Annotated in this window: 98 protein-coding genes, 1 tRNA gene and 5 pseudogenes (1 of these 104 cut by a window edge); 50 read left to right on the top strand and 54 right to left on the bottom strand. The window is 58.7% G+C overall.

Annotated elements, in window-relative coordinates:
- On the top strand, nt 1-1,154 hold the 3' portion of the coding sequence (gene tal / locus DY250_RS11275; protein WP_115612373.1) for a transaldolase. The gene continues 2,683 nt to the left of window position 1, outside the view; 1,154 of the gene's 3,837 nt are visible here — the last part of the coding sequence; its start codon lies off the left edge, out of view; its stop codon occupies nt 1,152-1,154.
- A gap of 124 nt (nt 1,155-1,278) precedes the next feature.
- Here the strand turns inward: tal and DY250_RS11270 are convergent, their stop codons facing one another.
- Nucleotides 1,279-2,343, bottom strand: a complete 1,065-nt coding sequence (locus tag DY250_RS11270) for a 3-deoxy-7-phosphoheptulonate synthase (protein WP_115612372.1) — start codon at nt 2,341-2,343, stop codon at nt 1,279-1,281.
- Between the two features lie 115 nt (nt 2,344-2,458).
- Between DY250_RS11270 and DY250_RS11265 the strand changes: the two genes are divergently transcribed.
- Both DY250_RS11265 and DY250_RS11260 read left to right on the top strand, forming a co-directional pair.
- Nucleotides 2,459-3,322: a polyprenyl synthetase family protein gene (locus DY250_RS11265; RefSeq protein WP_115612371.1), complete on the top strand. Its 864-nt coding sequence runs from the start codon at nt 2,459-2,461 to the stop codon at nt 3,320-3,322.
- 183 nt (nt 3,323-3,505) lie between these two features.
- Nucleotides 3,506-3,579 (top strand) — tRNA-Gly (locus DY250_RS11260).
- Between the two features lie 210 nt (nt 3,580-3,789).
- Here DY250_RS11260 and DY250_RS11255 read toward each other — a convergent pair.
- The 5 genes from DY250_RS11255 to proC are packed head-to-tail and all read right to left on the bottom strand — an operon-like array spanning nt 3,790 to nt 7,578.
- Nucleotides 3,790-4,041, bottom strand: a complete 252-nt coding sequence (locus DY250_RS11255; protein ID WP_006985669.1) for a hypothetical protein — start codon at nt 4,039-4,041, stop codon at nt 3,790-3,792.
- Nucleotides 4,042-4,050: 9 nt separating this feature from the next.
- Entirely contained in the window at nt 4,051-5,904 is a 1,854-nt protein-coding gene (gene mnmG / locus DY250_RS11250; RefSeq protein ID WP_115612370.1) for a tRNA uridine-5-carboxymethylaminomethyl(34) synthesis enzyme MnmG, read from the bottom strand.
- Between the two features lie 3 nt (nt 5,905-5,907).
- Nucleotides 5,908-6,201, bottom strand: a complete 294-nt coding sequence (locus DY250_RS11245; protein WP_115612369.1) for a DUF167 domain-containing protein — start codon at nt 6,199-6,201, stop codon at nt 5,908-5,910.
- Nucleotides 6,201-6,731 carry a YggT family protein gene (locus DY250_RS11240; protein WP_115612368.1) on the bottom strand — a complete coding sequence of 177 codons (531 nt, stop codon included), beginning with the start codon at nt 6,729-6,731 and terminating at the stop codon, nt 6,201-6,203. The genes DY250_RS11245 and DY250_RS11240 overlap by 1 nt, the downstream gene beginning before the upstream one ends.
- A gap of 4 nt (nt 6,732-6,735) precedes the next feature.
- Nucleotides 6,736-7,578 (bottom strand): pyrroline-5-carboxylate reductase, encoded by an 843-nt coding sequence (proC, locus tag DY250_RS11235; protein WP_115612367.1) that lies wholly within the window; start codon nt 7,576-7,578, stop codon nt 6,736-6,738.
- Nucleotides 7,579-7,736: 158 nt separating this feature from the next.
- Between proC and DY250_RS11230 the strand changes: the two genes are divergently transcribed.
- The 15 genes from DY250_RS11230 (at nt 7,737) to DY250_RS11160 (ending at nt 26,273) form a co-directional block, all read left to right on the top strand.
- Nucleotides 7,737-8,807 (top strand): type IV pilus twitching motility protein PilT, encoded by a 1,071-nt coding sequence (locus DY250_RS11230; protein WP_040389175.1) that lies wholly within the window; start codon nt 7,737-7,739, stop codon nt 8,805-8,807.
- 17 nt (nt 8,808-8,824) lie between these two features.
- A complete protein-coding gene (locus DY250_RS11225) occupies nt 8,825-10,123 on the top strand; it encodes a PilT/PilU family type 4a pilus ATPase (protein ID WP_115612366.1) in 1,299 nt (432 codons plus the stop codon).
- A 121-nt stretch (nt 10,124-10,244) separates the two neighbouring features.
- Complete coding sequence (locus DY250_RS11220) at nt 10,245-11,027, top strand: nuclease-related domain-containing protein (protein ID WP_172542351.1); 783 nt, start codon at nt 10,245-10,247, stop codon at nt 11,025-11,027.
- Nucleotides 11,028-11,094: 67 nt separating this feature from the next.
- A complete protein-coding gene (gene parE, locus DY250_RS11215) occupies nt 11,095-13,017 on the top strand; it encodes a DNA topoisomerase IV subunit B (protein WP_115612364.1) in 1,923 nt (640 codons plus the stop codon).
- Nucleotides 13,018-14,281: 1,264 nt separating this feature from the next.
- On the top strand, nt 14,282-14,839 hold the full coding sequence (srlA, locus tag DY250_RS11210) for a PTS glucitol/sorbitol transporter subunit IIC (RefSeq protein WP_079539350.1): 558 nt from the start codon (nt 14,282-14,284) through the stop codon (nt 14,837-14,839).
- A gap of 11 nt (nt 14,840-14,850) precedes the next feature.
- A complete protein-coding gene (gene srlE / locus DY250_RS11205) occupies nt 14,851-15,840 on the top strand; it encodes a PTS glucitol/sorbitol transporter subunit IIB (RefSeq protein ID WP_115612363.1) in 990 nt (329 codons plus the stop codon).
- Between the two features lie 3 nt (nt 15,841-15,843).
- A complete protein-coding gene (locus tag DY250_RS11200) occupies nt 15,844-16,215 on the top strand; it encodes a PTS glucitol/sorbitol transporter subunit IIA (RefSeq protein WP_115612362.1) in 372 nt (123 codons plus the stop codon).
- Nucleotides 16,216-16,228: 13 nt separating this feature from the next.
- Nucleotides 16,229-17,014, top strand: a complete 786-nt coding sequence (gene srlD, locus DY250_RS11195; RefSeq protein ID WP_006985687.1) for a sorbitol-6-phosphate dehydrogenase — start codon at nt 16,229-16,231, stop codon at nt 17,012-17,014.
- A gap of 68 nt (nt 17,015-17,082) precedes the next feature.
- Complete coding sequence (gene adhE / locus DY250_RS11190; RefSeq protein WP_115612361.1) at nt 17,083-19,722, top strand: bifunctional acetaldehyde-CoA/alcohol dehydrogenase; 2,640 nt, start codon at nt 17,083-17,085, stop codon at nt 19,720-19,722.
- A gap of 235 nt (nt 19,723-19,957) precedes the next feature.
- Nucleotides 19,958-20,323, top strand: coding sequence for a transcriptional regulator GutM (locus DY250_RS11185; protein WP_115612360.1), 366 nt, complete (start codon nt 19,958-19,960; stop codon nt 20,321-20,323).
- Nucleotides 20,324-20,326: 3 nt separating this feature from the next.
- Nucleotides 20,327-21,094, top strand: a complete 768-nt coding sequence (locus DY250_RS11180) for a DeoR/GlpR family DNA-binding transcription regulator (protein WP_115612359.1) — start codon at nt 20,327-20,329, stop codon at nt 21,092-21,094.
- 547 nt (nt 21,095-21,641) lie between these two features.
- A complete protein-coding gene (locus DY250_RS11175; RefSeq protein WP_115612358.1) occupies nt 21,642-22,235 on the top strand; it encodes a nucleotide exchange factor GrpE in 594 nt (197 codons plus the stop codon).
- Nucleotides 22,236-22,300: 65 nt separating this feature from the next.
- Nucleotides 22,301-24,232 (top strand): molecular chaperone DnaK, encoded by a 1,932-nt coding sequence (dnaK, locus tag DY250_RS11170; RefSeq protein ID WP_115612357.1) that lies wholly within the window; start codon nt 22,301-22,303, stop codon nt 24,230-24,232.
- A gap of 94 nt (nt 24,233-24,326) precedes the next feature.
- Nucleotides 24,327-25,463, top strand: coding sequence for a molecular chaperone DnaJ (gene dnaJ / locus DY250_RS11165; protein WP_115612356.1), 1,137 nt, complete (start codon nt 24,327-24,329; stop codon nt 25,461-25,463).
- A gap of 15 nt (nt 25,464-25,478) precedes the next feature.
- A complete protein-coding gene (locus tag DY250_RS11160; RefSeq protein WP_115612355.1) occupies nt 25,479-26,273 on the top strand; it encodes an enoyl-ACP reductase FabI in 795 nt (264 codons plus the stop codon).
- A 98-nt stretch (nt 26,274-26,371) separates the two neighbouring features.
- Here DY250_RS11160 and DY250_RS11155 read toward each other — a convergent pair whose 3' ends face one another.
- From DY250_RS11155 to DY250_RS11120, 8 genes are all read right to left on the bottom strand, one after another.
- On the bottom strand, nt 26,372-26,923 hold the full coding sequence (locus DY250_RS11155; RefSeq protein ID WP_115612354.1) for an RNA 2'-phosphotransferase: 552 nt from the start codon (nt 26,921-26,923) through the stop codon (nt 26,372-26,374).
- Nucleotides 26,924-26,998: 75 nt separating this feature from the next.
- Complete coding sequence (locus tag DY250_RS11150) at nt 26,999-30,700, bottom strand: DUF2339 domain-containing protein (protein WP_172542349.1); 3,702 nt, start codon at nt 30,698-30,700, stop codon at nt 26,999-27,001.
- 1 nt (nt 30,701) lies between these two features.
- Entirely contained in the window at nt 30,702-31,097 is a 396-nt protein-coding gene (locus tag DY250_RS11145) for a hypothetical protein (protein ID WP_115612352.1), read from the bottom strand.
- 137 nt (nt 31,098-31,234) lie between these two features.
- Entirely contained in the window at nt 31,235-31,489 is a 255-nt protein-coding gene (locus DY250_RS11140) for an antitoxin (RefSeq protein ID WP_115612351.1), read from the bottom strand.
- A gap of 127 nt (nt 31,490-31,616) precedes the next feature.
- Complete coding sequence (locus DY250_RS11135) at nt 31,617-33,431, bottom strand: autotransporter assembly complex protein TamA (RefSeq protein ID WP_115612350.1); 1,815 nt, start codon at nt 33,429-33,431, stop codon at nt 31,617-31,619.
- Nucleotides 33,432-33,452: 21 nt separating this feature from the next.
- On the bottom strand, nt 33,453-34,991 hold the full coding sequence (gene murJ, locus DY250_RS11130; protein ID WP_115612349.1) for a murein biosynthesis integral membrane protein MurJ: 1,539 nt from the start codon (nt 34,989-34,991) through the stop codon (nt 33,453-33,455).
- Nucleotides 34,991-35,833, bottom strand: a complete 843-nt coding sequence (metF, locus tag DY250_RS11125; RefSeq protein WP_115612348.1) for a methylenetetrahydrofolate reductase [NAD(P)H] — start codon at nt 35,831-35,833, stop codon at nt 34,991-34,993. Before metF ends, murJ begins: the two co-directional genes overlap by 1 nt.
- Before the next feature lie 15 nt (nt 35,834-35,848).
- Nucleotides 35,849-36,082: a hypothetical protein gene (locus tag DY250_RS11120; RefSeq protein ID WP_040389177.1), complete on the bottom strand. Its 234-nt coding sequence runs from the start codon at nt 36,080-36,082 to the stop codon at nt 35,849-35,851.
- 164 nt (nt 36,083-36,246) lie between these two features.
- Here DY250_RS11120 and DY250_RS11115 point away from each other — a divergent pair, with 164 nt between their 5' ends.
- The 4 genes from DY250_RS11115 to DY250_RS11100 all read left to right on the top strand — a co-directional run bounded on the left by DY250_RS11115 (nt 36,247) and on the right by DY250_RS11100 (nt 40,501).
- On the top strand, nt 36,247-37,593 hold the full coding sequence (locus DY250_RS11115) for a DEAD/DEAH box helicase (RefSeq protein ID WP_115612347.1): 1,347 nt from the start codon (nt 36,247-36,249) through the stop codon (nt 37,591-37,593).
- A gap of 195 nt (nt 37,594-37,788) precedes the next feature.
- Nucleotides 37,789-38,109 (top strand): DNA-directed RNA polymerase subunit omega, encoded by a 321-nt coding sequence (rpoZ, locus tag DY250_RS11110; protein WP_115612346.1) that lies wholly within the window; start codon nt 37,789-37,791, stop codon nt 38,107-38,109.
- 2 nt (nt 38,110-38,111) lie between these two features.
- Nucleotides 38,112-40,127: a RelA/SpoT family protein gene (locus DY250_RS11105; protein WP_245951115.1), complete on the top strand. Its 2,016-nt coding sequence runs from the start codon at nt 38,112-38,114 to the stop codon at nt 40,125-40,127.
- The gene (locus tag DY250_RS11100) at nt 40,124-40,501 is read left to right on the top strand and encodes a RidA family protein (protein WP_115612344.1); all 378 of its coding nucleotides are present in this window, start codon (nt 40,124-40,126) and stop codon (nt 40,499-40,501) included. Before DY250_RS11105 ends, DY250_RS11100 begins: the two co-directional genes overlap by 4 nt.
- Nucleotides 40,502-40,581: 80 nt before the next feature.
- Here DY250_RS11100 and pncA read toward each other — a convergent pair whose 3' ends face one another.
- Nucleotides 40,582-41,175: a bifunctional nicotinamidase/pyrazinamidase gene (gene pncA, locus DY250_RS11095; protein ID WP_115612343.1), complete on the bottom strand. Its 594-nt coding sequence runs from the start codon at nt 41,173-41,175 to the stop codon at nt 40,582-40,584.
- Nucleotides 41,176-41,347: 172 nt separating this feature from the next.
- Here pncA and DY250_RS11090 point away from each other — a divergent pair, with 172 nt between their 5' ends.
- Nucleotides 41,348-42,169 (top strand): DUF4198 domain-containing protein, encoded by an 822-nt coding sequence (locus tag DY250_RS11090; protein WP_115612342.1) that lies wholly within the window; start codon nt 41,348-41,350, stop codon nt 42,167-42,169.
- Between the two features lie 68 nt (nt 42,170-42,237).
- Here DY250_RS11090 and lysS read toward each other — a convergent pair whose 3' ends face one another.
- The 6 genes from lysS to DY250_RS11060 form a co-directional block, all read right to left on the bottom strand.
- Nucleotides 42,238-43,740 (bottom strand): lysine--tRNA ligase, encoded by a 1,503-nt coding sequence (gene lysS, locus DY250_RS11085; protein WP_115612341.1) that lies wholly within the window; start codon nt 43,738-43,740, stop codon nt 42,238-42,240.
- Nucleotides 43,737-44,838, bottom strand: a protein-coding gene (prfB, locus tag DY250_RS11080) for a peptide chain release factor 2 (protein ID WP_115612340.1) whose coding sequence is annotated in 2 segments (ribosomal slippage) — nt 43,737-44,765 and nt 44,767-44,838 — 1,101 coding nt in all. Because the reading frame shifts where the segments join, the coding sequence is not laid out codon by codon here. The genes lysS and prfB overlap by 4 nt, the downstream gene beginning before the upstream one ends.
- A 56-nt stretch (nt 44,839-44,894) precedes the next feature.
- Nucleotides 44,895-45,497 (bottom strand): NAD(P)H-dependent oxidoreductase, encoded by a 603-nt coding sequence (locus DY250_RS11075; protein ID WP_115612339.1) that lies wholly within the window; start codon nt 45,495-45,497, stop codon nt 44,895-44,897.
- Between the two features lie 7 nt (nt 45,498-45,504).
- Nucleotides 45,505-45,978 (bottom strand): transcriptional repressor, encoded by a 474-nt coding sequence (locus DY250_RS11070; protein WP_115612338.1) that lies wholly within the window; start codon nt 45,976-45,978, stop codon nt 45,505-45,507.
- Between the two features lie 45 nt (nt 45,979-46,023).
- Nucleotides 46,024-46,620, bottom strand: coding sequence for a class I SAM-dependent methyltransferase (locus tag DY250_RS11065; protein WP_115612337.1), 597 nt, complete (start codon nt 46,618-46,620; stop codon nt 46,024-46,026).
- 171 nt (nt 46,621-46,791) lie between these two features.
- Nucleotides 46,792-47,265, bottom strand: coding sequence for an Lrp/AsnC family transcriptional regulator (locus DY250_RS11060; protein ID WP_006985715.1), 474 nt, complete (start codon nt 47,263-47,265; stop codon nt 46,792-46,794).
- 118 nt (nt 47,266-47,383) lie between these two features.
- Here DY250_RS11060 and leuA point away from each other — a divergent pair, with 118 nt between their 5' ends.
- The 5 genes from leuA (at nt 47,384) to rpsI (ending at nt 51,374) form a co-directional block, all read left to right on the top strand.
- Complete coding sequence (gene leuA, locus DY250_RS11055; RefSeq protein ID WP_115612336.1) at nt 47,384-49,036, top strand: 2-isopropylmalate synthase; 1,653 nt, start codon at nt 47,384-47,386, stop codon at nt 49,034-49,036.
- A gap of 348 nt (nt 49,037-49,384) precedes the next feature.
- Entirely contained in the window at nt 49,385-49,771 is a 387-nt protein-coding gene (locus DY250_RS11050) for a ComEA family DNA-binding protein (protein ID WP_115612835.1), read from the top strand.
- Nucleotides 49,772-49,915: 144 nt separating this feature from the next.
- Nucleotides 49,916-50,041, top strand: a complete 126-nt coding sequence (gene ykgO / locus DY250_RS11045) for a type B 50S ribosomal protein L36 (protein ID WP_083826208.1) — start codon at nt 49,916-49,918, stop codon at nt 50,039-50,041.
- 497 nt (nt 50,042-50,538) lie between these two features.
- Nucleotides 50,539-50,970 (top strand): 50S ribosomal protein L13, encoded by a 432-nt coding sequence (gene rplM / locus DY250_RS11040; protein ID WP_115612335.1) that lies wholly within the window; start codon nt 50,539-50,541, stop codon nt 50,968-50,970.
- 14 nt (nt 50,971-50,984) lie between these two features.
- Nucleotides 50,985-51,374 (top strand): 30S ribosomal protein S9, encoded by a 390-nt coding sequence (gene rpsI, locus DY250_RS11035; RefSeq protein ID WP_040389178.1) that lies wholly within the window; start codon nt 50,985-50,987, stop codon nt 51,372-51,374.
- A 78-nt stretch (nt 51,375-51,452) separates the two neighbouring features.
- On the opposite strand, the gene DY250_RS11030 is transcribed toward rpsI, so the two are convergent.
- Entirely contained in the window at nt 51,453-51,974 is a 522-nt protein-coding gene (locus DY250_RS11030) for an IS1 family transposase (protein ID WP_172542347.1), read from the bottom strand.
- Nucleotides 51,975-51,991: 17 nt separating this feature from the next.
- Nucleotides 51,992-52,123, bottom strand: coding sequence for an IS1/IS1595 family N-terminal zinc-binding domain-containing protein (locus DY250_RS15150; protein WP_425455471.1), 132 nt, complete (start codon nt 52,121-52,123; stop codon nt 51,992-51,994).
- 3 nt (nt 52,124-52,126) lie between these two features.
- Between DY250_RS15150 and DY250_RS11025 the strand changes: the two genes are divergently transcribed.
- Both DY250_RS11025 and DY250_RS11020 read left to right on the top strand, forming a co-directional pair.
- Nucleotides 52,127-52,881 (top strand): IS5 family transposase gene (locus DY250_RS11025; protein ID WP_115612834.1). Its coding sequence is split into 2 segments (ribosomal slippage): nt 52,127-52,463 and nt 52,463-52,881, totalling 756 coding nucleotides; the frame shifts between segments, so codons are not numbered across the junction.
- A gap of 66 nt (nt 52,882-52,947) precedes the next feature.
- A pseudogene (locus DY250_RS11020) lies at nt 52,948-53,602 on the top strand (IS1595 family transposase).
- A 183-nt stretch (nt 53,603-53,785) separates the two neighbouring features.
- On the opposite strand, the pseudogene DY250_RS11015 reads toward DY250_RS11020, so the two are convergent.
- From DY250_RS11015 to DY250_RS11005, 3 genes and pseudogenes are all read right to left on the bottom strand, one after another.
- A pseudogene (locus tag DY250_RS11015) lies at nt 53,786-54,099 on the bottom strand (transposase); the annotation flags it as partial.
- Nucleotides 54,100-54,157: 58 nt separating this feature from the next.
- Nucleotides 54,158-54,427, bottom strand: coding sequence for a chaperone modulator CbpM (locus DY250_RS11010; protein WP_115612332.1), 270 nt, complete (start codon nt 54,425-54,427; stop codon nt 54,158-54,160).
- 3 nt (nt 54,428-54,430) lie between these two features.
- Nucleotides 54,431-55,390 carry a DnaJ C-terminal domain-containing protein gene (locus DY250_RS11005; protein ID WP_115612331.1) on the bottom strand — a complete coding sequence of 320 codons (960 nt, stop codon included), beginning with the start codon at nt 55,388-55,390 and terminating at the stop codon, nt 54,431-54,433.
- A 182-nt stretch (nt 55,391-55,572) separates the two neighbouring features.
- On the opposite strand from DY250_RS11005, the gene DY250_RS11000 reads away from it, so the two are divergent.
- From DY250_RS11000 to DY250_RS10970, 7 genes are read left to right on the top strand one after another with little or no spacing between them, the layout of a single operon-like run.
- A complete protein-coding gene (locus DY250_RS11000) occupies nt 55,573-58,305 on the top strand; it encodes a DUF499 domain-containing protein (protein ID WP_115612330.1) in 2,733 nt (910 codons plus the stop codon).
- Nucleotides 58,305-59,294, top strand: a complete 990-nt coding sequence (locus tag DY250_RS10995) for a hypothetical protein (protein ID WP_115612329.1) — start codon at nt 58,305-58,307, stop codon at nt 59,292-59,294. The genes DY250_RS11000 and DY250_RS10995 overlap by 1 nt, the downstream gene beginning before the upstream one ends.
- A 6-nt stretch (nt 59,295-59,300) precedes the next feature.
- Complete coding sequence (locus DY250_RS10990; RefSeq protein ID WP_115612328.1) at nt 59,301-60,377, top strand: SIR2 family protein; 1,077 nt, start codon at nt 59,301-59,303, stop codon at nt 60,375-60,377.
- A gap of 7 nt (nt 60,378-60,384) precedes the next feature.
- Nucleotides 60,385-62,187: an ATP-binding protein gene (locus tag DY250_RS10985; protein WP_115612327.1), complete on the top strand. Its 1,803-nt coding sequence runs from the start codon at nt 60,385-60,387 to the stop codon at nt 62,185-62,187.
- Nucleotides 62,188-65,451 (top strand): DUF1156 domain-containing protein, encoded by a 3,264-nt coding sequence (locus tag DY250_RS10980; RefSeq protein WP_115612326.1) that lies wholly within the window; start codon nt 62,188-62,190, stop codon nt 65,449-65,451.
- Nucleotides 65,448-65,942 carry a hypothetical protein gene (locus DY250_RS10975; RefSeq protein ID WP_115612325.1) on the top strand — a complete coding sequence of 165 codons (495 nt, stop codon included), beginning with the start codon at nt 65,448-65,450 and terminating at the stop codon, nt 65,940-65,942. The genes DY250_RS10980 and DY250_RS10975 overlap by 4 nt, the downstream gene beginning before the upstream one ends.
- Nucleotides 65,943-65,953: 11 nt before the next feature.
- Nucleotides 65,954-68,761, top strand: coding sequence for a DEAD/DEAH box helicase (locus tag DY250_RS10970; protein ID WP_115612324.1), 2,808 nt, complete (start codon nt 65,954-65,956; stop codon nt 68,759-68,761).
- On the opposite strand, the gene pheA is transcribed toward DY250_RS10970, so the two are convergent.
- On the bottom strand, nt 68,737-69,819 hold the full coding sequence (gene pheA, locus DY250_RS10965; RefSeq protein ID WP_115612323.1) for a prephenate dehydratase: 1,083 nt from the start codon (nt 69,817-69,819) through the stop codon (nt 68,737-68,739). The two genes, DY250_RS10970 and pheA, sit on opposite strands and share 25 nt — an antisense overlap.
- A gap of 150 nt (nt 69,820-69,969) precedes the next feature.
- Between pheA and DY250_RS10960 the strand changes: the two genes are divergently transcribed.
- The 5 genes from DY250_RS10960 to dhaL all read left to right on the top strand — a co-directional run bounded on the left by DY250_RS10960 (nt 69,970) and on the right by dhaL (nt 74,842).
- On the top strand, nt 69,970-70,584 hold the full coding sequence (locus tag DY250_RS10960) for an L-threonylcarbamoyladenylate synthase (RefSeq protein WP_115612322.1): 615 nt from the start codon (nt 69,970-69,972) through the stop codon (nt 70,582-70,584).
- A 240-nt stretch (nt 70,585-70,824) separates the two neighbouring features.
- Complete coding sequence (locus tag DY250_RS10955) at nt 70,825-71,250, top strand: hypothetical protein (protein WP_115612321.1); 426 nt, start codon at nt 70,825-70,827, stop codon at nt 71,248-71,250.
- Nucleotides 71,251-71,409: 159 nt separating this feature from the next.
- Nucleotides 71,410-72,750: a dihydroxyacetone kinase phosphoryl donor subunit DhaM gene (gene dhaM, locus DY250_RS10950; RefSeq protein ID WP_115612320.1), complete on the top strand. Its 1,341-nt coding sequence runs from the start codon at nt 71,410-71,412 to the stop codon at nt 72,748-72,750.
- On the top strand, nt 72,747-73,811 hold the full coding sequence (gene dhaK / locus DY250_RS10945) for a dihydroxyacetone kinase subunit DhaK (protein ID WP_115612319.1): 1,065 nt from the start codon (nt 72,747-72,749) through the stop codon (nt 73,809-73,811). Before dhaM ends, dhaK begins: the two co-directional genes overlap by 4 nt.
- Nucleotides 73,812-74,218: 407 nt before the next feature.
- Nucleotides 74,219-74,842 (top strand): dihydroxyacetone kinase subunit DhaL, encoded by a 624-nt coding sequence (gene dhaL / locus DY250_RS10940; RefSeq protein ID WP_245951114.1) that lies wholly within the window; start codon nt 74,219-74,221, stop codon nt 74,840-74,842.
- Between the two features lie 105 nt (nt 74,843-74,947).
- On the opposite strand, the gene DY250_RS10935 is transcribed toward dhaL, so the two are convergent.
- From DY250_RS10935 to DY250_RS10910, 6 genes are all read right to left on the bottom strand, one after another.
- Nucleotides 74,948-75,730: a segregation and condensation protein A gene (locus DY250_RS10935; protein ID WP_115612317.1), complete on the bottom strand. Its 783-nt coding sequence runs from the start codon at nt 75,728-75,730 to the stop codon at nt 74,948-74,950.
- 23 nt (nt 75,731-75,753) lie between these two features.
- Nucleotides 75,754-76,662 (bottom strand): tetratricopeptide repeat protein, encoded by a 909-nt coding sequence (locus DY250_RS10930; RefSeq protein ID WP_115612316.1) that lies wholly within the window; start codon nt 76,660-76,662, stop codon nt 75,754-75,756.
- A gap of 239 nt (nt 76,663-76,901) precedes the next feature.
- Nucleotides 76,902-78,809, bottom strand: a complete 1,908-nt coding sequence (locus tag DY250_RS10925) for an ATP-binding cassette domain-containing protein (protein WP_115612315.1) — start codon at nt 78,807-78,809, stop codon at nt 76,902-76,904.
- Nucleotides 78,810-78,818: 9 nt separating this feature from the next.
- Nucleotides 78,819-79,961 carry a tetratricopeptide repeat protein gene (locus DY250_RS10920; protein WP_115612314.1) on the bottom strand — a complete coding sequence of 381 codons (1,143 nt, stop codon included), beginning with the start codon at nt 79,959-79,961 and terminating at the stop codon, nt 78,819-78,821.
- A 45-nt stretch (nt 79,962-80,006) separates the two neighbouring features.
- Nucleotides 80,007-80,738 (bottom strand): glutamine amidotransferase, encoded by a 732-nt coding sequence (locus DY250_RS10915; protein WP_115612313.1) that lies wholly within the window; start codon nt 80,736-80,738, stop codon nt 80,007-80,009.
- 123 nt (nt 80,739-80,861) lie between these two features.
- Complete coding sequence (locus tag DY250_RS10910; RefSeq protein ID WP_040389498.1) at nt 80,862-81,467, bottom strand: OmpA family protein; 606 nt, start codon at nt 81,465-81,467, stop codon at nt 80,862-80,864.
- Between the two features lie 289 nt (nt 81,468-81,756).
- Between DY250_RS10910 and gyrA the strand changes: the two genes are divergently transcribed.
- Nucleotides 81,757-84,333 (top strand): DNA gyrase subunit A, encoded by a 2,577-nt coding sequence (gyrA, locus tag DY250_RS10905; protein WP_115612312.1) that lies wholly within the window; start codon nt 81,757-81,759, stop codon nt 84,331-84,333.
- Between the two features lie 259 nt (nt 84,334-84,592).
- Nucleotides 84,593-85,336 (top strand): hypothetical protein, encoded by a 744-nt coding sequence (locus tag DY250_RS10900; RefSeq protein WP_115612311.1) that lies wholly within the window; start codon nt 84,593-84,595, stop codon nt 85,334-85,336.
- A gap of 105 nt (nt 85,337-85,441) precedes the next feature.
- Here DY250_RS10900 and DY250_RS14075 read toward each other — a convergent pair.
- The 11 genes and pseudogenes from DY250_RS14075 to citD all read right to left on the bottom strand — a co-directional run.
- Nucleotides 85,442-85,966: pseudogene (locus tag DY250_RS14075) on the bottom strand (IS630 family transposase); the annotation flags it as partial.
- Nucleotides 85,927-86,082, bottom strand: a pseudogene (locus DY250_RS14960) (IS630 transposase-related protein); the annotation flags it as partial. The pseudogenes DY250_RS14075 and DY250_RS14960, both read right to left, overlap by 40 nt.
- 12 nt (nt 86,083-86,094) lie before the next feature.
- Entirely contained in the window at nt 86,095-86,277 is a 183-nt protein-coding gene (locus DY250_RS10885) for a transposase (protein ID WP_115612309.1), read from the bottom strand.
- Nucleotides 86,278-86,464: 187 nt separating this feature from the next.
- Nucleotides 86,465-87,925, bottom strand: coding sequence for an anion permease (locus DY250_RS10880; protein ID WP_115612308.1), 1,461 nt, complete (start codon nt 87,923-87,925; stop codon nt 86,465-86,467).
- Entirely contained in the window at nt 87,922-89,403 is a 1,482-nt protein-coding gene (citX, locus tag DY250_RS10875; RefSeq protein WP_115612307.1) for a citrate lyase holo-[acyl-carrier protein] synthase, read from the bottom strand. The genes DY250_RS10880 and citX overlap by 4 nt, the downstream gene beginning before the upstream one ends.
- A gap of 64 nt (nt 89,404-89,467) precedes the next feature.
- The gene (locus tag DY250_RS10870; protein WP_115612306.1) at nt 89,468-89,875 is read right to left on the bottom strand and encodes a type II toxin-antitoxin system VapC family toxin; all 408 of its coding nucleotides are present in this window, start codon (nt 89,873-89,875) and stop codon (nt 89,468-89,470) included.
- On the bottom strand, nt 89,872-90,108 hold the full coding sequence (locus DY250_RS10865; RefSeq protein ID WP_115612305.1) for an antitoxin: 237 nt from the start codon (nt 90,106-90,108) through the stop codon (nt 89,872-89,874). Before DY250_RS10865 ends, DY250_RS10870 begins: the two co-directional genes overlap by 4 nt.
- A 78-nt stretch (nt 90,109-90,186) precedes the next feature.
- Nucleotides 90,187-90,588: a VOC family protein gene (locus tag DY250_RS10860; protein WP_115612304.1), complete on the bottom strand. Its 402-nt coding sequence runs from the start codon at nt 90,586-90,588 to the stop codon at nt 90,187-90,189.
- 89 nt (nt 90,589-90,677) lie between these two features.
- The gene (citF, locus tag DY250_RS10855) at nt 90,678-92,183 is read right to left on the bottom strand and encodes a citrate lyase subunit alpha (RefSeq protein ID WP_115612303.1); all 1,506 of its coding nucleotides are present in this window, start codon (nt 92,181-92,183) and stop codon (nt 90,678-90,680) included.
- 6 nt (nt 92,184-92,189) lie between these two features.
- Nucleotides 92,190-93,068 (bottom strand): citrate (pro-3S)-lyase subunit beta, encoded by an 879-nt coding sequence (citE, locus tag DY250_RS10850; protein WP_115612302.1) that lies wholly within the window; start codon nt 93,066-93,068, stop codon nt 92,190-92,192.
- Nucleotides 93,065-93,355, bottom strand: coding sequence for a citrate lyase acyl carrier protein (gene citD / locus DY250_RS10845; RefSeq protein ID WP_115612301.1), 291 nt, complete (start codon nt 93,353-93,355; stop codon nt 93,065-93,067). Before citD ends, citE begins: the two co-directional genes overlap by 4 nt.
- Before the next feature lie 257 nt (nt 93,356-93,612).
- Between citD and DY250_RS10840 the strand changes: the two genes are divergently transcribed.
- Nucleotides 93,613-94,527: a factor H binding protein domain-containing protein gene (locus tag DY250_RS10840; protein ID WP_172542345.1), complete on the top strand. Its 915-nt coding sequence runs from the start codon at nt 93,613-93,615 to the stop codon at nt 94,525-94,527.
- 67 nt (nt 94,528-94,594) lie between these two features.
- On the opposite strand, the pseudogene DY250_RS10835 reads toward DY250_RS10840, so the two are convergent.
- From DY250_RS10835 to DY250_RS10815, 5 genes and pseudogenes are all read right to left on the bottom strand, one after another.
- A pseudogene (locus DY250_RS10835) lies at nt 94,595-94,905 on the bottom strand (transposase); the annotation flags it as partial.
- A gap of 215 nt (nt 94,906-95,120) precedes the next feature.
- Nucleotides 95,121-95,696: a TerD family protein gene (locus tag DY250_RS10830; protein WP_115612298.1), complete on the bottom strand. Its 576-nt coding sequence runs from the start codon at nt 95,694-95,696 to the stop codon at nt 95,121-95,123.
- 91 nt (nt 95,697-95,787) lie between these two features.
- A complete protein-coding gene (locus DY250_RS10825) occupies nt 95,788-96,285 on the bottom strand; it encodes a hypothetical protein (RefSeq protein WP_115612297.1) in 498 nt (165 codons plus the stop codon).
- 3 nt (nt 96,286-96,288) lie between these two features.
- Nucleotides 96,289-97,158, bottom strand: coding sequence for a transferrin-binding protein-like solute binding protein (locus DY250_RS10820; protein ID WP_115612296.1), 870 nt, complete (start codon nt 97,156-97,158; stop codon nt 96,289-96,291).
- A gap of 12 nt (nt 97,159-97,170) precedes the next feature.
- On the bottom strand, nt 97,171-98,580 hold the full coding sequence (locus DY250_RS10815) for a GNAT family N-acetyltransferase (RefSeq protein ID WP_172542343.1): 1,410 nt from the start codon (nt 98,578-98,580) through the stop codon (nt 97,171-97,173).
- 49 nt (nt 98,581-98,629) lie between these two features.
- Between DY250_RS10815 and DY250_RS10810 the strand changes: the two genes are divergently transcribed.
- Nucleotides 98,630-102,262: a UvrD-helicase domain-containing protein gene (locus tag DY250_RS10810; RefSeq protein ID WP_172542341.1), complete on the top strand. Its 3,633-nt coding sequence runs from the start codon at nt 98,630-98,632 to the stop codon at nt 102,260-102,262.
- A complete protein-coding gene (gene recD, locus DY250_RS10805) occupies nt 102,259-104,292 on the top strand; it encodes an exodeoxyribonuclease V subunit alpha (RefSeq protein WP_245951113.1) in 2,034 nt (677 codons plus the stop codon). Before DY250_RS10810 ends, recD begins: the two co-directional genes overlap by 4 nt.
- A 232-nt stretch (nt 104,293-104,524) precedes the next feature.
- On the opposite strand, the gene DY250_RS10800 is transcribed toward recD, so the two are convergent.
- The 3 genes from DY250_RS10800 to DY250_RS10790 all read right to left on the bottom strand — a co-directional run bounded on the left by DY250_RS10800 (nt 104,525) and on the right by DY250_RS10790 (nt 109,609).
- Entirely contained in the window at nt 104,525-107,599 is a 3,075-nt protein-coding gene (locus DY250_RS10800) for an efflux RND transporter permease subunit (RefSeq protein WP_115612293.1), read from the bottom strand.
- Nucleotide 107,600: 1 nt separating this feature from the next.
- The gene (locus tag DY250_RS10795) at nt 107,601-108,722 is read right to left on the bottom strand and encodes an efflux RND transporter periplasmic adaptor subunit (RefSeq protein WP_115612292.1); all 1,122 of its coding nucleotides are present in this window, start codon (nt 108,720-108,722) and stop codon (nt 107,601-107,603) included.
- A gap of 119 nt (nt 108,723-108,841) precedes the next feature.
- The gene (locus DY250_RS10790) at nt 108,842-109,609 is read right to left on the bottom strand and encodes a MipA/OmpV family protein (RefSeq protein ID WP_115612291.1); all 768 of its coding nucleotides are present in this window, start codon (nt 109,607-109,609) and stop codon (nt 108,842-108,844) included.
- 205 nt (nt 109,610-109,814) lie between these two features.
- Here DY250_RS10790 and DY250_RS10785 point away from each other — a divergent pair, with 205 nt between their 5' ends.
- Nucleotides 109,815-110,267 carry a MarR family winged helix-turn-helix transcriptional regulator gene (locus DY250_RS10785; protein ID WP_115612290.1) on the top strand — a complete coding sequence of 151 codons (453 nt, stop codon included), beginning with the start codon at nt 109,815-109,817 and terminating at the stop codon, nt 110,265-110,267.
- Between the two features lie 48 nt (nt 110,268-110,315).
- Here the strand turns inward: DY250_RS10785 and DY250_RS10780 are convergent, their stop codons facing one another.
- Complete coding sequence (locus tag DY250_RS10780) at nt 110,316-112,043, bottom strand: suppressor of fused domain protein (protein ID WP_115612289.1); 1,728 nt, start codon at nt 112,041-112,043, stop codon at nt 110,316-110,318.
- A 122-nt stretch (nt 112,044-112,165) separates the two neighbouring features.
- On the opposite strand from DY250_RS10780, the gene DY250_RS10775 reads away from it, so the two are divergent.
- The gene (locus tag DY250_RS10775) at nt 112,166-112,885 is read left to right on the top strand and encodes an Nmad2 family putative nucleotide modification protein (RefSeq protein ID WP_245951112.1); all 720 of its coding nucleotides are present in this window, start codon (nt 112,166-112,168) and stop codon (nt 112,883-112,885) included.
- A 149-nt stretch (nt 112,886-113,034) separates the two neighbouring features.
- The gene (locus DY250_RS10770) at nt 113,035-113,814 is read left to right on the top strand and encodes a J domain-containing protein (RefSeq protein ID WP_115612287.1); all 780 of its coding nucleotides are present in this window, start codon (nt 113,035-113,037) and stop codon (nt 113,812-113,814) included.
- 76 nt (nt 113,815-113,890) lie between these two features.
- On the opposite strand, the gene DY250_RS10765 is transcribed toward DY250_RS10770, so the two are convergent.
- Nucleotides 113,891-115,339, bottom strand: coding sequence for a hypothetical protein (locus tag DY250_RS10765; RefSeq protein WP_115612286.1), 1,449 nt, complete (start codon nt 115,337-115,339; stop codon nt 113,891-113,893).
- Nucleotides 115,340-115,343: the final 4 nt, after the last annotated feature.

Genomic DNA, 115,343 nt, shown 5'->3' with positions numbered 1-115,343 from the left:
TGATGCAGCCCGTGTACGAAAAAACTGGCGGCACCGACGGCATGGTTTCACTGGAAGTCTCACCCGATATCGCTCACGACAGCAACAAAACCGTAGCCGAAGCGCTGGACCTTTATCGCCGCGTGGCGCGCGAAAACCTGATGATCAAAGTACCGGCGACCCTGGCCGGCATTGACGCCATCCGCCGCCTCACTGCCGAAGGCATCAACATCAACGCCACCCTGCTCTTCTCGCCGGAACGTTACCGCCAGACCCTCGAAGCCTACATTGACGGCCTGAAAGAACGCGTTGCCAGTGGACAATCCATTGACCTGCTGCGTTCTGTGGCAAGCTTCTTCGTCAGCCGTGTGGACAGCAAAATTGATGCCCAGCTTGCCGACGAACACGCCGACTTGCGTGGTCGTGCGGCTATTGCCAATGCTCAGGCGGCATACAGTTACTACCTTGAGCGCATCAGCCACGATGACTGGCTCGAACTCGCCAAAAAAGGCGCCGCCGTACAGCGCCTGCTGTGGGCAAGTACCGGCACCAAAAACCCCGCTTACTCGGATGTGCGCTACGTCGAACTGCTGATTGGCCGTGATACCGTCAATACCATTCCGCCTGCAACCTACGCCGCTTACAAAGACCACGGCTGTGCCGAAGAAACCCTGCTGCGCAACATCGACCAGGCCCCGCAATTGCTGCAACAAATCACTGATGCAGGCATTGACTGGGCACAGCTCTACGTTGAACTCGAAGCAGAAGGCCTGGCGGGCTTTGAAAAAGCCTTCAGCGAACTGTTAGCTACCCTCGCAGGCAAAATCAAAACCCTGCGCCAAGCGGCAGAACAAAGCGCTGCACCTGCTGCGGAAACAGCGATGCATGAGGGTGATAGCGTCGAAGAAGCGGTAGAGGAACATGCTACCGCTGCACCAGAGACTGGAGAAATGCCAGAGGCAAATACTCCGGTTGAATCAGTAGTTGACGATGTTGCCACGCCAGCGACAACCGAAGCGACAGAAGTTGCCCCCTCAGTCAATAACGAAGCCACTGCGAATGGCGACAGTGACATGACTGTCGTCGAAGCGGATCAGGCAGGAGAAACCCTACCCCCGAATGAGTCCGAAGCGACACAAGATGGTGAAAATACCGAAGGCGACGACGAGCACTGAGACATCTATTCACCGTGTATCAAGCCTTCCACCGCTTGCGGGGGAAGCGCATTTACCGCTGACATCAACCAGCACTAAAAAGGCGCTGTCTAACAGCGCCTTTCTTATTGCCATGTTCACGCGGTTACAGCGGCATTTTTTTCTGCCGTTCCGCTACAGCATCGGAAAGGAGCGCCAGCATTTTTTCCGTATCTTCCCAGCCGATACAAGGGTCGGTGATGCTTTGTCCATAAGTGAGCGGTTTGCCCGTCTCAAGCTTTTGCGCGCCTTCGACCAGATTACTTTCCGCCATCAGACCGATGATATGGCGATCACCGGCAGCGATCTGTGCAGCAACGCTGGTGGCAACCGTCATTTGTTGCAGGTACTGTTTGTTGCTGTTGGCGTGGCTGCAATCGATCATGACATTTTGCGGCACATGGGCCGCTGCTAACGTGGCAACGGCGGCTCTGACGTGCGCAGCATCGTAATTCGGCCCATTGTTACCACCGCGCAGGATGAGATGGCAGTCCTCATTGCCGCGTGTGTTGACAATCGCGGCATGCCCGCTTTTGGTGGCACCGAGAAAACTGTGCGCACAACGCGCCGAAACAATGGCATCAACCGCAATCTGCACATCACCATTGGTCGCGTTCTTGAAACCGATCGGACAGGAAAGTCCTGACGTAAGCTGACGGTGAATCTGGCTTTCCGTGGTGCGGGCGCCGATGGCCCCCCAACTGACCAGATCAGCGATATATTGCGGGCTGATGACATCAAGATACTCAACGGCGGTCGGAATGCCCAATTCCGCCAAATCCAGCAACAGTTTGCGCCCGATGCTGAGACCTTCATTGATGGCAAACGAACCGTCCAGGAAAGGATCGTTGAGCAAGCCTTTCCAGCCAACCGTAGTGCGCGGTTTCTCAAAATAGACGCGCATCACGATCAGCAGCTGCTTACGGTAGCGTTCGGTCAGCGGGCGCAGGCGGGTCGCATATTCGCGAGCAGCATCCACGTCATGAATCGAACAGGGCCCAACCACAACCAGCAGGCGGTCATCTGTGCCGTGCAAAATGGCATGAATACCTTCACGTGCAGTATTGATCGTGGCGGCGGCGGATGTCGTCAGAGGGTGGCGTTCCAGCAGGGTAACGGGCGGTATTAATTCATCAATGCTGGCAATGCGTAAATCATCTAAAGGTTGCATGGTGCATTCCATAAAAAAATCGGGTTTGGCAAGATAACGTAAAAAAGTAGGCAACGGTAGGGGCGGCGACGCATTTCCAGTACAATCCACCGCTTTCCCCAACCGCATGACTACCATGTCCGACCTGCTTGCCGCCTACCAAAACCGCCTCGAAATCGCCCTTGCCGCCTGCCTGCCGCCCGCCGGAGAACGCCTTGCCGACGCGATGCGTTATGCCACCCTTGGCGGCGGCAAGCGGCTGCGTGCCGCGCTGGTGTACGCGACGGCGGACGACTTTGCCGTGCCGCTGGACGCAGTGGATGCCGCCGCCTGTGCTCTGGAAGCGTTGCATGCCTACTCACTCATCCATGACGACCTGCCCGCGATGGACGACGACGACCTGCGACGCGGCCGTCCCAGCACGCACAAAGCCTTCGACGAAGCGACCGCTATCCTCGCCGGCGATGCCCTGAACACCCTTGCTTTTCAACTCCTAGCGACCAGTCCGCTGCTGCCAGCCGCCCAAATAGCCCAAGTTCGCATCCTGGCGAACGCTGCCGGCTGGCGCGGTATGGTAGGTGGACAAATGCGCGACATCATCGCAACCGGTAGCCGCTTGACTCTGGACGAACTGCAAGCGGTGCACGCCGGCAAAACCGGAGCCTTAATTCGTGCCGCATTGCACTGCGGCGCCATTCCGGCCGCTAACTACGACGAGAACCGCCCAGCTCTTGACGCGCTAGGCACCGCCCTCGGGATTGCCTACCAAATCGCCGATGACATCCTGGATGCGACCGCCGATAGTGTTACTCTCGGCAAAACAGCTGGTAAAGACTCCGTCCAAGGGAAAAATACCTATCCCGCCCTGCTCGGCCTTGGTACCGCCCGCGCCGCTTTTATGACATATAGCGAACAGACACGCGCAGCGGCGACACGGCTACCCGATGGCGCCCCACATCTACGGGCACTGTTGGCGATAATTGACGGGCGAAAAAATTGAGTAGTCGCACTGACAACCCAGAGCTGTATCGCTTCACTTCGCCGGGCCCGGCGAATCATGCCGCCATAGGATTGCCATCCGCAAATACCAGACGCAGATCCATACCGCTAGAAAGATACAGCGCAGCGGGTTTCCCGTATGGATTTCATAAAATGGCCACTATATAATCCGCGCCCATCACGGGCGGGTGTAGCTCAATGGTAGAGCAGAAGCTTCCCAAGCTTACGACGAGGGTTCGATTCCCTTCACCCGCTCCACACCCACTTATCAGCGCCTATCAGGCGCTTTCTTTTTACCTGTAAAAAAACGTCACTTATCAAAATATTTTCTTTTGCCTTGCTTTTGCCGCTACTCTTTTAGCTTCTGTTCTTTATTTGTGAATATCCTGGATGATGCTTGTCATAGGCATCTTTGATGCAAAAGCCACCGCAGGCGGCGGCTTTTTTTATGCGTGGTTGTTGGTGAATTTAGTTATCGGTACTGTCTCCTTCTTCGTCAAGGTAGCTGTTGGTTTTCAGCGAGTGGCCGTCCCATTCGTGGTCGGGGTCGGGGATGTACACCAGGCCGCCGGTTTCGCTTTGGCTGATTAGCCAGCCGCCGGGGACGGGGGTGCGGTAGAGTTCCGGGGTGTGTTTGTTGTTGCGGCTTTTCAGTTTTTGCCAGTTGAGTACAGGCGCGCTGTTGCCGAAGATGAGGTCTTTGATTGCGTTGATGGCCATGAAGGTTCCTTATTTGGGCTGCGGGTGTTTTTTGAGGTGGATGAGGAGGATGGACAGTGCCGCCGGAGTAACGCCGGGGATGCGCGCGGCCTGGTCGAGGTTTTCCGGCTGGATTTTATCCAGTTTTTCCGCGACTTCCGCCGAGAGGCCGTGGATGGCGCGGTAATCACAGGGGCGTGGCAGTTTGTGCGCACGGTTGTTTTTGAGTTTTTCAACTTCGTGTTGTTGACGCTCAATATAGCCCGCGTATTTGGCGGCGATGTCGATTTGTTCGATGACGGCATCATCCAGCGGCGGGGCATCAAAGCTGGGCAGGGCGGCGAGTTGGGCGTAGTCGTATTCAGGTCGTTTCAGCAGTTCGGCGGCGCTGGTTTTCTGGCTGATGCCCGCGAGGTGCGCCGGGCTGATGTGGGTGTGGCGCAGGCGCTCTTGTTCGCGGGCAACGGCTTCTTCTTTGCGGCGGTAGTGGCTGTAACGGTGTTCGTCCACGCAGCCAAGCCGGTAGCCAGTGGGGGTGAGGCGGGCGTCGGCGTTGTCTTCGCGCAGGAGCAGGCGGTGTTCGGCACGGCTGGTGAACATGCGGTAGGGTTCGCGTGTGCCCTGGGTGATGAGGTCGTCAATGAGGACGCCGAGGTAGGCTTCTTCGCGTTCGGGGTACCAGGGTTCGTGGTTCTGCACGCGCAGGGCGGCGTTGATACCGGCAAGCAGGCCCTGGGCACCCGCTTCTTCGTAGCCGGTGGTGCCATTGACTTGTCCGGCGAGGTAGAGGTTCTGGATGTGGCGGCTTTCCAGAGTGTGCTCGAGGTCTTGCGGGTCGAAGAAGTCGTATTCGATGGCGTAGCCGGGGCGGGTGATGCGCGCGTGTTCGAGGCCGGCGATGCTGTTGATGTAGGCAATTTGCGCCTCAAAGGGCAGGCTGGTGGAGACGCCGTTCGGGTAAAGTTCGCCGGTAGTCAGGCTTTCGGGTTCGATGAAGATTTGGTGGCTGGTTTTGTCGGCGAAGCGCATGATTTTGTCTTCGATGGACGGGCAGTAGCGCGGGCCGTAGGCGTCTTTGATGACACCGGCATACATGGGAGCCTGGTCGATGTAGGCGCGGATGATGTCGTGGGTGCGTTCGTTGGTGCGGGTAATGTGGCAGTTGACTTGACGCGGGTGTTCGCTGGCACTGCCAAGGTAGGAGAAGACGGGTACTGGGGTATCGCCAGGCTGGGCTTCCATGCGGCTGTAATCGACGGTGCGCGCGTCAAGACGCGGCGGGGTGCCGGTTTTCATGCGTGCGAGGTTGAACGGCAGGTCATGCAGACGGGTGGCGAGTTCGTTCGCAGGTGGATCGCCGGCACGGCCACCGGGGAAACTGTTCAGGCCGATATGGATTTTGCCGCCGAGGAAGGTGCCGGTGGTGAGGATTACAGTTTCGGCGCGGTAGTTGATGTGTTGTTGGGTGCGCACACCGCGTATGCGCCCGTTTTCGATGATGAGGTCGGTAACGGCTGCCTGAAAGATGTCGAGGTTGGGCTGGTTTTCAACCATTTCGCGCACGGCGCTTTTGTAGAGGTTACGGTCGGCCTGGGCGCGGGTGGCGCGCACGGCGGGGCCTTTGCGGCGGTTGAGGATGCGCCACTGGATGCCGGCGCGATCGGCAGCGCGTGCCATGATGCCGCCTAAGGCGTCAATTTCTTTGACGAGGTGGCCTTTGCCTATGCCGCCGATGGCAGGGTTGCAGCTCATTTGCCCGATGGTTTCGATGTTGTGGGTGAGGAGCAGGGTGCGGACGCCCATGCGGGCGGCAGCGCAGGCGGCTTCGACGCCGGCGTGTCCGCCACCGATAACGAGGACTTGGTAGGTGTAGGGGGATTGCATATGTCAGGGTTGGGCGGGTAGTTGCCAGTCGGCAGGGAGTTTTTGCGGCGCGGTGATGGCAAGGATTTTTAACGGGCTGCGTTCGCCGCTTTGCACGTTCACGGCGCGTTTGCTCACGCCGAATTGTTCGGCTAGCCAGCGGCAGAGGTAGGCGTTGGCTTTACCGTCTTCGGGGGCGGTAGTAATGGCGATTTTGTGGCGGTCGTCATGGATGCCCTGGTATTGGTCGCGGCTGGCGCGAGCGGTGATTTTCACAGCAAGGATGAGGGTATCCGCCTGCCAGTGTGCGGCAGCCATTAGCCGATAAGTCCGCCGAGGAGGAGGCGGTTGATGCCGTTTTGCGCGAGATAGAGGATGAAAAGCGCCGCCATCGGGGTGAAGTCAATCATGCCAACGGGGGGGATGATGCGGCGCAGTGGTGCCATGAGCCAGTCAGCGCAGGCGAGGGCGATTTGCATCACCGGCTGGCGTGGGTCGGTTTGCAGCCAGGAACCGATGACGATGATGAGGATGGCGTAGAAGATGGTGTTCAGCCAGGTGTTGATGATGAGGGTGAGGAACAGGGCGATGAAGACACCGAAGGAGGCGTGTATCGCAGCGGTGAAGACGAGGGAGATAGCCAGGGCGATGATGCCGGCGACAGCAAGTGCGCCAAAGTCGTAACGCGAAGGCGGCAGAAGTTTGCGGAAGGGCAGCACCAGCGGGTCGGTGTGGCGGTTTAACTGCTGCGCCAACGGGTTAAAGCCGAGGCGGTAGAGGTTGGCGTGGAAGCGGATAAGGAAGAGGGCGATGAGGAGTTTGCTGATGAAGAGAAGGATGTTTTGCATGGGTTTACCAGTCTTTGGTGAGTTCGTCGGCAATGGCGCGGCTGCGGGCGGCAACGGCGGTCATGGCATCGTCCACAATGGTATCGAGTTTGGCACGGTCGAAAACGGCAAGCGCTGCTTCGGTGGTACCGCCCGGGACGGCAATTTTTTGGCAGTAGTCGGCAAATTCGGGCGGGGTATGGTCGTTATCCAGGGCGAGGGTACCCGCGCCGACGGCTGTCCAGGTGATGATGTCGTAGAGTTCGTCACGCTCGAAGCCGTAGCGTTCGCCTGCGTCCAGCATCGCCTGCATCAGGCGGAAGAAGTAGGCGATGCCGCTGCCGGAAAGTGCCGTGATGCCGTCAATTTGGGTTTCGTCGTCCAGCCAGGCGGTTTCGCCAATGGCGGTGAAGACGGCGTTAATGAGGTCTTCTTCGCTGGGGTCAAGGTCGTCATCACTATATATACCGGTAAGCGAGGCCTGGCGTGAGGCGGCGACGTTCGGCATGGCGCGGATGATGATGGCATCGTCGCCGAGGATGCGACGGTAGTGCTCAATGCGGATGCCGGCAGCGAGGGTGATGATGATTTTGTCGTCGAGATTGCAGTCAGCAAGTTCGTCCAGCACTGCTTTCATCTGCACGGGTTTGACGCCAAGGATGATGTAATCACTATCGGCGACGAGCTTACGGTTGTCAGTATGGGCGTTGATGCCATGTGCCTGTTTGAGGTAAGCAGCACTTGCGGCGCTTTTGCAGGTGGCATGAATGTGTTTGGCCGAGAAGCCGTTAGCACCGTCGGCAAGCATACCGCTGATGATTGCGGAACCGAGGTGGCCGGCACCGAGGAATCCGATGGTTGTGGCCATGTGTATATCCTGTAATGTTTGTTCTGGTCGGGAGAGGCGTAACGGCGCGAATCTTACCATGTTTGCCCTGTGTGAGCGGAAGTTTGGCTTTGTTTTACGGCGTTTTGCGGTAATATATGCACCTTGATATTTTTTAAGAATTGGAAAAGGATGTTGTCATGAATATTGAAAAAGAAAAGAATGAAGCCAAGCTGGATGACCTGTTGCGTTTTACCGACAAACAGAAAGCGTCTGACTTGCACCTCAGCTCCGAACTGCCGCCGATGATCCGGGTGGATGGCGATATCAAGCGTCTTAACCTGCCGCCGCTTGACCGCCAGCAGTTGCGCGACATGATTTATTCGATCATGACCGATACCCAGGTCAAGGACTTTGAAGAACACTGGGAAGCGGACTTTTCCACGGAAGTCAAAGGGATCGCTCGTTTCCGGGTGAACGTCTTCAACCAGAACCGTGGTCTCGCTGTGGTGTTCCGGGTTATCCCCAGCCGTGTGCTGTCGCTGGAAGATCTGAAAGCGCCGGAAAAATTCGTGGACATCATTGATGTGCCGCGTGGTTTGGTGCTGGTGACAGGGCCGACCGGTTCCGGTAAATCCACCACGCTTGCCGCGATGCTGGATCACATCAATAACCATCGCCACGAACACATTCTTACCATCGAAGACCCGATCGAATTCGTGCACGAATCGAAGAAATGCCTGGTTAACCAGCGGGAAGTGCACCGTGATACCAAGAGCTTCAACAACGCCCTGCGCGCGGCACTGCGGGAAGACCCGGACATCATCCTCGTCGGTGAGTTGCGTGACTTGGAAACCATCCGCCTCGCGCTGACTGCATCAGAAACCGGGCACTTGGTGTTCGGCACCCTGCACACCTCCTCCGCTGCAAAAACCATCGACCGGATTATCGACGTCTTCCCCGGCGAAGAAAAACAACTGGTGCGCTCAATGCTGTCTGAATCACTGCGAGCGGTCATTGCCCAGACGCTTCTGAAAAAAATCGCCGGTGGCCGGGTCGCGGCACACGAAATCCTCGTTGCCACTTCGGCGGTAAAAAACCTCATTCGCGAAGACAAAATCGCCCAGATTTATTCCGCTATCCAGACCGGTGCGCAGTACGGTATGCAGACCCTTGACCAGTCCCTGCAACGCCTCGTTGCCCAGGGCCTTATCGACAGACAGACCGCTGCCGCCAAAGCGCACGACAAAACCCTCTTTACCCACGGATAAACCGACGGAGTTGCCCCATGGAAGCCGTATCCCTCGATTCCCCCACTATCCTCACGCCGATCAGCCGCGCTGACATCGCGCAGAAAAAAACCAGCATGCCGCGCGAAGACCTGCGGCCGATGTTTGACAAACTGGTGGCACACGCCGCCGAAAAAAACGCCTCGGATATCTTCATCAACACCGAGAACTACATCAGCATCAAGACCGACGGCCAGCTGAACTACACTAAAAAATTCATGGAAGAAGGCGACGTCTATAATCTCATTGAAGTGATTGCGCGCCCTGAAGCCTATAACGAATTCCTGCGCACGCACGAACTCAACATGATGGTGGAAGTGCCGAATGTCACCTACCTGCGGGTTAACGTCTATCTGCAAAAAAACATGCCCGGCCTGGTGCTACGTCTGATCCCGGCGAACATCCCGAAACTGGATGACCTCGAACTGCCGGTGCCGGATATCCTGAAAAAAATCTCGATGGTCAAGCGTGGTCTCGTTATCGTTATCGGGGCAACCGGTAACGGTAAATCTACCACCCTCGCCTCAATGATTGACCACCGTAACGAAAACTCGCAGAACCACATCATCACCGTCGAAGACCCGATCGAATTCGTGCACAAGCCGAAAAAATCCGTGGTTATCCAGCGCGAAGTCGGCATTGACACCGCTTCCTACGGTATGGCCCTGAAAAACTCGTTGCGTCAGGCGCCAGACGTCATCCTCATCGGGGAAATCCGCGATATTGACACCATGCAATACGCGATGCACTTCGCCGAAACCGGTCACTTGTGCCTCGCCACCCTGCACGCCACCAACTCTGTGCAAGGCTTGGAACGTATCTACAACTTTTTCCCGCGCGAACAGCGGCACCAAATCCAGCCAGAACTTGCGGAGAACCTGCACTGCCTCATCTCGCAGCGTCTCCTGCCCCGCTCTGACCGCCCGGGACGGATTGTGGCGATGGAAATGATGATGAACACCCCGTACATCAGCCACCTTATCTCCGAAGGCGATCTTGGATCCATCCCTGAGGCGATGGAACGCGGCAACCCGGCAGAAGGTGTTTTCACCTTCGACCACAGCATCTTCGAATTGTACGAATCCGGCGTTATCTCCTTCCAGGACGCCATCAACTACGTCGAATCCGAAAACAACTTCCGTATCCGCCTGCGCGCCCAATCGAACCGCCGCCTGCCGCCGGAAATGCAATCACGCGGCGAAATCTTCTCGGTCAAGAGCGACGATGCGCTCTCTCGCGAACTCATGCGCAAAGACCGCGAAGAACGCGAACGTCTCAAACGCGAAGGCAAACTCTAAGCGACAAATCACATCGCGAATACAGACAAGGCAGGCGGCAGCGCCTGCCTTTGCCGTTTATAATCCCCGCCCCGCCAGCGGGGAAGAACAGCATCGCAACCACACCATCCAGCCACCCCACATGAATACCCTGACCATCATCGCCATCGCCCTGATACTTGCCATCAGTGCCGCCTTTGGCCTGCTTGCGGGGGCGGGCAAAACCAAACCTGCCCACCGCCGTAAAAACAAGGGCAATATCGGTGAAAGTCGCATCAGCATCCTGAACGAAATCGGATTGGACGAAAACCACATCGGCCTGGACAACATCCTTATCCCCCTACCGGATGGCGGCACGACCCAAATTGATCACATTGTTGTCTCGCCCTACGGCCTATACATCATCGAAACTAAAAACATGGGCGGCTGGATCTATGGCAACGAATATGACAAGCAATGGACACAAGTCCTGTACAAACAAAAATATACCTTCCAAAACCCGCTGCGCCAGAACTACAAACATTGCCAGGTTATCGCCAGCGCGCTGAATCTTGACAACAGCCTGGTTCACTCCGTCATCGTCTTTATTGGCGATAGCGAAATCAAGACCCCACTACCCTCGAATGTCTGCAACGGCGGTACTGCCTATCTGAACTACATCAAACAACCGCGCGAAGCCCGTATCCCGTTGCCAGAACTGCCGCGCCTCATCGCCGCCATCCAAAAACTGCGCCTCGAAAATAGCGCAGAAAATTGCACCCGCCACATCGCTTACATCGAACAAATCCGCAACGAACCACGTTGCCCGCGTTGCGGTGGAAAAATGGAAAAGCGCATTGCCAAAAATGGTCCCCATGCAGGCAAAGCCTTCTACGGATGCAGTAAATACCCGCGCTGCCACGGCACACGCCCCATTGAAGCATAACCAAGACAAAAACTGCCCCAAGCGGGATAAATACGGAATTCATCACTCACCACACAGGCCAAAAACCATGACAGACCACTACCGCGCCGCCGACATTGACGTCCTCAAAGGACTTGACCCCGTCCGCCGCCGCCCGGGCATGTACACCGACACCACCCGCCCGAACCACCTTGCGCAAGAAGTCATTGACAACAGCGTGGACGAAGCCCTGGCCGGCTACGCCAAAAATATCCACGTTACCCTGCACCGCGACGGCTCCCTCAGTGTGCAGGATGACGGACGCGGCATGCCGGTGGACATCCACCCCGAAGAAGGCGTAAGCGGCGTCGAACTCATCCTTACCCGCCTGCATGCGGGCGGTAAATTCAGCCGCAAAAACTACAACTACTCCGGCGGTCTGCACGGCGTCGGCGTCTCCGTCGTCAACGCCCTCTCCACCCGCCTTGAAGTGGATATCGAACGCGACGGCCGGCGCTACCGCCTTGCCTGCGCGCACGGCGAAGTGGTCGAACCGCTGACTGCCGTTGAAGACATCGGCAAACGCCGCCACGGCACCACCGTCCGCTTCTGGGCCGATCCCGTCTACTTCGACAGCCCCAACTACTCCATCCCCCGCCTCAAACAAACCCTCAAAGCCAAAGCCGTCCTCTGTGCCGGCCTCAACATCCGCTTTACCAACGAAGTGGGCGGCGAAGAAGACGAATGGTGCTACCAGGACGGCCTCAGCGCCTACCTCAGCGAACAGACCGGCGACGGCACCCTGCCTGCCGAACCCTACACCCTGAACCACAGCGACAGCGACGGCCAAATCGACCTCGCCCTCACCTGGCAAGAAGGCAGCGGCGTAAACGGCACCTATGAAAGCTACGCCAACCTCATCCCCACCATCGGCGGCGGCACCCACGTCAACGGTCTGCGCAGCGGCCTCGTTGACGCCCTGCGCGAATTCTGCGAATTCCGCCAACTGCTGCCGCGCGGCATCAAACTCGCGCCGGAAGACATCTGGGAAGGCTGCCAATACGTCCTCTCCGTAAAAATCCCCGAACCCCAATTCTCCAGCCAGACCAAAGAACGCCTCACCTCGCGCCAATGCGCCGCCTGGGTCGGTAACACCGTCAAAGACCACTTTGGCCTCTACCTCAACAAACACGCCGACATCGGCGAGGCCCTCGCCGCGCTTGCTATCGGTCACGCGCAAAAACGCCTCAACAGCAACAAACAAATCACCCGCAAACGCACTGCCGGCGGCCCGGCGCTGCCCGGCAAACTCGCCGACTGCATCAGCCAGGACAACCGCCTGACCGAACTCTTCCTCGTCGAAGGCGACTCGGCGGGCGGCTCGGCCAAACAGGCGCGCGACCGCCAATACCAGGCCATCATGCCCCTGCGCGGCAAAATCAAAAACACCTGGGAAGACGACTCCGCCGTCGTCATGAGCTCACAGGAAATCCACGACATCGCCGTCGCCGTCGGCATCGACCCGGCCAGCGACGACCTGAGCGGCCTGCGCTACGGCAAAATCTGCATCCTCGCCGACGCCGACTCGGACGGCCTGCACATCGCCACCCTCATCTGCGCCTTGATGGTGCGGCACTTCCCGGCACTGGTCCAAGCGGGACACCTCTATGTCGCCATGCCGCCGCTCTACCGCATTGACGCCGGCAAACGCATCGAATACGCGCTGGACGAAGCCGAACGTGACGCGACCATCACCGCCATCCGCCGCGACGGTTACCACGGCAAAATCAACGTCACCCGCTTCAAGGGCCTCGGCGAAATGAACCCGCCGCAACTGCGCGAAACCACGATGAACCCGGACACACGCCGCCTCGTCCGCCTCACCTACCACGACGCGGCAAGCGCCGAAGCCCTGCTTGACATGCTGCTCGCGGACAAACGCGCCGCCGACCGCCGCCAGTGGATAGAAACCAACGGCGACCACGCCGAAAACCTCGACGCCTTCGACACGGCAGCCCTGCCCGGCCTCTGACGCAGCCGCCAAGCGGTGTCGTTACTAGGCTCGCCAAGCGGCGTAAATGCTGGGGCCGTCAAGCGGCATCGTTACCGGGCTCGCCAGGCGGCGTAAACACTGGGCCCGCCAAGCGGCGTGGTTACTGAGCCTGTCAAGCGGCGCAAATGCTGGTTTCTTATCTCCCCCTTCCGTCGCTTCGCGACACCTTCCCCCGCAAGCGGGGGAAGGGATTATTTTGTGTCAAGCGGCGTAAATGCTGGGGCCGCCAAGCGGCATCGTTACCGGGCTCGCCAGGCGGCGTAAACACTGGGCCCGCCAAGCGGCGTGGTTACTGAGCCTGTCAAGCGGCGCAAATGCTGATTTCTTATCTCCCCCTTCCGTCGCTTCGCGACACCTTCCCCCGCAAGCGGGGGAAGGGATTATTTTGTGTCAAGCGGCGTAAATGCTGGGGCCGCCAAGCGGCATCGTTACCGGGCTCGCCAGGCGGCGTAAACACTGGGCCCGCCAAGCGGCGTGGTTACTGAGCCTGTCAAGCGGCGCAAATGCTGATTTCTTATCTCCCCCTTCCGTCGCTTCGCGACACCTTCCCCCCGCAAGCGGGGGAAGGGATTATTTTGTGCCAAGCGGCGTAAATGCTAGGGCCGTCAAGCGGCATCGTTACCGGGCTCGCCAGGCGGCGTAAACACTGGGCCCGCCAAGCGGCGTGGTTACTGAGCCTGTCAAGCGGCGCAAATGCTGGTTTCTTATCCCCCTTCCGTCGCTTCGCGACACCTTCCCCTGCAAGTGGGGGAAGGGATTATTTTGTGCCAAGCGGCGTAAATGCTGGGGCCGTTAAGCGGCATCGTTACCGGGCTCGCCAGGCGGCGTAAACACTGGGCCCGTCAAGCGGCATCGTTACTGGTTCCTCTAAGCGGCGCAAACACTGGTTCCGCCAAAGCGGCGTTGTTGACGGGGCTTGTCGCCATCGCGATTTGTCCGGCGTGTTGGCAAACGCAAGCGGTTTTCCAATCACTCAGGTGCGATTGTCTGCTTTTCCCAATCTGTCGATTATCCAAATTTATATCATATATTTCATTGTGGTATAGAAACTCAACGTAAACTTCACACCGCTTACCACATTTTTCTTCAATAGAATTCCAAGATAAATCAGGAGTAATTGCTATTAATCACAAGCTAAAACTTGTTATTAACCCGTTTTTATCTATATAATCCAAGTTAACGTCGAACTAAGTCACGCGAGTGGTAGTACGGCGGGGTTTCTTCTTTCTTTCAAGAGGTGTTTATGAATGCGATAACGCATGGGGCCGAGTGGTTTATCGGCCTGTTTCAAAAGGGCGGCGAGGTGTTCGTCGGCATGGTGACGGGGATTCTGCCATTGCTGATTGCCTTGCTGGTGGTGATGAATGCGGTGATTGCCTTTGTCGGTCAGCAGCGCATCGAGCGGCTGGCGCAGAAGTGTGCGGGCAATCCGGTTTCCCGTTATCTGGTGTTGCCGGTCATCGGTACGTTTGTGTTCTGTAATCCGATGACACTCAGCCTGGGCCGTTTCATGCCGGAGTGCTACAAGCCCAGTTATTACGCGGCAGCGTCATATAGCTGTCACTCGATGAACGGTATGTTCCCGCACATCAATCCGGGCGAGTTGTTCGTTTATCTCGGCATCGCCAACGGCCTGAAAACGCTGGGGCTGGATTTGGCACCGCTTGCCGTTTGCTATTTGCTGGTCGGCATGGTGACCAATTTCTTCCGGGGCTGGGTGAATGACTGGACGACGGCGCTGTTCGAGAAGCGCATGGGCATCCGTCTTGACCGCACCGTCAACCTCAGCAGCAATAATTAAAGGAGCACGTCATGAGCAAGGTTATCCGCATTGTCAAAGGTAATGGCGGCTGGGGCGGCCCGTTGCTGCTGAATGTCGAGGAAGGCAAGAAGATTCTTTATATGACCGCCGGTACCCGTCCGGACATCGTTGACCGCCTGGTTGAGCTGACCGGCTGGGAAGCGGTGGACGGTTTCAAGGAAGGCGAACCGCCGGCGGAGGAAATCGGCGTCGCGATTATCGACTGCGGCGGCACGCTGCGCTGCGGCCTTTATCCGAAGCGGCGTATTCCGACCATCAATATTCACGCCACCGGTAAATCCGGCCCGCTGGCGGAGTTCATTGTCGAAGATATTTATGTTTCCGCCGTGCGTCCGCATGACATCCATCTCGCTGATGGTGAAGCGCCTGCCGCGACGCCTGCGCCCGCTGCACAAGCGGGCAACGCGCCGCGCGATTATGACGCCAGCAAGAAGATCACCGAGCAATCAGACGGCCTTTTGGCGCGCATTGGTATCGGCATGGGTTCGGTTATCGCCGTTTTCTTCCAGGCGGGGCGCGACACCATCGATACGGTGCTGAAAACCATCCTGCCCTTTATGGCCTTCGTTTCGGCGCTGATCGGTATCATCATCGCTTCCGGCCTCGGTGACTGGATTGCGCACGGCCTTGAGCCGCTGGCAAAAAGCCCCATTGGCCTGATTGCGTTGTCGCTGATTTGTTCCTTCCCCTTCCTCTCGCCCTTCCTTGGCCCAGGCGCCGTTATCGCGCAAGTCATCGGCGTGCTGGTCGGCACCATGATCGGGCAGGGCGTTGTCCCACCGCATCTGGCGCTGCCCGCCCTTTTCGCCATCAACGCGCAAGCCGCCTGCGACTTCATCCCGGTCGGCCTCTCGCTCGCGGAAGCGAAGCAGGACACGGTGCGGGTCGGTGTGCCCTCGGTACTGCTTGGCCGTTTCCTCACCGGTGCGCCGACCGTGCTGCTCGCTTGGTTCGTCTCCGGCTTCATCTATCAGGGCTAAATCATGCGCGTCATCTATCAGGCTCAATTCACCCGCGCCGGCAGTGCCGCGCGGGAAGGTTTTCCGGACGGCATGTTTATCACCTTCGCGGAAACGGAAGCGACGGCGGACATGGCGGAATACTGCTTTCTGCACAGCCACGGCGAGCTGAAACAGGACTTCGCCCCCGGCGACCTCTTTATCCTCGGCGGCAAGCGCTTCCCGCTGACCGCCGTCGGCAGTAACGCCCTCGACAACTTCCGCTCACTCGGCCATATCACCATTTACTTCGACGGCGCAGAAGAAGCCAAACTGCCCGGCACCGTGCACCTGCTCGGCCACCTGCCCGCCGACACGCTGACAGAAGACAGCGACTTCATCATCGAAACCTGCTAAGAGGAGAACAACCATGAATAACAAACCCACAGCCATCGTCATCGGCGGCGGACAAACCCTCGGCGCCTTCCTCAGCAAAGGCCTGGCAGATGCCGGCTACCGCGTCGCCGTCGCCGACCTGAACGGCGATAACGCCGAACGCGTCGCTGCCGAAATCAACGCCGCCCACGGTGCGGGCAGTGCCGCCGGATTTGCGGCGGATGCCACCAATGAAGCGGCAGTGGACGAACTTGCTGCCGCCGTGGACCGCACCTTTGGCCGCAGCGACCTTTTGCTGTACAGCGCCGGCGTCGCCAAAGCCTCACCCATCTGGGACTTCCCGCTCAAAGACTTCCAGCGCTCACTGGATGTCAACCTCACCGGCTACTTCCTCTGTGCCCGCGCCTTCGCCCGCCTGATGATCCGCGACGGCATCCACGGCCGCATCATCGAAATCAATTCCAAATCGGGCAAAGTCGGCAGCAAATACAACGCCGGCTACAGCGCCGCCAAATTCGGCGCGGTCGGCCTCACCCAGTCACTCGCCCTTGACCTTGCCGACAAAGGCATCACCGTGAATGCGCTGATGCTGGGCAACCTGCTGAAATCGCCGATGTTCCAGTCGCTGATCCCTGAATACGCGAAAAAACTCGGCATCCCCGAAGACCAGGTTGAGCAGACCTACATCGACAAAGTCCCGCTGAAACGCGGCTGCGACTATCAGGACGTGCTGAACGTGCTGCTTTTCTACGCCAGCGACAAAGCCTCTTACTGCACGGGGCAGTCGATCAACATCACCGGCGGACAGGTGATGTTCTAAATAAACTACTAGCGGGCGGGGGGATTCATTCCCGCCCGAAAACCATCAAGAGAACACAGGAGATACCCATGGCCGACCCCAAAACCGACAAACAGATCGAAGCCGAAGCCCACGTTGACATACTGGTGCGTCGCGGATTGAAAGCGCTGGAACAATTCCGCGAGCTCAATCAGGAACAGGTGGACTACATCGTCGCCAAAGCCTCGGTGGCCGCGCTGGATCAGCACGGCGTTCTCGCCAAACACGCACTGGATGAAACGAAGCGCGGCGTCTTTGAAGACAAAGCAACGAAAAACCTCTTCGCTTGCGAGCACGTCGTCAACAACATGCGCCACACCAAAACCGTCGGCATCATCAGCGAAGACGAGGTGAGCGGCCTGACCCTGATTGCCGAACCGGTCGGCGTCATCTGCGGCATCACTCCCACCACCAACCCGACCTCCACCGCCATCTTCAAATCGCTGATTGCCCTGAAAACGCGCAACCCTATCGTCTTCGCCTTCCACCCCTCTGCCCAGGAAAGCTCGGCGCATGCCGCGCAAGTTGTCTATGACGCCGCCGTTGCCGCCGGTGCCCCCGAACACTGCATCCAGTGGATTACCCTGCCTTCGATAGAAGCGACCAACGCCCTGATGAAGCACGACGGCATTGCCACCATCCTCGCCACCGGCGGTAACGCCATGGTGCGCGCCGCCTATTCCTGCGGCAAACCGGCGCTCGGCGTTGGCGCGGGCAACGTTCCTGCCTACGTCGAAAAAACGGCTGACCTGCGCCAGGCCGCACACGACATCGTGATGAGCAAATCCTTTGACAACGGCATGGTCTGTGCCTCCGAACAGGCGGTGATCATCGACAAGGAAATCTACGACGAATTCGTGAACGAGCTGAAAAGCTACCACGTCCATTTCATCAACAAAAAAGAAAAAGCGCTCCTGGAAGAACACTGCTTCGGCGTGAAAGCGCACAGCAAAGACTGCGCGCTGGGCAAACTCAACGCCGATATCGTTGGCCGCCCGGCAGCATGGATTGCCGAACAGGCCGGCTTCAGTGTGCCGCCCGGTACCAACATCCTCGCCGCCGAAGTCGGGGAAATCGGCGAAAAAGAACCGCTGACCCGCGAAAAGCTCTCGCCCATCATCGCTGTCGCCAAAGCCGACAGCACGCAGGACGGCATCGACAAGGCGCGGCAAATGGTCGAATTCCACGGCCTCGGCCACTCCGCCGCCATCCACACCAAAGACGCGGCGCTTGCCAAAGAATTCGGGCGGCAGATCCGCGCCATCCGCATCATCTGGAACTCACCCTCCACCTTCGGCGGCATTGGCGACATGTACAACGCCTTCCTGCCGTCGCTCACCCTCGGCTGCGGTTCCTACGGGCGCAATTCGGTCGGCGACAACGTCAGCGCCGTCAACCTGCTGAACATCAAAAAAGTCGGCCGCCGGAGAAACAATATGCAATGGTTCAAAGTCCCGTCCAAAATCTATTTCGAGCGTGACGCAGTGCAATACCTGCAAAAAATGAAAAACGTGTCCAAAGCCATGATCGTCACCGACGAAACCATGGTCGAACACGGCTTCCTGCAACGCGTCATCGAACAACTGCACCTGCGCCGCAACCACGTCACCTACACCGTCTTTTCCGATGTCGAGCCCGATCCGGACATCACCACCGTCACACGCGGCGCGGAAATCATGAAAACCTTTGCGCCGGACACCATCATCGCCCTTGGCGGCGGCTCCGTCATGGACGCGGCGAAAGTCATGTGGCTCTTCTACGAACAGCCGCATATCGACTTCCGCGACCTCGTGCAAAAATTCATGGACATCCGCAAACGCGCCTTCAAATTCCCCGAACTTGGTGAAAAAGCCAGATACGTCGGTATCCCGACCACCTCCGGTACCGGCTCGGAAGTCACGCCGTTTGCCGTCATCTCCGACAAAAAACACAACCGCAAATACCCGCTGGCCGACTACTCGCTCACCCCGAGCATCGCCATCATCGATCCGGCGCTGGTGCTGACCGTGCCGGCCTTCGTTGCTGCCGACACCGGCATGGACGTGCTCACCCACGCCATCGAAGCCTACGTCTCAACACTGGCCAACGACTACACCGACGGACTCGCCTTGCAAGCCATCAAACTCGTCTTCGCCCACCTCGAAAGCTCGGTGAAAAATGCCGACTTCGAATCACGCGAAAAAATGCACAACGCTTCGACCATGGCGGGCATGGCCTTCGCCAACGCCTTCCTCGGTATCTCGCATTCGCTGGCGCACAAACTGGGCGGCTACTTCCACACCGTGCATGGCCGCACCAACGCCATCCTCCTGCCCTACGTCATCCGCTACAACGGCACCCGTCCGGGCAAAACCGCAACCTGGCCGAAATACAACTACTACCGCGCTGACGAAAAATACCAGGACATTGCCCGCTTGCTCGGCCTGCCCGCCGCTACCCCGGAAGAAGGCGTGCAGAGCCTCGCCCAGGCGGTGTACGACCTCGGCGAGCGCGTGGGCATCAAGATGAACTTCCGCGACCAGGGCATCAAAGAACAGGACTACATGCAGAAAACCGAAGAAATCGCCTACCTCGCCTACGAAGACCAATGCACCCCGGCGAACCCGCGACTGGCGGTGGTCAGCGACCTCAAAGAAATCCTCGAAGACGCCTACTACGGCTACAAGGAGCGACCGGGACGGCTGAAATAAACCCGGCGACAGAACCCCGCCCCAAAGCCCCTCTTCCACTGGGGGAGGGGTTTGGGGTGGGGGTAGAAAAGCGCGCGTCAGTGACGAATCCCGCAAACACACTGCCTGACGCAACATCAGCACACACGATAGCCCCATCAACAGCCCCGCCCCGCCGGGGCTTCGCCACAAAAACCATTGCGCCCCGCGCAGAGAACGCGTACAACACGCCACCGCCCACACACAGGAATACCCCATGACCCTCACCACCGCCCTGCTTACTGCCGCCGCCGTCGCCTGGACGGCGCAAATCATCCTCGGCTACTGGCAGATCAGCCGCTTCAACAACGCCTACGCCGAACTCGCCCGCCATAGCACCTACCTCGGCGTCGGCCATTCCAATGGCCGTTTCACCCCCAAAATCCTCATCATCCTTGCCCTTGACGGCGACAAACGCGTCAGCGACAGCATCCTCATGCAGGGGCTGACCATCTTTGCCGCACCGCAAAAACTCACGCAGTTGCACGGCATGGACTACCGCGACATCGACCCTGCCGCCATCTTCCCCGACAAACCGCGCCACCAGCAGGCACTCGCCAGTGCCTTGCAGCACAAGGACTGAAGCATGGCCAAACCCGTTGACGGCGAACGCCGTGACAAAATCGTGCAATACGTCATACGCCACGGCAAAGCGCGGGTGGGCGAACTGGCGGAAATGTTCCAGGTATCGGGCGAAACCATCCGCAAAGACCTGAACGAACTGCACAGCCGCAACATCCTGCACAAAGGGCACGGCATCGTCCTGCCCGCCAGCGCCTACCTGGAAAACGTCTATGCGCGCAAAGCCGAGCGGCACCAGGAAGCCAAACACCGCATCGCCGCCTTCGCCGTCAGCCTCATTCCCAGTGAGGCGGTGGTCTATCTTGACGCCAGCAGCACCATCGCCTGCCTCGCCGGCCTGCTGGCGGGGCAGCGCAACCTCACCGTCATCACCAATTCGATGAGCAGCGCGCAGGCACTCGCCGGCAGCGACAACCAGGTGATGGTGACCGGCGGCGAACTGCGCCACAAAAGCTACGGCTACATCGGCCAGTGGGCGGAACGCGCGGTGCGCCAGGTGCGCTTCGACATCGCCTTCTTCGGCTGCGACGGCTTTCATACCCAGGGCCCGGCCATTCGTGCCTACTCCGAACTCGCCGTGAAAGAATGCGCGCTGGCGCAGGCGGACAAACGCATCCTCCTCGCCGACAGCAGCAAATTTGGCGCCGAAGGCCTGTACTGCTTCGCCACCTTCCGCGACATCGACCTGCTCATCAGCGAACGCCTACCCGATGCCGCCGAACAATCCCGCTTCCCGCCCGGCTTCACCATCCTGACCCCGCCGGATGCCTGACCTGTTCGACAAGGATTCAGGTTTTATCCCGCTTGGCGGCGGTTCTTGTCAAAAACGTCAAAAGCGGGACGGCAAGCGGTGTCAAACCTGGGTTCGCGTAGGGTGGGCTTCAGCCCACCGAGCAGGCTGAGCCCGCCAAGCGGCGTTCTTACCGGGGTCGCGTAAAAAAATCCGCCGTAGGACGGCGGATTTTTTTGTTTTCGCCAGGGCGAAAGGTATTTGTCCCGCCCGGCGGCTGTTTTTCCGCTCAGCGCGAGGGCGGCGGTGCGCTGCCACAGGCGGCAAGCAGGCCGGCGAGCAGGGTGGCAAGGAGGGCGGTGCGGCGGGGTGTGGACATGGGATGTTCCTCGTTGTGGATGTTGCAGGTGCTGCGCCGTCAGGCGGCAGGCGGCCTAGTGTACTGAAACAGCTTCCGGCCGCAATAGAGCTCCGTCGTGAATCCGCCTGGCGGTCATGCGTTTTTATTTCTGAATGCCTGCCCTTGAATTTTTTATCCCCTGCTCCCAGTTAGGAAGGACTGCTTTTTTTGTTTTTTGAGAGGTGCTTTATGCAGGATGAAGAGATGACCACGAATGTGCCGCCGGAACCGGAAGAGGGCGCCGAGTCGTCCCCCGAACTTGCCGCTGAAGAGGCGTTTCTTGATGCGCGCGGCGCGGAAATTGAGGCCTTGCAGGCGCAGGTTGCCGAGTTAAAGAACGCGGTGCTGCGTGAGCGCGCCGATAGTGACAACCTGCGCAAGCGTTTCGAGCGCGAGAAGGAATCAGCCTTGAAATTCGGCAGCGAGAAGCTGATTAAGGAGCTTTTGCCGGTCATCGATTCGCTTACCCTGGGTCTTGAAGCGGCGAAGGCGCATGAGGCGGAAGGCCGGCAGGCGCTGGATCATTTTATTGAGGGCTCGTCAATGACGCTGAAGCTGCTGCTGGATGTGTTGCAGAAGAACGGCGTGATCGAGCTGGATCCGGTCGGCGAGAAGCTCGACCCCGAATTGCATCAGGCGCTGTCGGTCATTCCCAGCCCCGATGCGGAGCCAAACACCATCCTGCACGTCGCGCAGAAGGGGTATCTGCTCAACGGCCGCGTTATCCGCGCCGCGCAGGTCATCGTCGCCGACGGTGCGCAGAAAAATCCGCCGCAGGCTTGATTTTGCGGCAGCCCGCCCCACTTAGGCGGTTAACCTGTTTTTGTTTTATTTGAAGAGAGTGATTTATGAGCAAAATTATCGGTATTGACCTTGGCACCACCAACTCCTGTGTATCCATCATGGACGGCGACAAGCCGCGTGTGATTGAAAATGCCGAAGGCGCGCGCACCACGCCGTCTATCGTCGCTTTCACCGATGACGGCGAAGTGCTGGTCGGCCAGCCGGCGAAACGTCAGGCGGTGACCAACCCGAAAAACACCCTGTACGCTATCAAGCGTCTCATTGGCCGCCGTTTTGACGAAAAAGAGGTACAGAAAGACATCAACCTCGTCCCCTACAAAATCATCAAGGCTGACAACGGCGATGCTTGGGTGGAAGCGGTGAACAAGAAAATGGCGCCGCCGGAAGTCTCCGCGCGCGTGCTGATGAAGATGAAGAAAACGGTGGAAGATTTCCTCGGCGAGAAAATCACTGACGCCGTCATTACCGTGCCCGCTTATTTCAACGACGACCAGCGCAAGGCAACCAAAGACGCCGGCCGCATCGCGGGTTTGAACGTGCAGCGCATCATCAACGAGCCGACTGCCGCAGCGCTGGCTTACGGTATGGACCGTGGCGCGCGCGACGCGAAGATTGCGGTTTATGACCTGGGCGGCGGTACTTTCGATATTTCCATCATCGAAACGGTGGATCTCGACGGCGAGCAGCAGTTTGAAGTGCTGTCCACCAACGGTGACACCTTCCTCGGCGGTGAAGACTTCGACGCCCGCATCATCGATTACCTCGTCGCCGAGTTCAAAAAGGACAGCGGCATCGACCTCTCGAAAGACTCGCTTGCCCTGCAACGCCTGAAAGAAGCGGCAGAAAAAGCGAAAATCGAGCTGTCATCCAGCGAGCAGACCGAAATCAACCTGCCCTATATCACCGCCGACGCCTCCGGACCGAAACACCTCAACATCAAGATGACCCGTGCCAAACTGGAATCGCTGGTTGCCGATCTGATCGAGAAAACGCTGGAACCCTGCCGTCAGGCGCTGAAAGATGCCGGCCTCTCCGCCAAAGACATCCACGACGTGATTCTCGTCGGCGGCCAGACCCGGATGCCGAAAGTGCAGGAGACCGTGAAAAACTTCTTCGGTAAAGAGCCGCGCAAAGACGTGAACCCGGACGAAGCGGTCGCCCTTGGTGCCGCCATCCAGGGCGGGGTTATCGGCGGTGACGTCAAAGACGTGCTGCTGCTTGACGTTACCCCGCTGTCGCTCGGTATCGAAACGATGGGCGGCGTGATGACCAAGCTGATCGAGAAAAACACCACCATCCCGACCAAAGCGTCGCAAGTGTTCTCGACCGCCGAAGACAACCAGTCCGCCGTGACCATCCACGTCCTGCAAGGCGAACGCCAGCAGGCCAGCGGCAACAAATCGCTGGGCCGCTTTGACCTCTCCGGCATCGAACCTGCGCCGCGCGGTATGCCGCAAATCGAAGTCAGCTTCGACATTGACGCCAACGGCATCCTCAACGTCACCGCCAAAGACAAGAAGACCGGCAAAGAACAGTCCATCATCATCAAGGGCAATTCCGGCCTCTCCGATGACGAAGTCGAGCGGATGATCAAAGACGCCGAAGCGCACGCCGAAGAAGACAAAGCCTTCCAGGAAAAAGTGAGCGCGAAGAACAACGCCGAATCGATGATCCACACCATCGAGAAAAGCATGAGCGATCTTGGCGACGAAGTCTCCGCATCCGAAAAAAGCGCGGTGGAAGATGCGATCAAGGCGCTGAAAGAAGTGATGGACAAAGGCAGCGTTGATGACATCAACAGCAAGACCGAAGCGCTGACCAAAGCCGCCGAACCCGTCCTGCAAAAAGCCTACAACAAAATGAGCGGCGACCAGGCCGCAGGCGGCAGCAGCGCGGGCAGCAGCAACAGCGCGCCGAAAGACGACAACGTTGTTGACGCTGACTTCCAGGAAGTCAAAGACGACGACAACAAATAAACCCCAACCCAACCCGTCCACCAGGACGGGTTCCTGATACCACCGCGCAGGCGGCATCAGGAACCCGCCCTATCCACATCACAAAGCAACCTTCATGGCAGACAAAGACCTCTACAAAATCCTCGGCGTCAACAAGAACGCAACCCAAGAAGAACTCAAACGCGCCTACCGCAAGCTCACCATGGAGTTGCACCCCGACCGCAACCCCGACAACCGCGAAGAAGCCGAGCGCAAATTCAAAGAAATGAAAGCGGCCTACGACATCCTCTCGGACGAACAAAAACGCGCCACCTACGACCGCTACGGTTTTGAAGCCGCAAGCGGCAACGGCGCAGGCGGCGGCTTTGGCGGGGGCGGCTTCGGCGGCTTCAATGCCGACGTTTTTGGCGACATCTTCGGCGACATCTTCGGCGGTGGCCGCCAGCGTCAGGCACGTCCCGAAACACGCGGCCACGACCTGGCCTACGAACTCGACCTCTCCCTCGAAGAAGCCGTCAACGGCATCGAAAAACGCATCCGCATCCCCACCTACATCCGCTGCAAAAGCTGCGACGGCAGCGGCGCCACCGCCAAATCCGTCAAACGCACCTGCCCCAGCTGCAACGGATCCGGCCAAATCCGCATCCAGCAAGGCTTCTTCTCCATCGCCCAGCCCTGCCCGCAATGCGGCGGCAAAGGGCAAATCATCGAAAGCCCCTGCACCGACTGCCACGGTGATGGCCGCGTCAAGCAACAAAAAACCCTCAACGTCAACATCCCTGCCGGCGTTGACACCGGCGACCGCATCCGCCTTGCCGGCGAAGGTGAAGCGGGTGAACGCGGTGCGGCAGCGGGCGACCTCTACGTTGACATCCGCGTACGCAAACACCCCATCTTCACCCGCACCGGCGATGACCTGCACTGCGAAATGCCGATCAGCTTCGTCACCGCCGCACTCGGCGGCGACCTCGAAGTGCCGACCCTCGGCGGCAGGGTCGTCCTCAACGTGCCGCCGGAAACCCAGACCGGCAAACGTTTCCGCCTGAAGGGCAAAGGCGTCAAATCCGTACGCAGCCGCGCGGCAGGCGACCTCTACTGCACCGTCAACCTCGAAACCCCGGTCAACCTCTCCAAAAAACAGAAAGACCTGCTCGCCGAATTCGGCAACACCCTGAGTGAGGGCGGCAAAACCCACGCGCCGCAAGAAAAATCCTTCCTCGACAAAGTCAAAAAATTTTTCGATAACCTCTAACCCAAGGAACGCACTATGGGCTTCATGAACGGCAAAAAAATCCTCATCACGGGACTCGCCAGCAACCTCTCCATTGCCTACGGCATCGCCCAGGCCATGCACCGCGAAGGCGCCGAACTCGCCTTCACCTACCAGAACGACAAATTAAAACCGCGCGTCGAAAAAATGGGCGCCGAATTTGGCAGCAGCATCTTCCTGCCCTGCGACGTGGCGAGTGATGCGGAAATCGACGCCGTTTTTACCACCCTCGCCGAAATTTGGGGCGGACTGGACGGCCTTATCCACGCCATCGCCTTCGCCCCCAGAGACGCCATCGAAGGCCGCTTCCTGGACGGCTGCACCCGCGAAAACTTCGCCCTTGCGCACGACATCAGCGCCTACAGCTTCGTCGCCCTGATGCGCGGTGCCGCCCCGCTGATGAAAGGACGCAACGCCGCAGCCCTCGCGCTCACCTACCTCGGCGCCGTCAAAGCCATCCCCAACTACAACACCATGGGGCTTGCCAAAGCTTCGCTGGAAGCGGCCATCCGCTACCTCGCCGCCGATTTGGGACAAGACGGCATCCGCGTCAACGGCATCAGCGCCGGCCCCATCCGCACGCTTGCCGCCTCCGGCATCAAAGATTTCCGCAAAATGCTGAAAGGCTTTGAGAAAACCGCACCGCTGAAACGCTGCGTCACCATCGAAGAAGTCGGCAACACCGCCGCCTTCCTCTGCTCCGACCTCGCCTCCGGCATCACCGGTGAAATCACCTACGTGGACGGCGGTTACAACATCTTCTCCTCTGTGCAAATGAGCGACGATGACTGAGTCGCACACGCCTACAAAAAAACCACCGCAAGCGGTGGTTTTTTTGTAGGCCGCCGTCGGCGGGCTCAGTATTGACGCCGCTTGGCGGGACGGGTGGTTCACGACCGCTGCAGATAGGCGGCAGGCACATGATCGGTGAGCCAGACGCCGTTGTCCGAGCGGTAGAAGAGAAAGCCGTCGCGCTGCATCTGTCCGGCGAGGACGCGCAGCACGACGGGCTTGCCGTTTCGTTGCCCGACCTTGACGGCGGTATCGGGGTCGGCGCTGAGGTGCACGTGCTGCCGTGCGCGCTTTTCCAGTCCGCCGCTGGCAAAAATGGCGGCAACCGTGGCGGCGGCGGTGCCGTGATACAGCATTTCCGGCGGTTCCTGCGGTGTGTAGGCGAGATCAATGGCGATGGAATGCCCCTGACTGGCGCGGATCTTCGTGCCGTCGGCATTGAAAGCAAAGCGTTTTTTGTTGTTGGTAGCGACGATATGTTCCAGCAGAGCGCGGTCAATCGTCCTGTCATGCGCGTTCATGAGGCGCAGGAGGGTTTCGACGTCCGCCCAGCCTTGCGCATCCAGGTGGAGGCCGATGGTTTCGGGGTGATGGCGCAGGATGAAGCTGAGGAATTTGCTGAGGGCGGCGTCGTGTGGGCTAGGAGTCATCTGAAAATCCGGTGGAAAAATGGCAGGTTAAACGGGCCATCCCGCCTGCTGCCAGGCGGGATGGGCGGCCTATCGTCAGGTGTCTTTTTCTGCGTCTTTGCCAGGCGCCGGGGCGATGTAGCTGACGATGAGCAGCAGGATGCCGACGCCGATGAAGCTGACGATGCGGGCGATGCCGCCGGTGTCCGCCAGTTCGACGAGGAAAAGTTTGACGACGACGATGCCGATGAGGGTTGCGCCCGCGAGCCACAGGCTGCGGCGGCGGTGGCTGTGGCCGCGCAGCATCAGGGCGATGGCGCATATGCTCCATACCAGCGACAGGGTCGCCTGCACGCCGAAGGAGGCGAGCAGGGCGCGCGCTTCCCACGGCACGCCGAGGTAGTGGTGCCAGATGCGCAGGATGTCGAGGCTGATGATGAGCCACAGGGTAAAGCCGAGGAGCAGGTTTTTTTGTTTTTCCCAACCTGACGCCACGGCGGCACTATGGGCGGCTTCTCCCGGCGGTATGCAGGTCTGCCACCAGCGCCACAGGATGTAGAGCGCGACGAGGCTGACGAGTTCGAGCGGGTTGATCACGGGCAGGTAGGGGAAGGGCGCGGCGTTGCCGTCGTGACTGAGGTTGTACCAGGCAAGGATGAGCAGGGTGAGGCCGCAGGCGGGATTCGCCGGATGGTGGTAGGTGGCGGGGTAGCGGCGCGTTTTTTCTTGCACGGCGGGCAGGGTGGCGAGCCAGAGGATGGCAAGCGGCGTGGCGAGCAGCAGCGGCAGTTGCCAGATGCTGTCCGGCGCGAGGTTGGTGACGCCGAGAAGGTGGCCGAGGCGGAGGCCCGCCAGGGTGAAGAGGCTGGTGCCGGCGAGGTGGGCCGCAGCGCGGTGGCGCTGGATGACGGGGTCGCTGCCCGCTTCGTAGCGCGCGAGCAGGATGAGGTGCAGCACGGCTGCGGCGGCGATGGCGGTAAACCAGCTGCCGGGCTCTGTCAGCGTCATCGGATATTGGTCAAGCAGCAGGGCGAGGAAGAGCAGCGGCAGGTAGGCCAGCGTGCTTTGTGCCGCCTGGCGCCAGCGCAGGTATCCGGCGGCGGTGAGGACGGCAATGGTGAGGTTGATCGCCCAAGTGGCGCGGGCAGGCGCAAGGGCGGCAAGCGATGGGGCGGTACAGGCTACCCAGACGAGGGCGCCGCTGCTGGCGGTGAGCAGCAGCCAGCCGCTCTGGTTGCGCAGGGTGTCGGCGGTGTCGCGGCGTTGTTGCAGCCAGGCGGTGGCGAGGGCGATGAGCGCGGTGAGGGTGAGCGGCGCGCTTTCTCCAGCGGCAAGTGTCAGGGCGAGAAGGGCGCCGCACGTCACCATGAGGGTGGCGAGTTTGCCATAGACGCGTCCCGCCGGATGGCTGTCGCCGTACCCTTTTTTGCTGTAGCGCTGCTGGATGAGGGCGAGCAGGGTGGCGGTCATGGCGATGGGGACGGCGGCCCGGGCCGGCGGCAGGATGCCGAGTGGCAGGGCGAGGGTGGCGGCATAGGTGAGGATGGCGAAGAGGCGCTGGGCGGCGGTATCAGCCGGGCCGTTGGCGTCGCCGGAGTCCTTCCGCCAGCTGAGGATGTTGGCGGCGCCGCTCACGATGATGATGAGGGTGGTGTGGATGGGGCCGCTGATGAGGGTCTCGGCGTAAGGGGTGATGCGGTATTCGCCCAGCAGCAGGGCGATGGCGCCGATATGGGTTGCGGATGCGGTGTGACTGAGGGTGCGGATACCGCTGCGCAGGCCGATATGGTAGGCGATGGCGGCTTCGATGAGCCATGCGGTCAGCGCCCAGCTGGTGGGCAGGAGGAGGAGCGGCAGGTCGAGCGCGGTGCCGAGGGTGAGGATGGTGCAAGCGGCGGTGAGGTTTTTTTCCCAGCAGGCGCTGTCTTCGCTGCGGCTGCGCCACCAGGCAAGCTGGATGGTGATGCCGCCGAGCAGGGCGAGGACGGTTGCGGCGAGCGGGCCGGTAAGTGCCGGATCGCCACCGCTCAGGCGGTACTGGCTGCAGAGGGTGATGGCGGCGAGGAGGTAGAGGAGGAGGGCGCCCAGGCGGGTGATGGGGCTACGGGTACTGTGCGCGAGGGTGTATACCAGCGCGGCCTGGATGGCCCAGCTGCTGACGGTCCAGTGTGGGTCGAGCGCAAGCGGGATAGCCGTGGTCGCGAAGAGGGCAGCGAGGATGGCGAGGGTGTGCAGGCGGGCGTCGCTGCCGCGCACGTAGAGGGCGCAAAGGGTGTACCACGCGGCGAAGGCCAGTGCCGAGAGGGCGGCGCCGTATTGCGCCCAGGTCGCGAGGTGGTATTGCAGGGTGTAGAAGCCGAGTGCCGAGGCGATGAGCAGGGCGCTGTCAAGGACGCCGATGCGCTGCATACCGCTCAGGTAGTAGCTGAACATGGTGTGCAGGCTGGCGTTGTTGTCGAGGGTCGGCGGGTCGGCATCGTCGGTGCGGTGGCGGGCGTAGAGCCAGACGATGAGGGTGTAGAGGACGAGGTGGTAGATGAGGAAGGGCTGCACCGCGAGGTAGTCGCTATGTTGGTAGTAGCGGCTGCCCCAGGCGCCGGCGATGAAGGTGGTACCGATGAAGCCGGTGAGGTTGAGCGAGCGCCAGGCTTTGTAGCGGGCGATGAGGGCGACGCCGCTGTTGAGCAGGGCAAGGTAGCTGAAAAGGCCGATGTAGTTGTTGCTGCCGCTGGAGGTGAGGATGGGCGCGGCGAGGCCGCCGATCAAGGCGATTTGCGCGAGGATGAGGGCGTCTTGCACCACGGCGAGGGCGACGAGCAGGCCGGTGGCCGCCACCATGAGGATGAAGGCAGGGGCCGGCGGGATGAGGTCGTGCAGTTTGAGGGCGGCAAGGGTGGTGAGGTAGAGGATTGCGAGCGACGCGCCTTGTACGGCGAGGGCGTAGTAGCGGCGTTTGTGGCGCAGGCGCCAGCCGGCAAAGCCGAGGACGATGGCGGTCGTAGCGACGACGCAGTAGCGCAGCGGGATGGAGATGTGGATGCGCGCCGAGGCGTAGCGCAGGAGGAAGGCGAGGCCGAGGAAGAGGATGGCGATGCCGGTTTTCAGCAGCAGGTTTTCACTGAGCCAGGCGGTGAGGGGGTTGGGTTTGGCGTCGGCAGCGTTGTTATCAGCGGGGGCGGCAGGACGGGGAGCAGGTTCGCTGTGGTTGATGGCGGGTTGTGCGGGGCGGTAGTGAACGGCAGTTTCTGGGGCCACAGTGCGTGCGGCAGCGGGTTTGTCCTGCGCTTTGGGCGGTGTCGTGGCCGGGGTGGTGGTTACGTCAGGCAGGTCGTATGCCCAGACGCCATCTGTTTCTTTGTCGGGTGTGGGCGGTAGCGGGGCGGGTTCCGGTGCAGGCAGTGGTGTGTGGATGTAACGGCGGATGTCGTTCAGCGGCATGGCGCGTGCTGTGGCCGGTTGCGCGGCGAGATGGGCGAGGCGTGTTTCTATCGCGCGCACGTCGTTTTGCAGGGTGGCGATTTGCTGTTGCAGCGTGGTGAGTTCGCTACGCAGGGCGGTTTCATCGGCGCTGTGCCGGGCGTCGTGGTCGTTGCCATAACCGTAGTACGAGCGGGGCTGGTCGGGTGCACCGGCGCTGTCGTCCTGCTGTGCCTTATTGCCGCGCGCAACCAGCCAGCAGAAGCCAAAAATCAGGCCGAGGACGGTCAGCATCCCTTCGGTGCCGAAGGCGAAATCCAGGGCAATACTCGCCGGCAGGATAATGACGAAATAGAGGAGGGCAGCGGCACAACCGTTCATATCAGCGGCTCCGGGCAGGGGTGAGCTTGCCGCCGAGGGCGATGGCGGCAAGGACAAGGGCGATATTAAGTGCGATCGTGGCAATCTCGCGTGCATCGAGATTATCGCGCAGCTGGGCGAGCATCATTGGCAGCATGATGTCGTGCATCTGGCGGAGGGTGTCAACACCGAGGTACCACACGGTCTCGCCGGCGAAGCGGGCAAAATTGAGCAGGTAAACCAGCGGCAGGGCGAAGAGGACAAACGGTAACAGACGCTGTGGCGCGGCAAGCATGGCAGCGGCAAAGGCAAACGGCGGATAGCACCACGGGGCATGGAGGGCCAGCGGGGTAGGCAGCAGCAACAGGCCGCTGAGGAGGGCGTAGGTAAGGGCAAAGGTGGTGAGGGCTTTCAGCATGAGGAGGTGGGGTGGATGGGTGGAAAATCCGCGCGGCTGTCCCGCTTGGCGGGGTTTGTTTCCCCTTTCCGGGTTTCGCAAGCGGGGGAAGGGATATGCGGTGCAAGCGGGAATTTTAGCGGTCGTCTGTGTCTGTTTTATCGGCAGATGTCTCTGAATTCGCGTTCTTGCGGATATGCCCGCTGCTCTTGTTGCAGCGCCTCGACGGCGGCAATGAAGTCGTCATCAAACGGGGTCAGTTCGTCCAGCCATTCCCAGCCGTCGTTGAGGGGTTCGAGGATGACTTGGTTACCTTCGCGGCGAATGCAGACTTCGTGTCCGGTGAAGCGGTATTCTTCGGGCAGGCGCACGGTCTGGCCGTCTTCGCTTTCGATGAGTTGGGCGGTAGTCATGGCAGGCTCCTCCTGGTTGTGGCGGGTAGGTGCACGGTTGTGCCGCCTGGCGGGATTGAAGACTGTGCAAGCGGGAAGCCTATGTTTATCCCGCCTGGTAGCTGTTCATGCCACTGTGCTGGGGTAGTCAGAGGTCAAGTTCGGCGCCGATGCTGATGTGCAGGCGGACTTTGTCGCCGTATTGTTTGTCAAAGCCGTGGCCGACATCCACTTTGATGGGGCCGACCGGCGATTGCCAGTGCACGCCTGCGCCCGCGCCGATGCGCATTTTGAAGTCGTCCACGAAGGCGTCGCCGCCATCCACGAAGGCCGCCAGGGCCCAGCCTGGCTTGAAGTAGTATTCGTATTCGAGGCCGCCGACACCAAGGTAGCGCCCACCGATGTTGTTGCCTTCGCTGTCGCGGCTGCCGATGTTTTCGAAGGCGTAGCCGCGTATGCTGCGGTCACCGCCCGCGAAGTAGCGCAGGCTGGGCGGGATGCGGTCGAAGTTGTCTGTCCAGCTGGCGCCGAGGCTGGCGCGGGCAATGAGGCGCTGTTTTTCGCCGATGCTTTGCAGGTAGCGCGCATCAATGTTGCCTTGCACGAGGTTGGCGTCCGAGAGCAGGGTTTTACCGGCGGCAAGCAGGCCGAAGCGGAACTGGTAACCGTCTTTGGGGTTCAGGCGGTTTTTGGTCGAGGTGTAGGTCCACTGGCCCTGGGGATAAACGAGCAGGGTTTTGTCTTTGGTCAGGCCGATGTTGTATTTTTCCCAGGCAGCGACAAGGCCGTAGCGGTGTTCCCAGTCGCCGAGGCGGAAGTTGTAGCCGCCTTCGCCGAAGAGTTTGCGGCTGTCGTAGTTGTCGGTTTTGATGTGGCCGCCCAGGCGGAAGTAGTAATAGTCGCTGGTTGGGTTCGCGGCAGGGATGCGGTAGAGGGTGTCGAGGCTGCTGTTTTTCTTCGAGGCGTAGAGTTTGCTGCTGAACTGGTGGCCACGGCTGTTGATCCAGCGGCGGTCAAATTCGACTTTGCCGCGTACGCCGCCATCGGTGGAGTAGCCGACGCCGAGGACGTAGTGTTTGTTTTCGTCCATGGTGAGTTGGGCGTTGACGGGCACGGTTTTGGTGGTGCGGTTGGGTTCGTCGCCCACGAGGGCTTCGGCGAAGTAGCCGCTGCCTTGCAGGTCTTGTTGCAGGGTGGCAACGTCGGAAGACAGGTAGGGCTGGCCGGGTTTGAACTGGACGAAGCGTTGCAGCAGGTCGGGGTCAAGCGGGGTGTCGTTGAAGTCAACCGCTTCGAAGGTGTAGCGCATGCCGCTGTCAAGGACGAGGTTGACTTCGGCGGTGTTGTTCGCCGGGTTGACCTGGACGTTGTGTTCGCGGAATTCGGCGTCGAAGTAGCCGCGCGCGCTGGCGAGTGCGGCAAGGCGCGCTTTGTAGTTTTCGTAGGTTTCGTGGTTGAGGACACCGCCCTGTTTGAGCGGGTTTTCGGCGAGTGCTTCCTGGAAGGCTTCGTCCTGCGCCGCTTCGCCGGTGATTTGTACGTTGACTTTGTTCAGTTTGGTTATTTGGTTCTGGTGCACGGTGTAGGTGATGCGCAGGCCGTCGCCTTCGTCCTGGACGTGCGCATCCACTTCGCTGTTGTAGTAGCCGAAGGGTTGTTGGGAACGGCGGATTTCTTCGCGTCCGTTTTCGATGAGGTACTGGATGTAGTCGGGTTGTTCGATTTTTTCACCGACGGATTTTTCGAGGGTCAGGTAGGTTTTGGCGTTGTCGTGTTGCTGGATGTTGTCAATGCCGCGGATGTCAATGTCAAGGATGGTTTTGCCCATGAGGTTGGCGGCATCGGGTTGTGCGGGCGCGGCAGTGGCTGCTGTTTTCGCTTTGATGGCGGGTTTGGCCGGTTTGGCGTGCAGGGGCAGGGCGAGCAGGGCGGTGAGGAAGGCGGTAAGCAGTGTGTGTTGCATGGTGTCGTTCCTTGGGTTGGGTCAGCCCAGTTTGAGTTGTCGCCAGCGCAGGCCCAGCGCCAGCAGGGCGGCAGTGTAGCTGAAGAGGCCGATGGCAATGAGCAGGATGAGGTCGCGCAGGCGCAGCAGGGCGGTTTTATCCAGCCAGGCGGCGGGGTCGCCTTGCAGGGTGTAGAGGATGGAGGCCAGCGCGGCATTAGCCATGAGGATGCGGATGATAAAGCCCCAGGCGCCGCTTTTCAGGCTGACGCCCGCGCGGTAGAGGTACCAGGCGAGCAGGGTCATGTTGGCCAGCGCGGCGATGCTGCTGGCTGCTGCCAGGCCGATGTGCTGGTAGGGGCCGCTGAGAATGAGGGCGCAGAGGATGTTCAGCATCATGGCGCTAATGCCTGCCTTGACCGGGGTTCTGGTGTCGTGGCGGGCGTAGAAGGCGGGGGCGAGGACTTTTACCATGATGTGGAATAGGGCGCCGATGCCGTAGGCGCGCAGGCTGAGGGTGGTCATTTCGACGTAGTGGGCGTCGAAGCGGCCGCCGTAGAGCAGGCTGGCGATGATGGCGGGGGCGAGGGTGATGAGGCCGACGGCGGCGGCGCTGCCGACGAGGAAGCCCCAGCGCAGGGCCCAGTCGAGGGTGAGGGCGAATTGGGCGTCGTTAGAGGCGGCGCGCAGGGCGCTGAGACGCGGCAGGATAACGGTACCGAGGGCAACACCGATGAGGCCGACGGGCAGTTCGACAAGACGGTCGGAATAGTACAGCCACGATATGCTGCCGGTGACGAGCCAGGAGGCAAGGTAGGTGTTGATCAGCACGGTGAGCTGGCCGACGGATGAGCCGAAGAGGGTCGGCAGCATCAGTTTGAGGATGCGGCGTACACCGCTGTGCCGCCAGCCCCAGCGCGGACGCAGCAGCATGCCGCATTTCCACAGGAAGGGCAGTTGCAGGGCGAGCTGGGCGATGCCGCCGATAAGCACTGCCCAGGCGAGCTCCATGCCGTAGAGGCCGTGCGTCGGGGTGCCGTGGTAATGCCGCCACAGGCAGGCGGTGATGAGGGTGATGTTCAGGAGGACGGGGGTCAGCGCCGGTATGCCGAACTGGCCAAAGGTGTTGAGGACGCCGCCCGCCATCGCAGTGAGCGAGATGAGCAGGATGTAGGGGAACATCAGGCGCAGCATGTCGCTTGCCAGCAGGTATTGGTCGGGCCGTTCACCCAGGCCGCTGGCGACCAGGGCAATGACGGTCGAGGAGAAGAGGACGCCGAGCGCCGTTACCGCCAGCAGGATGCCAAGCAGGGTGCCGCTGGTGTGGCGCAGCAGGTCTTTCAACTCTTCGGGATGCTCGGTGCGCGTCGCCGAGAAGACGGGGACAAAGGCGTTGGCAAAGCTGCCTTCGGCAAAGAAGCGGCGCAGGGTGTTGGGGATGCGCAGCGCGGCGTAGAAGGCATCCGTGACCACGGCGTCGAAGTAACGCGCCACCAGCATATCGCGCAGCAGGCCGAGGACGCGCGAGGCGAGCGTCATCACGGCAAAGACGGCAGACGATCTGCCGAGCGATGCGGCCATCAGCACCAGCCCAGGCGTTTACAGATTTCGCGGATGAGGTCGGCGCGGTTCATGCTGTAAAAATGCAGCGCCGGCACGCCTTCAGCAATCAGCCGCTCGCACATCTGCGCGACTATGTCTGCGCCAAAATCACACAAGGCGGGAATGTCATCCTGCAAGGCTTCCAGGCGTTTGCGCAGCCAGCGCGGGATTTCCGCTCCGCAGGCGTCGGAGAAGCGGCTCAGTTGCACAAAATTGCTGATCGGCATGATACCTGGCACCAGCGCAATCTCGACGCCCAGTGCCTGCGCATCGTCGCGGAAATGCAAGTAGGCGTCGGCGTTATAAAAATACTGGGTGACGGCATCGGTCGCGCCTGCCATCACCTTTTCGCGGAAAGCGTGCAAATCCTCAGCGGGCGTACGCGCGCGCGGATGCACCTCAGGGTAGGCGGCAACGCAAATACGCGCATCCTCGCCCCACAGCTGGCGGACATACGACACCAGCTGGGTAGCCGTCGTAAAACCGGCATTTTCAAACGCGCCGGAAGGCATATCGCCGCGCAGGGCCATCAGGCGGTTGACCCCCAGTGCGCGGTAATCATCAAGCAGGGTACGGATTTCCGCCTCGGTTGAGGCGACGCAGGTCAAATGCGGCATCACCGGCGGGCCATTTTCAGCACACATCCTGGCTACCAGATTCATGGTGCGGTCACGCGTACTGCCGCCCGCCCCATACGTTACCGAAAAATACTCAAACTGAAACACCGCCAAATCTCGGCGCACTGCTGCCAGCTTCTCTGCCCCTTCCGGCGTCGCCGTCGGGAAAAACTCACAACTGAGGGGAACCCTGGTAACCGACACAGAACACTCCTTAAACTAACGCTTAAAACGGGCCGGCTTGATATAAAGCACCAGATTGCTCTTCACCTTATAATCACGCCCGTTCACATCGCGGAAACGATAAAAACCCTTACCGTCCAGCTTGGGCGAATTCTTGGCGTACAGCACATCGCCCGCCATCATTTTGACCTCATACATCCCCTGCTCGCTGCGCAAGGCGCATGCCTGCACAAGCAGAGGCAACATAACGAAAAATACCAACTTTTTCATGAATGCAGTCCCGGCTGAAATAAAGAAAAAGGAAGAAAAGCGCAGTATAGCAGAGGCATAAAACCCTGCGCGCAAAAAGCCAGACGGGGCGGGGCGAATGACCGGTACATGAAAAAACAGTATAATTTGCGCGATGAAAATCCTTCCAAAAACAAGGACACCACATGGCAGAAAACCATACAACCGATACCACTTTCAGCAGCCTGCCTATCCATGAGGCCATCCAGGAAGCGCTGGAAGACCACCGCCTGACCCATACCACGCCGATACAAGAAAAAACCCTGCCGCTGACCCTCAGCGGGCATGACGTGATGGGCCTGGCGCAAACCGGTACCGGCAAGACGGCTGCCTTCCTCATCTCGCTGTATCACTACCTGCTCACCAATCCCGCCCACCCCAAAGCCAAAGGACCGTGGGCAATCGTGCTGGCACCGACGCGCGAACTCGCCGTGCAAATCAAAAAAGATGCCGACCAGATTGGCATCTACACTGGTCTGAACAGCCTCGCCATCTATGGCGGGGTCAACATTGAGCACCAGAAAAACCTGCTTGATAACGCCCCCATCGACATCATCATCGGCACGCCGGGGCGCATCATCGACCTCTACAAGCAAAAAAGCATCCGCCTGAAAAACATCGAAGTCTGTGTGTTAGACGAAGCTGACCGCATGTTTGACCTCGGCTTTATTGACGACGTGCGCTACCTGCTGCGGCAAATGCCGCCTGCACACGAACGCCTCAATCTGCTTTTCTCGGCGACGATGGCGGAAAAAGTGCGCGAACTCGCCTACGAATACTTCAATGCGCCGGAAACCGTCAGCATAGAAAGCGAGCACGGCACCGCCGACAACATCACGCAAAGCCTCTACCACACCGCCAGGCACGAAAAAACACCACTGCTCATTGGCCTGCTCAACAAAGAAAAACCGGCACGCAGCATGATCTTCCTCAACACCAAGCGCGACCTCGAACGCCTCTCCATCGTGCTGGAAGCAAACGGTTATCCGAATGCTGCCCTCTCCGGCGACATCCCGCAGAAAAAACGCGAAAAAATCATCAAAGACTTTCAAAGCGGTGCCATCAACATCGTTGTCGCTACCGACGTTGCCGCGCGCGGCCTGCACATCCCGGACATTACGCACGTCTTTAACTACGACCTGCCGCAAGTCGCCGAAGACTACGTGCACCGCATCGGTCGTACCGCACGCGCTGGTGCTTCCGGCACCGCCATCAGCTTTGCCTGTGAAGAATACGTGTACTCCCTGCCGGAAATTGAGCACTACATCCACGGCAAAATTCCGACCTTGCCGCTGGACGAAGACCTCTTGGCCGACGTTGTGCCGCCCAGCGAAGAAGCCTTGCAGGCGTTGAACGAACAAAAAGCGGAACGCCTCGCTCGTAACGGTAACCGCAGGAGCGATCGCCAGCCGCGCGGCAGACCGGAAAACCACCGTCGCCGTCGCAACCCGCACCATAATTCCGGCGGCGACGAACCGAACGGCAATCGCTGACTTCACTTCAGGCGGGCGTAAGTCCGCCTGAAACATTCTGTCGCACGCCGCTTGGCAAAGCCAGTATCCCTTGGCGAGAACCCGGTAACTAAGCCGCTTGACGGCACCAGCATTTACGCCGCAACCTTTGCCCCGAATACAGCGTAACTTGCTAGAATGTCCAACCCTTAATCCGTATTTAATTCAGAGGAACCCATGGCACGCGTAACCGTAGAAGACTGCCTGAAAGACCAAAACAACCGCTTCCGCCTCGTACTCGCCGCTTCCCGACGTGCGCGGCAAATCGCCAACGGCCATCTGCCGCTGGTTCAACCGGAGCATGACAAAGTGACCGTCATTGCTCTGCGCGAAATTCAAGAAGGGAAAACCACCATTGACGGCCTGCTCAGTGACAACAAACCCGTCACTCCGGCGCCTCCCCCCGTTGTCGCCGAAAGAATCATCATTGCTGCTGATGATGAAAACGATGGTGACGAAGACTGCATCGCAGGCAACGGCGCAAGCCGGGGCGACTGATCATGAACGCGCCGCTTGCCCTCGAATACCAGCCCTTCGGTGTCTTTACCGACGCGGCAACCCTGCAAGCGGCTTACGACGACCTCGCGGTTGAGCTGAAAAAATACCTCGATCCCGAAGACATCGATAAAGTCTTGCGATGCGCTATCTATGGCGCCGCCGCTCACGAAGGGCAGCGTCGCCAGTCCGGCGAACCCTACTTCGTCCACCCCATTGCCGTCTGCCGTATTCTCGCCCGCCAGCGTTTCGACCTGCCGGTACTGCAAGCGGGGCTCCTGCATGACGTCCTCGAAGACACCATCCTTAATAAAAAGGACATGGCGACCGAATTTGGCGAAGATGTCACCCGTCTTGTCGATGGTGTCAGCAAACTCGATCGTCTGAAAAAAACCGCGCCGCAGGCCGCTGTCGCCGACAGTTTCCGCAAAATGTTCCTGGCGACTGCTGACGACCCGCGCGTCCTTATCATCAAACTTGCCGACCGCCTGCACAATATGCAGACTCTCGGTGCCCTGCGTCGCGACAAACAGCAACGTATCGCTCACGAAACGCTGGATGTCTATGCCGCTATCGCTGGTCGTCTCGGTCTCTTTTATTTCCGCATCCAGCTCGAAGACCTCGCCTTCTCGTATCTCTACCCGTGGCGTCATGCCGTTTTGCGCAAACACTACAACGAAGACAATACCCACGAACAAACTCTGCGCACTGTGAGGAGCGAGCTGCAAGCGCGTCTGCAAATCCTTGGCATCAAAGCCTCCATCAACCCGCGCCAGCGCCACCTCTGGGGCGTGTATCAGCGGATGAAGCGCAAAGAGAGCTTCAAGGAAGCCATCCGCACTGTTCCCATCCGCATCATTACCGACAGCGAAGACAACTGCTACCGTATCCTCGGGGCCCTGCACAGTCTTTACCGCCCGGTGCACGGCAAATTCGAAGACTACATCGCTGCCCCGAAAAGTAACGGCTACCGCTCACTGCACAGCAGTGTCATCATGGGCGATGGCACCGCGCTGAACGTACAAATCCGCACCCGCGACATGCACACCCTGGCTGAAGCGGGCATCATTTCCGTCTGGCACCAATACGCCAAACAGCGCGCGGTGAAAATCGAAGCGCACAGCATTGAAGCCGAAAAGACCATGCGCGAATGGCTGTCGCGCCTCAAAGAAGTGCAGAACATCACCGATGACCCACTGCAATTCTACGACGCCATCAAAAAAGAACTCGTCACCGGGGAAATGCAAATCTACACCCCGAAAGGCGACATCATTGCCCTGCCGCACGGGGCAACACCGGTGGATCTTGCTTACACCATCCATACCGAAATCGGTAACCATATCGTCGGCGCTAAAGTGAACGGCCAGCCTTACCCCATCTACAAACCGCTGAAAATGGCGCAGACCGTAGAAATCCTCACCGACCCGGACGCACACCCGCACAACAGCTGGTTGCAATTCACCATTCCCGGCGGTAAAGCCCACATCGGCATCAACCGCTACCTGAACCGCCTCGCGCGGCAAAATGCCGGCCTTGCCACATCGAGCAAACAAGTCACTGACAGTGAGCAGAAAATCCTTGTGCACAGCGCCTTTGAAAGCGGCATCACCCTTGCCCCCTGCTGTCACCCGTTACCGCTTGAAGCCATCACTGGTCACAGCGTCGCTGGTAGCGGCATTCTTATTCATGGCAGTGACTGCCCGCTGCTTGAAACCGCCGCGCACACCATCGCCGCCGACTGGGCGGACGAACGCAAAGGCCTCTTCCCCAGCGAACTCGCCATCAAGGCCTACGCCCATCCGCGCCTGCTCGCGCGGGTCAGCGGTGCGATAGCCGACAGCGAAGCCAACATCACCGACTTCCAGATCAACCACGCGGACAGCGACGAACAGCGGCGTTGCCTCACTGTCTGGCTTGAAGTCCGCGACCTTGAACATCTGACGCAAGTCATGCACCGCCTGCGCCAACTCGAAGAAACCATCGGCATCCGCCGCATCACCCACAAGGAACCCACATCATGAGCAAACAAGTTATCCACACCAACAAAGCCCCGGCAGCCATCGGCCCCTATTCGCAAGCCGTGCGTACCGGCAACCTTGTTTACCTCGCCGGGCAAATCCCGATCAATCCGGCCACCATGGAACTCGAACACGCTTTCACCGATCAGGTACACCGTGTCTTTACCAACCTGCAAGCCGTATGTGAAGCGGCGGGCGGCGGCCTCAATGACATCATCAAGCTAAACATCTACCTGCTTGACATGGAGCACTTCGCCGAAGTTAATAAAATCATGAAAACCTACTTCCACGAACCCTACCCGGCGCGTATTGCCATTGCCGTGCACGCGCTGCCCTGGGATGCGCAGATCGAACTCGAAGCCGTGATGGCGCTTTGAGACGAAGCACATAAAAAAACCGGCGGGCTTATGAAACCCGCCGGTTTTTTTATGGGCAGCGATGGATACGGATTTGCCGATTACCCCAGCGAGAACGCCGCATGTTGCAACAATTCCGCTTGCTTCTGCGCGTAGCCTTGCGGATCAATGGCGCGGGTGGCCTCTGCCAGCAGGCGCACCCGAAAACCAGCGGCGAGCGCATCCAAAATACTGAAATACACACAAAAATCGGCGGCGAGTCCGGCGACATCAATATCCGTCACCCCGCAGGCACGCAGATAAGCGGCAAGGCCGGTGTCATGGCGGTGGCCGTTGTCAAAAAACGCGCTGTAACTGTCAATACGCTTATCCATCCCCTTGCGAAAAATAGCGGCCACACGGCGGGTATCCAGCGCAGAATGCAGGGCGGCGCCGGCACTACCGGCGATGCAGTGATCCGGCCAGAGCGTCTGCGGTAGGCCATGCAGGTCGATCGTGGCAAAGGGTGTTTGTCCTGGATGGGCGCTGGCAAAACTTTCGTGCCCCTCGGGGTGCCAGTCCTGGGTGGCGACAATGAGCGGATAATCGCCCATGCGGGCATTGACGGGGGTAATGACGGCATAGCCGTCTGTGACCGGCAGGGCGCCGCCGGGCATAAAGTCGTTCTGAAGGTCGATAAGCAGGAAGGCACGCATGACGGGCTCCAATTGATGTAGGAGTTGTATAGTGCCAGTAAGTGGGGAAAAGGACAAGATGCCGTTACAGAAAAACTACGAATACGACCTTTTCGCATTTGCTTCTTGCCTGACAACATGAGTACAATCCGCACCGGTTTCATACCACATCCCTTAATAAACTGGAGCATCCATGCACAAGACCCTGCTGGCAGCACTCGTTGCCGTTTCTTCCCTCGTATCCGCACACGAACTCTGGGTCAGCGCGCCCGATAAAATCGCTGCTGACGACGTACTCAAAGCCGATCTCGGTTACAGCGACTACTTCCCTACCCTAGAAGCTATCGCCGGTGACCGCGTGCAGATTTTCAAGCCGCTCGCCATCCACGCCACCGACGGCAAGACTCAGGAGATGAACCAGAAAGGCGAAAATTACCAGTACGAAGCCAAGGATAAACTGGCCGCAGGTAGCTACTGGCTGAGTGCCGTGTATCAGCCGACCTTCTGGTCAAAGAACAAGGACGGCTGGAAACAGCAGAACCTGACGGAAATGACGGACGCTACCACTTGCCAGCAAGCGCAGATGTTCGGCAAGAAGCTGCTGAGCGTGGGCGGTGGCGCGGTGGATGTCGCCGCTATCAGCAAGCCGATCGGGCAGAATCTGGAAATCGTACCGCTGGCCGACCCGACGCAAATCAAAGTTGATGAGCGCTTCCCAGTGCAAATTTACTACCAAGGCAAACCGCTGGCAGGCGCGACCGTCATTGCCACCTCCGATACCTTCATGGCGAAAGACCTGGATGCCACCCGCGATGAACGCCCGCCGCAAGCCTTCTCCGGCAAGACCGACAAAGATGGCAAGGTCAATGTCATCCCGCAGCTGGAAGGTCTGTGGAAAATCAAAGTTGCCCACAAAGCGCCGTTTGAGGATCAGAAGACCTGTCTCGAATACAGCAATACTGCCACCTTGCTAGTCCCGATTGGTAGCCAACGTGCCGAAAACCTTTATAAGTAAGGTGTCTGTCCTTCTATTGCATAAAAAACCGCCCTTTCGGGCGGTTTTTTATAGCGCGTATCAGCGGCTCATTCCGGACGCATATGCGGGAAGAGGATCACGTCGCGGATGGAAGGCGCGCCGGTCAGCAGCATGACGAGGCGGTCAATACCGATGCCTTCGCCGGCGGTAGGCGGCATGCCGTATTCGAGGGCGCGGACATAGTCGGCGTCGTAGTGCATGGCTTCGTCGTCGCCGGCGTCTTTGGCAGCAGCCTGTGCGCGGAAGCGTTCGGCCTGGTCTTCGGCGTCGTTAAGCTCGGAAAAGCCGTTGGCGATTTCGCGGCCACCAATGTAGAGCTCGAAGCGGTCACAGATGTCGGGGTTTTCATCGTTGCGTCGCGACAGCGGGGAATCCACCGCCGGGTATTCGGTGATGAAGGTCGGCTGGATGAGTTTGGTCTCGGCGGTTTCTTCGAAGAGCAGGGTGTGCAGGTGGCCGAGCGGGGTGTTGTCGTCCACTTTTTGTTTGTATTTGTCACGCAGGATGGCCGCAAGAGCAGCGGCGTCGTGCAGTTTGTCGCTGTATGCCGGGGCGTGGCGGCGGATGGCATCAAGCATGGTCAGGCGTTCGTAGGGCTGATCAAGGTCGATGGTTTCTCCGCCAGCGGTGATGTTCCGGTTATCCAGCACGTCGCGCTTGATGCCTCGGAAGAGGGTTTCGGTGAGGTTCATCAGGTCACGATAGTCGGCGTAGGCCCAGTAGAATTCGAGCATGGTGAATTCGGGGTTGTGCCGCGTGGACAGGCCTTCGTTACGGAAGCTGCGGTTGATTTCGAAGACGCGTTCAAAGCCGCCGACGACGAGACGTTTGAGGTAGAGCTCTGGCGCGATGCGCAGGTAGAGCGGCATGTCGAGCGCGTTGTGGTGCGTGATGAAGGGGCGGGCGGTGGCGCCGCCGGGGATGGGGTGCATCATCGGGGTTTCAACTTCGAGGAAGTCGTGTTCTTCGAAGAAGCGGCGGATGTAGCGCACGATTTTGTTGCGGGTGAGGAAGATGGCGCGGCTGTCCCCGTTCATGATGAGGTCAACGTAGCGCTGACGGTAGCGGGTCTCCTGGTCGGTGAGGCCGTGGTATTTTTCCGGCAGCGGGCGCAGCGATTTGGTCAGGAGGCGGATGTTTTTGAGGTGGAGGCTCAGTTCGCCAGTTTTGGTGCGGAAGAGGTGACCGCTGGCGGTGATAGTGTCGCCTACGTCCCAGGTTTTGAAGTCGGCGTAGCGGCCTTCTGGCAGTTCGTCGCGGCTGAGGTAAAGCTGGATACGCGCGCCGCTGCCGTCCTGGATTTCGCAGAAGCTGGCTTTGCCCATGATGCGTTTGCTCATCATGCGTCCAGCAACCACGATTTCGCCCGCGTTATGCAGCGCTTCGGCATCTTCGACGCCGTCATAGGCGGTGTGCAGGGCGGCGGCGTTGTGGGTTGGGCGGGCATCGTTCGGGAAGGCGATGCCGCGTGCGCGGATGGCAGCGAGTTTTTGCCGGCGCTCGGCGATGAGTTTGTTTTCGTCGGCGGGGGCTGTATTCGGGGTGGTCATGCTTCTACTCCCTGTTTCAGGCTGGCTTGCAGGAATGGGTCAAGGGCGCCGTCGAGGACGGCCTGAGTGTTGCTGGTTTCGTATCCGGTGCGCAGGTCTTTGATGCGCGACTGGTCGAGGACGTAGGATCGGATCTGGTTGCCCCAGCCGATGTCGGATTTGTTGTCTTCAATGGCTTGCGCACTGGCTCTGCGTTTTTGCAGTTCGAGATCGTAGAGTTTGGCGCGCAGTTGCTTCATGCAGATGTCGCGGTTGACGTGCTGGCTGCGGTCTTGTTGTGACTGCACGACGATACCGCTTGGGATGTGGGTGATGCGCACGGCGGATTCGGTACGGTTGACGTGCTGGCCACCGGCACCGGAAGCGCGGTACACGTCGGTACGCAGGTCGGCAGGGTTGATATCCACTTCGATGTTGTCGTCAATTTCCGGCGACACGAAGACGGCGGCAAATGAGGTGTGGCGGCGGTTGCCGGAATCAAAGGGGGATTTGCGCACCAGGCGGTGCACACCGATTTCGGTGCGTAGCCAGCCATAGGCGTATTCGCCGCTGAACTGGATGGTGGCGGATTTGATGCCGGCAACGTCGCCGGGGGATTCTTCGATGAGTTCGGTTTTGTAGCCGCGTGCTTCGCCCCAGCGCAGGTACATGCGCAGCAGCATGGACGCCCAATCTTGCGCTTCGGTGCCGCCCGAGCCGGCCTGGATGTCGAGGAAGGCGTTATTGGCGTCGAGTTCGCCAGCGAACATGCGGCGGAATTCGAGGTCTTCGATATGTTTTTCGTGGGTATCGATGTCGGCGATGGCGGCGTTGACGGTAGCTTCGTCGTCTTCGGCTTCGGCGAGTTCGATGAGGTCGAAGGCGTCTTGCAGCCCTTGTTTGATGGCATCCAGTCCCTGGACGACGCTGATGAGGGCGGCGCGTTCTTGACCGAGTTTAGTGGCTTCTTCGGGGTTATCCCAGATGCTGGGGCGTTCGAGTTCGCGCTCGACTTCTTCGAGGCGTTCGGCTTTTACGGCGTAGTCAAAGATACCCCCTGAGCGCCGCCTCGCGCGCTTGCAGGTCTTTGATACGTTCGTAGGTGAGGTTGAGTTCCATAGTGTGGTCTGCCTGTACTGTAAAAAACGCCGCATTATAAGGGATGCGGCGGGGTTTTATGCGGTGGCAGGGAAGTGTTTGTTGACCATTTCCGCCGCTTGTTGCAGCCAGTGCTGCCGTGTTGCTTTGTCGCTGTCGGCGACGACCCCGAACGTAAGGCGTTCGAAGGTGTGAACGCCGCAGAAGGCGAAGACGCAGTCTTTCCAGATGCGCTCGAGCGGATCACCGAAGACCTCGTGTTCGCGCTGGGCGGGGGTGTTTGAGGTGTTGAAAACCAGCGCCGCTTTGGCTGGCAATTGGCCGGAGTACAGACCGCCGCCGCTGCCATCGGTGGGAGGGGTGTAGGCGATGTTTTCCCGCAGAACACGCTCCATCCAGCCTTTGAGGATAGCAGGCGGCTGCCCCCACCAGTTGGGGTGGACGATGATGATGCCGTGCGCACGGATAATCTCTTCTTGATGCTGACGTAAGAGGAGGTCGTCGCTCTTACCTGCGGCCAGTTCCTCCCCGCTGATGAGCGGGTTGAAGCCTTCCTGATAAAGGGCGTGAAAGTGCACACCGTAGCCATTTTTTTCCAGTGTCGAAACCACGGTCGCGGCGATGGCGGCGTTCAGGCTGTGGGTGTAGGGATGGGCGAGGATAACGCTGATGTGTTGCATGGAGATCCTATGGGTTGGAGGTTTTCGCTAGCGCGTGCCCGGCATGGCAACGTACGCATTCACCGGATAGCACCAGCGGACCGTCCTGCACGGTAAAGCCCCGTTCACGGCAGAAGGCGAGCAGGATGTCCACCGGTTCTTCCGCTGCAAGCTCTTCGGTGGCACCGCAGGTGGTGCAGTTCAGGATGACGCTGGTGTGCTCTTCACCGAAGTGGCTGCACAGTACATAGCCATTCAACGAATCAGCACGGTGTAGCACGCCGATATGCACTAGGAAATCCAGAGCGCGATAGACGGTCGGCGGAGCTGCGTTGCTTTTGATTTTCCGTAGGTCAGCAAGAATTTCATAAGCCTTGACCACGTTGGGATAGGTGAGAACAAGGGAGAGGATTTGTTTGCGGATGGGGGTAAGGCGGGCGCCGCGTTTGACACAGTATTGTTCGACCTGATGGAGGAGGGTGTTTTTCTGCTTGCTGTTCATACGGGGTGCGTGGGATTTGGTGGCAGAACGGCGGATTTGGGGATGCTAAGATTCTTGCCGCTTGCAGCGATACAACCAAACATGCGCAGGCGGAAAGTTCAGCCAAGCATAGTTGACTTTTTCTGCCTGAATATCCGCTTCCGGCGGCAGATGTAGCGGCGAACGCTGACCGTAAGTAAACTGTACCAGCACGTTGGCAGGGTTTTCGCGCAGGGCGGTAAAAAATAGGGATTCGATGCTGTGCGCGATTTCCTGCGGCAGCGAGCGGAAGGGCAGCGAGGAGACGATGGTTTTCGGCTGCGAATGCGTCCAGACGTCAAGTTGCTCAACGCCGCCACGACGGATGGTGTTACCCTTGAAGCGATCGCGCAGACGGCGGGCAAGGCGGGGATTGAGTTCATTGATAATCAGGCGCTCGCGGGGAAAATGCGCGACCAGCTCACGGGTGATTGCGCCGCTACCGGCTCCTGCTTCGATAACGACGCTTTCCGGATGCCCATAATCCTGAGCGGTGCGGCGCATGGCACGGGCGAGGGCACGGGAAGAAGGAATGATGCTGCCCATTCCTTTCGGGTGTCGGATAAATTCGTAAGAAAATCCGGCCGTTTCCTTGACCAGATTGGCAATTCTTTTTTTTTGCATAGGCGACCTTTTAAATTCTTAAAATTATGGCAGTGCCACGACGGCGTCAATGATACGCGGGCTACGGCATTGAAGCTAGGTAGGCGCAGCGCGCGGCAAGCGGGATAACCATGCGGGTTTACACCTGATGCCCGCTCTTGGAGAATTTAGGTTATTTCTTATGTGAAGGCATTAGGTCGGCGCTTGACGATCAATAACATTGCGCATCTCGAAACTCGAATGCACATGCATCACGCCCGGAATGCGGCTCAACTTGCCAAGCAAGAACGATTCGAACGACTCCATGCCGCTGACCAGTACCTGCAACAAATAATCCTCAGCGCGGCCAGTGACGATGCTCATCCGCACCACCTCGGGGAAAGATTTAACCGCTTCTTCAAAGGCGGCAAATCGTTCCGGTGTGTGACTGTCCAAGGTGACGGCGATAAACACGCTCAAACCAAAACCAAGTGCATTGCGGTTGAGAACGGCACGATAGCCTTCGATAATACCCGCCTCTTCCAAGCGACGGACTCGCCGTGCGCACGGTGTTGGCGACAAATTCACTGCTTCAGCCAACGCAAGATTGTTAATACGGCCATTGACCGCGAGGATACGCAGGATCTTGCGATCCGTATCGTCCAAGGAAAGGTGATTTTCGCTCATAAAAATCCCTATAGTGGTTAAATTAGCTCATTATACTGATAAAATGCGCGATAAAAAGTGAAAAACTACCGCGGGTAGCTACTACAATGCGCGCACTATCTTCTAAAGGACATTATCCATGAACCGCTTTGACTATAAAAAATACCGCCCCTTTGCTTTTGCCCCCACACTTCCTGACCGAACCTGGCCGGATAAAATCATCGACAAAGCCCCCATCTGGGTCAGTGTTGATTTGCGCGATGGCAACCAGGCACTCATTGACCCGATGACCATCGAACAAAAATTGCGTTACTTTCAGCTCCTCGTGGATTGCGGCTTCAAAGAAATCGAAATTGGCTTCCCCGCCGCCTCACAAATAGAATACGACTTCACCCGCCTGCTCATCGAAGGTGGCCACATCCCTGAGGACGTGACCATTCAAGTACTGGTACAGGCGCGCGAACATCTTATTGACCGTACCTTTGAATCCCTGCGCGGTGTCAAACGCGCTATCGTCCACGTTTATAACTCTACCTCGCGTGTGCAGCGGGAAAAAGTCTACGAAAAAAATCTGGCAGACATCACTGCCATAGCCGTCGCAGGAGCGACCCTGCTGCAAGAACGCGCCGCGCGTTACCCGGAAAGCGAGTGGATCTTCGAATACTCGCCAGAAAGCTTCTCGCAGACCGAGCCCGGTTTCGCCGTTGCCGTTTGCGAAGCCGTCTGCCGGGTGTGGCAACCGTGGGCGGGGCGTAAAGTCATCCTCAACCTGCCGAACACCGTCGAAGCCTGCACCCCGAACCTCTACGCCGACCAAATCGAATACTTCTGCCGTCACCTCAGCTGTCGCGAACACGTCACCATCAGCGTGCACACCCATAACGACCGGGGCTGTGCCGTCGCCGCCTCCGAACTTGCGGTGATGGCAGGGGCGGATCGTGTCGAAGGTACCCTGCTTGGCAACGGCGAACGCACCGGCAACATGGACGTCATGATCATGGCGATGAACCTCTATTCGCAGGGCATCGATCCCAGTCTGGATTTCAGCCGCATGAACGACATCGTGCGTATCGTCAGCGAATGCAACAATCTGCCCGTACATCCGCGTCATCCTTACATCGGCGAACTCGTCTTCACCGCCTTTTCTGGTTCGCATCAAGATGCCATCAAAAAATCGCTGGAAAAACCGCCAAATGGCATTTGGGACATCGCTTACTTGCCCATCGACCCGCTCGACATCGGTCGTAGCTACCAGGACGTCGTGCGCATCAACAGTCAGTCGGGCAAAGGCGGTGTTGCCTACATCCTTGCACGCGACTACGGTCTGAACGTGCCCCGCTGGCTGCAAATTGACTTCGCGCAAAAAGTGCAGACAGAAAGCGAGTGCACCCAAAAAGAACTGAGCAGCCAGGACATCATCACCCTCTTTGAAAGCAGCTACCTGCACGATAGCCCGCTACATCTTGATGACTATGCCATCCGCCGCATCGAACGGCAAGAACACAGTCTCGAAGCGAGCCTCACCCGCACTGATGGCCGCAGCATCAGTCTCAAGGGCCACGGTGGTGGGGCGATGAGCGCCTTCATTGACGCCCTGCAGCAACACAGCGGCAAAATCATCAGCGTTGCTAACTACGCCGAACACGCAATGAGCAAAAGCACTGACGCTCAGGCAGTCGCTTACGTCCAACTCATGATTGATGACGAACTGCGTACCGGTATCGCGTACAGCCAGGACACCATCAGCGCTATGCTGCGTGCTACACTGGTTGCTGCGGGGCAAATACTGTAAGCAGTGTGCTCGTGGCCTTAGGATTGGCAAGAATCTCAAAAAGAGCTCTACGCTTGCGCTTGCGTAACGAAGAACATAGAGAGTAAGATAGTAAACTTATCTTTTCGTACAGACCAGATTGGCTGGGTTGGTGTGACTATGCGTGAAAAGGCGCGGTAAGAGAACTCGCCTTGAACTTGAGGAACGACGGTTTGCTTTGCGGCGGGACACGATGTTCTTGCATGGATGGTAAAAATATGTAAAATATAAAGATGTCACTTTGACTTTTTGTTAGGGTTTATCTATTTATAACATTATAACAAAGAGGAAAAGTATCGTTTTTTCTATGCTTGTATGAGGTCAAAGATTATGAATAAAATTTGCAAAATACTGCTGAGTTTAATTGTTGGTTTGTCAACAGGCGTATTCGCGGCAGTAAATATTAATACTGCCAATGTCGAAGAATTGCAGCAATTGAAAGGTATTGGAGCTAAGAAGGCAGCCGAAATAGTTGCTTATAGGGAGGCTCATGGCGAGTTCAAAAATATTGATGAACTAACAAATGTCAAAGGTATCGGTAAAGCTACTTTGGAAAAATTACGTGAGGAGCTTGTTGTTAAAAATGAGAATGAGGCTGAAGTAAAAGACAAATCCCCTGATAATAAACAAGCACAGTCTGATGTTAATGCAAACGAAGTATCTAAGGATGTAAAAGAAATATCTAAGGATGCCATAGAAGTAAAAGAAGGAAAATGAAGAAAAATGGTTGGGATATGAAAAGCTATAAAATACAATATTATTATTCTTTGCAATAAAAGGTTTTAATTGGGTATTAATAATTTGCTAATGTTAGATAGCAATAATATTTGAATTGTGTTGTTAAAAAATTAAGGGGCTTTTATGAAAATTGTATCTTCATTAAAATCAGCTAAAAATCGTAGTCGTGATTGTCAAGTAGTTAGACGACGTGGAAAACTGTTTGTTATTTGCAAGACTGATAAGCGCCTAAAAGCACGTCAGCGCTAAATAAGATGTTTCTTTAGAGCAACCATAAAGAAAAACAATCTATTTAAAGCTCCTATAAATAGGAGCTTCGTTTGGATTAATAATTATAGATTTGATATATTCATAACTGTGTCAGTAGATAAACCTACTTACTTAGTTCTTGAATACAAGTGATGCAGAACTTTAGTCACATATTTCCATGTGCAGAGTTGATATTCGGAATATGTTGAGCGTACATATGTGCCTAGTATTAGCTAGGTTTAGAAAAATAATAATTTCACAAGATAATAATTTTACAGAAATTAATGGGAGCAAAAGAGATATGAGGATATGGAGCAACATAAGAGAGTATCCATATAAAAATGTGGATGAACGATGTGACAATTATTACTTATGATAAAGAAAGCCACGCTTTAACGGTAAGGATGGCTTTAAGTTGTATTTCCCCCGAGATTGCGTGATAACAGAAGCTCGGGTATAATAACCTTCTTTGATTTATTGTACGGAGAGTACTTTCAATGTTCAAAACTTATATTGCGAAACCTGATTCACTATCGCGTGAATGGTATTTGATTGATGCAACAGGAAAAACTTTAGGCAGACTTGCCAGTGAAATAGCTTTACGTTTACGAGGTAAGCATAAACCTGAGTTTACGCCGAATATGGATGTAGGTGATTATATTGTAGTTATTAATGCAGATAAGTTAAATGTAAGCGGGAAGAAAAATAAAGATAAGGTTTACTATCGTCATACCAGCTATATAGGTAATTTAAAATACGCTAATTTCCATGATATGCAAGTGAAAAGGCCAGGTAAGGTGTTGGAAATTGCTGTTAAAGGTATGCTACCTCGAGGACCGCTTGGGAGATCTGTGTTAAAGAAATTAAAAATTTATGCAGGTGAATCACATAAACATGAAGCTCAGCAACCAATTAATTTGGAAATTTAAGAGGATTAAGTAATATGTTAGAACAATATTATGCTACTGGTCGCCGCAAAACCTCCGCTGCGCGTGTTTTTCTTCGACGCGGAAATGGTAATATTATTATTAATAATAAGCCATTGCATGAATATTTTAGCCGAGAAACTGCTCGTATGGTTGTTTGTCAACCATTAGAGGTAGTTGATGTAAAAGATAAATTTGATTTTTATATCACGGTTAATGGAGGTGGAGTTAGCGGGCAAGCAGGTGCCATCCAGCATGGCATTGCGCGAGCATTGCGTTCATATAATGAAGAACTACGAGCGCCATTACGTCAAGCTGGATTTCTAACTCGTGATGCCCGTAAGGTTGAAAGGAAAAAAGTGGGTTTGCACAAAGCACGTCGAGCAACCCAATTTTCCAAGCGCTAATTTTTTATATTATTCTGAAAAAGAGTTGGTACTGTATTATGCTAACTCTTTTTGGTGGTGTCTGAAAAGTATGCTGGGTCATACAAAGCCATAGTTAATGTAGTGAAAAGCCAAATCAAATATTTTGAAGTGGTAGAGCAATTCCTTCGAAAAACAACAGGTTCTCCTCACAATCCGCCTGATTCGGTGCCTCAGACGGCAATTTTTACCCTCAATTCCCACCGTATATTTCTTGCCAATATTCGATTTTTCACTACCAAATATTTCAACAAAACTCTGCCATTTATCCATCACGATATTCCCATAAGTAACCTTTAGCGCGTTTAAACGCGCTTCCAATTCCCTCACGGTGGCAATATCCCTCTTTCCCCAGGCATAAGCCACTATCTCGCCGTCACTACGGTCATAAGCGTAGATAAGCCATACCTTGTTCTTCTTGCTGCCAACAAAAGTCCAAAGCTCGTCAACTTCCAAAGAGTCATAATGATTTTTCTTAGGAAGAACATGGTGTTGCGATATTTTTAGTACCTTCTGAACTTTGTACCTGCTGCATCCTGTTATTTCAGAAATATCACGAATGCCACAATTGCGGACAAGCATTTTGAGGATAGTTCGATCTATTCCTGAGGGCATCTGGGATAAGTCAAATTGTGGTCGCCAATAAATTGGCGATTGCAGTCTCTGCAAAGATAATTTTGTTTACCGTCGTGCTTAGGGTCTGTTGACAAGTAATATCCAAGCCATATCATATGATTATGAAAGAAAGATTAATACTGACCGATGCCCAATGGGCAAGAATTGAGCCCTTGTGTACGGGCAAGGCTAACGATCGCGGATCAACCGCCGATAACCGCATGTTTATAGAAGCCGTGCTGTGGATAGCCCGCACCGGCAGCCCGTGGCGGGATTTACCCAAGGAATTTGGCAAATGGATCAGCGTATTCCAGCGTTACCGCCGCTGGAGCAAAGCAGGGCGCTTTACCAGAATCTTTGAGGAAATCAGCGGTGAGGCGGATATGGAATATGCCATGATTGATGGCAGCATCGTCAAAGTCCACCGCCACGGTCAGGGGGCAAAAGGGGGACCCTGAATCAGGCTATAGGTAAATCCAAAGTCGGCATGACCACCAAAATACTGGCTTTGGTGGATGCCTTGGGAAATCTGGTGAGATTCCGCCTGCTACCCGGGCAACGTCATAACATTTGCGGGGTTGGACCTTTGATTAGGGACAGGGAATTTGGGGCACTACTGGCGGATAAGGCGTTTGATGTGGATTGGCTGGTTAAGGATTTGACAGAACGCGGCAGTAAAGTGGTCATCCTGCCGCGCAGTAACCGTAAGGCGGCGCGCGAGTATGACAAGGAGATGTATAAGTGGCGGCATCTGGTTGAAAATTTCTTCTGTAAATTGAAAGAGTTCAAGAAAGTTGCCATGCGGGCAGAGAAGACGGATACATCCTTTTCCGCCAATATTTATCTGGCTGCTACCGTTATCGCCTTGCGATAATGTCAACAGCCCCTAGTACCATTTCTTGGGGCTGTACTAGATTAGCAGATATGTTACCCTCCGAAAATGAAGATAACACACTGCAAATTAAAGAAAAAAGTACAGAAAGAACTACTCCGTTTTTTTGTGCTAGAAGTTACTGCACGTTTCGCCGCCGATATTTTGGGTATCCATCCCAATTCAGCAGTCCTGTTCTACCGCAAAATTCGTATGGTTATCAGCCATCGTTTGACCTTGGCTGCCGATGAAGTTTTTGATGGTTCTGTCGAATTGGACGAAAGCTATTTCGGCGGACGTCGCAAGGGCAGACGTGGTCGCGGTGCGGCAGGAAAAGTTGTTGTCTTCGGCATTCTGAAACGCAACGGACGGGTCTATACAGTTGTGGTATATAATGCCAAATCTGAAAGCTTACTACCTGTTACCAAGAAGAAAATCATGCCTGACAGTATTGTTTATACAGACAGCCTGAGCAGTTATGACAAACTGGATGTGAGCGGTTTTATCCATCACCGCATCAACCATTGCAAAGCGTTTGCCGAGCGCCAGAATCATATTCAACGGCATTGAAAATTTTTGGAACCAAGCGAAGCGTGTACTGCGCAAATACAACGGCATTGACCGCAAATCTTTCCCACTGTTCTTGAAAGAACGTGAATTTCGGTTTAACTTCGGTACGCCGTCCCAGCAGCTAAAAACGCTGCGTGATTGGTGTGAAATTTAGGGCTAATCTAGTACAGCCCCATTTTGATAGCTACTGTTTTTTTCTATTTAATTATAGGTGGTGTTCTAAAAAGTATGCTCGGCAAATCTGTCAATAGTGCAGGCAAATAAATATGAAGGAAAATTTCCTTTGTTTTCACTGTTGGGAGAATCTGTCAAATCTGCTCGAATTCTAAGAACATGTTCATAGTCTTCGTAGCAGGACTCCCAAGAAAGCCAAAACCACCATTTGCAGACTGGTACTCAGCTTACGCTCGCAGTTTTTCCAAAGCCGCCTGTGTTCTTTTCCAGCCAGGAAAAACTGCGCCCTACCACCCACCGCTTCGGCAATACCACAAAACGGTGCAATCCGTTGCGTTTGGCAATCCCTACCCCCGCACCCATCAACTCCTGTACCGACAACGCAAATGCTCTGCCTGTGTAGCCACCGTCGGCAAGGACTTTTTGTACCGCGCCAAGATGATTCCGCTCACGTTCCAATGCCATTAGGCAGCCTTTTCCCATGGTTGCAGAGATTATGAACACGTTCTAAGCAGCATACATTTCAGGCCACCACCTAATTATATTGTCCCTTGCGCAGGGTATCGAGTTCGTCGAGGAGTTGCAGGATAAGCGCGGTCGCGGGGGCGCTGGCTTCAAAGTCGCGGCTGATGCGGTGGGCGCGGCGAATGCGCGCCAGTTGGTAGCCGTTGTAGGTGGCCTGCTGCGGGTCGCCGCTGACGTGGATGATGTCCGCTTCGATGATGCTGGTAAACCAGTTGTCGTCGCTGTCGCAGGCGCGGATGATTTCGCGGTAGCTCAGTTGGATGTCGTGTTCGTCGTGCATGGTTCAGCCTCTTGCGCCGTAATGTGCCGCCAGTTGCTCCCAGGCGGCGCGGTCGGCGTCGCTGTTTGCTTGCGGCAGGTCGATGTGGATAGTGAGGTACAGGTCGCCCGGTTCTTTGGCGGGGATGCCTTTGCCCTTGAGGCGCAGGTTCTGCCCGCTTTTGCTGTTCGCGGGGATGGTAACGTGCAGTTTGCCCGCAGGGGTCATGACTTCCAGGCTGCCGCCGAGCGCCGCCGTCCACGGCATGACGCGGATGTGCTGGTACACGTCTTTACGGTCTTTGATGTAGTGCGCCGGGTTTTCATGGAAGCGGATTTTCAGGTAGAGATCGCCGTTTTCGCCGCCGTTAAATCCCGGCAGACCCTGGCCACGCAGGCGGATTTGCTGGCCTTCGATAATGCCTTTGGGGATTTTGACGTGCAGGGTTTTGCGGGTGTAGGTCATTTCGCCCTGCGCGGTGAGGGTCGGCATATCGAGGCTGAAGCTGCGCTCACTGCCCTGGTAGGCGGCGGCGATGTCGATGGCGAGTTCGGCGTGCTGGTCTTCACCCTTGACCGGGCCGCTGGGGCGCTGGGTACGTCCGCCATGTGCGTGGCCGAAGGCGGAGAAGATGTCGTCGAAGCGGAAATCGCCGCTGCCGAAGGGCTGACCGTCGCCGAAGCGGCTGTCGTCGAAGTGGTATTCGCGGTAGCCGCCCGCCTGACGCGGGTCGAAGCCGCCAAAGCCTGCGTCGCCTGCCTGTCCGGCAAAGGGGTTGGCGAGGGCGGCGTCGTAGGCGGCGCGTTTTTCCGGGTCTTTCAGGGTGTTGTAGGCCTGGTTGATTTCGCTGGTTTTTTTGTCGGCATCAGGGTCTTTGCTGATGTCGGGGTGGTACTGCCGCACCAGGCGGTGATACGCCTTTTTGATGTCGGCGGCGCTGGCGTTCTGGGCGACGCCGAGGATGTCGTAGTAGGTTTTAGCCATAGAGGGGGACTTGTTTGGGGTGTAGGATTATTTTAGCGCGTGGGGTCTGAGGATATTTCGATGGATGCGCGTTTGCCGTATCCTTGCTTCGTATCGTCATGATCAATTCTCGCCGCTACTGCAATTCAAGCGAATTGATACCGTAGTGAACAATATTAACCAAATAATAGGAACTACAACTAATGCTCGGTCTTAAATTGCGGGAAGAATTCCAAGGTGCACGTCTTCAAGGAACGGCCATTGAGCTGTCCAACGGTTCTAAAACCGGTGCAACACAGATATCCGCACAGCGATTTCTAGAAATTACTTATCCCACCCACGACCTTTTAAAAGGTATAGAGGCAGTGGGTCCTGATAACGGCCGTCCAATTGCTGTCATGGGTGAGCGCGGGATCGGTAAATCACATTTGATGGCGGCACTTTATCATGCTGTTACTGATCCTAATGCTACTGCTGCATGGCTCAGCAATTGGGCGGGAATTCTGCATACCCCCGCTATGGGTGAAATTGCGCTACGTAGCAAAAAAATGCATGTGATTGGCGAAATTCTGCACCGTAATCGCTATAAATTCTTATGGGACATACTGTTTGATAACCATCCGCACGGTGCTTTTATCAAGGGAAAATGGGAAGGCCAAGGCGCATCTAAAACCGGAATCCCATCCGACAAGCTCATCATCGAGCTACTGGAGAAGGAGCCGACAATGCTACTGCTGGATGAATTTCAGACGTGGTACGAAAGCCTCACCAACAACAAACAGTATCCGCACAAACATTGGGCTTTTAATTTCGTGCAAATCCTTTCGGAGATCGCCAAAGAACGCCCTGACCTGCTGGTGCTGGTTATCTCGGTACGCAATGGCGATACGGAAGCTTACCAACAAGTGCATCGTGTCAATCCCGTTGTTATTGATTTCAAGGCAGGAGGTAGTGCCGAACGTATACAGCAAGACAGGCGGCGCATGTTGTTGCATCGCTTATTTGAGAACCGTCTGCATATTGCTGATGGTTCCATCTCTTCCTTGATCGGGCAGCATACGTCTGAGTATTTCCGCCTGCTTGATATACAGCCGGCGGAACAGGCGCGTAAGCGGCAAGATTTCATCGAATCATGGCCTTATTCGCCACATTTGCTCCGCTTGCTCGAAGAGCAGGTGCTGATTGCAACCGCCGCGCAGGAAACGCGTGATTTGATCAGGATTCTTGCCAACCTTTACAAGCATCATGGAGAGAAGGTTCCAATGCTCACTGCGGCTGATTTTCAGCTGAATGACGATGCTTCCGGCATTGGTACATTGCTAGATTCGGTCTCCAACGAACACCATCGTACTCTGCGCGACAAAGCGCGGCAAAACATCATCTCTGTACAGGAAGCACAAACCGACTACGCCAAAACCATTCCTCATCTACAGGAAATTATCGGTGCACTATGGTTGCGTTCAATTGCCGTGGGTAATTTGGCCGGAGCAGAGCCTGCCGTCTTGCAAGCGGACATCACCCGTGACAAACGGGTGGACGACAACAGCTTTCAGGTGGAACTCGCAACCATCGTTGAGAACAGCTTCAACATCCACCAGGAAGGTAACAAGCTGATTTTTCGTGAAGAAGAGAACCCTCGCGCCAAGTTGATGGCTCATGCCCGTAACGACAAAGTGTTTACTGATGGACGTGACGAAAGGCAGCTTGCCCGACAGATACGTTACGTAATCAGCGGCAGTGATGATGTTAACCGGGCTTTCCGCATCATTGCCCTGCCAAAATCTTGGCGTAATGATCCTTGGTCAGCGCTTGATGAAATGGAGCATCCCGATAAGTGGGATGACCGTCTGCCCATTGTGGTATTACCTGAAAAGCCGGAGAAAATCCATGCTACTTTGGGATATTGGCTTAAAGAGCATTTACAGCGGCGACGCAATACCGTGCGCTTTCTATTACCCGATGCAGATAGTGGCAACGCCTTTCTGGATAAGGAGCTGCTTATTCTCGCCCGTGCCGAAATGACGGCACAGGAGTGGAGCAATACAAATCCCGAATACAGGAAATTGCACAGGGAATTTCAAAACACATTGCACGATAAACTCAAGAAGCGCTTCTCCCATTTTGCAGTGTTATTACGCTGGAATAATGCTGATCCCGCACAATGCGAGTTCAGTATCGAATCTCTCAACAAACAGGGGAGCCAGATTCCTGCCGTTATCGAAAATGCGTTAAGTCAAGATTTGTTTGTCCCGGAGGACTTTCATGATCTGGTGCTGGGATATGCACGTGGCAATGCCTCGCTCAGTAAATTATTACGCGAATTACAGGAACCCCGTCCCGGTAAAGAACCTTGCATCCCTTGGTTGGGGGAAACCGCGATGAAAGAGCGATTATTGCGTTTGTGTGCGCGAGGCAGGATAGTTATCAATGTACGGGGCGCGGAATATCTGCAAGCAAAAGCGGGAGAAGAAGAGGCCGATGCGTGGGAACGCTTGAAATCCAAGCTACCGCTCACGGGGCGCCATCTTGAGGAAGTCTTCATCATGCTGCCTTCCGCAGTCCCCGCTACCGGCGGCGTTGCGGTCGAAAGCATGCCTATCGCTGTCCCCCGGGATGATCCATCCGGGAATGAAGGTGGATCACGGTCCGACGGGAATGTCCCTGCCGCTATATCCCCGGTGCTGCCGAATATACCGGGCAATATCTTTGACGATGATAGAGGGGCAATCAAAGCATGGATCCCGTTGACCAATCCGGCCACCTCGGCGATCAACCTGCTGGGCAAGCTTGACACCTGGGGAATCGGCCCGGGCACGCCGCTTACCGATGTCTCAATCCGTATCGCCGTGCTTACCGGTGCACAATTGCAAAACTTGCTCAAAAAGCTGCCTGACGGCATGACCTTTGCGTTAGATCTTAAAAAAGAGGAAGACTGATGGCACTGACTTATGACACATTGCATACCCTGCTGCAAAGCCCGAATAACGCCGCTTGGCGTGCCATTGTTGACCATGTCGTCGCTATTGCCGACAAGCCACTGCAAATAGGCGATATACCGGGAGAAATTACCAGACGTGACCGTGAAATTGGCGAGCTGGATTTATTCCTGTCTTCCTGCGGCTGGGAGTTATGGCAGCGCTTTGCCGACAACATTGAAAGCACAGCGGCACGGCTGCAACGCTGGTGGCGAGAACCTTTCGGTGCCAAAGCCGTGCTTATCCTGGATGGTCTTTCGTTGCGCGAATTGCCGTGGTTGCTGCAAGGTGCGGCGCAACACGGTTTCACCTTGCATGACTATGCAGCCTGTGCCTCGGAGCTCCCTGGCGAGACTAGCGCATTTGCCCGCGTGCTCGGCTTTACCAGCCGCAGCAAATTGCAGAATAACGGCGGCAGATTGATGCACAAACTGCAGGAGGCCGACACCGAATCGGCGGATTTACCGTGGCAGGATTGCGAAGCGCTGATTAGCAACGCGCCGAACCAGATTTTCTGGCATCACTGGCCCGATGCCAAGCTGCACGACGACTCCGGCGCAGGACAGGGTCTGGAAATACTTGCGAAGGACGCAGCCGAACAACTGACAAGCAACGATTTTTGGCACTTCGTCGCACGCCTTGCTACCGGACGGCGGCTGGTCATTACTTCCGATCACGGCTATGCAGCCACTGGTCTTTTCCCGGATGCAGACGGCGAAGCCAAGACATTCCTCAAGCAGACTTTTGCCAGCGGACGCAGCAAGGTGGGCGGTGGTGATTGCGGCCCCTTCGTGCCCCCCGTGGCATTGCAGATTAACAATGACAGCGGCACACACCTGTTGGCACTTGGCCGCCGCAAATGGCCCAGTCAAGGTGGCTATCCTACTTTGGCACATGGGGGATTGTCTCTGCTGGAAGTGTTGTCACCTTTCATTGAGCTATCGAAGTAAAGAGATATGAAGAGCACTGAATTACCAGACAAATTATTTGAGAATATCCAGAATTTTTTCCGAAAAACGCCGGTGCTGCTTATTGGCTCTGGTTTCTCGTGTGGCTATGGCCTTCCAGGCATGGAGGGTTTGGCAGACCATTTGGTGAATACTATCGGCAACCTGCTGACTACAAATGAAGCAAAAACAGCTTGGACACAGGTAATTGATGCGGTCAAGGATAACTTGGAAGCGGGATTAAATAATATCCCTTTGGGATCATCTGCTTGTGCCGAAATTGTTTCCGCTATACGCAGTGAAACCGCCCGTTTGATACAGGAAACTACCGCTGCTGCCGAAGTAAAAATACTTGAAGAAAATATGGGTGGAGGACACGCACCATCACGCCTTCTAAAGCGACTGTTCGGTGGTTCGCCGCAGAATGCGGAAAGTATCCATGTCATCACAACCAACTACGATACCTTGCTGGAATTATTTTGCGATCTAGCAGAACTTCCTTTGGATACGGGTTTTGCAGGATTCCGTCGGCGCAAGTTGCGATCTCGCCCGATTTTCCAGACACAATACAGCCGGGTGCTGGTGCCTGAAAGAAGACAGTCGCAGATTGAACACCGCCCCTGCAAAACTATTCGTCTATACAAACCGCACGGCTCAATCAGCTGGTTGACAACGGACAAGGGACCGGTAGAAGTTCTCAACAATGTTTCAGCCGCAGAATGCGCCATTGTCGTACCTGGCCCATCCAAATATCAGGATGCATTGGTTCATACGCTGTTTGATGAGATGCGAACCGAGATGAATGAGGTGCTCAATAAGGCCGAGGCCTTATTGTGTATCGGATTTGGGTTCAATGACGACCATTTGCAGGGTGTCATCAAAAACAGGCTGGCATCAGGTATGCCCACAATGATTGTTACTCGAGACCCTACCTCAAACATTGAACAGCTACTTAGCGAACACTCTCATGTGATTGCCGTGTTCAGGGAGGATAGCGGAGCGGTATGTCGCTGGAATAAGGATACGCTGCATCATCCAGAGCCGCTCTGGCAGTTGGATAATTTTCTGAGAAAATTTGTGGAGTAAGGAGACGATGAGTATTTTCAATTTCGCTGACGAGCAGTCATTAGGCGAAGTCCGCAGTGTTGAAACCTCACGAATCAACGTACGGGTAACGGACAGTCAGCGCCTGCAAAAAGCGCGTGTTGGTCGATTGGTTGCTATCCAGTCAATGGGGGATGAATGGCTGATCGGTATTATTGAACGGGTTTGGCGGCATCCGGTAGAACTGACAATGCTGCCTGAAGTTGAACCGCCGACAGATTTGGCTGCCATGCCTCAAGAGGAAAACGGCTTATCAATCAGCTTGGTCGGTACCTATCGCTCTCGGGATGGACAGCGTAGGGACACTTTTACGCGCGCAATATTTACGCTGCCGGAAATCAACCGGCCGGTGTTTCCCATTGAAGAAAAATCCCTTGAAGATTTTATGGGCATCTTAAGCGCGTCGTCCAAAACAGACGCGGTTGCCCCGCTCAAGATTGGTACCTACACCTTGGACGGCAAGGCCAGCGCTTACATTGATGGTGACAAACTTTTCCAGCGCCATGCCGCGCTACTGGGCAGCACGGGTTCGGGGAAATCCTTCACAGTTGCCTCTATCCTTGAGCAATCTGCGCAATTACCTCACGCGAATATCATTGTGCTTGATTTACACGGCGAATATTCGAGCATGAAGTTCGCCTCGCATTACCGCATCGCGGGAATTGGCGATATCGAGACCCCAAAAGAAGGGGCGATTTTTCTTCCTTTTTGGCTGCTGACCTATGACGAGATGCAGTCGGTGTTTGTGGATCGAACGGGGGACAATGCCCCCAATCAGGCGCTTGCGCTGATGGATTCGATCATCACGATGAAGCATGCTGCCATCGATTTACTTGGCAAGTCAGAACTTCTTGAAGGCTTCTCAGTCGATACACCAGTGCCATATAAATTGGATGATTTGGTGAAATCTTTGCACCAAAAGAATGATGAAGTGATTCCTACAGGCGAGGATTACGTTAGTGGCGCGAAGAAGGGACAGCCAAAAACAGAAAAAGGCCCGCTGAACGGCAAACTCTCTCGCTTCCTGGTTCGCTTAAAAACCAAGATGAACGACCGTCGTTATGCGTTCATGTACCAAGCACCGAAAGAGTATGAGACTTATGAGGCACTGCACGAACTCGCGAAAAAATTACTCGGCACGGGCAGTGTTAGCGACAATCTTAATCCCGGCATTAAGATTATCGATTTCTCCGAGGTGCCTTCAGACATCCTACCGGTAGTGGTAGGCTTGGTTGGGCGACTGATCTACCAAATTCAGTTTTGGAGTAATCCCGGCACAGACGGCGATGCGCGCCACCCGATTGTTATCGTTTGCGATGAGGCGCATCTCTATCTGCCAAGCAATGCGGCTTCTACCGGACCGATGGAAAAACGCACCCTGGAAAACTACGAGCGTATCGCCAAAGAAGGGCGCAAATATGGTGTTGGACTGATGGTGGTCAGCCAGCGACCTTCGGATGTCAGTACCACCATTCTCAGCCAATGCAGCAATATCATCAGCCTGCGCTTGGCGAACAAAACCGATCAGGCGGTGGTCAAGCAGCTTTTGCCAGAAAGCCTGGAGGGATTGATGGAGGTGCTGCCGACGCTGGATGTGGGAGAGGCAGTGGTCGTAGGTGATGCCACCCTGTTGCCAACCCGCATCAAGATAGTCAAGCCTAAACACGAACCGCGCAGTGCAACGATCCCTTTCTGGACACGCTGGGCAGAGCCAAAGGCAAAAGTTGATTTGGTCGACGCCGTAGAAAACATGCGCAGACAATCCCGTGTACAAGAAACTAAGGAAATTTGAATGGCCACCAAAAAAGAATTACTCCAGCAACAAGTCGCCAAGGCCGTCGGCGCAGGCAAGGCGGTTGCGCTCGAAACGGTAGATTTCAACGACCCCAACCGTCCCAAGATCTGCCTGGAAGTGGATTTTCCCATCCTGCCGGTCAATCAGGTGGCGGTGATTGAAGGCAACGCGGGCAAGCCGATCTACCAGATGTCGAAGTGGTGGGCACGACGGCGTTCCAGTGTGTTCCGCGCGATGCTGATCGCAGCGGCTACCAAAGCACCTGATGATCCTGCGTACGCGGCCAAACTGGTCTGGGACAATTACTATGCCAATCACCAGAAGAAAGGGGCGTTCAAGCACCTGAGAGTAGCGGATATTTTTATGGGTGGCGGTACTACCCTGGTGGAAGGTTCGCGTCTTGGCATGCAGATGGTCGGCAACGACCTCAATCCGGTCGCGTGGTTCGTGGTCAAGCAGGAACTGGCGGATGTCGATCTGGAGCAGGTGAAGAAGCTGCTTGCCGATATTGAAGCCGAGGTCAAGCCGCAGATCATGCCGTACTACTACTGCGACGGCCCGGAAGGTGAAAAGGGAAAATGGACGCACCTGCCCAGCAACAAGGTGATGCCCGCCAATTTCGACCCGCTCACCATTCCGCGTGAACAGCGCAAGGACTACAAGTACGCAGGCCCGGAGATCATTTACACCTTCTGGGCCAAGCACGGCCCCTGTCAGGTAACGGGCTGCGGTCACCGCACACCGATCATGACTAGCCCTGTGATGGCGGTTAAAAAGCTCACGGTTAAATCTTGGGAGCATGATTGCGCATCATGTGGCGCGTCCTTTGATATTGAAGCGGATAGCGCACGTATGGCACCTGATGCACCGCTCTTTGTTACACCGGACGAGAAACCTTATGTTGTATTCGACGGCAAGCAGATTGCCTGTCCGCATTGCGGCGATACCGTGCAGGGAGTTTTGCGGGATAAAGACGGATTGGTATTGGACGGCACGAAGGGGCAAATCAAGCTCGGCAAGGGCAAAAACAAAAAAGTGAATTTAAGCTTGCTGGTGCATCCACAATGGCTGGTGGGCGAGGCAAAGCAGGATGCCAACGGTCAGTCCTACGGTGGTTCGGCACAGGACGATGCGGCGGCTACTGCGCGCTGGGATGCAGTACGTGCCAAAAAGATTCGCCTGCTGGAAGTGCGTGGCTCGTTGCCGGATGAAGTGACCGACCCGGATACGGGTGTCACCTTCGCGCCCGATAAGGGCACGGTGCCGAAGCGTTCGCACTATGCCTGCGCCGCCTGCGGCACGGTGCAGGACGTATTGGCAAGCGTGAAAGCGAGCAGAAAAACCGGGCCAATGGCCGCTTATGCGGTGCAGGGCTATGCCCCCGGGCGCGCGGCAGCAGGCAGACCCTATGGTGGCCGCTTCTTTGCCTCCTTTGATAGTTGCTTGGCACGACAATACGACGCTGCCTGTGCCGAATGGGAGGCACGCAAGGATGCCGATCTTAAAGATTACTGGCCGAGAAGTTTTATTCCGATAGGCGCTGAAATTGGTCCTCACGATGTTGAAGGGCATCATTTCACCCATTGGTGGACGATGTTCAACCAACGTCAGTTGCTGGTTCACGCCCAGTTGCTGAAAGCCATTTTGGGAACGGGAGAATACGACCCGGCGGTGCGTGAATATGTCTTGGGGGCATTTCAACAGTATTTGCGCAACCAGAATTTATTCTGTTTTTGGGATATTAGTCGTGACTGTTTGGCGCCACATCTAAGCAACAATAACTACCATCCCAAAAGCAATGTGGTGGAAAACTGCGTTTTCCCGTCATTAGGGCGGGGTAACTGGGTTTCCAGTATCGAAGGCATTCTCGAAGGTCGTGAATGGGCGCAATTCCCGTGGGAGGCGGTCAGCGCCGCTGGGCTACAACGGCAAGATGCTGCGCTAGCGGCAGCTATCAGCGGCAAAAGCGAAAAGGTCTTTCCTGCCGATCCATTGCAGGGGGCAACGTTGTCCTGTGGTTCTTCCACCGAGCTGGCATCACTGGCCAGCGGTAGCCTGGATCTGGTCATCACTGACCCACCCTTCGGTGACTTAGTGCAATATTCAGAATTGTCCGATTTCTTTTACGTCTGGCTGCGTCTAGCGTTGAAAGACAAGTACCCCGATTACTTCAGCGCCGACTACACCCCCAAATCACTGGAAGTTGTCGCTAATCCATACCGAGGAAAGGAAGACCCGGATGGTTTCTATCAGCGCCTGCTTACGCAATGCTGGCGCGAAGCACACCGCGTCCTCAAGCCGGGAGGCATCCTCGCTTTCACTTTCCACCACAGCGAGGATAAGCCGTGGGTGGCGGTACTGGAATCGCTGTTTGAGGCGGGCTTTTATCTGGAAACGACCTATCCGATCCGCTCCGACGAAACCAAGGGCGAAAATGCGTCTTTTGGCGCTCAGAAGATTGAGTACGACATTATCCACGTTTGCCGCAAGCGCACCGAAGAACCCAAACCCGTGAGCTGGGGCCGGATGCGGCGTGAGGTGATGGCCGATGTGCGCCAGTTGCAGGCGATGCTGGAGAACCACGCCAAGGAAGGTCTGCCCGCCGCGGACATCCAGGTGATCCGCCGGGGCAAGGCGCTGGAATATTTCTCGCGCCATTACGGCAAGGTGTACGTGGACGAAGGCCGCATCTTGAGTATCGGTGAAGCCCTGCTCGGTATCAATCAGCTGATTGATGAAGATGCCGGACAGGTGCAAGACTGGCCACCGGGTAACGTCGAGCCGATGACGCGGCAATTCTTGCGTATTTTCGGCACATCTGCTGCGCTGCCGCGTGATCAGGTGCAGAAATTTCTGCGCGGTACTGGTATCACACCGGAAGATTTTGTGCAGCGTGGCTGGTGCGATGAAGCAAAGAAAATTTTTACCCGCACCCAGCCACTTGCTTTCGCGCAGGCGTGGAAGGGCAAGCATAAATACCGCCTGTCTGCGGATCTGGATCAGGCATTGATGCTGATGGGTGCCTGTCATGAAGGCAGCGGAATCAATGCGCTGGATACTCTGAATAACGACAATTTCAAGCCACATATTGCCCTCAAACCACTGCTGGAATGGATGCAGCACTATGCCCCGGATGTTGAGGCCCGCGAAGCGGCGATGAAAGCGTGCAAGATTTTCAACCAATGGCTGCCACGTCGGAAGAACGGGCAAACACCGCAACAGCGTTCGCTGTTTGATGATGATGGAGGGTACGAATCATGAAGCAACTACACGATCCGGTATGGCAACGACGCGGGATGAGCTGGCTGTGGGATGCGCGGGCGCGCAATCACATTTGTGCCGCCGAGGAAATATGGAGCTTGCGCCGTTTCCTGCAAGCAGATGGGCATTGGCCGGATGATTTGCCGAGCAACAATAATTGTGTTTTGGTCGTCGGTGGCTTGGATGGTTACCTGGATTTGCTGATACCGGAGGATGCGGAAAATTGTCTGGATGCTGTCATCAAGCCCGCTGTTTTGTCGTTTCAGGATTATTATCAAGGTGAAGCAGCGCTGGTGTTCTGGTTGCCCGATGCGTGCAGGCGGTTTGAAATCACGATTACCGATGAGGTGTTCTGGCTGTGCCATACCCCGCACGATCACAAGCTTGATTTCGGCCGTACGCTCTGGGGACAGACCAACGAGTATCCGCAGGAGATTATGCTGTCTGCAAGCGGGAATTCGGTTGGCCTGTACCATGCCCGCATTACTTGAGGCGATTCGTGATGACAGATAGGGTATTTCAACCCGGCGAACGCATCGTTCATGGTGAATACGGACAGGGCGTTGTCCTCGAACTGGTGCATGACGGATATTTACGCGCATTTTTCAGCGTCGGTGAGCGTCGTGTACCTGTCTCCACCCTGCAGCGGGAGCGTTCACGCAGTGAACGCATCCTGCGAGCCGTCGCCAGTGATACAGCACGTAATCATAAGGCATGGCTGGCTTATGAAGCGCATGTACTGCCGGTGATGGAAAGCGCTTCGACCTTGACTTCGGCCAAGATTGATTTGTTGCCGCATCAGGTTGTCCTGACCCATCGCATTGCCACGGCTTCACCCCGGCGTTACCTGATTGCTGACGAGGTCGGCTTGGGCAAGACTATCGAAACTGCATTGATTTTGCGTGAACTGGCTAGCCGTGGAGAATTGACGCGTGCCCTGATGGTTGTTCCCGCGGGCTTAGTCAATAATTGGCATCGCGAACTAAATGATGTGTTCAATCTTGATTTTGAAGTGTTTGGTTCCGAAGGCGACATTACCGACCGTAAAACCAATGCTTTTGCCAAGCATGATCGACTGATTGCCAGTATTGACACCTTGAAGCGCCCAGTGCGCATCAAGCGGCTGCTGGATGCACCACCTTGGGATTTGGTGGTATTCGATGAAGCACATCACCTCACGGCACATCGCAGTGGTAGCAAGGTACGCAAGACGGAAAATTACAAACTAGCAGAGGCACTAAAAGGACATACACGCGATTTGCTGTTGCTTTCGGCTACACCGCATCAGGGTGACCATTTTCAATTCTGGATGCTGGTACAACTGCTGAATCCGACTTTGTTTCGAGGCGCTGAAGATATGGTGGAAGAACGACACCGTCTGAATACGGTGATGTTCCGTCGTACCAAGGCAGATGCCTGTCAGCCGGATGGCACCCCACTTTTTGCTCGCCGCTGGGTGCATACGGAATCTTTCGTGATGAATGGTGCCGAAAAACGCTTCTACGGAAAGTTGCGCGAATACTTGGAAGACGGCTTTGATTTGGCCCGCCGGCAGGGACATCGCGGACGGGCATTAGGTTTTCTGATGGCGATTTTCCAAAAGATCGCCGCTTCGAGTTTCTCTGCCGTGCGGCGTACACTCAAACGCCGTCTATTGATGTTGACTCTGCATGAAGCCTTGTTGCGCGATAAGGAACTGGATATTGACGGTCGTGAACGTCTGACAGAAGAAGCACGCACACTGATTCATGAAGAATATGGCCTCACTCGGGACAGTATTGGGCGTAGCGAGGCGGATCGTATCTTGGCGGATCTGAAATACCGGTTGGTAAAGAAGCTGGATGAAGAAGCACTGGAAATGGCTTCTGAACCCTATGGCAATGAATATTCAGCTTTTCATGCCGAGGATGTGGTTGCGGCAGCGGTAAATTTGCATTTGCCCGAGGAACGTCTGCGCATTGATGATCTGTTGCGCCACTTCCCCGCACAAAGCGAAACCAAAATGCAGAAGCTGCTGGATGGTTTGGGGACATTGTGGCGACAAAATCCAGACGAGAAGATCGTTATTTTTGCCACCTATCTCGGCACAGTGGACATGATCTCCCGCGAGATTGAACGGGTATTTCCTGGGCAGGGCGTCGTGGTGCTGCGTGGCGGGGATCACGGCGCCAAAGCCGCAGCAGAAAGACGCTTTCGCGCCAAAAATGGACCACATGTACTGGTCTGCACGGCTGCTGGGCGAGAAGGCATCAACCTGCAATTTGCCCGTATTCTGTTCAATTTTGATTTGCCGTGGAATCCGATGGATGTTGAGCAGCGTATTGGACGTATCCACCGCTATGGCCAGCACGATACGGCACAGGTCTACAACCTTGTACTGTCAGATACGATTGAAGGTCGTATTTTTCTGATGCTTGATGAAAAATTGTCTGAAATTGCCCGCACGGTCGGCAAAGTGGATGAACAGGGCAACGTCGCGGAAGATTTGCGAGCTCAAATTCTTGGCCAATTGTCGGAACGGTTGAACTACGATCGCCTGTATCAGGAAGCACTATCCGACCCAGAACTGAAGCGCACACAAGTAGAACTGGAAGCAGCGCTATCAAACTCACGGGAAGCAAGGCAAGTAGTATTTGATCTATTTCAGGATCTGGATGGATTTAGCCTTGATGATTATCAACCTTTCTCGGATGTGTCATCCGGATTGGATCGTTTGCTGCGTTTTTTCTCGGCAGCAATCACGGAGCATCAGCAAGAACTGGTCGAAGTAGCAGAAAGCACGTACGATCTGATTACGGCAGAAGGTGTGTCCTGCAGCCGTTTTACGTTGGTACGCGAGACAGCGACACGTCAGGGAGGCCTGCAATTGATGGGATTGGATCATCCTTTGGTACAAGCAGAAATCAATCATTGGCGCAACCTGCCGCCTGAGGAAATAGGCATTGCCGTATGCGGCAATGTCGTTGAACCAGTATTGTTGTCGTTATGGCTGGTTGAAACCTTTGTCGGTAAAAGGGAAAAACGAGTGATAGTACAGGCAATTGCAATCAGACAGGACGGTACACGGGTACCTGCCATAGAACGTTTTCCTGAGAAATATCTATTGGCACCGCCCGCTACGCCCTTCTTGCAGCCTGAACAGCGTACTGCATTACTTCCTACGGTAATGGAGCCCGCCTTGCAGCGGGAACTGAGACACAAAGGCATGGTGGATGATGACGGCAGCTACTCAGCGGAAATGATTGGGTATGTTGAGATCGTTGGGCAGAGTGTTGATGTTACGCCCTATTGCAACACCGACTGCGGGTAGCTGCCGAGGATACGGAACAGGCTGGCGCGGTCGCGGATTTCGTCCAGGAGGACGCGCATTTGCGGTTCGTCGCGGTGGCCTTCGAGGTCGATGAAGAACACGTATTCCCACATGCCCCGGCGGCTGGGGCGGGATTCGATGCGGGTCATGTTGATGCCGTGACGGCCAATGGGTTCGAGCAGCTGGTAGAGCAGGCCGGGGCGGTTCTGCGAGGAGACGAGGATGGTGGTTTTGTCGCAGCCGCTGATGCCGCTTGCCTGCTGACCGATGACGAGGAAGCGTGTGGTGTTGTTGCCGTCGTCTTCGATATGCGGGTAGCGCACCGGCACGCCGTAGAGTTCTGCCGCCATTTTTCCGGCAATCGCCGCCGCATCCGGTTCTTCGGAGGCGAGGCGGGCCGCTTCGCCGTTGCTGCCGGCCATGATGATGTCCGCATGCGGCAGGTTTCCCGCCAGCCAGCTGCGGCATTGCGCCAGCGACTGGCTGTGCGAATAGACGCGGCGGATGTCCGCCAGCGCAGTGGCGTGGGTCATGAGGTTCTGCCCGATGCGCAGCAGCACTTCGCCGCAGATGTTGAGGCTGGAGGTGACGAAGCTGTCCAGGGTGTGCGTGACCATGCCTTCGGTCGAGTTCTCGACCGGCACCACGCCGTAGCTGCACACGCCGCTTTCCACCGCCTTGAAGATGTCGGGGATGGAGCGCAGCGGGCGGGTGGTGACGGAATGGCCGAACTGTTTCAGCGCGGCGGCCTGGGTGAAGGTGCCTTCCGGGCCGAGATAGGCGATTTCCAGCGGCAGTTCGAGGGCGAGGCAGGCGGACATGATTTCGCGGAAAAGGCGCATGATTTCCTGATCCGGCAGCGGGCCGTCGTTTAACGCGGCGACGCGTTCCAGCACCTGCCGTTCGCGTTCCGGACGGTAGTAAGCGATGTTTTTGCTGCCTTCGGCCTTCTTGATGGCGCCGACTTCGCGGGCGCAGCGGGCGCGTTGCGAGAGGCGGGCGAGAATGTCGGCATCCAGCGCATCAATTTGCGCGCGCAGTTCGTTCAGGGTGGACATGGGGATAACCTCGTGTATGTGGCGTGCTATATTCTCGCACAGTCGCCCGCCGTGGCACGGCGGACACGCTATAGCCGTCCCAAATAGCACTGATACAGTGTTGGCGAGCCTCAGTCCTATCTGAAACGACTATAAACATAGGAACCCACCATGAGCGATATACTCGAAATCCATCCCGAACGCATCAAGCCGCGCGACATTGACCGCGTTGCCGACATCATCAGAAGCGGCGCCGTGGTCGTCGTGCCGAGCGATTCCGGCTACGCCCTGCTTTGCCGCCTGGACGACAAGGCGGCGGCGGACAAAATCCGCCACATCCGCGAACTGGACCGCGACCACCCTTTCACCATTCTCTGCGCCGACCTCACCGATCTTGGCCGCTATGCACGCGTGGACAACGTGCAGTACCGCCTGCTGAAAACCCTCTTCCCCGGCGCCTACACCTGCATCCTGCCCGCCAGCCGCGAAGTGCCGCGCCGCGTGCAGAACGACAAGCGCAAAACCATCGGCATCCGCGTGCCCGATCACCCCATCATGCAGGCGCTGCTTGCCGCGCACGGCGAAGCGCTGATGGGGGTGTCGCTCTTCGACAGCGACGATTACAGCGACGACATCCACGACCTGCCCGCTTCTGTCACCGGCCTCATCGACCTTATCGTGGACGCGGGCGACCTGCCTCTGCGCCCGACCACCGTCCTTGACCTCACCGAAATGCCGCCAGTTGTATTGCGGCAAGGGGCGGGGGAAGTGGATTTTGGGCGGTAGGACATAGACGGTAGCGACACTTCCGCTCGTGACTGTAGAAAATTGCCTATTTAGCGCGGATCCAAAGCTGAACCTGCGCGGGGCAAAAAGCATTTCTCAGTTGAGGCTGGATAAAGCGTAATAACAGCAAAATTTGGTATTTATCCGCCCATTCCTTCTACAATGCCGTCGCCGCTACGCGGCAACCATCGGCACACCGCTAAATGGTGTGTTAAATACACAAGGAACACAGGAGTTAATATGAGTGTAGCCATCTGTCCCCATTGCGCCGCTGTCCAACGCCAACCTGCCGAAGCGGGTAGTGTCGTGCAGTGCGAGGCTTGTCATAAATCGTTCACCGTTGGTGAGCCCGTCAATCCAGCAGTGGCTCAGCCCCCAGTATCCGCACCAGCCGCGCCAGTCGAGCACATACCGACCGGATACGGCGGCGGCATACTGATCGCCAAAATTGTTTCCGCCATCGGCTGGCTGTTTGCTGCAGCAGGTATCTTTATCATGCTTTCCAGCATTGGAGCCCGTTATGGGACGGCAATGCTGGTCTTTTTCTATGGTGCAGGTACGCTGCTGACTGGCATGATGACAGTGCTACTGGCGCAGACTTGCCAAGCGGTCATGCGTAATACGGATTACACCCGCACACTACTGGAACGCAATCAGCACCGCTAAAAAAAGAGGCGCCAACAGGCGCCTTTTTCATGACGGCCCCAGCTTAGCGAAGAGAGTCTGCGAGTGCATTGTCATGCTGTGATTAAACACAGCTTTATGCGTGGATAACTGTGGTTTTGCGCGTATAATCCCCACCGAAAACACAGACCCGGAGACATCATGGTCCACCTCATCCTCGTCTCGCATCATCCCGCCCTCGCGCAGGCGCTGGTCGAACTCGCTGCGCAAGTGAGCGCTGATCCCGCCACCATTCACACCGCCGCCGGTATTGATGATGCCGATAACCCCATCGGCACCGACGCCGTGCGCATCATGAACGCCATCGACGCTGCCGATAACCCCGACGGCATCCTCATCCTCGTTGACCTCGGCAGCGCCATATTGAGCGCGCAGACGGCGCTGGATCTTGTCGATCCCGACGTGGCGGCGCGCTGCCGCATCGCTGCTGCGCCCTTCGTCGAAGGGGCGCTGAGTGCCGCCGTGGCAGCGGCGAGCGGAGCGGATTTGGTGACCGTCGCCCGCGAAGCCGAAGGCGCATTACTCGCCAAACAACTGGCGCTGGGCGTGACCACGCCTGTCCTCGCTACTGCCGCCGTTCCCGCAGGCGAAGCAGCGACCATTACCCTCACCAACCCGCACGGCCTGCACGCCCGTCCCGCTGCGCGTCTTGTCGCCGCGCTGGCGCCTTTTGCGGCCAGCCTCACCCTCGTCAAAGACGGGCAAAGCGCCGATCCGCGCAGCCTGAACCAGCTCACCGCCCTGCAAGCACGGCAGGGCGACAGCCTCACCCTCTACGCCGATGGCGCCGACAGTGCCGCCGCACTTGCCGCCTTCCGCGACCTAGCCGCCGCCAACTTCGGCGATAGCACGACCGAGACGCCAAACCTGCCGACGGCGCCCATCAGCGCTGCCCTCTACCACGACCATCCGCCCGTCATTCCCGCCGACCTGCGCGCCGACCGCGCTGCCTTCACCGCTGCTGTGGACGCCTGGCGCGCCCACCTCGGCGACCTGCGCAAATACACCAGCGCCCGCTACGGCGACGACGCAGGCGACATCTTTGCCGCGCAACAACAACTGCTGGACGAGCTCGCGGCCAACACCCTCGCCCGCGCGGAGAACGAAACCGTTGCCGCTTGGCGCGCCGAAACCGCCGCCGCCATTGAGCAGTTCGCCGCCATCCGCGACCCCTACCTGCGCGCGCGCGTCCTCGATTTCGCCGACCTTGCCGATGGTGTCCTCGCCAGCCTGGCGCACCTGCCCCCGCCTCCTTATCCCGAAGACAGCCCCTTCATCCTCGCCACCGCGCGCCTCTATCCCAGTGCCGCCGCCGTCCTGCCGGATAACTGCGTCGCCGTCATCCTTGACGAAGACGATAGCCACAGCCACAGCGCCATCCTCTGCCGCCATGCCGCGCGCCCGCTACTCTCCGGCATCAACACCGGTGCGCCGGACGGCACCGTGCTCACCCTCAACCCCCAACCCCAGGAACAGCCATGAAAAAACTCATCAACCGTGTGGACACCATCCTCGACGAACAGCTGCAAGGCTTCGTTGCCGCCCACCCCGGCCTCACCTTGCACCGCGATCCCACCTACATCACCCGCGCAGACGCACCGGTCGCCGGCAAAGTCGGCCTCATCTGCGGCGGCGGCAGCGGTCACGAACCCATGCACAGCGGCTTCATCGGCGACGGGATGCTCGACGGTGCCGTACCGGGCGAAATCTTTACCTCGCCCACGCCGGATCAAGTCCTTGCCTGCGCCGAAGCAGTGGACAGCGGACGCGGCGTGCTGCTCATCATCAAAAACTACACCGGCGACGTCCTGAACTTCGAAACCGCTACCGAACTCCTGCACGACATGGGCCACCCCGTCGCCGTCGTCCTCACCGATGACGATGTGGCCGTCAAAGACAGCCTCTACACCGCCGGACGCCGTGGCGTCGCCGGCACCGTCCTCATCGAAAAACTGCTCGGTGCCGCCGCCCGCCGGGGCGACGACCTCGACAGCCTCGCTGCCCTTGGCCGCAAACTCAACAACCACTGCCACAGCATCGGTATCGCCCTCGGTGCCTGCACCGTGCCGGCAGCGGGCAAACCCTCCTTTACCCTCGCCGATAACGAAATCGAATACGGCGTCGGCATCCACGGTGAACCCGGCATCGAACGCCGCCCTTACACCGACCTCGACACCGTGGTCGGTCAAATGTTCGGCACCCTCATCGAACACGGCGCTTACAGCCGCCCCCTGCGCCAATGGAATCGTGACACCGCGAGCTGGGACGAAGAAACCGTCGCCAAAACCCCGCTGCAAGCGGGCGACCGCGTCATCGCCATGGTGAACAACCTCGGCAGCGTACCGCTCTCCGAATGCTATGGCGTCTATCACCGCCTGGCGCAAGCCTGCGCGGCGAACGGCATCACCATCGCGCGCAGCCTCGTTGGCAGCTACTGCACCTCGCTCGACATGCAGGGCGTCTCCATCACCCTGCTCGCCGTTGATGACGACACCCTCACCCTCTACGACGCCCCGGTACACACCCCGGCGCTCAACTGGTAACCCAAAACCGCTAGGCGAACGCCTACCCTGCGCGGGCTCGGTAACGGCCCCGCTGGACGATGGTTTCGCCCTGCGGACGAACACCCCCACCCTGGCCCTCCCCCGCGCACGGGGGAGGGGACTTCGGCTCCGCTTGACGAGCCCAATAATGACCCGCTTGGTGACTACCCAAACCGTAGGGTGGGCTTTAGCCCACCATAAAACCTGCGGCAACACGGCAGCGATACGCAGCAAGAAAACGTAGAGACATATAGTTGAATAGATAAAAAAGCGTAACAAGGCGCGTCGCCGCAGACAGTACAGGTAGTACGGCAAGGCGACGCAACGCCGTTACGATTTTTTAGATGTTTAACTATAGCGGCCCCGATGATTACCCCGCTTACCACTCCAAACCACAAGGAACCCCTATGAACAGCAGCCAATACCTCGCCTGGATCGAACAAAGCGCCGCCGCCCTCAGCGCCGCGCAAGACGAACTCACCGCCCTTGACACCGCCATCGGCGACGGCGATCACGGCCTCAACATCCAGCGCGGCTTCCACAAAGCCGTCGAAAAACTGCACGGCCAGGAAGGACAAGACCTCGGCAGCCTCGCCAAAACCACCGGCATGACCCTGCTGTCCTCCGTCGGCGGTGCCAGCGGCCCGCTCTACGGCACCCTCTTCCTCAAAACCGCCTCTGCACTGAATGGCAAAACCGACCTTGATACCGCCACCCTCGCCCAGGCCATTGCCGACGGCGTCGCCGGCCTTGCCGCGCGCGGCCAGGCGGTAGTGGGCGACAAAACCATGATCGACGTGTGGCAGCCTGCCGCCGCCGCCCTGCAACAGGCGGCCGCAGACGGTGCAGATCTGGCAACGGCCAGCGCCAAAGCCGCCGCCGTCGCGCAGGAAGCGGCAGAAAGCACCATCCCGCTTGTTGCCAAAAAAGGCCGCGCCAGCTACCTCGGCGAACGCAGCGCGGGCCATAAAGACCCCGGCGCGGCATCGAGCGCCATCATCCTGCACGTGCTGGCCGAGGTGCTGGCCTGAAAGGTTACCGATGCCTGCTGCCAGCTACGGTCATAGATAGGTGGATAGCGCGGCGAATACTACGCCGCCGCCCGCCCAGCGGATGGAGCCATGTTTATCGTTTGCTTATGGCGACTGGCGCAGGCGCAGGTTGACCGGGGCAAACAGCGCTGCCTGTTGCCATTCGAGTAATTGTGAGCGGTCGAGTTCGAGCATCGCCATCAGGCTGACTACAAAGCCTTCGCGTCCTTCGCCCGCACCGTAGAAAGCGGTGAGCGGTTGCCAGTCGGGGTGGTTCCTGAGGCGCGCCTGCATGCTGTCCATGCGCTCGGCGAGCGAGTAACTTTCGTTTTCGACTTCGTGCGCGCGGCGCAGGTCGTGGCGCAGCCAGAGTTTGCGCAGCACGTCGGCCAGTTTGTGCGCGTCCGCCGGTGGCTTGATGACGGGCTGCGCACCCACTGGCGGCAGGTGGGCCGAGAGGGCCGTGTCGGCGCCGACGCGGGGCAGGGCGGCGAGGTTTTCTGCCGCTTTCCCGGTCTGGATGTAGGCCAGTATTTGTTCGGCGAGCCGGGCGCGCGGATCGGTTTCGGGTTCGTCGTCGCTCTGTGGCGGGCGCGGCAGCATCATGCGCGCTTTGATTTCCGCCAGCGTCGCGGCCATCAGCAGGTATTCCGCCGCCAATACCATGTCCATTTCTTCCATCAGGTCAAGGTAGGCGAGGTATTGCTCGGTGATGAGGGTGACGGGGATATCGAGGATGTCGATGTTTTGCTTGCGGATGAGGTAGATGAGCAGATCAAGCGGGCCGCTGAAGGTGTCGAGCAGGACGCGCAGGGCATCGGGCGGGATGTAGAGGTCTTGCGGCAGTTGGGTGACGGGTTCGCCGAAGAGGAGGACGGTCTGTTCCATGCGGCTGTGCTTATGCGGATGAGTTACGGGGCGGCGTGGACGGCACTGTCTGCCGCCGGCAGCGGGGCAGTATTTTTCGGAGCCAGCCACCAGTGCGGGTGGCCGTCAGGCGGGGGCACGGGCAGCTCTTCGCTGCTGATGTGTTCAAGCGAGCGACTATCGGCGGCGAGCGCCCAGTCGCAGAGGAGTTGGGCGACGGCGAGGCGGGTTTTGGCGGCGATGTCGAGGGTGATGCTGCCATCGCTGTTGGCAGGGCGCGCTTCGATGCAGGCGATGTCACCGCTTGCGCCGTCATCAAGCAGGGATTGCAGTTCGGCGGCGTCGCTGCAGCGGACGCGCGCGGTGTAGGTGGGATACGGTGAGGGTTTCAGGCGGGCGAGTTCGCTGTATTCGGGGATTTCCATGCCGTTGTGCTGGCGGTAGCCGGTCGGCACGCTGTCGTGCAGGATGATGTCGCCAAAGCGGTGCCCGCTCGCAGGATGCGGCACGCCAAGCAGGCGGGCGCGCACGGGGTCAATGCGCCGCGCCAGCACGGTTTCGCTGGTTGCCGCCCAGGGGTGCAGGCGGATGGCGGCAATGCCGTAGTTACCGCTGATGGGGCCGGTGCCCTCAGGGACGGCGATGCCGCAGGCGCGCCACAGGCGGCGCGCTTTTGCCCAGTCTTCAAGGGCGGTGGCGGCGATGCCCGCGTTCCAGTAGGGAGCGTCGTCGTGTTCGGCGGCGAGCGCGATGGCACGCAGGTTGTGGGTGAGCGCGCCCGTCCAGTCACCCCGGTATTTGCTGGCCAGCGCGTACATGTAGTGGTAGTGGCGGTTCTGCGGGGTTTCGCGAATGAGTTTGCTGAAATAGCGCTGTGCGGCAGCAAGGTCGCCACGATCCATGGCAGCGTAGGCACGGGTGTAGAGGGGGTTGTCGGCGCGGGCTTGGGTCATGTCAGGGTTTTTTGTTGTGGCGGTGGCCTGTTCGGTAGGGAGATGACGGGGCACAGGTGGGGCGGGTCATCCATTTATAGTCGTTTCAAATAGGAAGCGAGACAAGGTGGTGCGCCGAAGAGCGTACAGAAAGCCCGGCAAGATGCACCAACGCCGCAACACAATCCTATTTATGACGACTATATTACTGATTATACAGGTTTGCAGACCTAAGCTGCTGCCGAGGGTGAGAGGAAGACTCACACCTCTCCGTCTTCAAGCTGCATCCAGCGTTCGACCAGCGCATCCAGCTGCTGCTGCGCCGCTTCCAGCGCGGCAAAGCCTGCCTGTTGAGCTTCCTGCGGTTGCTGGTAGAAATCCGCTTCCTGCACGGCAGCGGTGAGGCGGGCAACTTCGGCTTCTGCCGCTTCAATCTGCGCAGGTAGGGCTTCGAGTTCGCGCTGGTATTTGTAGGACAGCTTGTTGCCGCGCTTTTCGGCGGGCGGGGCGGCAGGGGCAACGGGTTTTTCTGCTGTTTTCACGGCGGGCGCGGCGGCTTCTTCCAGTTGGGCGATGTCGCCGCCCTGTTGCAGCCAGTCACTGAAACCGCCAACGATTTGCTCGATTTTGCCTTTGTGACGGTTGAATACCCACAGGCGGGTGACGACGGCATCAAGGAAGGCGCGGTCATGGCTGACCAGGAGCACCGTGCCGGGGTAGTCCGCCAGCACTTCTTCCAGCAGTTCCAGGGTTTCGATGTCGAGGTCGTTGGTCGGTTCGTCCAGCACGAGGACGTTTGCCGGCTGCGCGAAAAGGCGCGCCAGCAGGAGGCGGGCCCGTTCGCCGCCGGAGAGCGCGCTGACCGGGGTGCGCCAGCGTTCAGGCGGAAAGAGGAAATCTTGCAGGTAGGCGGCGATGTGCTTGCGCTGGCCGTTCGTCTCGATGTAGTCCCGCCCCGCGCCGACGCTGTCGCGCAGGGTTTCTTCAGGATCAAGCTGGGCGCGCAACTGGTCGAAGTAGGCGACTTCCAGTTTTGTGCCGTGTTTGAGACGGCCTGCCGTCGGCGGCAATTCGCCAAGGAGCAGGCGCAGCAGGGTGGTTTTGCCCGCGCCGTTCGCGCCGACGAGACCGATTTTCTCGCCGCGCTCGATGATGTCGCTGAAATCCTGCACCAGCGGTGCGCCGCCTGCGTGGGCGAAGCTGAGGTTTTCGGCGACGATTACCTGCCGCCCGCTGCGCTCGCCAGCGTCCAGTTGCAGATTCGCCTTGCCCTGCCGCTCGATGCGCGCGGCGCGTTCGGCGCGCATCGCTTTCAGCGCGCGCACGCGGCCTTCGTTGCGGGTGCGCCGCGCCTTGATGCCCTGGCGTATCCAGATTTCTTCTTCGGCAAGTTTCTTGTCGAAACGCGCCTGCGCTTCGGCTTCGGCATGTTGTGCTTCCTCGCGGGTGCGCAGGAAGCGGCGGTAGTCGCTTTTCACGTCGAGCAGGCGGCCGCGATCCAGTTCCCAAATGCGGTTCGCGACTTTTTCGAGGAAGGCGCGGTCGTGGGTGACGAAAACGACGGCGCTGGCAAAATTGTTGAGCAGGTTCTCCAGCCAGATGATGGTGCCCATATCGAGGTGGTTGGTCGGTTCGTCAAGCAGTAGAACGTCGGGACGGGCAACCAGCACCCGCGCCAGCCAGACGCGCCGCCGCCAGCCGCCGGACAAATCCGCCATCTGCGTCGTGCCATCGAGGTCGAAACGTTGCAGGATGCCGTCGATACGGTTATCCAGCTGCCAGCCGTCTGCTGCCGCTACCGCTGCTTCGAGACGGGCGAGTTCATCGGCATCATGCGCGTCATGGGCGGCAAGCAGGGTTTGGTAACGCTCGACCAGCGCGGCAGTTTCAGCCAGCCCGTCGCGCACGACTTCGCGCACCGTGCGCGCGTCCGCTGCGGGCGGGTCTTGCGGCAGATAGGCGATGCGCACGCCTTCGCTGATGCGCAGGCTGCCGTCATCCGGCGTCTGTGCCCCGCGCAAGACATTGAGCAGGGTGGATTTGCCCTCGCCGTTGCGGCCCAGCAGGGCGACGCGCTCGCCGCTTTCCAGCGAGAAGTTGACGTGATCGAGCAAGGGCCGCCAGCCGAAGGCAAGCGAGAGGTCTTGGGCAGTGAGGAGGAGGGGCATGGGGTTTCCTTATTTGGCGGGGAGGGCTCTTAACAGCGCCCGCGCCGTTTCGTCGCCTTGCGCAGCGGCTTTCTCTACTTTCTCTGACCAATACCTTGCTTTTTCCGGGTCAGTGGGAAGTCCGTCGCCGTGCAGATAACTGATACTAAGTATGGATTGTGCGATAACAGAGCCCTGCTGGGCCGCTTTTTCCAGCCATTCCTGTGCTTTTTCAGGATTGGCGGTAAACCCCTCCTCGCCTTTCAGATAACCCATGCCGAGTATGGTTTGTGCGGCTCTGGATCCCTGCGTAGCAGCCTTTTCCAACCATTCCTGCGCTTTTTCGGAGGCAGCAGGAACGTCTTTTGCGGCGAGATAATATTTCCCTAGCTCTGTTTGCGCATAAATTGAGCCCTGCCGGGCAGCTTTTTCCAGTGCAGGCAGGAGACGGCGATACCATTCATCTACTTTTGTTTGCTCTTTGGGAATGCCGTAATCACCTTTCGTGTAAGCTCTGGCTAAAGCGACTTGCGCCGGCCAGTTGCCTTGGTTAGCCGCTTTTTCCCACCATGCCAGCAGCCCTACCGTATCTTTGTTTTCCTCGTACAGAAAACGACCATAAGCTACCTGAGCAGACGGATACCCTTTTTCAGCCGCTTTTTGCAGCCACCGACCGCTTTCCTGCAGGTCTTTTACGACACCCAAGCCGTTGCGATACAAGAGGCTCAAGAAATATTGCGCTTCAGCGTCCTGACGGAGTGCGGCTTGGTGCAGGCTTTTTCCCGCCTGTGCAAACCATTTTTCTGCTTCGGCGGTATCTTGTTCGACCCCTGTACCCTCACGGAAAGCGAGACCTAACTGGTATTGCGCATAGCCATCGCCCGCAGCAGCGGCTTTGTCGTAGTGCGCGATAGCTTCAGCCATATCGCGCTTACCAAGTTCACCATTGGCATACATCAGGCCGATTCTGGTTTCAGCGCGAGCATTGCCTTGGTCGGCAAGGGTTTTATAGATCGCGTAGGCTTCTTTAAAATCGGCATTGTTGTAGGCGGCATCGGCTTTTTGCAGGGCAGCCGCAGCGGTGGCAGAGACTTCCGGCACGGCAGTGTCGGCGGCAAGTGCCATATCGGCACCCAGTAATGCAGCGGCGAGGAAGAGGGGACGGATAGGCATGATGGGACTCCTTGTGGATGATGAAAAACGGATGTGGTGTGCCGCTCAGATGATGCCGCTGCGGGTGGCGGCGTAGCGGGCGAAGCGGCGTAGCAGGGCGGCGGCGTCGGGAGTATCAGCGCGGACAGCGGCACGGATGGCATCCGGGTCGTGGCCGATAGCGGTGATGGTGTCACGTCTGCCGTCAATATGGGCGCGGATGGCAGCAGCATCAAATTCGGGGTGGAATTGTACGCCCCAGGCGTGGGCACCGATACGGTAGGCCTGATGCGGGTCGTGTTCGTTGGCGGCGAGAACGGTTGCACCAGCGGGCAAGCGCAGCACGGATTGGTAATGGGTGACGTTGGCGGTGAAGTGTGCCGGCAGGGCGGCGAAGATGGGGTCATTGTCGCAGGTCGGCAGGCGGGTGATGGTCGTGCTGCCGATTTCTAGGCCGCGCGGGTTATCGCCGACTGCGCCGCCGCAGGCATCCGCCAGCAGTTGATGGCCGTAGCAAATGGCAAACACGGGCAGCCCGGCGGGAACGGCTTGTTGCAGCCAGGCGCGGGTGGCTTCACTCCAAAGTTGGCGCTCCGGCACCATATGCGCCGAGCCGGTAAGGATGACGCCGGCGGCGCTATCCACTGCAGGCAGAGCCTCACCGTCGATGATGTCGAGCACGCGCACAGAGTGTTGCACCGGCGCAATGGTGCGCGCGATCCAGTCGCTGTACTCGCCGAGGCGGGCGATGATGTCGGCTTTGGGGGCACCGAGTTTAAGGATAAGAAGTGGTTTCATACGGCTTCTTTCATATAGTCAAACAGCTCAAAAATTGTAACGGCGTTGCGCTTTTTATCTATTCAACGACATATAAAAAACCCCCGTCAGACGGGGGTGGATTAGGCGGCGATAGGGTTGTGCTTATTGGGCAACAGGTTGTTGTACTTGGCGTTCAACAAGACCGTCAACCGTGACGTCTACACGACGGTTTTGCGCACGGCCTTCGGCGGTTTTGTTGGTGGCAACCGGGTTGCGTTCACCGTTACCGTAGGCTTCGATCAAAGACTGCGGTACGCCGTTTTCTACGAGGTAGTTGGCAACAGTGTTGGCACGACGCTCAGACAGTTTTTGGTTGTAGGCGTCAGAGCCTTTGGAGTCGGTGTTACCAACGACAGTAATTTTCTGAATGTTTGCACCACGTTGATTCAGATCGCCTGCGAGTTGTTGCAGGGCTTCTTTACCGGCCGGTTTCAATTTGTACTTGTCGAAATCGAAGTAGGTGTCGGCGGCCAGAGTGATGGTTTCGGTTTGGGTGACCATTTCCGTTTTCGGCGGTTCCGGTGCAGGAGCTTGTACGCCGCAACCAGTCAGGCCTTTGTTGGCATTGACGGTAACGCATTCGCCCCAACGGTTTTTGACCAGATCTCCACCAGCGGAAGTCAGGTCTTCATTTGCAGGCAGATCTGCAAATGCCGGAGCTGCACCAGCAGCAAGTACGGCAACTGCAATCAGTTTTTTAAGTTTCATATTTACTTCTCCCATAACAAAACTTGCAAGTTAATGTTAAGAACTTGTGGACGGCTGCCCGTCCAAGATTGACGGCACCCTTGCCCACGAACAGGCAAGAGGTACCCATCCGCGCGGCATGATACGAGTTTTGTTGCAAAAATGCAAAGATAAATGCGGTAAAAGCGACATGTTGGCCAGCGTTTTGTTGTGCGAATGACACAAATCGGGGCGGCCCCGCATTCATGTTAAAATATGCGCCGTTTGCCCCGTCGTGCGGGCGTTTTTACGCTACAAGGTAGAGAAATACATGAGCGAATTTGCCAAAGAAGTGTTGCCGGTCAATCTGGTGGATGAAATGCGCAGCTCCTATCTGGACTACGCGATGAGCGTCATCGTCGGGCGCGCCCTGCCGGATGCGCGCGACGGCCTGAAACCGGTGCACCGCCGCGTCCTCTTTTCCATGCATAAACAGGGCAACGCCTGGAACAAAAAATACGTCAAATCCGCGACCATCGTCGGTGACGTGATGGGGAAATACCACCCGCACGGCGACAGTGCCATCTACGACACTTTGGTGCGCATGGCGCAACCCTTCTCGCTACGCTATCCGTTAGTGGATGGTCAGGGCAACTTCGGTTCAATGGACGGCGACCCGCCTGCTGCTTACCGCTACACCGAAGCGCGCATGGCGAAAATCGCGCACAGCCTGCTGACCGACATCGAAAAAGAAACCGTTGATTTCGCGCCGAACTACGACGGCAGCCAGCAAGAGCCCGTCGTCCTGCCCGCCCGCCTGCCGCATCTGCTGGTAAACGGTAGCTCCGGTATCGCCGTCGGCATGGCGACCAACATCCCGCCGCACCACCTCGGCGAAACCCTCGACGCCTGCCTTTACCTGCTTGACCACCCCGAAGCCGATACCGCCGCGTTGATGCGCTACATTCCCGGTCCCGACTTCCCCACCGGTGCACTCATCAACGGCGCGCGCGGCATCAAAGAAGCCTACGAAACCGGACGTGGCCGCATCTACATCCGCGCCAAAACCCACATCGAAACCGACGACCACAGCGGCAAACAGACTATCGTCGTGGACGAACTGCCCTACCAGGTCAACAAGGCCAACCTGCTGGGCAAAATTGCCGACCTCGTCAAAGAAAAAAAAATCGACGGTATCACTGCGCTGCGCGACGAATCGGACAAAGACGGCATCCGCATGGTGATCGAACTGCGTCGGGGCGAAGTCGCTGAAGTTATCCTCAACAACCTCTTCCAGCTCACCCAGCTGCAAGTCGTCTTCGGCATCAACATGATGGCGCTGGTCGGCGGCCAGCCGCGCCTGCTCTCGCTCAAAGAAGCGCTGCAAGTCTTCCTGGCGCACCGTCGCGAAGTCGTCACCCGCCGCACCATCTATGAACTGCGCAAAGCCCGTGAACGCGCCCACATCCTCGAAGGCCTGTCCATCGCCCTTGCCAACATCGACGAAGTCATCGAACTCATCAAACAATCCAGCGGCCCTGGTGAGGCCAAAGAAGCTCTGCTCGGCAAAAGCTGGGCGGCAGGGCAAGTTGTGGACATGCTCGCCCGCGCCGGCGCTGAAAACTCGCGCCCCGAAGGCCTTGCCAAACAATACGGCCTGCATCATGGCCGCTATCACCTCTCACCCGAACAGGCACAAGCCATCCTCGACCTGCGTCTGCACCGCCTGACTGGTCTCGAACAAGAAAAAATCCTCGACGAATACCAGCAAATCATCCACGAAATCGAAGCCCTGCTCGACATCCTGCAAATCCCCGAACGCCTGCTTGAAGTCATCAAAGAAGAACTGCGCGACATCAAAAACCAATACAACGACGTGCGCCGCACCCAAATCCTCGACACCCATCTCAACCTCTCGCTTGAAGACCTCATCGCCGAAGAAGACCGCGTCATCACCCTTTCGCACGAAGGCTACATCAAAGCGCAGCCACTCTCGGACTACGAAGCACAAAAACGCGGCGGCAAAGGCAAATCGGCGACCGCCGTCAAAGACGAAGACTTCGTCGAACAACTCATCATCGCCAACACCCACGACACCATGCTCTGCTTCACCAACCGGGGCAAAGTGTACTGGCTGAAAGTGTACGAACTGCCGCAAGCGGGGCGCAACGCCAAAGGCAAACCCATCGTCAACCTCCTCCCCTTCGAGCCGGGCGAGCGCCTGAACGCCGTGCTCACCACTCGCGAATACCCCGAAGACCGTTACCTCATCTTCGCCACCAAAAGCGGCACCGTCAAAAAAACCCCGCTGTCCGACTACTCGCGCCCGCGCAGCATCGGCATCATCGCCATCAACCTGCGCGAAGACGACGAACTCGTGGATGTCGCCCTCACTGACGGCAGCCGCGACATCATGCTCTTTTCCGACGCCGGTAAAGCCGTGCGCTTCCCCGAAGCGAGCGTGCGCAGCATGGGGCGCGACGCGACCGGCGTGCGCGGCATGAACCTCGACGACGGCCAACGCGTTATCGCCCTCTGCGTTGTCGCCGACAATGGCGACATCCTCACCGTTACCGAAAACGGCTACGGCAAACGCACCCCGATTGCCGACTACCCGCAAAAAGGGCGCGGCACCAAAGGCGTCATCTCCATCGCGTGCAGCGAACGCAATGGCCGCGCCGTCAGCGCCCTGCAAGTCCAGGAAGACGAACACATCATGCTCGTCACCGACAACGGCACCCTGGTGCGCACCCGCGTCGCCGAAATCAGCACCAGTGGTCGCAACACCCAGGGCGTGCGCCTCATCCGCACCAGCGACAGCGAGAAACTGATTGCTGTCGCGCAAATCGTCGCCGAAGGCGAGGACGACAGCGGCGAGCCCACCCATGCGGACGATAACGCGGAATAAACAAGGCGGGCGCAAGCCCGCCTTATTCATATGCAAAACAAGAAAATACGGCCATAAAAGCCCCGTTATTGTCCTATTGGAAGAAGACTTTTGTGTGCAAGATTCCGGTTTAGACGGCCGTCAAACGGGATAAACGCTGGCCCCACCAAGCGGCATAAACACTGGGCCCGCCAGGCGGCGTAAATACTGAGTCCGCCAAGCGGGATAAAATCCACGTTCCGTCTTCACTCACCACAGCAGCACCTCACCGGGAAACGCCATGACACCATTCCAACAGCAATACACGGAGCTTGCCGCCCGCTTCCGCAAGCAGCCGAATCAACATAACCATGCCGCTATCGGCGCGTTATACGAGTTGAAAGCCGCATTGGAACGGGCAGAATCGACACGGGAAACCGCCGATCTCCTCACGTCGGTGAACAGCCTGCTCTGCCTGCACGCATCCGCCCTGCAAACGTTTGCGCCTTTTGCCGATACAGGCGAGCGCAAAGACATCATCCGCCTGCACAAACTGCGTGATCAGGCCGCATGGAAAGGCGACAGATTTGCCCTGAAAGACATTCGTACTTTGCGGGCGACGCTATCGCCCATTCATCTCAGTCCTGCCGATATCACGCCTGATGGTGAAGGTGGCCATTGCCTGCGATGCGGCGTTGTCATCCTCAACAAAACAGTGGCCGATGGCAGCAATATCCGCATCACACTGGCGGACGGCGCAATAGCCGATTACGCCCCCCGCATTATCGCCACCCTCGAAACATTGGCGCAGTATCCCGCCGCTGCACTTATTGACTGCTACAATCGTGAATGCAGCGCCTATGTCGAACGTGGTGCCGATCAAGATTGGTTCGACATGCTGGAAATCTATTCCGTCAGTATCCACGGTTGCGACGGCGTGTTGTACAGCAACATCAACAGCGGCGACGCTTATCTCCTCGATGCTTATCTCAGCATTCAGTTTGAGGACGATAAGCTCCGCTCCATGCGCTTTGGCATGACATAAATGCCACAAATCCTTTGTTTTTCCGGTACGCGCCAAGCGACGTAAATACTGGGGCCCGTCAAGTGACGTAAATACTGCCCCGCCAAGCGGTGTATAGTCGAATCGCTAATAAAGAGTAACGAGAGTAAAGAACCAAAACAGCAGGGCATTCACATCAGCCAACCGCCATTGTTTCCTCAACCGTTTGATCCATGCCCATGTCTTCTCTATCGGGTTGAAATCCGGGCTATAGGGCGGAAGCCACAGCACCGTATGTCCCTCAGCCTGTAACGCATCCAGCGTGTCCTGCCGTTTGTGGAAGGAGGCGTTGTCCATCACGATCACGCTGCAGGCGGGCAGCTCCGGCAGCAGTATTTCTGTCACCCATGTGTGAAAAACATCGCTGTCTATGCTGCAATCAAAGGCAGTGAAAGCAAATGGCACAGTGCCACACAGGGCACCGATAACGTTGGTTTGTGCCTTGCTCCATCCGGATACGCCTGCGCATTTTTGCCCGCGTGGTGCATAACCGTAAGGACGGGAAATGTCTTTTCTGAAGCCGCTTTCATCGATATAAACGAATGGATGCAGGCGTGCTTCATAGACACTTTTTACTTCGAGGAATTCACGGCGTTTTTCTTCGTCTGCCTTGCGGTGGCGGAAGTCTTTTTTTTAACGGTGAAGCGATAGCGTTTGAGCGCCTTGCAGATGTCGTTTTGCGAGCAGCCCAGACGTGCAGCCCTTTCCCATTGATAGTCATCAGGGTGCCCGGCTACGTCTTACCGGATGACTTCTTCTGTGAGAAGGCGAGGCGTAGAACGGCGGCTGCCTTTGGGTTGTGGCTGTTTCTTCCAGGTAGCGAGGATGTTGGGGCTGATGCGGTGTCCGGCTGCCACTTCGCGATAGGTGCTATCTTCAAGTTCTGCAAGGATTTTTTTACGGATATGGGCTGGATAGGTCATAATTTTGATGGTTACTGTTTTTTTGCTATTTAACTATAAGCACCGGACCCGCCAAGCGGCGTAGTTACTGGGCCAGCCAAGCGGCGTAAACACTGGGTTCTCAGATGCTCATCAAGCGAATCATCCATACCCTGCCCACAAAAAAGCCGAACCCGCAGGTTCGGCTTTTTCGCAACAGCTATGCTGTTTAAAAGATACCCATGCCGGAGAGGGTTTGCCACCAGGCGAAGCCGACGGTGACGTGGATGAGCAGGCTGCCGAAGCCGACCACTGCACCGACGATCCACCAGGATTTGGTGTCGTGGTAGCCGGCGCCGAAGATGACCGGGGCCGGGCCGGAGCCGTAGTGGGTGAGCGCGCCGCCGTAGGAGTTGGAGAAGAGCAGGCCGAGGGCGAGCAGGGTTGGTGGGGCGCCTGCCGCCATGCCGACAGCTGAGAAAACCGGCACCATCGCCGCCACGTAGGCACCACCAGAAGCGAAGAGGTAGCGCACGCCGACGCTGACGGTAAGGATGGCGATGGTGGCAACGGTGGCGTGTCCTTCCCCGAAGTTCATCACTTGCTTGAGCGTTTCAGACAGCCAGGTGAAGAAGTGTGCTTTGTCGAGCACGGAGGAGAGGCCGAGGATGCCGCCATACCAGATAAAGGTGTTCCAGGCGCCTTTGTTTTTCAGCAGATCTTCCCAGTTGATGACGGCGAGGATGACGAGCAGCGCCATGACGGAGATGGCAATGGTTGAGGGAGATACGTGCAGTTGTTCGGAGAAAATCCAGGCAAGGACGGCGACAACGAAGAGACCGAGCAGGGTTTTTTCCTGTTTGCTGATCGGGCCGATTTCTTCCAGGCCTTTTTTGGCGATAGCGGCGTTATCGACTTTTTTCAGTTCCGGCGGGTAGAGGACGTACACGACCAGCGGGGTGAGCAGCAGGCAGAGCAGGCCCGGCACGCTCGCGGCAAGGAACCATTGCGGCCAGTTGAAGGTGATGCCGGTGATCGGTTTCATCAGTTCAAGGGCAACGGCGTTCGGCGCCATCGCGGTCAGGAACATGTAGCCGGTGGTTTTCACGATCATGTAGGTGTTGAGCAGCAGGTAGTGGCCGGCTTTGCGCGGGCTTTTTTCCGGATCGGAACCCAGCGAGACGGTGACGGAGTTCATGATTGGGAACATGATGCCGCCAGCGCGCGCAGTGGTGGAAGGCATCGCCGGCGAGAGCAGCAGGTCAAGGCAGGCGTTGACGTAGCCAAGGCGCAGGGTGGTGCCGCCGAAGGCACGGATCATCAGGTAGGCGATGCGTTTGCCAAGGCCGGTGGTGACGAAGGCAGTGCTCATCGCGAAGGCGGCGAAGACCAGCCAGGTGGTACCGGATTTGTAGCCATTCAATACGTCGTTTTCTTTGAGGGCCAGTTTGGTGCCGTCTGCCAGTGTCTCGGCGGGCGTCGTGCCGACGACGATGGAAGCCAGCGCCACACCGGCAAGCAGGACGATTGGCAGCGGGAAGGGCTTGAACATGATGGCGAGGATGGTGCCGACATATACGCCGAAGAGGTGCCAGCCGATGATGGGTAGACCTAGCGGCGCGGGGAAGAGGTAGGTCAGGATGGGACACGCCAGGATGATGGCGTAGTGGATGAGTTTTTTGGTATTCATGCGGTACCTTTCTGGTTATGCATTAGAGGGACGGCGGGGATGCCGTTGGGGTTGTCCGCCGCGCATGCGGCGGGTCTTGCTTCTGTGGTGGGAAGCGAAGTCGGGAAATGGCGGCCGAAATAGGCGGTGAGCGCCAAAAGGTCGGCACTGCCGCCGGCGCTCAGGCGGCGTGCAGTGCAGTCGTAATCGTAGGCGGCGATGGCGGCGCTGAGGCGGTTCTCGTCCATGAGAGTGGTTTCATCTGCAAGCAGCCGCTTGGCCCATTCCTGGTGGGCGCGCAGGCCGTCCAGGCCGACGCGGGCAATGGTGGTGGTGTCGTCGTTTGTGGCGTAGAGGGTGACGAGGGTGGCAAGCAGGGCGTGGTGTTCGCTGCCGCCAGCGCTGAGGATACGTTGGTAAGCGGGCAGGGCGTGGGCGGTGATGAGGCGGTAGCCGTCTGCCGCTGCGCCGCGCGCGCCGGTGATGTGGTGTTGGCGGTAAGCGCGTTGTCCGGCGCTGTCGCCTGCACCCTGTTCGGCAACGAGGTCGGCGCTGATGGCGCGGATGTCGGCCAGCGTTTGCGCGAGGGTGGCGCTGCTGCCCGCCGCGAGGTTTCTGCCGAGGGCGGCGGCGGTGAGGCCGAAAGCAAAGACGGCGCCCTTGTGGGTATTAACGCCGCCGGTTGCAGTCAGCATGGCGGCTTCGGCCTGGATGCCGATGGGACGGATGGCGGCGAGGATGACGGGACTGGCAGCGTCAGCGGCGAAGGTCATGCCGCGCGCGGCGCAGGCGGCGAGGTAGGGGGCGATGGCATCGGCGCTGGCGAGGAAGTGGGCGAGGGTCATGTCGTGATGGCCGCCGTTGCTGCTGGCGTCCACCAGTCCCGCTTTCGGGGTCAGCGTTGCTTCGGTGATGAGGGCTTGACGCATGGCCGCGCCGATGTGTTCGGCCTGTTGAAGCAGGCGGTAGCGGCGGGCGATGTCGGCGTTGAGCTCGTTGATGCTGTGGCGGCGGGCGCGAGCGCAGTTTTTGGCGTCGTCGTCGCAGAGGAGGCAGCGGCGCGGCGGCAGGCCGTAATCGGCGCGGCTGATGGGGCGGCCATTGGCGGCGATGATGTCGATGTCCCACAGGCGGGCGAGCGGTGAGGCCGCTTCCAGCGCGAGCATGGCGTGTTTCCACTCGTGTGCGTCGCCGTCCACATGGTAGAGGGCATGATGGCCGCAGTCGTCAATGTGGATGTTGACTGCTTGCGGAGTGGGGATGGTGTTTTCAACCGCTTGTTGCGCCGCCTGGAAGACGGCATCCAGCAGCGGGCTGCGTTTGACGGCACCCGGCGCAGCAAGGGTGAGCGAGATGAGGACGCCGCCTGCGGCCTGCATCGCCTGCTGCCGCGCGGCACGGGTATCGCGCGCGACGAGGATGTCATCCAGCGCAACCGCCCGGCCTTCGTGGCTGGGCAGGGGCGGGGTGGGCGCGGTGTAGGTGCGGGCGGTGGTCATGTGGTGCAGGTGGTGATTCGGTCAATTCGCGTGATGGCATCGCTGGGGCGGCTTCGGGTGGTTTTCATGCTTCCGCCCAATCTTCGATGGTCAGTGTTTCTATCCGCCGGTATTCACGCACGTTGTGCGTGACCAGTACGGCATTGAGGCTCAAGGCATGGCAGGCGATCCACAGGTCGTTGCTGCCGATCGGGGTGCCTTGTCGTTTCAGGCGGTTAGCCCAGATACCGTAGTGATGGCAGGTCGCGGCATCGGGATAGTGAACGGTGATGTGCTGCGTCATTCGCTCAATGGCTGCCAATGCTACCGCCATGTTTTGGCTTCCCTGTGCGCCTTTGTGTAATTCGCCGTAGGTAATAAAGCTCATCGCAAGACATGCCGCCGTAGGCAGTTGCGCTATCCGTGCCGCTACGCTTGCCGGGTGGTTTTTCATCAGGTAAATGATGATGTTGGTATCCAGCAGATACATCATAGGCTGTCGCGTTCCGGAGGGAGATCGTCGTCACGATCTGCCAGGGCAGCGATGAAGTCGTCATCAAATCCGCTAAACAGGTCAAGGAAGGCTTCGCCGGACAGGCGTGCCGGCCGCAGGATGATGTCGCCGTTATCTGCACGGAAGATTTCTACGGTGTCGGTATTGAAGCGGTAGTCCAGCGGAATACGTACTGCCTGGCTGTTCCCGCTTTGAAAGACTTTGGTCAGCATATTCACCTCTTTGTATATATGTTTTGTGTTTTGAGTATATACCAGTTGTGTGGCAGTACGTTGGGTCAAGGGATGGCCTCAGGCGACGTTACAGGCCATGGCTTCGATTTTGTGGCCGTCCAGGTCGCGGACGAAGCAGCCGTAGTATTCGGGACCGTAGTGTGGACGGCCACCCGGTGCGCCGTCGTCCGTCGCGCCGGCAGCGATAGCGGCGGCGTAGAAAGCGTCCACCTGGGCGGGGGTTTCCGCCAGGAAGGCAACGTGGGTGCCGTTGGCGGTTTGCGCGGGCTGGCCGTTGATTGGGCTTTGTATCCAGAATTCGGGATAGGCGCGGCCATAGGCGATGGCGTTGTGTTCGCTGAGATCCATGGTGCGTTTGATGCCGAGGGTGACCAGCACTTTGTCGTAGAAGGCGGCGGCTGCGGCGAAGTTATTGGTGCCAAGCGAGACGTGGGACAGGGCGCTTTGTAATTCGGTCATGGGGTTCTTCCTCTTCGTGAGTTGGGGTGATGCGGGTGCGGCAATGGGATACAGGAAGGGTGGGCTTGTTGGCCCACCCTGTGCTTTTGTCAGTCAGCGACTTGATAGACGGTGTCGATGACGCTGCCGTCGCGGTAGCGCACGACGGCGACCGGTTTGTCGGTAAAGCGGATTTTTTCCGGTTTGCCGGTCAGCGCAATGGCGCGTTCGTGCAGGGCTTCGATGGTGGTCAGCTCAACCCCGGCCTCGCGCAGGCGTTTGGCCAGTTGCGGGCGGCGCGGGTTGACGGCCACGCCGTGGTCGGTGATGAGCACGTCGATGTGTTCGCCGGGGGTGATGCAGGTGATGACTTCATCCACCACGGTCGGGATGCGGCCGCGCACCAGCGGGGCGACGATGATGGCGAGGCGGGCATTGGCGGCGGTATCGCAGTGGCCGCCGGATGCGCCGCGCAGGACGCCGTCCGAGCCGGTGAGGACGTTGACGTTGAAGCCGGTATCGATTTCAAGCGCGCTCAGGACGACAACATCAAGCTGCTCGACGGAAGCGCCTTTTGAGCTGTAATTGGCGTACTGGTTGGCGCTGATTTCGATGTGGTTCGGGTTACGCGCCAGCGATTTGGCAGCGTTGGCATCGAAGCTCTGCACGTCGAGCAGTTTTTTGATAAGGCCTTTTTCGTGCAGGGCGACCATAGTCGCGGTGATGCCGCCGAGACCGAAGGCAGCGGTGATGTTTTCACGACGCATTTTGTCTTCAAGGAAGCGGGTCACGGCCAGCGAGGCGCCGCCGGTGCCGGTTTGCAGCGAGAAGCCGTCGTAGAAGTAGCCGGATTTGGCGATGACGTCGGCGCAGTGGCGGGCGATAAGCAGTTCGCGCGGGTTGGTGGTCATGCGGGTGGCATCTGCGCCGATTTTCGCCGGATCGCCGACGGCATCCACTTTCACGATGTAGTCCACCTGGTCTTGCGCGATGCTGTGCGGCGCGGTCGGGAAGTCTTCGATGGCTTCGGTCAAAAGGACGACTTTGTCGGCATATTCGGCATCGGTCATGGCATAGCCAAGCGAGCCGCAGACGCTTTGTCCGTGCTGGCCATTGGCGTTGCCGAAGTGGTCGCAGACGGGGACGCCGAGGAAGGCGACGTCGATATGCAGTTCGCCGCTTTTCACGAGGTGGACGCGGCCGCCGTGCGAGTGGATTTGCACGGGTTCTTTGAGGATGCCCGCCGAGATGGCGTCGGCGAGTTTGCCGCGCAAGCCGGAGGAGTAGAGTTTGCTGACCACGCCGTTTTTGATGTGCTCAACCAGGGGCGCGTGTACGCCGGTGAGCGAGCTGGAAGCGACGGTGAGGTTTTTGAAGCCCATTTTGGCGAGGATGTCCATCACCATGTTGACGGTGTAGTCGCCGCCCCGGAAGCCGTGGTGGAAGGAGACGGTCATGCCGTCTTTGAGACCGCAGGCGCGCACGGCGTCTTCGATGCTGGTCACGACTTTGCGCGGGGCGCGCTCGCCGAAGGTAACTTTTTTCTCACTGGCGGCGAAGGGTTTGAGGCCGGCTGCCGCAGCAAGGCCGCCTTTGACGCGTTGTTCTCTGTTCATATTCGTTTATTCCTCTCTGATGCCGGATGCGGCTGCGCGTTGCAGAACCAGTTTGGCGCGTTCGATGATGGGCGTATCCACCATTTTGCCGTTGAGCGAGACAACGCCGGAACCGTTGCGTTCGGCTTCTTCGGCAGCGGCGATGACGCGCGTGGCGTGATCGACTTCTTTCTGCGTCGGCGCGAACAGGTTGTGGATAAGGGTGATCTGGTTCGGGTTGATGAGCGATTTGCCGTCGAAACCAAGCTGCTTGATGAGCGAAGCCTCGCGCAGGAAACCTTCTTCGTTGCGCGCGTCGGAATAGACGGTGTCAAACGCCATCAGGCCGTTGGCACGGGCGGCATGCAGGATGCTGCTGCGGGCAAAGAGCAACTCGATGCCGTCCGGTGAGCGCTCCGTTTTCATGTTGCGCACATAATCTTCCGCGCCGAGCGCGATACCCATCAGGCGTGGCGAGGCTTTGGCGATGTCGTTCACCGCGAGGATGCCCTGCGCGGATTCAATCGCGGCGAGCAGTTGCGTGCTGCCGACTTCGCGGCCACAAGCCTTTTCAATCTCGGTGATGGCCTTGTCCATATCGACGATGTCTTGGGCGCTGTCGGTCTTCGGCAGACGGACGATGTCGGTACCGGTGCGCACGACGGCGTTCAAATCCAGCAGGCCAAATTCGGAGGCGAGCGGGTTGACGCGTACCACGGTTTCCATCTCGCGGTAGAGCGGGTGTTGCAGGGCATGGGCGACCAGCATCCGCGCGGTGTCCTTCTCGGCCAGCGCCACGGAATCTTCCAGGTCGAACATGATGGAATCGGGTTTGTAAATAAAGGTGTTGCTGATCATGCCCGCATTCGAGCCGGGGACGAACAGCATACTGCGGCGAAGTTTCATAATACTTTCCCCCAATCGACAGGTTCATCGGTAGCGCGCAGCAGTGCTGCTTTCAGACGGGCACGCAGCACGCAATCCAGCGCGCCGCGATCATCCAGACGCAGGGCGACTGCGTCCACGCCGAGCTGTTTCAGCACATCAGCCACCGTGGCGCGGATTTGCGCGTCGAACTGCTTGCCGACACTGCTGGTCAGATCCAGCGACACCCCGCCACCGCTTGGGGCGACATAAACCATCACGTCGCTGGACTCGACCGTCCCGGCGACACTCTCTTTCGTGACTTGCATACAAATCTCCTCGTTGGACAGGAAAGCAGGCGGGGTATACCCCCGTCAGGAAGAGGCATCTTAGAGAAATTAAAAAATGATGACAATCTTGTTTTTTCTTAGTTTTTACAGCATGTTGCGAATTTTTCATCATCACAATATCTCTTTCTAAGTCTCGGAATACGTTACCATAATCAAGATTTTGCGAGATCAACCACCGTTTGTCGGCAGGGATGCGACAAAATCATCATCTATTCATTTTTTCAGGAGTATGCAAAATGCAGAAAAAACTCGTCCTTTCCGTTCTTATCGCCAGTCTGCTCGCCGCTTGTGGTGGCAGCAGCGACAACAGCAACAGCAACCCGCAAATTACACCGCCGCCGAGTAACAATAACAATGCGCCGCAACCGCCGGGTAACAACCAGCAACAGCCGAACAATCCACAACACCCGCAGCAGCCGCAACAGCCAGAGCCCGTCAAAAGCCTGACCGCCGACTATAGCGACGATAGCGATTACGACTGGGATGGCATCTATAAAGGCTATGATACCTTTACCCTGAAAGTTGACGGCAAAACCCTAGTGAAGGAAGTACGAGGCGAGAAAAAACAGACCTTTGACCTTACCGCCGTGCCGCTGGGCTTCAAAACACTCACTGCAGAAAACAAATACACCGGTAGCAACAACGCCGAATACAAATCGGATGTGACGCTGCGCTCCTATCGCGGCTTCTATGCTGGCGCTCTTGCCTACGGCAAAGACAGCAGAGCCAATCCGCTGGATAGTGATTCCACCCCCTACTACTCACCGACGGTAACGCTGCCTAACAGCGGTACGGCCATCTATGCAGGCAAAGTTTTCAATGATCGTGCAGCCAATGATGCTGATCTCACTTACACCATCAATTTCGGGCAGAAAAAAGGTTCCGGTACGGTCGCTGCGGCGAATGGTCGTCCTGAGCTGACCTTGCAGGAAAAGACTATCACCCAGTTTGCCAGTCCTTTTGGCAAGACGCATGGGGTTGATAAAGGTGGTGTGAGAAGCGCTAATGGCAATATCACCGGCTCTTATAATCTCTATATTGCCGGGCCGAATGCGGAAGAAATTGTCGGCGACCTCAATTACGGGCCCTCTGGCAATAAGCATGAAACCGAACAAGTCTTCTACGGCAAACGCGGTGACATTACCCCCTGATAGCCGTTTACTACGGCTAGCGAAAAACCGGCGTCCGCGTCGGTTTTTTCTTGCCCTTAGAACGTGTTTATAGTCTTCGTGGCAGGACTCCCAAGAAAGCCAAAACCACCATTTGCAGACGGGTACTCAGCTTACGCCCGCAGTTTTTCCAAAGTCGCCTGTGTTCTTTTCCAGCCAGGAAAAACTGCGCCCTACCACCCACCGCTTCGGCAATACCACAAAACGGTGCAATCCGTTTCGTTTGGCAATCCCTACCCCCGCACCCATCAACTCCTGTACCGACAACGCAAATGCTCTGCCTGTGTAGCCACCGTCGGCAAGGAATTTTTGTACCGCGCCAAGATGATTCCGCTCACGTTCCAATGCCATCAGGCAGCCTTTTCCCATGGCTGCAGAGATTATGAACACGTTCTGAGAAAACCCGCTACGGCGGTTTTTCTCTGCACACAAAAAAGCTGCCCGCAGGCAGCTTTGGCTATGGAATACCAATCAGGAATCAAGCTGAGAAGGCGGCGCGGCGAAGACAGTACAGATAGTACGGAGAGACGCGCCAACACACTCAGATTATTTTCTGGGATTGGCAGAAAGAGGAATCAGATATTGACGCCGTAATTCTTCGCCAGCGGGCCGAGGCCGCCCTTGAAGCCCTGACCGATGGCCTTGAATTTCCATTCGCCGTTGTGGCGGTAGATTTCGCCGAAGATCATCGCGGTTTCGACAGAGGCATCTTCGGAGAGGTCGAAGCGGGCAACTTCGGTGTTGTTGTCCTGGTTGACACAGCGGATGAAGGCGCTTGACACCTGGCCGAAGTTCTGACCGCGCGCTTCGGCGTCGTGGATGGTAACGGTGATGGCGATTTTTTCGACATCCGCCGGGACTTTGTTCAGCTCGACAATGATGGCTTCATCGTCGCCTTCGCCTTCACCGGTGCGGTTGTCACCGGTGTGGGCGACGCTGCCGTCGGCAGATTTCGGCTGGTTATAGAAGATGAAATCGGCGTCACTACGGACTTTGCCGTTGGCACCGAGGAGGAAGGCGCTGCCGTCCAGGTCGAAATCGGCGCCGTCGGTGACGCGTACGTCCCAGCCGAGTCCGATGAGCATTTTTTGCATGCCGGGGGCTTCTTTGCTCAGGCTGACGTTGCCGCCTTTTTGCAGGCTGATGGCCATAAGGATTCTCCTGTGAATTGGGGGAAATAGGGGTGCAGCGGGGCTGCGCAGGCGATTATATAAGAAACCCCGCCGGAGGCGGGGTTCGGCGTTATTTCGTCGCCGCGATCCACGCTTCGAGTTGTGCGATGGCGGGCGCGATCTGCGGATGTTCCGACCAGCTTTCGTCCACCGGCGCGCCGGGGCCGGCTTCGTGGTCGGCATTGTCGAGGTAGAGCGCGGCGATGGCGGTGGCGGTCGCGGCACTGGTATCCGTTTGCAGGCCGCGCCAGTAGTCGAGTGCGCTGGCGAAGGCGAGGTTTTTCGGCGCGACGTTGTCGGCGGGGTAGTCGTCGCCGAGGGCGGCGGCGACTTGATCGAGACTGTCAAGTTCGGCACCGATGCGGCGTTCGTTCCAGTCCTGCTCGCGTACGAGCAGGCGCAGGCGGCGGTAGTGCGGCTGTTCGATGGTGAGTTCCTGGGCGACTTCTTCGTCGCGCACCTGGGTTTCCAGCGCGGTGATGACTTTGCGCGCGAAGCGTTCCAGCGCGACTTTGCCGTGCTCTTGCAGTTGGGCGTGCAGATGGTCGAGGGTGTCCTGATAGTTCATGGTTTACTCGCGGTTGGCGCCGAAGACGGCGGTGGTTTCGGGATGGTTCTGGCGGTTGACGGCAGTCGGCAGGCTGAACTGGCCGACGAGGTGTTGCGCATTCGGCCCGGCGAAGGTGGCGTCCAATACGCCACCGCTGTACGGCACGGATTTTTCCAGGCTGCGGTCGTTGTAGTGGACGTTACCGCTGACGCTGTTCCCGGCGATGGTGCCCTGCACGTCCAGCGCCTGCCCGCCGACCGCCGAGAGGCCGCGCACGTTGCCGCTGACGGCGCGGCTGCCGAAATCAACAGCGAGGCGGATTTGCCCGTCTTCGTTATCGCGGTAGATGACGTTGCCAGCGTAGCTGGCCGTGCCATGGCGTGGCATGGCGGCGGTGGGCGTCGGTTGCAGGACGTGGAAATGGCGGTAGCGGTCGCCGCTCGCGTGGAAGCTGCCGAAGGTGGCGTAGGAGAGGTTGCGGTAGAGCAGGGCGGCACCGCCGTGTGTCCGGGCGCGGAAGGCGCCGTTGCCGCCGTTGAAGGTGTAGGGGCTGTCGCGGTCAACCGTCGCGATGCAGCTGCGGCAGACGCTGCTTTCCGGGAAATAGCGCATCACGCCGTCGCCATCGACGCGCGCCGTCGTCACGCGAAAGCCGTTCAGGCGGCGCCACTGCGCACCGGGCGTCGTTGTGCCGCCGTCGCCGCCGATATTGCCGGGCGGCACGAAGGCGCCGCCACCACTGCCGCTGTTGCCGTTATGACGCTGCTGGCCGTTGTGGTAGGTGTTGACGGTGAAGCCGGGGCCGTTGATGGACACGGCAACATCGCTGCTGCCGCAGGCGGCGAGCAGCAGGATGGGCATGAGCGCACACAATCCGTTGAGAAAACGCATAAAAAACCTCCCTTACAAAAATCTCATTGTAGCGCACAGACGCAAACTCGTCGGGCGCAGGCCGCGCCCGTCTGCCGCCCGCCACACCTCGCGGAAACCGAGCGCCTGCCAGAATGCCGCCAGTTCCGCGCTGTAGCCGTAACTCACCCCCAGCGGCGCGGGGCAGGCCGTCTGCGCCGCCTGAATCAGCGCCGTGGCGATGCCTTGCCGCCGCAGGGCAGGATGCACGGCGATGCGGCTGATACGCGCCCAGGGACGGTTGAAACGCGCTTCCTCGGTGCGGGCGAGCAACTGCTGCAACAGCAGCCGCCCTTGCGGTCGCCGCTCGCCGCGCAACACTGCCGCCGCGAGATCCTCCGGCAACGGCGATTCCAATAAAATCGACAGCACCCCCGCCACCCGCGCACCGTCGGCGGCGACAAACAGCATCTGTTGCGGCAAATCCAGCAGACGTTTCAAATCCTCCGGCGTGGTGCGGTAATGCGCGGCGAAGAGCAGGGCAAACACCGCCCGTAACAAGGCTTCATCCGCCGCCAGTTCTGCCCGCCCGACCTGACGAATCTGCCACGAAGTCGGCGCCTCCCCCAGCACCGGTTGCAACAAAAACGCCGCATCCAGCACCGCTTCCAGCGCGTCGCCATGCGCGAAACGCCACGCCTGCCGCTCAACGATGACCTCCGCACCATCACGCGCGACGAGCTGCGGCAGCACCTGCAAGGAAAACACCCGCCCGTGTCCCTCATAGCCGTCCTCACTGGCGGCGAGCGCATAGCGCGGGAAACGCGCCGTCAGTGCCAAGAGCTGCGCGGGCGGCACGGCAGAGGCCTCATCGACCAGCAAAAAATCCACTTGTGGTGCACGGAAGAGTGCGTCATCCGGCGAGAGGAAAAAAACGTTATCCATATCCGCCAGCAGCTGTTGCAAGCGGGTGAGATTGCTGCGAAACGGTGCCACCACCAGTAGCCGTTTATCCGCCCCCAGCCAGCGTGCCTTCGCCGCTAAGCGTGACGACTTGCCACGTCCGCGCCGCCCGACGAACACCTGCGGCCCCTCGCTGAACTGCACTGTCTCCGCTTCCGGCGCGGTATCCGCTGCCGCCGTCTCCCTTGAAGCGAAGCGGCGCAGGCGGGCATTAAAAAAATCCGCGCAGCCGTCGGTGGGGACGCCAAAATCGAGCAGGCGGCGGTGATCAGGGTCGCCGTCCGGATAGGCGGGCGGCAAGTACAGGTGCAGGTCGTGCCCATCCGTGACCGTTCCCGCCAGCGCGGTAAACGCGTTGGGGAACAAACCGCCGCTGGCGTCATAGCACAATCCATCGCGCGACTGCCCCAAATAGCGGCGAAAATCGCGCAAGGCCAGATCGCGCCCGAATACCCCGTGCTTGGGCAAATCCCCCGCTTCGACCAGCCGCAAACGCCGCATAATGCCTCCTCCCATAATGACTGACTGGCAATGCTATCATCCCGCCCCTATGAACACCCCTCCCGCCCTCACCCTGCCCCTGCGTGGCCGCGCCCTCATCGAAGCCTCTGCCGGCACCGGCAAAACCTGGACGCTCACCGGCATCATCCTGCGCCTGCTGCTCGAAACCGCTATCGCCCCGCGCGACATCATCGCCACCACCTTCACCCGCAAAGCCGCCGCCGAAATGCAGCACCGCGTGCGCGACCGCCTGGACACCCTGCGCGAGCGCCTCAAAAACATCGCCGACGCCTACCTGACGGATCAAACCCTGCTGGATGACGACGACGCCCTCGCTGCCCGCCTCGGCGCACAGCTTGACCGCGCGGGCGAAACCGACCCCATCAACCGCCACCTCATCCTCGCCCCCGTGCGCGAACGCGGCCTGGACGGCCTCATCCACCTCTACCGCCGCATCGAAGACACCCGCATCGCCCTGGACGAACTCACCATCGGCACCCTCGACAGCATCTGCCAGCGCTGGCTCATCGAAAACGCGCTGGAAACCGGCAGCGACGAACACCTGCAAATCAACGAACACAGCAGCGCCAACCTCGACACCATCCACGACCACCTGCGCCGCATCCGCCACGAACTCGCCCAGGCCCACCCTGCCGAATACGCCCGCCTCATCGCTGGTGGCGGCCTGCACGACAGCAACGCCTACCTGGGCGCTGTTGCTGCCGCGACCCGCTACAACGAAGCCGCCATCACCCCCGTCGCCCCGCCGGACGCAGCCGACAGCGCCGCTGCCCGTGCCGCCCTGAGCGACCTCGACCCCACCCTCATCGCCGACTGGCAGACACTCACCGACAGCGACGCACTCCTCGCCGCCACCCGCAAAGACGCCGCCTGGAAAAAACACCGCGCCGCCCTGCCCGCGCTTATCGCCCAACTGCGCGACAACCGCCCGCTGGACGATGCCAGCACCGCCCTCGCAGCCGGCATCCTCGACCCCAAATTCAACAAAGGCCACGACGCCCTCGCCGCCCGCTACCACGACCACCCGCTCACCACCCTGCTGCGCGCCGCCCTTGCCCACCAGCACGACCACGACACCCTCGATGCCGCTGCGACCGCCGCCCTTATCACCGCCGTCCGTGCCGAACTGCCCGCCGCCCGCGAACAACGCGGCGAAACCACCTTCAACGACAAAATCACCCGCCTGAACCGCGCCCTGGAAGGCCCGCACGGTGCCGCACTCGCCCGCTACCTCACCCACCGCTACCCCGTCATGCTGGTGGACGAATCCCAGGACCTCAACCACGACCAGGCGCGCCTGCTCGAAAACACCTACCTGCGCGACGACACCGCGCCGCCACGCAGCTTCCTCCTCCTCGTCGGCGACCCCAAACAGGCCATCTACGGCTTTCGCGGTGGCGACGTCGCCAACTACAACCGCCTCAAACAGCACATCGCCCCCGCCGACCGCCACCAGCTCCTCACCAACCACCGCAGCGCCGCCAACCTCATCGCCGCGCACAACGAACACTACACCCATCACAACAACGACCGCCTCGGCGACAACATCCACTACCACCCCGCCAGCGCCGCCAACCTGAAAAACCGCATCGTTGACCACCACGGCAACCCCATCGCTGCCCCCCTCATCTGGATGGACAGCGGCCAGAACCAGGACGAAGAAACCGACAAAATCGCCGCCCTCACCGCACAACTCCTCGCCGCAACCTCACCCTACGCGCGGCGCAACGACGACGGCAGCCTGAGCCGCATCCGCCCGCGCGACATCCAAATCCTCATGCGCAGCAACAACGGCCTCGTCACCCTGCAACAAAAACTGCACCGGCACGGCATCGACAGCGAACTCCAGCACGAACAAAACCTCTTTACCGGCAGCGTCGCCCGCGCCTTTGCCGACCTGCTCGCCGCCATCCGCGACCCCGAAAACAGCGCCCACCACAACCGCCTCCTCTCCGGCCCCTACTACAACAAAACCCAGGCCGACCTCGATCACCTCGCCGCCATCGAACAAGGCGAAAACGAAGCAGCAGCAGACGAATACACCCTCGCCGACCTGCGCGCCGCCCTGAACCGCGCCCGCGCCCAATGGCAAAGCGGCGGCCTGCTCGCTGCCCTCACCCCGCTGCTTGACCACCCCAAACACAGCATCTGGCAAACCCTCGCCGCCGCCCCCTACCCCGACAACCACCGCCACCTCCTCGACCTGCGCCACATCCAGCAACTGCTCGCCGAACGCCCGCCCGAACAAAACCCCGCCCATTACAGCCGCTGGTGGCAACGCCAACTCGCCGACCCGCCCCAGGCCGACTGGGCCACCGTGCCGCCGCTGCCCGGCACAAATGCCGTACAACTCCTCACCATCCACAAAGCCAAAGGCCTGCAAGCGCCCATCGTCATCCTCGCTCCTGGCGGCAGCGGCAAAGGCGGCAACCGCGACAGCGGCGTCCGCCTCTACCCCGTGCGCGACGGCGACCGCCTCAGCCTCAGCCCGTGCAAACCCGAAGGCGCCGCCAAAACAGAAAACGAACGCCACGAAGACGAAGAAAACCGCCGCCTGCACTACGTCGGCATCACCCGCGCCGAAGACCTGCTCATCATCGCCAAACGCCATAAAAGCCCCGCCAAACCCAGCGAAGCCCTCTACCAAAGCCAGACAGAAAGCCCGCACAGCCAAATCCTGCCGGAAGGCGTCAGCCTCAGCCAGCACGAACGCGTCCTGCCTGCCGCCGTCGCAGAAACACCCGCCGCCGCGCCAAACAGCGAAGCCGAACCCTGGCCGCGCAAACACTACTACGGCTGGCAGCGCACCAGCTTCACCGCCCTCAGCCGCGACACCGACAACCACACCGCCATCGACCTCGCCGACTACGCCGTTGCCGAACCCCGCGACAACGCAGCGGAGCCCCCCCCCGACGACGCCGACATCCGCTACACCTTCCCGCGCGGCCCGGCGGCGGGAAGCTACCTGCACGCCATCCTCGAACACACCCACGGCGACCGCCGCGCCGACTGGCGGCAAACCCTCAGCCGCCACGCCGCCGAATGGCAAATCCCGCTGGATGACGCCGGCCTCAGCGCCTGCGAACAATGGCTGGCGGACATCTACGCCGCGCAGTGCCCGCAAAGCGGCATCAGCCTCGCGGCAAGCAAACGCGGCGCCCACCGCAGCGAATACAGCTTCAGCCTCGCCCTCGACGACCGCGATCCGGCCAACATCGACCGCATTGACGCCCTCTTCACCGCCTGCGGCCTCCCCCTCGGCCTCAAAAAAAACCACAAACACTACCGCTACCTGCGCGGCGAAATCGACCACCTCTACCAGCACGGCGGGCGCTACTACATCCTCGACTACAAATCGAACCACCTCGGCGACAGCCCCGCCGCCTACAACGCCGCCGCGCTCAAACAGGCGATGGACGACCACCACTACTGGCTGCAAGCGGCCATCTACCAGGTGGCGCTGCACCGCCTGCTGCAAACACGCCTGCCCGATTACGACCCCGAAACCCACCTCGGCGGCGTCGAATACCTCTACCTGCGCGGCGTGGACAGCACCGACCGCGCAAACGGCGGTCTCGGCCACCGCTACCCGACCGACTTCATCCTCGCGCTTGACCGCGAATTCGGCTACCAGAACCCCTACCCGCGCCAAACCGCATGAACGCACTCGCCCACTACCTCGCCGCCCGGCACGGTTGCCCCGAACACGGCGACAGCCTCGCCGTCCTCCTCACTGCCCTGCAAAACGCACACGAAAACGGCGACACCCTGACCATCCTCAAAGACAACACCGCAGCAAATGCCCCACCCGTAACCGATAGCAGCACCAAAACCCCTCCCCCGGCGGACAGCGGCACAGCAAAAGCTCCTTCCCTAGCAGATAGCGGCGCAGAAAAAACCCCTTCCCCGGCGGACAGCGGCACAGCAAAAGCTCCTTCCCTTGCAGATAGCGACGCAGAAAAAGCCCCTCCTCCGGCGGACAGCGGCACAGCGAAAGTCCCTTTCCTAGCAGATAGCGGCACAGTAAAAGCCCCTCCCCCGGCGGACAGCGGCACAGCAAAAGCTCCTTCCCTAGCAAATAGCGGCACAGAAAAAGCCCCTCCCCCCATGGGGGAGGGGTTGGGGTGGGGGTTAAAACAAACCACCCATACCATCACCGCCGCCATCCTTGCAACCCTCGCCGCGCATGGCCTCATCGGCGACGGCAGCCGCCCCACGCCGCTGGTGCTGCATGGTGACCGCCTTTGGTACTACCGCAACTACCAGAACGAAGCCCGCCTCGCCGCCGCCATCCATGCGCGCCTTGCCACAGACGGACAAAGTGCCGATGCGGCAGCACCCACCGCCGACCCCAACCTGCGCCCGGAACAACAGCACGCCGTCGCCCTCGCCCGGCGGTGCCGCCTCACCCTCATCAACGGCGGCCCCGGCACCGGCAAAACCCACACCCTTGCCCACCTCATCGCGGCCGAACTGCACGAACACCCCGCACGCCGCATTGCCCTTGCCGCGCCGACCGGCAAAGCGGCAAACCGCATGGAAGAAAGCCTGGCGCGCGCCACCGCCGCACTTCCCACCGCTGCGCAAGAAGCCGTCCGCCGTGCCACCGGCCGCGCCCGCACCCTGCACCGCCTGCTCGGCATCGGCACGAACGGCATTCCCCAATACCACGCCGCGCGCCATCTGCCCTACGACGACATCATCATCGACGAAGCCTCCATGCTCCCGCTCGAACTCGCCGCCGCCCTCTTTGCCGCCACCGCCCCGGACACCCGCCTCATCCTCCTCGGCGACGCCGACCAGCTCGCCGCCGTCGAACCCGGCGCCATCCTGCACGACCTCAGCCATCACCCCGCCCTGCAAGCGCATCGCATCACCCTGCACGAAAGCGCGCGTTTCACCGCTGACAGCGGTATCGGCCGGCTCGCTGCCATCCTCGGCAGCGGCGAGACACGCGGCGCGCGCCTTGTTGCTGCGCTCGAAGCGATGACGGCAGATTTCCCCCCTTCCCACCGCGACGAAGCACAACAGTACGACACACCGCAAGAAACACCCGCCATCCACTGGCAGCCCACACCCGGCGCCGACACCTACCGCGACCTCCTTGTGCCCTATGGCGACTACCTCGCCCTGCTGCAAAACCTCGCTGCCGACCCGCAAACACTGCTCGCTGCCTACGACCAGTACCGCATCCTCTGCGCGGGACACCACGGCGCGCTCGGCACAGCGCGCATCAACGCCGCGCTGCGCCTCATGCACCAGCGCGCGCACCACCTAGACACCACGCACAACCACTACCACGGCCTGCCGCTGATGATCCTCGCCAACGACCACCGCCAGCAACTCTACAACGGCGATACCGGCATCTGCCTCGACAGCCCGCACGGCCTGCAACTGCACCTGCCCGGCCGCGAGGCGGTGCCGCTCGCCCGCCTCAATCCGGCAAACCTCACCGATGCTTATGCCCTCACCATCCACAAATCGCAAGGCTCCGAATATGCGCGCGTGGCGCTGGCCCTGGACGCGCACAGCGAACGCCTGCTCAGCCGCGAACTGCTCTACACCGGCATCACCCGCAGCAAAGGCGCGCTTGACCTCTACGCCGATGCCGCGACCCTCAGCCACGCCGCCGACACCCCGACCCAACGCAGCACCGGCCTCGCCTGGCACCTCAGCCGCCAAGCGGGATAAATCCTGGTTTTGTATTCCCCCTTCCGGCCTGCGGCCACCTTCCCGGGTACCCATGAAAAAAATGCGAGCATTTTTTTCATGGGAGTCCCGTCCCCCGCAAGCGGGGGAAGGGATCCTTTCCGTGCAAGATTTGGGGTTTGGCGCGTGCCAAGCGGGGTAAACACTGGGTTTGTGGGAAGGGCAGGGCGCCAAGCGGGATAAACGCTGGGTTTGCGGGATGTTTCCCTTATTCCTACGCATCTGCCGCTTCTGCGGCGGCGCGGTCAGCGGCGGTGACGCTGGTCAGGCGGGCGAGGCGTGGGGCGAGCCAGTGGCGCAGGTCGTCCAGCAGGCTGTAGGTGACGGGGACAAAGATGAGGCTCAGGGCGGTCGAAACGATCAGGCCGCCGATGACGGCGACGGCCATCGGGGCGCGGAAGGCTGCGCCGCTGCCTCCGGCGAGTACTGCCGGCACCATGCCCGCCACCATGGCGATGGTGGTCATGATGATGGGGCGCGCCCGTTCGGCTCCGGCCTGGACGAGGGCGGTCGCGCGCGGCATGCCGTGGCGGCGGTTTTCGATGACGAAGTCCACCAGCAGGATGCTGTTTTTGGTGACGATGCTCATCAGCATGAGGATGCCGATGACGGAGGAGAGGTCCAGCGCGGCGCCGTAGGCGAGGAGTGCGCCCAGCGCCCCGCCTAGTGATAGCGGCAGGGCGGTGAGGATGGTGACGGGTTGGAGGATGTCGCGGAAGAGCAGGACGAGCACGAGGTACACCATCAGAACGCCAAAGCCCATCGCCAGGCCGAATTGTTCGAACATTTCGTTCATGTATTCGCTGTCGCCGTATTCGGGGTTATGGATGCCCGCAGGCAGGTTTTGCATGATGGGCAGGGTATTCACGGCGTCCAGCACGCTGCCGATGGTGTAGCCGTCTTTGAGGTCGGCTTCGACGCTGATGCGCCGTTCGCGGTCGAAGCGGCTGATGGTGGCGCTGCCGCTCGCAGTGTAGAGGGTGGCGATGGTGTGCAGCGGCACGCTGCCGTTTGCCGCAGGCACGCGCAGGTTTTGTAGTTGTGTCGGGTCGCGGCGCACGCTCTCGGGCAGGATGGTGCGGATGGTGATTTGCCGGTCATGCAGGTTGTGGCGGGCGGATTCGCTGTCGCTGCTGCCGAGGGTGGCGAGGCGGAGCAGGTCGCCGACGGCTTGCGGGGTGACGCCGAGGCGGGCGGCTTCTTGCGGGTTGAGGCGCACGCGCTGTTCGGTTTTCGGCAGGGGTTCGTTGGTCTGGATGTTGGCGATGCCTGCCACGTTTTGTATTTGTTGTTTGAGGGTGTGTGCGGTTGTGCTGAGGGCGGCGGGGTCCTGGCCGGTGAGGATGATGTTGATGTCGCGCTGGGCTTCTTCGTTTTTGAAGGCGAAGCGGATGTCGGGGATGGCGGCGAGGTCGTCGCGCAGTTGTTGTTCGAAGGCGCGCAGGCTTTGTGTGCGCGCCTGGTGGGGGCGCAGGCGGATGAGGATTTCGCCTTTGGCGGTGTCGCCGCCTGTTCCGGCGATGGTGTAGGTGTGGGCGACGGCGGGGTAGCGGTTGGTGATGTCGCTCAGGTGGCGCAGGGTGGCGTCGGTTTGGGCGAGGGTGCTGCCCGGCGGCAGGTTGATGTTGAGTTGGCTGAAGCCGGTGTCGGCGCGCGGCATGAAGCCGGTGGGCAGGAGTGGCAGGAGTTGCCAGGAGGCGGCGAGGATGAGGGCGGCGGCGCTCAGGGTGGTTTTGCGGTGGCGCAGTGTCCATTCGAGTAAGCGCAGGTAGGCGCGCATGAGGCAGCTTTGCGGTTTGTGGTGGTGGTTGCTGCCGGCCGGTGCGAGCAGGTAGGCGGCGAGTAGGGGGGTGGCGAGGCGCGCGGTGAGGAGTGAGGCGAGGACGGCGGCGGAGACGGTGGTGCCGAATTGGCTGAAGTATTGGCCGATCATGCCGCCGGTGAAGCTGACGGGCAGGAAGACGGCGACGATGGTGCCGGTGATGGCGATGACGGCGAAGCCAATGGCGTCGGCGGCGTCTATGGCGGCCTGGTAGGGCCGTTTGCCGAGCATGAGGTGTTTGTCGATGTTTTCGATTTCGACGATGGCGTCGTCCACCAGGATGCCGATGACGAGGGTCAGGCCGAGCAGGGTGACGCTGTTCAGGGTGTAGCCGCTGAGTTGCATGACGAGGAAGGCAGGCAGGATGGAGAGCGGCAGGGCGATGGCGGCCACAAGGGTCGCGCGCCAGTCGCGCAGGAAGAGGTAAACGACGAGGACGGTGAGCACTGCGCCTTCGATCAGGGTGTCGATGGCGGTGTGGTAGTTTTCGCGGGTGGCGTCCACGCTGCTGTGTACTTGGCGGATGCGGATGTGCGGGTTTTCGGCTTGCAGGGCGGCCACGGTTTGTTCGACGCCGCTGGCGACGGCGGTGTCGCTGGTGCCTTTGCTGCGGTAAACGCTGAAGCCGACGACTTCCCGCCCGTTCAGGCGGGCGCGGCTGCGGATTTCGCCGTGGCCGTCGCGGATGTCGGCGAGTTCGCCCAGGGGCACGCGGCGGCCGTCATTGAGGGCGATGGGGGTAGCGGCGAGGGCGGTGATATCGGCGGCGCTGCCCGGTACGCGCAGGCTGCGTTCGCTGTCGTCGGTGGTGAGGCGTCCGGCGGGGATATCGACGTTGGTCTGCACCAGTTGGCTGTTGATTTGCGCGGCGCTGATGCCCAGGGATTCGAGGCGTTCGGGGCGCAGGGTGACGGTGATTTCCCGCTTGCTGCCGCCGCTGCGCGTGACTTGCTGCACGCCGGAGACGGCCAGCAGGCGGCGGCTGACGGTGTCATCGATGAACCACGACAGTGCCGCCGTGTCCATGTCCGGCGATTCGAGGGCGTAGTAGGCAAGCGCGCCGCCTTCGACGTCCACCCGCTCGATGAGCGGTTCGTCGATGCCGGCGGGCAGGTCGGCGCGGATTTGTGCAATGGCGTTGCGCACGTCGTTCATGGCGCGGTCGGTATCGACGTGCAGTTGGAATTCTACGGTGGTGGTGGAGAGGCTGTCGCTGATTTCCGAGGTGATGTGGCGCACGCCCGCCATGCCTACCACGGCGCTTTCCACGCGGCGGGTGACGGCGTTTTCCAGTTCGTCCGGCGCGGCGCCGCTGCGGCTGATGCTGATGTTGATGATGGGGAAGCTGACGTTCGGATTGGCATTGACCGGCAGGCGCTGGAAGGACACCGCGCCCAGCACGGACAGGAGCAGGAAGAGGACGATGGTCGGGATGGGGCGACGGATGGCCCAGGATGATAGCTGCATTTCACGCGTCTCCGGCCGGTACCGGGCTGACGCGGTCGCCCTCGCTGACAAATGCCCCGGCGCGCTGGATGACGCGCTCGGCGGCAGTCAGTCCGGTGCGGATTTCCACCCGCCCCTGCTGTTTGCGGCCAGTTTCTACTGGGCGGCGCGATACTTGTCCGTCATCATCCACCAGCCACACGGAGGCAGCTCCCGCGTGGTCGTAGGCCACCGCCGTTTCCGGCAGTGTTAGTGCTGCCTGGTAGGCTGGCAGTTCCAGCAGCGCTTCGCCATAGCCGCCGCTGTGCAGCGGTGCAGAGGCGCGGACGCTGATACGCACTTTGCCCAGCCGCGTCGCCGCATCAACGCCGGGATCCAGTCGCCGCACGGTGCCGGGCAGCGCCGTATCCTGGCCGGACAAATGCACCAGCGCCGTCTGTCCCGGCCGCAGCCGCGCCAAATCCGTGGCATTCACCTCGGCGGCAAGTTCGACGGCGTCGTCCTTGATGATGGCAAACAGCGCATCCGCGCCGGTCAGGGCCCCCGCTTCGGCATTGCGCCGTGCCACCACCCCGGCCACCGGTGCGATGACTTCCGCTTTGCCGCGCTGGTTGCGGCTGTCCTTCAACTGCGCCTGCAACTGGGTAATCTCGGCCTTCGCCGCCTGTACCTGCGCGCGGGCGGACTGCATCGCCGCCTGCTGCTGATCAAGCGTCTGCCTGCTCACCGCCCCGGCCCTGGCCAGCTGTTTATAACGCTGCAAGGTCGTCGCCGCTTCTTTCGCCGTTGCCTCCTGCGCCTGCAACTGTGCCTTGGCGCGGGCAATCTGCGCTTCCACCTGCTGCACCTGTGCCTGCACATTCACGTGTTCCAGCCGCGCCAACACCTGCCCCGCCTGCACCCGATCGCCCACATCCACAGTGACGCTGAGGATGCGCTGCCCCTGCAAGGCGGTGCTGACCGGCACTTCTTCGCGCGCCACCAGCGTCCCCGGCAGCCGCAGCGTCGTCAGCCAATCCGCCGGAGCAGCGTGCAGCACCGTCACCCGGAGCGGCGGCAGCGTTTCGCTTTCCTGAGCCGGACGGTTACAGGCGGAAAGCAGCAGTGGGAACAGGGCGGTGAGAAGCAGACGGGGAAGAAACATGACGATTCCTTGGTGGTTAAAAATGATGAAAACGCCCGCCAAGCGGGATAAACGCCGGGTTTGCGGGGAAGCTGCCAAGCGGGATAAACACGGGCTTGCAGCGGCCTTACACCCAACACTCAAAACCGGTACAACAACCCGGCAGCCCCCTGAAAATGAAAACGCTCGTCCACCATCGGGCTGCGCTTGACATCCGCTCCCAGCGTTTCCAGCCGTGCTGAGGCAAACGCGCTGAAATGCCTGGAAAAACGATACTCGGCGGCCACATCCAGATACGGTTGCAACGTCGCACCAGGTGCATACGCCGGCAGACCACTACGCGCGGCTTCCTTGGCAGTAATGCCGTAGTAATAACGGTTGTAGCGCTTGTCCGCATACTTCACGCCAATAGCGGGCGTTACCGTCAGCGCCTCGTCAGGCTGCCAAAAATAACTGTACTGAATGGACGCCAGCTGCCCCTTGCTGCGCCCGGATATATCCGCCGACCACTGCGTCTCCACATTGCCGTAGGGCGAATAAAAGTTATAAGCGAGGTCAGCCGTCACAATATCGCGGCGGCGGTCAAGCTGCTGCAACTGCCTGTCATCGGCACGGCTCGGCTTGAACGCCTGCCCCAGCTGCCAGGTCGAACCCACCAGCAACTCATGCGCCTGATCATCGGACGAAAACACCCGCGCGCCGGCAGACAGCCCGCGCACATAAAAATACGGCGATTCCACCTGCACCAGCGGCAGCGCCGACCAGTTGCCGTCATAACTGCGGTACAGCCCCTTGCTATACCCCCCGGCGACACCGACGGCCACCTCCGTGGACGGCGTTTCCTCAGCCGCCGCTGCCAGAGCGACAGCGGATAACAGCAACAGTCCGGGATGAAAAAGACGCGACATGACAAATCCTCATAAAAAAACAGGAAGTGCAGTATAGTCCTGAACAGGACGGTTAATCAACGGGACGGTTAACAATAAGGACAGTAAAGCCGCTGCTACAATATGGCTCGCCGCAAACAGCGCTGATACATACAGCCTTCGGCTCGCCGCCTGGTCTCAGCCCGGTTTGCAATGACCCATCCCGCCCCCTCCACCGGAACCCGCCATGAACCAAGAAGCCGACAGCCTCCTCCAACTGGGCAGCATCCTCACCAACATCTTCAGCCTCTACGACCGCTGGGCGAAAGAGCAGGGCATCAACCCCACCACCTTCTCCATTCTCTACTCGCTCTACCCGGAAGAAACCTGCACACAAAGCGACATCTGCACCCTGTGGGGTATTGCCAAACAGACCATCTCCACGCAAAGCAACGACCTGATGGATCGTGGCCTGCTGCACATTGAACAGGACAACGACAATCGCCGCCGCAAACTGCTGCGCCTGACCGACGCCGGTCGTGACTACGCCCGCCCCTTCGTCGAACCGCTGCATCGTGCCGAAGAAAAAGCCTTTGCCACCCTTGGCCTCGAACTGGGTCAGCAACTGCTGCGTGGTGCGGCGCAATTTCAGAGCGCCTTTGCCGCCGAATTGGCGGGCAGTGAGGCAAAAGAAGACTGAATACAAAAAACCGCCCTCCGGGGCGGTTTCTTTAATGGCAGGTTTGAGTCAGCGGCTGCTGTCCGGGCGCGTCGGGTCGGCGATTTCGCCGCTGATGTGGTGCGCATCGAAGCGGGCGAGCAGGGCTTCCAGTCCTTCGCGGTTGAGCAGTTCGATTTCGCCGGCGTAGAGCGGCATCAGGCAGTAGATGTTGATGCGGTTGCCGTCTTTGCTGCGGTAGGTGCCGAATTCGTGCGAGTGGCTGAGCAGAGCCGGCAGGATGGTTACGCCGCTGAATGGGGTATCGGCGATCGGTGTCATCGGGTTGCCGTTCGGGAAAAGGTTGCCGATGGCAATCCAGTTGTCCCGGCCCTGGGCGTAGTCCGCCAGCATCGACAGCCAGACAATCGGCCAGTAGCCCTGTTCGCTGTGCAGGTTCTTCGAGCTGAGTTGCCAGTCGGGCGGCAGCATGATCATCAGTTCGGCGCGCTCGCGCTGGGCGCGGCGCGGGCCGTCCGGGACATCCATTGGCCGGTCGGAGAGTCCGCTGGTGATCAGGGCGTGGTAGGGGTGCTCGTCGCCGGGCGGCAGCCAGAGCAGGTCGATGCTGCTGTCGCTTTCTTCCCGCTTGAAGGTGGCGGCGATGGGGCCGATGTGGTGCTCAAGGTGCGCGCGGATTTCGCTGCGGTAGCTGTGGTTTGCGGCAGCAAGCGATGGCGGGTCGTCGTTTTCTTCGGGGTAGAGGGTGTAGCTGAGGAAGGTGTAGAGCCATTCGTCGAAGCTGTCGTAGTCGGTGAGGATTTCGTAGTCTTCGCCGCTGTAGATGACGAGTGGTTGTCCCGTGTTGCCGTCTTCGGTCGGCGCGTAGTCGAGCGCGATGATGATGTCGCCCATTTGGTAGATGGGCAGCCACATGGGGTGGTAGTAGTAGGGCTGGGTCTGGCTGCTTTCTCCGGCATCGGGGCGTTCGGTGGTGGCGGGATCGCTGCCGAGACGGGCGGCGAGTTTGTCGCGCCAGGCGGCCTGCGTGGCGGTGATGGCGTCGTGGCCGATCCAGTATTCGCCGTTGTCGGCGGTGGGATGTTTGTAGCCGTTGTAGGCGTGCCAGATGGTTTTGAGGTTGTCGGGGAAGCGGATGCCGTTGATGTGTTCGGTGATGCGGATGTCGTTCGGGCTGGCGGGCGGGTTCAGCGTGAGCGCCGGGTTGAGTCGCTGGTAGGTGAGGTATTCGTCGATGAGGGTGCCCAGGCCGACAGTGTGGTGGCTGGCGCCGAGGGCGTGCGCGTGGCTGTCGAACCACAGCGCGAAGCTGTCGTCGAGATGGATGATGTCGCTGGTGGCGGGGTCGGCGTTGATTTTGGTGTAGATGATTTGTCCGCTGCTGCCGCCCGCTTCAGGATCGAAATCGACGCAGTAGAAGCCTTCGTTGTCGGCCATGAAGGGCAGCCAGAAGGGGTTGTAGAGGGTATTTTTGGCCAGCCCTTCGGCGTCGATATGCGGCAGGCGGACGTTCGGCCAGTGTTTGCCGTAGTAGGTTTCGCAGAATTCGCGCCATTCTTGCTGTTTGCCGTAGATTTCTTCCAGGCCAAGCCAGCGCGGTTCGCCCGGCGGGATGAGTTCGTGGATCTGGCCGTTGAAGGCGCGGTAGATACCGGCGAGGCTCTCCGGCAGGCGGATGCCGTGTTCGCTTTCGAAGTTTTTCAGGTCGGCTTCGGTCGCGCCCGGATTGAGCGCACTGCTGAGGCCGCGGGCGGCAAAGGTTTCGAGGTAGTGGCGCAGGCTTTCGGCGGTGTCCATGTTGGTGTTTTTGGCTGTGATTTGCCCGGCATTGTACGGGCTTTTTGCCCAGGCGGCGCGTAGAATGCGGCCTGTTTTCTTTTGTTGAGGTGTTTATGTTCGCTTTTTCTGAAACAGCCCGCTTGTTCAGTTTTCCGGTGTTTTTTGATGGTGGCGTTGCGCCGTTTGTGAAGGATGATTTGGCGTCGTTTGCCCTTGCCCAGCCGCAGGTGCGTGCGCAGGCGCGCCCGGATGATGTGCTGCTCGGGCTCACGGCGGATGCGGGACAGGTGCGGGTGGTGTTCGTATTTGTGGTCGATGAGGTGTTGTCGTGGCCGGAGTATGCGGCGAAAACGCGCAGCGAATGGCGTAACCGCGTGCCACACAATGTGCTGGATGCCGCCGATGCAATATGGCCGCCGCAGAGCCGCTTCCCGTTGTCGTCATGGTCGGGGCATGGCGAGGCCGATTTCGGGCGCGATGTGGAAGTGGGGCGCCATGTGCTGCTCAGCCGCCGTTTCTGGTATTTCGGGCGGGGCGACAAGCTGGCGCTGCTGTTGCCGCCGGATTTGCAGGTGTTACTGCCCGCCGAAGGCTTCCGCGCCGGCGCGAATGAAGCACGGCGGGCACGCTTTGCCGAGGTATTCAATGCTGCGCTGGCTGCCGCCGGGGTGCAGGCGTATGGCTGCTACGGTCAACCGCAGCATCAGCCCGAGCTGGAAGGCTTTGATTTTGTGATGTCGTGCAGCACGTTGTCCGCCAGTGCGGATGGTTGTGGGGCGCAGGTGGAAGGGCGCGTTGCGCTGGACGTGCTGCGTGATGCCGAGCGCGCAAGTGATGCCGTTGACGAGCGTTTTGATTAAAGAAAGGTAAAATTTCTTTGCTTTTTGCAGGTCGGATTATTACAATTTCTACACGACAATTTAACCTTTAACACGCCTCACCGTGGCCCACAAGGAGCGTCAACCTGCTTCGAGTAGGGTTTTCGCCGTAATTTTTTAAGGATGTTTTTATGGCTGCGACACACAATTATTACCGCATTCTGGGTGTCCCCAGTACCGCCGGGGTACCGGAAATACGCAATGCCGTCAGTGCATTACGCAAGCGTGATGCTGCCGGCAGTTACACCGCAACCCTCAACACGATTGAGGAAACGTTGAGTGATCCGCAAAAACGCAATGCTTATGACGACCAGCTGGGGCTAACGGCGGGACTGCGCGGCGATTATTACGTTGCCATCCAGGCACAGGCAGAGCCGAAGAAACAGACATTTGTCGATGTGACCGGGCGGGAATACGGCTCCGAAGAAGCGCTGCGCAATGCGCAGAAGGCACGTTATAACCAGATGGCGGCCGAGCTGGAAGATTGGGAAAAGGGCCTGACGGCACGTGATCACCTGCTCTCCAGCGGACGCGCGATGTTGTTCCTCGGCATGCTGGCTCTGGCCTTGGCCATCGCCTTTTTTTCCGGCAAGCCGTTTTATGACGATTACCGCGCCAAGCAGCAATCAGAAGAGGCTTATGTCGCCTTGAGCAATGCGGGCAATGAGGTCATGTCGCTCATCCGCAGCAACAAGGTTTTCCCTTCCAGCTATAGCAACGATGGCGAGTATTACCACATTGGCGTGGAAGGGGATAATGCCATCAAGCTGAGCTTCAACCAGAAGGCTTACAACGGCCTGCAAGGCAGCAGCATTACCTTCGAGCTGTATCAGATTCCTAACGCGGGGGTGGACTGGCGTTGCCGCACCGATTTGCCGGAAGACTATGTGCCGGTGCGTTGCCCCAAGTAATCATTTAATGTCTTTCTCCGGGGACAGGCGGCGTAGCGATACGTCGCCTGTTTTTTTGTGCCCGTCGCCGGTCACTTCAATTCTCGGTGTCGCTAGCGAATTGTAGCGGCTGGATCATTTCCAGGCGCTTGATGCCGGCGGCGTTCACTACCAGGCGCACCAGCTCGCTTGCTTGCTGCCCCGCATAGTCGATGTGCCGGATCATGTAGATGTGGTAGATGCGTTCGCCCCGGCTGTCGCCGTTTTCGTCTTCGGGCAGTGGCAGCGGCTCGAAGAGGTTGTCGATTTGTTTCAGGAAGTCGGCGATGTTGAAGCGGGTGATGTCCACGATGGAATACTGGGTGCGCTCAAACAGTACCGGGCGGTTGTGCAAGGTCACGTCTTTTTTGTAGAGGAGGATATCTTCGTCGCGCTGGTCGTTCAGCAGTTGCAGCCAATGCCCCCGCTCGCGCAGGGTGGCGATATCCGGCGGCAGCAGTTCGTGTTCGACGAAGCGGTAGTTTTCGCGGCAGTCGCCGACGATGGTTTTTTCGTCGCGGTAGATGACGAGACGCCGGTCGGGAATCCATTTGCGGAAGAGGCGCAGCAGTTGTTCGCGGCCAATGTCTTTCATGCGGTCTTTGAAGATGTAGGCGATGACGACGGCCATGAAGAGGTTGCTGCTGAGTGCGCCGTATTTGCCCTGCCAGAAGAAGGCAACGAAGGTGGCGAAGATCATGGCAATCGCCGCCGCCACCGCATAGACGGTGTGCATGAGCAGCGGGTTGCCTTTTTTGCGGCGCACGTCGAGGTAGAGGTAGCGGTTGATGTATTTTTTCAGGGCGCTCCAGCGGTAGAGCACGTCTTCGTTCTTGCCGGTGGCATTCGGCATGCTCGCCGGGTAGTGGGCGCGGCAGTAGGCGGTTTCTTCCCGCCACAGGGTTCGGATAGCGGCGCGTGCGGGCACATCGGCAGGGGCAGCGAGGCGGCGCAGGTACTGCACGGTCATCAGCGTGATGTATTCGTCGCAGTAATGGAAGGCGGCGGAAGAGAGGCGCGCTTCTGCCGGTGCGGCGAGTGGAGCCAGGGCGCGGTAGGCAGCGAGTGCGGCACGGACGGCAGCAAGAGTGGCGCTGACGGTTTCGGCGTTTTTTTTCTGCGGGTTTTTTTCGATGAGTTTGACGGCGAGGCGCAGGGCGCGTTTATAGGTGAGCGCGTAGCGTTTCAGGGTGTTTTCGTAGTCGTCCAGGGTCAGCGCCGGGTCATCGCGATGGGCGGCAAGCCAGGCGGCGAGGGTCTCAAGCGTGCCGCCCGCTTCGCTGAGGTGGGCGATTTTTTCGGTCGGCGGGCGCAGTCGGACGTAGTTTTTCAGGCTGCGGCGGAAGTCGCTTGTGCTGTAGAAATCGGGGTTGATTTGCAGGGCGGAGGGCAGGAAGAACCAGGTATCGATGCGGTAGCGGATTTCTTTGGCGTGGCGGTCGAAGAGGACTTTCTGCTTGATTTCAAGCTGGTGTTTGCCATGCGCCTTGACGGATTCTTTGATCATGCCC

It is taken from the genome of Cardiobacterium valvarum (assembly GCF_900460955.1).
GTDB lineage: Bacteria > Pseudomonadota > Gammaproteobacteria > Cardiobacteriales > Cardiobacteriaceae > Cardiobacterium > Cardiobacterium valvarum.
This window is presented reverse-complemented; position numbering and strand designations above follow the sequence as displayed.

Coding starts and splice junctions, on each gene's coding strand:
- pncA (WP_115612343.1), bottom strand. CDS start 41,175: ATGCGTGCCTTCCTGCTTATCGACCTTCAGAACGACTTTATGCCCGGC.
- DY250_RS10990 (WP_115612328.1), top strand. CDS start 59,301: ATGAAGAGCACTGAATTACCAGACAAATTATTTGAGAATATCCAGAAT.
- DY250_RS11100 (WP_115612344.1), top strand. CDS start 40,124: ATGAGCAAACAAGTTATCCACACCAACAAAGCCCCGGCAGCCATCGGC.
- DY250_RS11060 (WP_006985715.1), bottom strand. CDS start 47,265: ATGAGCGAAAATCACCTTTCCTTGGACGATACGGATCGCAAGATCCTG.
- DY250_RS10795 (WP_115612292.1), bottom strand. CDS start 108,722: ATGTTTCTTCCCCGTCTGCTTCTCACCGCCCTGTTCCCACTGCTGCTT.
- DY250_RS11240 (WP_115612368.1), bottom strand. CDS start 6,731: ATGCAAAACATCCTTCTCTTCATCAGCAAACTCCTCATCGCCCTCTTC.
- DY250_RS11180 (WP_115612359.1), top strand. CDS start 20,327: ATGGCCAAACCCGTTGACGGCGAACGCCGTGACAAAATCGTGCAATAC.
- mnmG (WP_115612370.1), bottom strand. CDS start 5,904: ATGCAATCCCCCTACACCTACCAAGTCCTCGTTATCGGTGGCGGACAC.
- DY250_RS10920 (WP_115612314.1), bottom strand. CDS start 79,961: ATGCCTATCCGTCCCCTCTTCCTCGCCGCTGCATTACTGGGTGCCGAT.
- DY250_RS11245 (WP_115612369.1), bottom strand. CDS start 6,201: ATGGCTGCCGCACACTGGCAGGCGGATACCCTCATCCTTGCTGTGAAA.
- DY250_RS11200 (WP_115612362.1), top strand. CDS start 15,844: ATGCGCGTCATCTATCAGGCTCAATTCACCCGCGCCGGCAGTGCCGCG.
- rplM (WP_115612335.1), top strand. CDS start 50,539: ATGTTCAAAACTTATATTGCGAAACCTGATTCACTATCGCGTGAATGG.
- dnaJ (WP_115612356.1), top strand. CDS start 24,327: ATGGCAGACAAAGACCTCTACAAAATCCTCGGCGTCAACAAGAACGCA.
- rpoZ (WP_115612346.1), top strand. CDS start 37,789: ATGGCACGCGTAACCGTAGAAGACTGCCTGAAAGACCAAAACAACCGC.
- DY250_RS10915 (WP_115612313.1), bottom strand. CDS start 80,738: ATGAAACCACTTCTTATCCTTAAACTCGGTGCCCCCAAAGCCGACATC.
- DY250_RS11175 (WP_115612358.1), top strand. CDS start 21,642: ATGCAGGATGAAGAGATGACCACGAATGTGCCGCCGGAACCGGAAGAG.
- adhE (WP_115612361.1), top strand. CDS start 17,083: ATGGCCGACCCCAAAACCGACAAACAGATCGAAGCCGAAGCCCACGTT.
- DY250_RS11050 (WP_115612835.1), top strand. CDS start 49,385: ATGAATAAAATTTGCAAAATACTGCTGAGTTTAATTGTTGGTTTGTCA.
- DY250_RS11000 (WP_115612330.1), top strand. CDS start 55,573: ATGCTCGGTCTTAAATTGCGGGAAGAATTCCAAGGTGCACGTCTTCAA.
- DY250_RS10975 (WP_115612325.1), top strand. CDS start 65,448: ATGAAGCAACTACACGATCCGGTATGGCAACGACGCGGGATGAGCTGG.
- DY250_RS11160 (WP_115612355.1), top strand. CDS start 25,479: ATGGGCTTCATGAACGGCAAAAAAATCCTCATCACGGGACTCGCCAGC.
- DY250_RS11065 (WP_115612337.1), bottom strand. CDS start 46,620: ATGCAAAAAAAAAGAATTGCCAATCTGGTCAAGGAAACGGCCGGATTT.
- ykgO (WP_083826208.1), top strand. CDS start 49,916: ATGAAAATTGTATCTTCATTAAAATCAGCTAAAAATCGTAGTCGTGAT.
- DY250_RS10935 (WP_115612317.1), bottom strand. CDS start 75,730: ATGGAACAGACCGTCCTCCTCTTCGGCGAACCCGTCACCCAACTGCCG.
- DY250_RS10885 (WP_115612309.1), bottom strand. CDS start 86,277: ATGACCTATCCAGCCCATATCCGTAAAAAAATCCTTGCAGAACTTGAA.
- DY250_RS10825 (WP_115612297.1), bottom strand. CDS start 96,285: ATGAACTATCAGGACACCCTCGACCATCTGCACGCCCAACTGCAAGAG.
- srlD (WP_006985687.1), top strand. CDS start 16,229: ATGAATAACAAACCCACAGCCATCGTCATCGGCGGCGGACAAACCCTC.
- pheA (WP_115612323.1), bottom strand. CDS start 69,819: ATGTCCACCCTGAACGAACTGCGCGCGCAAATTGATGCGCTGGATGCC.
- DY250_RS10970 (WP_115612324.1), top strand. CDS start 65,954: ATGACAGATAGGGTATTTCAACCCGGCGAACGCATCGTTCATGGTGAA.
- DY250_RS11145 (WP_115612352.1), bottom strand. CDS start 31,097: ATGCTGAAAGCCCTCACCACCTTTGCCCTTACCTACGCCCTCCTCAGC.
- dhaK (WP_115612319.1), top strand. CDS start 72,747: ATGAAAAAACTCATCAACCGTGTGGACACCATCCTCGACGAACAGCTG.
- DY250_RS10810 (WP_172542341.1), top strand. CDS start 98,630: ATGAACACCCCTCCCGCCCTCACCCTGCCCCTGCGTGGCCGCGCCCTC.
- DY250_RS10930 (WP_115612316.1), bottom strand. CDS start 76,662: ATGACCCAAGCCCGCGCCGACAACCCCCTCTACACCCGTGCCTACGCT.
- gyrA (WP_115612312.1), top strand. CDS start 81,757: ATGAGCGAATTTGCCAAAGAAGTGTTGCCGGTCAATCTGGTGGATGAA.
- DY250_RS11270 (WP_115612372.1), bottom strand. CDS start 2,343: ATGCAACCTTTAGATGATTTACGCATTGCCAGCATTGATGAATTAATA.
- DY250_RS10785 (WP_115612290.1), top strand. CDS start 109,815: ATGAACCAAGAAGCCGACAGCCTCCTCCAACTGGGCAGCATCCTCACC.
- leuA (WP_115612336.1), top strand. CDS start 47,384: ATGAACCGCTTTGACTATAAAAAATACCGCCCCTTTGCTTTTGCCCCC.
- DY250_RS11115 (WP_115612347.1), top strand. CDS start 36,247: ATGGCAGAAAACCATACAACCGATACCACTTTCAGCAGCCTGCCTATC.
- DY250_RS11225 (WP_115612366.1), top strand. CDS start 8,825: ATGGAAGCCGTATCCCTCGATTCCCCCACTATCCTCACGCCGATCAGC.
- rpsI (WP_040389178.1), top strand. CDS start 50,985: ATGTTAGAACAATATTATGCTACTGGTCGCCGCAAAACCTCCGCTGCG.
- DY250_RS10900 (WP_115612311.1), top strand. CDS start 84,593: ATGACACCATTCCAACAGCAATACACGGAGCTTGCCGCCCGCTTCCGC.
- proC (WP_115612367.1), bottom strand. CDS start 7,578: ATGGCCACAACCATCGGATTCCTCGGTGCCGGCCACCTCGGTTCCGCA.
- DY250_RS11030 (WP_172542347.1), bottom strand. CDS start 51,974: ATGCTTGTCCGCAATTGTGGCATTCGTGATATTTCTGAAATAACAGGA.
- DY250_RS10865 (WP_115612305.1), bottom strand. CDS start 90,108: ATGCTGACCAAAGTCTTTCAAAGCGGGAACAGCCAGGCAGTACGTATT.
- DY250_RS11155 (WP_115612354.1), bottom strand. CDS start 26,923: ATGACTCCTAGCCCACACGACGCCGCCCTCAGCAAATTCCTCAGCTTC.
- citE (WP_115612302.1), bottom strand. CDS start 93,068: ATGAAACTTCGCCGCAGTATGCTGTTCGTCCCCGGCTCGAATGCGGGC.
- DY250_RS11265 (WP_115612371.1), top strand. CDS start 2,459: ATGTCCGACCTGCTTGCCGCCTACCAAAACCGCCTCGAAATCGCCCTT.
- DY250_RS10910 (WP_040389498.1), bottom strand. CDS start 81,467: ATGAAACTTAAAAAACTGATTGCAGTTGCCGTACTTGCTGCTGGTGCA.
- DY250_RS10790 (WP_115612291.1), bottom strand. CDS start 109,609: ATGTCGCGTCTTTTTCATCCCGGACTGTTGCTGTTATCCGCTGTCGCT.
- DY250_RS11070 (WP_115612338.1), bottom strand. CDS start 45,978: ATGAACAGCAAGCAGAAAAACACCCTCCTCCATCAGGTCGAACAATAC.
- dnaK (WP_115612357.1), top strand. CDS start 22,301: ATGAGCAAAATTATCGGTATTGACCTTGGCACCACCAACTCCTGTGTA.
- dhaL (WP_245951114.1), top strand. CDS start 74,219: ATGAACAGCAGCCAATACCTCGCCTGGATCGAACAAAGCGCCGCCGCC.
- DY250_RS10955 (WP_115612321.1), top strand. CDS start 70,825: ATGAGTGTAGCCATCTGTCCCCATTGCGCCGCTGTCCAACGCCAACCT.
- DY250_RS11090 (WP_115612342.1), top strand. CDS start 41,348: ATGCACAAGACCCTGCTGGCAGCACTCGTTGCCGTTTCTTCCCTCGTA.
- dhaM (WP_115612320.1), top strand. CDS start 71,410: ATGGTCCACCTCATCCTCGTCTCGCATCATCCCGCCCTCGCGCAGGCG.
- DY250_RS11255 (WP_006985669.1), bottom strand. CDS start 4,041: ATGGCCATCAACGCAATCAAAGACCTCATCTTCGGCAACAGCGCGCCT.
- citX (WP_115612307.1), bottom strand. CDS start 89,403: ATGACCACCGCCCGCACCTACACCGCGCCCACCCCGCCCCTGCCCAGC.
- parE (WP_115612364.1), top strand. CDS start 11,095: ATGACAGACCACTACCGCGCCGCCGACATTGACGTCCTCAAAGGACTT.
- DY250_RS11150 (WP_172542349.1), bottom strand. CDS start 30,700: ATGAACGGTTGTGCCGCTGCCCTCCTCTATTTCGTCATTATCCTGCCG.
- DY250_RS10870 (WP_115612306.1), bottom strand. CDS start 89,875: ATGATGTATCTGCTGGATACCAACATCATCATTTACCTGATGAAAAAC.
- DY250_RS10830 (WP_115612298.1), bottom strand. CDS start 95,696: ATGGCCATCAGCCTGCAAAAAGGCGGCAACGTCAGCCTGAGCAAAGAA.
- srlA (WP_079539350.1), top strand. CDS start 14,282: ATGAATGCGATAACGCATGGGGCCGAGTGGTTTATCGGCCTGTTTCAA.
- DY250_RS11005 (WP_115612331.1), bottom strand. CDS start 55,390: ATGGCTAAAACCTACTACGACATCCTCGGCGTCGCCCAGAACGCCAGC.
- DY250_RS11140 (WP_115612351.1), bottom strand. CDS start 31,489: ATGACTACCGCCCAACTCATCGAAAGCGAAGACGGCCAGACCGTGCGC.
- DY250_RS11185 (WP_115612360.1), top strand. CDS start 19,958: ATGACCCTCACCACCGCCCTGCTTACTGCCGCCGCCGTCGCCTGGACG.
- DY250_RS10770 (WP_115612287.1), top strand. CDS start 113,035: ATGGCTGCGACACACAATTATTACCGCATTCTGGGTGTCCCCAGTACC.
- DY250_RS11230 (WP_040389175.1), top strand. CDS start 7,737: ATGAATATTGAAAAAGAAAAGAATGAAGCCAAGCTGGATGACCTGTTG.
- DY250_RS10880 (WP_115612308.1), bottom strand. CDS start 87,925: ATGAATACCAAAAAACTCATCCACTACGCCATCATCCTGGCGTGTCCC.
- DY250_RS10765 (WP_115612286.1), bottom strand. CDS start 115,339: ATGATCAAAGAATCCGTCAAGGCGCATGGCAAACACCAGCTTGAAATC.
- DY250_RS11105 (WP_245951115.1), top strand. CDS start 38,112: ATGAACGCGCCGCTTGCCCTCGAATACCAGCCCTTCGGTGTCTTTACC.
- citD (WP_115612301.1), bottom strand. CDS start 93,355: ATGCAAGTCACGAAAGAGAGTGTCGCCGGGACGGTCGAGTCCAGCGAC.
- DY250_RS10985 (WP_115612327.1), top strand. CDS start 60,385: ATGAGTATTTTCAATTTCGCTGACGAGCAGTCATTAGGCGAAGTCCGC.
- DY250_RS10860 (WP_115612304.1), bottom strand. CDS start 90,588: ATGACCGAATTACAAAGCGCCCTGTCCCACGTCTCGCTTGGCACCAAT.
- DY250_RS10800 (WP_115612293.1), bottom strand. CDS start 107,599: ATGCAGCTATCATCCTGGGCCATCCGTCGCCCCATCCCGACCATCGTC.
- DY250_RS15150 (WP_425455471.1), bottom strand. CDS start 52,123: ATGATATGGCTTGGATATTACTTGTCAACAGACCCTAAGCACGACGGT.
- DY250_RS11135 (WP_115612350.1), bottom strand. CDS start 33,431: ATGCAACACACACTGCTTACCGCCTTCCTCACCGCCCTGCTCGCCCTG.
- DY250_RS10815 (WP_172542343.1), bottom strand. CDS start 98,580: ATGCGGCGTTTGCGGCTGGTCGAAGCGGGGGATTTGCCCAAGCACGGG.
- DY250_RS11010 (WP_115612332.1), bottom strand. CDS start 54,427: ATGCACGACGAACACGACATCCAACTGAGCTACCGCGAAATCATCCGC.
- DY250_RS10925 (WP_115612315.1), bottom strand. CDS start 78,809: ATGCCCCTCCTCCTCACTGCCCAAGACCTCTCGCTTGCCTTCGGCTGG.
- DY250_RS11220 (WP_172542351.1), top strand. CDS start 10,245: ATGAATACCCTGACCATCATCGCCATCGCCCTGATACTTGCCATCAGT.
- murJ (WP_115612349.1), bottom strand. CDS start 34,991: ATGGCCGCATCGCTCGGCAGATCGTCTGCCGTCTTTGCCGTGATGACG.
- lysS (WP_115612341.1), bottom strand. CDS start 43,740: ATGACCACCCCGAATACAGCCCCCGCCGACGAAAACAAACTCATCGCC.
- DY250_RS10840 (WP_172542345.1), top strand. CDS start 93,613: ATGCAGAAAAAACTCGTCCTTTCCGTTCTTATCGCCAGTCTGCTCGCC.
- DY250_RS10960 (WP_115612322.1), top strand. CDS start 69,970: ATGAGCGATATACTCGAAATCCATCCCGAACGCATCAAGCCGCGCGAC.
- DY250_RS10780 (WP_115612289.1), bottom strand. CDS start 112,043: ATGGACACCGCCGAAAGCCTGCGCCACTACCTCGAAACCTTTGCCGCC.
- recD (WP_245951113.1), top strand. CDS start 102,259: ATGAACGCACTCGCCCACTACCTCGCCGCCCGGCACGGTTGCCCCGAA.
- citF (WP_115612303.1), bottom strand. CDS start 92,183: ATGAACAGAGAACAACGCGTCAAAGGCGGCCTTGCTGCGGCAGCCGGC.
- DY250_RS10995 (WP_115612329.1), top strand. CDS start 58,305: ATGGCACTGACTTATGACACATTGCATACCCTGCTGCAAAGCCCGAAT.
- DY250_RS11120 (WP_040389177.1), bottom strand. CDS start 36,082: ATGAAAAAGTTGGTATTTTTCGTTATGTTGCCTCTGCTTGTGCAGGCA.
- DY250_RS11075 (WP_115612339.1), bottom strand. CDS start 45,497: ATGCAACACATCAGCGTTATCCTCGCCCATCCCTACACCCACAGCCTG.
- DY250_RS10980 (WP_115612326.1), top strand. CDS start 62,188: ATGGCCACCAAAAAAGAATTACTCCAGCAACAAGTCGCCAAGGCCGTC.
- srlE (WP_115612363.1), top strand. CDS start 14,851: ATGAGCAAGGTTATCCGCATTGTCAAAGGTAATGGCGGCTGGGGCGGC.
- DY250_RS10820 (WP_115612296.1), bottom strand. CDS start 97,158: ATGCGTTTTCTCAACGGATTGTGTGCGCTCATGCCCATCCTGCTGCTC.